Here is a 112100-nt window from a genome sequence, read left to right on the forward strand (position 1 = left end):
GTTCGAAAGCGATGAAGAAAAACGTTGACTCTGCAGTCGAGAAACTCACCGAGGTGGTCGACGGTCAGCGCAGATTCCGCGCCGATCCTCCCCTCCTCACTCCGATTGAGGGCACACAAGTAGACGGTGTGGTCACCGCTCTCGCTCCCGTCTTTGCTGATTACCTCAGCACCTTGCAGCCAGACCGCGCAGTTCTGTTGTCACGCTATTCCTTCAAGCACCTCGCTTTTAAAGTTGTGGGGGTGGGTTCAGTGGGCACCCGGGCCTATGTTCTTCTGCTCGAGTCTGGTGACGGAGAGCCCCTGATTATTCAGGCTAAGCAGGCCGGTGCATCCGTGCTGGAGAAATATACCCAGCCCTGCGAATTCACTAATTCTGGAGAACGAGTGGTGGTCGGCACTCGGCTGATGCAAGCCGCAGGTGACCCCTTCCTGGGGTGGTGCCACGGCGGCGAATCAGCTCCCTATGATTTCTACTTCCGTCAGCTGTGGGACATGAAGGGTTCAATCGATGTGACCAAACTCGACCCCGAAGCGCTCACATCCTATGCACGAATTTGTGGGGGCGTGCTCGCCCGAGCACATGCTCGGGCCGGGGATGCTTCTCTCATTACGGGTTATTTGGGGCAGTCCAAAGAGTTTGATTACGCCATTGCTGAGTTTGCTCTGGGCTATGCCACGATCTCCGAACTCGATCATGCACAATTGCTGAACTCGAGAGTCTTCCTGTGACCCCACACATTGTCCGGCTCTCCACTGTCGAGATTCCGCTCGCGGCTGGCGGCAGTATCCCCGGGCTTTTCGCTCTTCCCGAAGGCGAGGGACCCTTTCCTGCGTTAGTGATGGTGCATGAAGTATTCGGGATAGATGAGTCCATGACGTCACAGGTGATGCGTATGGCGAGCGCGGGGTATCTCGTGCTGATGCCAGATCTCTACAGCCGAGGTGGCATGCGTCAGTGCCTCAAGGCCACTTTCCGCGCACTCGTCGATGGCACCGGTCAGGCCTATCTGGATGTGGAGGCAGCCAGGGAGTTTCTGCGTGCCCGCTCTGACTGCACCGGCAAGGTTGGTGTGGTGGGTTTTTGCATGGGTGGAGGTTTTGCTCTGCAGCTGGTCAGCCGTGGCTATGACGCCGCTGCCGTGAATTATGGTCAGGCAGCCAAAGACCTCGATGCTCAGCTCGTGGGGGCATGTCCGATCGTGGCCTCATTCGGTGGGAAGGACTTATCCCTCAGGGGAGCTGGTCCCAAGCTGGAAGCAGCTCTCGAACGTGCAGGCATTCCGCACGATGTGAAGGTCTATCCAGATGCTTCTCATGCTTTTATGAATCCCACCCAAGCCGGACCGAAGGCGCTTCGCCCCTTCATGAACACCGTGGTGGGTTTCAAACCTCGTCCGGAGGACGCAGCCGATGCGTGGCAGCGCATCGAGACCTTTTTCGCCGAACATCTCTCCTAGAACACGGCATTAAGCTGGGAGGGTGACTATTCCAACAGTTCCCCCACGCTCGCAAGCCCTTCTTGATGCTTTGAAAGAGCGGGTGGTCATCGCTGACGGCGCCATGGGAACCATGTTGCAAGAACACAACCCCAGCATGGAGGACTTCCAGCAGCTAGAGGGGTGTAACGAGATTCTGAATGTCAGCCGCCCCGACATCATCATGGCTGTTCACGACGCTTACTTCGATACCGGTATCGACTGTGTGGAAACAAATACCTTCGGTGCGAACTGGTCCAACCTCGGTGACTACGGCATCGAAGACCGTATTACCGAACTCGCACAAGCCGGCGCTGAAATTGCCCGTGCCAGTGCGGAAAAATTTGAAGCTGGCGATGGGCGCATGCGCTGGGTGCTGGGCTCGATGGGCCCTGGTACCAAGCTCCCTAGCCTCGGACACACCACCTATGCTCACCTCAAGGCCACGTTTGCCGAACAGGCCGTGGGTCTTATTCGCGGTGGCGCTGATGCTTTCCTCATCGAAACGTCGCAGGACCTCTTGCAGACCAAGTCTGCGGTGAATGGCTGCAAGCAAGCCATCGAAGAAGAAGGCATCAAACTGCCCATCTTTGTCGAGGTCACCGTGGAAACCACGGGAACGATGCTGATGGGCTCTGAGATTGGTGCTGCACTGACCACTCTTGAGCCTCTGGGTATCGACATGATCGGCCTGAACTGTGCCACGGGTCCTGCCGAGATGAGCGAGCACCTGCGCCAGCTGTCGAAGTACTCGACCGTTCCCGTCATGGTGATGCCGAATGCGGGCCTTCCCGTGCTCACTGCCAACGGTGCCAGCTATCCGCTCGGCCCCGAAGAGCTGGCCACGGCTCACGAACAGTTCGTGAAAGAGTTCGGTCTCTCGCTCGTCGGTGGATGTTGTGGAACAACCCCCGCTCACCTTAAGGCTGTCGTGGATCGTGTCGGGGGGATGAAGATCACACCTCGCCACCCCGAGCATGAAGCGGGTGTTGCGAGCCTCTACCAACATGTTCCCTTCACTCAGGACAACGCCTTCCTCGCTATCGGTGAGCGCACCAATGCCAACGGTTCCAAGGCGTTCCGCGAAGCCATGCTCGAAGGTCGTTGGGACGATTGCGTGGACATCGCCCGCAAGCAGGTTCGCGATGGCGCCCACCTGCTCGATGTGTGCGTGGACTATGTCGGCCGTGACGGTACCGATGACGCCCGCGAAATCGTGTCACGATTCGCGAGTGCGTCCACGTTGCCACTCGTGATGGACTCCACCGAACCCGCCGTGCTGCAAGCCGGTATGGAACTGATCGGTGGACGTCCCGTGATCAACTCCGTCAACTTCGAAGACGGCGATGGCCCTGAGTCTCGCTTCGGCCGCATCATGCCACTGGTGAAGGAGCACGGCGCAGCTGTGATCGCTCTCACCATCGATGAAGAGGGTCAGGCCCGCACCACCTTCGACAAAGTCCGTATTGCCTCCCGCTTGGTCGACACCTTGGTCGACACCTGGGGCATGCGCGTCGATGACATCATCGTGGACGCTCTCACCTTCCCGATCGCGACCGGTCAGGAAGAAACTCGCCGCGACGCGATCGAGACGATCGAGGCTATCCGCCAGATCAACGCTAAATATCCCGGTATTCACACCACTCTGGGTGTCTCCAACGTGTCCTTCGGTCTGAACCCCGCGTCCCGCGCCGTGCTCAACTCGGTCTTCATCCACGAAGCGGTCGAGGCAGGTCTCGACTCCGCCATCGTGGATGCCGCCAAGATTGTTCCGCTGGCCTCCATCCCCGAAGATCAGCGCAAGGTTGCTCTGGATCTGGTCTGGGACCGCCGCGAATACGATGCTGATGGCAACATCACCTACGACCCCCTGTCCACCATGTTGGATCTCTTCGATGGTGTGGATTCAGCCAGCCTCAAGGATGCCCGTGCCGCTGAGCTTGCTGCTTTACCTGTGGGGGAGCGTCTGGAACGCCGCATTATTGACGGCGAATCTAAAGGCCTCGAAGAGGACCTTGACCTCGCGCGTGCGGATGGAATCAGCCCCCTCGCGATCATTAACGATCACCTCTTAGCGGGTATGAAGATTGTGGGCGAGCGCTTCGGAAGCGGAGAAATGCAGCTTCCTTTCGTGCTGCAGTCTGCAGAAGTAATGAAGACCGCGGTCGCGTTGCTTGAGCCCCACATGGAAAAGAGCGATGAAGCCGGGAAGGGCACCATCGTTCTGGCCACCGTGCGCGGTGACGTGCACGACATTGGCAAGAACTTGGTGGACATCATCCTCACCAACAATGGCTATGACGTCATCAACATTGGCATCAAGAAAACCATTAACGAAATCATCCAGGCCGCTGAAGAGCACAATGCCGACGTCATCGGTATGAGTGGCCTGCTGGTGAAGAGCACCGTGGTGATGAAAGAAAACCTCGCAGAGCTCACCAGCCGAGGCCTGGGCACAAAGTGGCCCGTCATCCTCGGTGGAGCGGCACTGACCAGGACGTTCGTGGAAGACGATCTTGCCTCGCTGTTCGATGGCACCGTGCGCTACGCACGCGATGCCTTCGAAGGTTTGGCGCTCATGGAGCCACTCGTAGCAATTTCTCGCGGTGCTGCACCAGAGTCGGTCGGTCTGCCTGCGCTCAAGAAGCGCATTCACAAGCCCAGCCTGCTGGAAGTGACGGAACCCGAGAACATGCCCGCCCGTTCTGACGTGGCATTGGATAACGCAGTTCCCACACCGCCGTTCTGGGGAACCCGCATTGTGAAGGGTGTTGCGCTCGCCGATTACGCCGCATTCCTGGATGAACGTGCCACGTTCATGGGCCAGTGGGGCCTCAAGCCCAGCCGAGCCGATGACGGCGCGAGCTATGAAGAACTCGTAGAAACCGAAGGACGTCCACGCTTGCGCTATTGGATGGACCGCATCTTGGCCGAGGGCATCCTGGATGCCTCGGTTGTGTACGGCTACTTCCCTGCGGTGTCTGAGGGCGATGATTTGGTGGTGCTCAACCACGGCGATGACCCGGACGGAATTCTGGGCCGAGCAGGACTTTTAGCACCAGATGGTGGGTCAGCAGATCTTCCCGGCGGGGGAGCCGTGGGCTCTGACCGCCTGCGCTTCACCTTCCCACGCCAGCGTCGTGACCGTCACCTGTGCCTAGCTGACTTCGTCAAGCCCCGCGAGAGCGGCCAGATTGACGTGGTCGGATTCCAGCTCGTCACGGTGGGTGACACAGTAGACACCTTCACGGCGAAGATGTTTGCCGAGAACGCCTATCGCGATTACATGGAGCTCAATGGTTTGGCCATGCAGCTGACCGAAGCCTTGGCTGAGTTCTGGCACTCTCGCATGCGTGAAGAATTGGGCTACAAGGCCGAAGATCCTCAGGATCTCGCAGGAATGTTCAAGCTCAACTATCGTGGTGCTCGCTTCTCGCTGGGCTACCCTGCGTGCCCCGACATGGAAGATCGCAAGAAGGTTGTGGAACTGCTGCGTCCCGGACGCGTAGGCGTTGTTCTGTCTGAAGAGCTTCAGTTACACCCTGAGCAGTCCACAGATGCCCTGGTCTTCCACCACCCTGAGGCTAAATACTTCTCTGTCTAATTAGAAGCTGACAAGCTTGGAGAGACCCTTCACGAGGGGTATCTGGCGTTGAATTGTGTATATCTATAAATATGTACATAATAAATACACAAAATTATGTACAAATTTAGTAAAGTAACACTGTGTGGTACTCAAATCCCGATGTCATCGTCAGCGTGGCCGATGCGCGTGAGAACTTTTCTAAGATTCTGAAGACCTTTCGGGCAGACCCGAATGCTCTTCCCGTGGTTTTGGGTGCACACCGCAAACCGGAGGCGGTCATTGTTCCCTATAAGGAATACATGGCCGGCCGACGGGTGCTCATGGGCGGTGCCGGAAACATCAGCATGCACGCGCTCGGAGAAATGAGTGAAGTCCTCCACAAACTCGCTGCGATGAACAACATCGAAGACATCGCGATCTTTGGACCTGCGCTGACCGATTCGCTGGGGGAAGATGATGCCCTCGACATGTTGGTCGGTCCCACGGCTGACGCAACCTATTTCGACGTAGTTCAGTTCGCAACCGATATTGAGCTGGTCCTGCGCCGGTTCGTCAACGTGGTCAATCGTGACGGATTACATCCCCTCTCCGATGCCCAGATCCTGGAAGAAGCCGTCTCTATCTAAAGCGTTGAGTGGCTTCTAGAGCTTCGCTCTGCGCAGTGCTTTCAGCACTGGCATTCCGATGATTGCCAGACCGATTCCCGTGGTCAGCGCACGCACGGTGTCCCACGTGAGGGTGGAGGTCATGAGGGTGTAGACCCCAAAGCGGCTGAGGTTCTCTGTCACAGAGCCACCGGGAATATAGCTGATGATTGTGTCTGGTCCTGCGCCGAAAGGCCAGAACCAGAGGTTCATCAGTGCACCGAAAAGGTAGGACGCTATGACGCCATAGCCAATCAGCCAGAGGATCTCTCGTCGACGGGCAACACGGTCTGGGTTACCGGAGGTTCCCCCAGGGATCAAGCCAGCCCCGGCTCCCACCCAGCCGGCGGCAAACATTTGGAAGGCCGTCCAGGGGCCAAAGCCGCCCCAGAGAACCGAGGACACAGCAATGGTGAGCATGCCGAGGAGGAAACCGAACCGTGCACCGAATGCGCGACCACCAAGAATCAGCACAATAAAAACTGCTTCAAAGCCCCCCACACCGCTACTGGCGATCCGCACCGCAGCACCGATAGCAGCCAAGAGCCCCAGCATGGCGAGGGTCTTCGAGCTGGAGACTGAACCATCGAGCAGCAGTGACACAGCAACGATGAGGGCGGGCACGAGCCCAAAGATCACAAAGGGCACTGCGGCACGGGCATCGCTGGGAAGTGCGTTCGTCAGCAGGGGCCAGGCAAAAGCACCCAGGGCAAGCAAGGAAGACAGCACGATGGCGAGTGTGCGCAGTGCGGGGAGACGAGCAATCATGAAGACACCTCGACGCTGTGGACGAGTCGGCCATCACTCAGCTCAAGAACCCGGGCATCAAGTTCCTGGGCAAAAACACGATCGTGGGTGGCAAAGATGACAGTTGTTCCTGTTTCTGCAACGCACCGGAGCACTTCAGCCATGGATGACCGAGCAGCCGGATCCAATCCGCGGCTGGGCTCATCGATCAGCATCACACTCGGTTTCCAGGAAAGCTGCAGAGCAATCGCAAGGGCCACCTGAGTCCCAGCAGAAAGGTCCCGAGGATGGGTGGCCAAGACCTTCGCCAGCTGAGAATCCTGAAGCTTCTGATCCAGGATCGAGAAGAACGTGAGCTCTGTTAGTGCTTTTCCTGCGGGGATCCCAGCAACCTTGTCAGCCCGGGCAAGCTCCTCCGCGAGCGACTCTGTGACAAAAAAATCAGAAACCTGTTCGGGCACAAACGCGACACGGGTGATCCGAGCAAGGGCGGGGAGTGCCGAGAGCTCGTCGCCACGAACCTGGGCGTTGCCCAGATACTTTCCCGAAGCGAGTGCAGCAAGCAGGGTGGACTTACCCGCACCGTTGGGACCGGTTACGGCAATGAGCTCGGCGGTTCGTGCAGTGAAGCTCACGTCCTGCACAAGTTCACACGAGTTGATTGCCACACTGAGCGTGGTCACACGAAGTACTTCTTCACGGCCCACCACGGCGATATTGCGGGGTTGATAGACCGACATCCGGCCGGTATCCCACTGCCCGGGAGCTACTTTTCCTTCGGCAATATGTAGCCACTGCGGGTTGAGCTCTGCCAGAGGGGCTGTGTGGTGCTCGGTAATGACAAGAGTGAGTTCTTCTCGTGCGTGAAGGTCGCCGAGGAGTGTAACCACAGTGGAAACGCTTGCTGCATCGAGATCAGCCAGGGGCTCGTCGAGAAGAAGGATGGGAGGTCGAGGTGCCAGCGCTGCTGCGATGGCCAGTCGTGTAGCTTGACCGGCTGAGAGAAATTCGAGGGGGCGATCTGCCAGATCCGTCAGTGAGAACAGGGTGAGAAGTTCATCCACCCGGGACGCAATTTCTTGCTTGTCCCAGGACTGCACGCGCAGACCAAAGGAGAGCTCTTCTCGGACGGTCGCACCGGCAAAACTGAGGCGCACATTCTGTGGGACATACCCAATGAGCGAAGCCGTGTCCCGAGGGACAGTGGTGACCCGGTCGCAGGTGCCCACCATCAAGGAACCCGTCGACGTACCACCATGGAAGTGAGTGGCTAGTCCTGCGATGCTCTCGAGGAGGGCTGTTTTACCTGAGCCTGTTGCACCCGTGAGTACCGTGATGGAACCTGGTGTGAGGGTGAGTGAGATGTTGCGAAGTACCTCGCGTCCATTCCAGCTCAGTGAGTAATCGCTGAGGGTGATGGCGGGTATGTCACAGACCGTTGTTCCTCGGCGTGAGCCAAAACCTTTGGTGTCCATCGCGGCGGCCAGAGCAATGGCGCGCTCCACGGTGTGTTCAAACAGAGGAACGAGGAAGGCCATCCGTGAGCGCATGCCGCGCAGTTCCCGGGCACTATTCATCCTGCGCACAACTGTGATCAAGGTGGGAAAGCTGGAGAGCGCAATGGCCAACGCGGTGCCGAGGGAACGACCCCAGCGGAGCTGGGAGGCAGAGACGAGAAAGCGCCGCACATCGACCAATGAACTGATGAGGCCACATGCCACGATGACCGTGGCAAACGGCAAGGCCAGAGTCATCGCACTTCCGACAGCGCTCCAGCTCACACTGCCGAAGAGCAGGCGATAGAAAATACGCAGTGCAATGAATGCAGCCGCGAACGACAGGCTCACCCAGAAGGGTGTCCATCGTCCGCGGCTGGCTGAGATCATTCGGCTACGGGAGCAGGGGTGCCATCACCGGTGGTGAAGACCAGACCAATTGATTCACCCTTCTTGAGGGTGAGGGTTCCCATACCTTCAGATGCATAAGCCCACTCGGCACCAGCTGAGGGCTGCACCCAGATGGCCCAGTAGGCGGGGATGGGAGCGAAGTCGAGGCAGGTCTCGGTGTAGGGATCAAAACCAGGAACCACAATCGGCTCAGAGTCCGAGGGCAGACCCTGCACGCGACAGAGAGCGTCATCGCCATACTTGGCGTTGCCTTCGGTATCGAAACCAGCATCGTGCACAACATCGAGAGCAGAGACAGAGTCTGACTTAATCTCGACACATTCGGCAGCGGAGGTGCCGTCGAGAATGCCAAAGTTCACCACAACTTCGACACCATCACAGGTGCCATTTGCAGCTGCAGAAGCTTCACCTGCCGTGACATTTCCGCCGCTCGAGGCGCAGCCAGCCAGAAGAAGGGTGCTTGTCAAAGCGGCAGAAGCAAGTAGCGCGGGACGGACACGGAACAGAGTCAACATAGTTCTCCAGATTTCACATAATGTGCGCAGCTGGAGGCTTCCTGATGTGCGCGGGACACCCCAAGTTTATCTGAAGAACCTCCTCAGCTGCGCCGTATGCTGGGCTCATGACTGAACGCGAGCTTCTCGAACTGTGGAACAAAAACCGTCAGCACATTGTGCTGTCCCAGTTGGGCCCCATCTTCCTGCTTATTGTGACCGTGGCCCTGATCATGTTGGGCTTGATCGCAGCCCCACCCGTGGTGAAGTGGGCTGCTCTGGGCATTCTCCTGGCCTCCGGCATCCTGGGTGCACTCGTTCAGTATTCGAGCGCAACGGAAGCCATGGCCATTGCTGCTGATCTTGCAGAGGTTAAAAATCCTTCACGCCTCAGCCGTCAGGCCGTGGCGAGTGCAAAATGGCTGAATGTGGTTCGCTTTGTGACGCCCACGATTTTCATCCTGATTTTCCTGCTGCTTGCCGCAGTACTCGTCGTCGGCTAACAGCAGGTTAGAAGCCGAAGTCTCCGAAGTCGCCAAACCCGGCGTCGCCGAATCCAGCATCACCGAACCCGGCGTCACCAAAGCCGCCATCGGCAGAGATACTTTCTCCCCCCATGTCGGAACCTGTGTCGGCTCCGGTATCCGCACCAGTGTCTGTTCCGGCATCTGCAGTGGAACTGTCTCCGCCGAAGTCCATCGGCATAAATGCACTCATTAGGGTGGAGGCGATGACATAACCCGCCACGCTTCCCAGCAGTGAGCTGGCAAACATGGATCCAAAGCCGGGGCCACCGTTTCCTACGTTTCCGAGGGAACGCTCCATGGTTCCGGGCTGGCGCATTTCAGAACGTGTGGCAGACACCGCGAGCGAGCGGGGGTCTTCACCCAAGGGCGCATCACCGGCAGGTGCATCCGCACTGAGCTGAGTGAAGAGCATGTGGCGCTGCTCGGGGGTGAGCTTGGCGAAGGCTTCTTCGTGGACTTGTTCGATTTTTTCTGGGGGCGCTGTCCGCAAGAGGTAACGGTAGCGCTCCACTGCTATTTCATCTTCGCTTCGAGCAGCGGACGCCTGCTTGACCTGCTCGGTCGTGCGGCGGTACTCCTCATCGGAGTTGTTTCCTAGTAGTCGATCAAGAAATCCCATGGTTACAGGTTAAGCAGGATTGCTGAGTGATAGCTGACAGAAACGTGAATGTTCGGTGAAACAAAAAAGCCCCTGAAATTCAGGGGCTTTCGTTGGTGGCTCCGACGGGCGTCGATCCCGTGACCTCACGATTTTCAGTAGTGCCAGGATGTCAGCCTGACAATGCTCGTGCCTCACGTGCCCCTTGTCTAATTGAAAAGAGGTTGCTCGTCAAACACCACTCTTGTGGATGATTCTCCTCAACTGTGGGTAAGGAATCTGGCCAATCTGTTGGAGCCTCCAGCTTGATCTAATCTTTTGTCCCGGTGAAGCTCTGTGAAGCTTGCAGCCAGGAGGCCCGGGCTGGCCATCTTGGAAAGTCCCAGTTGATTCGCCATCAAAGGTGTAGCAAATGTGATTACCAGGCGACATGGAAAAACTCCTGATGCCGCGACGCCTGCTGGACAAACAGCCCTACTTCGAGATCTGCTGGTCTCCTTATTCACGTGAGTGGCGAGGCTGGGCGCCGCCCAGGAACATCGCCATCACATGATGGGGTGCGTCGAGTACTGCGAGTTCCCCAGCGTCGACTCCCTCCCAAGCCGCGAAGACTAGCGCGTCAAGTGATCGGGACAGCCACGCAACAGGCGCGTCCCGGCGCAGTGCTTTTTCTTGTTGCGCGCGCCGCACAAGAGCGTGGTCCAACTCCTGCAGTGACATCAATCGCATTTGAACAGTCTCGTTGTCATCGAGAGATCTCTCGCGAAACAAAAAGGCGATGTGCGGACCTAGTGGAATCAGGCTTGAAACTAGTTCGGTGAGGCCGTCAACGGCCGGCGCAGAAGATGAGACCGAGGCGTACGCCGACTCAAGACGGCTGATGCCGTCGAGGGCAACGGCTTCGAGCAGGGATGCGCGTGTGGGGTAGCGGCTAAAGATAGTGGTCCGGCTGACACCGGCCGCAGTGGCGACGTCTGCCAAACTTGCGCCAGGATGCGTTGCGAATGTCTGTGCGGCCTTCGAAATGAGAGCTTCTTCTTTAACAACCATGTTCGTATTCTAACATCTTTGTTCAGTTTCTGCTACAGTTCAGGCCATGACCTCCATCCCCCAAGCCGCCCTCAAACCCGCGAGCCGCCAGACGTTCCCCGATAAGCTCCGGGGATTGGCGCTGCTGGGAATCATCGTGGTCAATGCACCCTTTCTTGCCATCAGTGCCGACGGGTACACCCCGGCGTCGGTGGCATCGCCCGTTGACTGGACAGCCGCCTTTGGTGTAACCCTGCTCGCACAGGGCAAGTTTTACTTAATCTTCTCGTTCCTGTTCGGCTACAGCGCGAATTTCATCATTCGCGACAACGACGCCAGCGGTCGACTAAGATTTCGACGCCGCCTTGTTGGCCTTGCCGTGCTGGGTTTGGCGCACGCCTTTTTGCTTTTCGTCGGTGACATTCTGATGTCATACGCCTTGCTTGGTGCCGCACTAATGCTGCTCTTTGGTCGAAGTGACCGAGTCGTCCTGCGCACCGCTGCGATTGCCGCTGTCGTTGCGACGTTGTGGCTCGGGGCTCTGATCCTCGTTGTCTCTAGCGCGAGCGCTACCGAGCTCGCCGCCGATCCAGCACTTCTCAATCTCAACTCTGCATTAGCGAACGGTTCCTTCTTCGATGTCATCCTGGCGCGGGCACAGGTGCTATCTGCTGCGTTTTTCCTCGTTGGTTCACTTCAGTGGGGTCTAGCGTTCTCGGCTTTCTGCCTCGGACTCGTTGGTGGCCGACGAAGCATGCTCAGTGATCTTTCCGTGCACCGCCCCTTATGGCGGCGACTCGCAATCTGGGGGCTGGTGATTGGTCTTCCCCTCCAAGCCTGGGCTGGATGGCTGACCCTGCAAGGAGGTCCATCACTGGGCACCACGGCAGAAAACTTCGTGGGGACCGCAGTCGGATTCCTTACTGCCCCTATCCTCGCTGCGGGGTACGTTGGGGCCTTGGCACTCCTGATCATGAGGCGACCCCGTGCCCTGGCAGCCGTGCAAGAGTCGGGGAGGGCAACCCTGACGCTGTACCTCGGTGAATCACTCGTCTTGTCTCTGCTGTTCTGTGGCTACGGGTTCGGGCTTTTTGGCACGTTGGGCGTAGCTGCCGTGACGGGCGTCGCAATCGCTGTCTGGGCAGGGCTAGAACTGTCGATGCATCTGTGGTTCCGGCGATTCCGGCAAGGGCCACTCGAGTGGCTACTCAACCAGTGGACACGCGCCGGGTCGAAGCGGATGTCATAGCGGGGGTCACTTCGTGAGGACGAGACGGATACGAGGATCAGCCGCCTCTCGGGTACTCCGACTCCCAATATGCACGTGGGTTGTGCGGCTAATTTGATCACTACACCACACAAGTATTTTTCGCTGGATGTGGGCAATAGCCAAATTCGAAACTTCCAGAGCAAGGGGCTTAAACCAAAAAATCCCTGTAAGTACAGGGATTTCAGTGGTGGCTCCGACGGGCGTCGATCCCGTGACCTCACGATTTTCAGTCGTGCGCTCTACCAACTGAGCTACAGAGCCAAGGCAAACTAGTCGCCTAGATGAAAAACCCTTCCGAAGAAGGGCTCATCCGCGACCCTGACGGGACTTGAACCCGCGACCTCCGCCGTGACAGGGCGGCGCGCTAACCAACTGCGCTACAGGGCCTTACTTGGTAACTAAATTATTCTACATCCTGGTGACCCCAACGGGATTCGAACCCGTGTTAACGCCGTGAAAGGGCGCCGTCCTAGGCCGCTAAACGATGGGGCCAAGAAGCAGAGATAAAGCAACTACCGAGAGATAAGCATAGGGAAATTAACTGTGCTACGCCAATCGAGGTAAAGACGCCTTCGGAGAGCCTTCCCAGCTTTCTCCAAGTTCGCTTGTTACTGTCGAAAGACCGTGCCCTTAAACCAGAGGAGAATCGCATGATTCGAACACCGAAAACGCGTGCTGCGTCGGTGCTCTCCATGCGCTATTCGCGTGCCTACATCGCAGCAACTATCGTTGCGGTAGCCGGTCTCCTCTCAGGAATTGTGGTCGCACAATCTGCCTCTGCGACGGACTACCCGTCCTGGGCGGACGTGGAAGCTGCGCGCGGAAACGAAGCTTCCAAGCAGGCTCAGATCACTCAGATTCAAGGATTGATCGCGGGACTTGAAGCAGAAGTTGCGGCAACTCAAGCCGAGGCAGTAGCCAAAGGTGAAGAATACGGTGTGGCTTTAGAGAAGTACGGAGCTGCTGAACAAACCGCAGACTTGCTCTCTTCACAAGCTGCCAAGAGCCAAGCAGAAGCCGATGCCGCCTCTACCCAAGCAGGCCGCCTCGCCGCACAGCTCTACCGTTCCGGAGGAAGCGACCTCAGCATGAACCTGCTGATGGAGAAGACCTCCGATGGCGCGGACAAGCTGCTGAGCAAGCTGGGCAATATGAGCAAGATGGCTGAGCGCTCGAACGCGATCTATGAATCTGCACAGGCTGCCAAGAATGAAGCAGAGTCTCTGTCGAAGCAGGCAGAAGTGGCCGTCAAGGCTCGTGAAGAACTCCGCGTGAAGGCAGAAGAGGCCCTTGCCGCGGCGACTGCCGCACAGCAGGCAGCCGAAGCCAAATTGACTGAGAGCACCAACCAGCAAATGATTATGCAGGCGCAGCTCGCTGCACTGCAGGACGCCACAGCGCAAACGATTGCCGGATATGAAGCGGGTGTGGCGGAAGCTGCCCGTATCGCTGCCGAACAAGCACGGCTTGCTGCTGAACGTGCCGCAGCTGAAGCCGCTGCTCGAGGTATTTCCGTTTCTGGTGCAGGGTGGACTCACCCCGTTCCCAATGGGTATATCTCCAGCACGTGGGGTCCCCGTGCAAACTTCTACATCCCAGGCGCTGGCTGGACTGGTTCCTTCCATAACGCGACAGACTTAGCCGCCGGGTGTGGATCGCCGATTTACGCTGCCTCGGGTGGAACGGTCACCTATGCCGGTGCTATCGGTGGGGGGTATGGCTACATGGTTGAAATTAACCACGGTGGCGGTATTCGCACCCGTTACGGCCACGTCTCCTCAAATGGCATTGAAGTGGGCTATGGCCAGCAGGTCGGTCCTGGAACCTTGATTGCCCGCGTGGGTGCAACGGGTCTTGCCACAGGCTGTCACGTGCACTTCGAAGTGCACGACAGTCCAGCATTCAACGGCATTGACCCGGAGCCCTTCATGGCCGACCGCGGAGCACCGCTCTAAAGATTCGACGTACCTACGAGAAAGCCCCCACTCAGCGAGCGGGGGCTTTCTCGATAGTGATGACGTTATTAGTGGCCTTCAGCTGTGAGGCGAGCAAAACCGTCGATAACAATCTGCTCCGCTTCTGCAGCGTTGCCCCAACCATCAACCTGGACAAACTTGCCAGGCTCGAGGTCCTTGTAACGCTTGAAGAAGTGGTCGATCTCGTTACGGGTCTGCTCAGGAACATCTTCGATGTCCTGGATGTGTGCCCAGCGAGGGTCCTTAGCTGGTACGCAGATGACCTTGGCATCTGAGCCAGCCTCGTCGCTCATGTTAAGCACGCCGACGGGGCGAACACTGACACCGACACCGGGGAACACGGGGTACTCGAGAAGAACCAGAGCGTCGACGGGGTCACCGTCGAGTCCGAGGGTGTTCTCGAAGTAGCCGTAATCGGTGGGATATACGAAAGTGGTGAACAGCACGCGGTCAAGATAGACGCGACCAGTTTCGTGGTCTACCTCATATTTGTTGCGGCTTCCCTTGGGAATTTCAACGACGACGTCGTAAGCGGCCACGAGGGGCTCCTTCACGGTTGGGATGAATACCTCATAAGGTTACTTGATGATGACCGAGCGCCCGAGACTCACGCCCGCAGTGGCCGACGTTCGTCGTGCCATTCGGGAAAATCTTGCGGATTTGTCTGCGGACAGCCTCGTCATGGTTGGCCTGAGCGGCGGCCCAGACTCGCTTGCATTAGCTGCCGGGTTAGCTTTTGAAGCACCCCGGGCAGGACTGCGTGCAGGCGCAGTGATTGTGGATCACGGGTTACAGGCTGGGTCTGCTGAGGTTGCACAAGCCGCCGCGGATGCTGCTCGAGATCTGGGGCTGGACCCGGTCCTTATTCGTCGTGTGACCGTCATTGCGATGGATGGTCCCGAGGCAGACGCTCGCACAGCCCGGTATGGAGCGTTCGAGGAGGTTATCTCCGAGCTCGGTGTTGTCGCAGTTCTCCTGGGCCACACTCTGGATGATCAAGCAGAGACGGTCTTGTTGGGGTTAACCCGCGGCGCGGGGGCAACCAGCCTCTCGGGAATGAAACCAATCAACGGTGTCTATCGCCGACCCCTGCTGGGGCTCAGGCGATCGACGACGGTAGCTGCCTGTGCTGATCAGGGACGTGCTCCGTGGAATGATCCACACAACGACGACCCCCACTTCACCCGCGTTCGCATTCGCCAGAATGTGTTGCCACTGTTGGAGAAGGAACTGGGACCTGGCGTGACTGAGGCCCTCGCGCGCACAGCAGAACAACTACAGCTGGATGCTGAAGTTCTGGACAACCTGGCTGCAGAAGTTATGCCCACCGTATTAATCCCAGTGCGGGGAGAGAGCGGTGTGCGTTCCGCCACGTTGAAAATTTCTGAACTCGAGCAGCTACCGGATGCAGTACTGAACCGCGTCATTCGCCGAAGCGCACTGGAGGTTTTCGGGGTCAGTCTCAGTGCAACCCATACAACAGCCATTTCACGACTGGTAACTGATTGGCACGGACAGGGCGAAGCGCACCTTCCCGGTATTAGAGTTGAGCGACAGGGAGGTCAGCTTGTGCTGACATCCCCGGTCACTGCCCAGCCTGAGGCGTAGCCTCACTTTTCCCGAAGGATCGCACGCATGGAGTTGCGCGACGTAGAGTCTGACATCACTGAAGTCCTCTTCACCGAAGAACAGATCCAGACCCGCCTGGCGGAGATGGCCCGCGACATCGAGCGTGACTATGAGGGCAAGGACGTGCTCATCATTGCTGTGCTCAAGGGTGCTGTCATGGTGCTCAGTGACCTCGTGCGGGAGTTGAAGTTTCACGCCCACATCGACTTCATGGCTGTTTCTTCCTACGGTTCCAGCACCAAGTCCTCCGGCGTCGTGCGCATTCTCAAAGACTTGGACGCAGAAATTGCTGGTCGCCACGTTCTCATCGTCGAAGACATCATTGATTCAGGTCTGACCCTGAATTGGTTGATGGGCAACCTCGAGTCCCGCGGCCCAGCCTCTATTGAGGTCTGCGCCATGTTCCGCAAGCCAGAAGCCATCAAAGAACCCGTCGACGTGAAATACGTGGGCTATGACATTCCTCCCGCCTTCGTGATCGGTTACGGCCTGGATTACAACGAGGATTACCGCAATGTGCGCGGCTTGGCCGTTCTGGCTCCCCACGTATACGGCGGAGAAGACCCCCACGCCTAACCCTCCCAGCGAGCTGGCATTCCGCCCTCGGCAAACACTCAGCAGACCCTGCTCACAGACCGATACCCTGAGAACACCATGAAATTGAAGAATCTTCTGCGCGGACCCCTGCTCTATATCGTTGTGGCCGTTCTGGCTGTCTGGATTGGCTCCTCGCTGATCTCGATGACCGGTTACCAATCCGTGACGACTGAGGAGGGCCTGGCCTTCCTCAAAGACAACAAGGTCGCCAGCGCAACCATCGTTGACGTTGAGCAGCGTGTAGACCTCAAGCTCACCACCGCAGATGACAAGTACGGCACCGACGTGCAGTTCTTCTATGTCGCTCCCCGTGGTGTGCAGGTTGTCGATGCTGTGAATGCATCCACCCTTGCTGACGGCTTCAATGACGAGGTTCCCAAAGAGAACTGGTTCATGAGCATGCTCGGCATTCTGTTGCCCGTCATCCTCATCGGTGGTTTCTTCTGGTTCATGCTTTCCTCCATGCAAGGTGGTGGCCGTGGTGTGATGCAGTTTGGGAAGTCCAAAGCCAAACTCGTCACCAAGGAAACCCCCACTGTTACTTTTGCTGACGTCGCGGGTGCCAACGAGGCAGTAGAAGAGCTCGCAGAAATTCGTGACTTCCTCAAAGAGCCTGAACGCTTCCTCGCCGTGGGTGCACGCATCCCCAAGGGCGTTCTGCTGTATGGCCCTCCCGGAACCGGTAAGACCCTGCTCGCCCGTGCTGTTGCCGGCGAAGCAGGCGTTCCGTTCTACTCGATCTCAGGTTCTGACTTCGTTGAGATGTTTGTTGGTGTCGGTGCGAGCCGTGTGCGTGACTTGTTCGAACAGGCCAAGCAAAACGCTCCCGCGATTATTTTCATCGATGAAATTGATGCAGTGGGTCGTCACCGTGGTGCTGGTATGGGTGGTGGCCACGACGAACGTGAGCAGACCCTCAACCAGATGCTTGTCGAGATGGACGGCTTCGATGTCAAGGCCAACGTGATTCTCATCGCGGCAACCAACCGTCCCGACATTCTGGACCCCGCTCTGCTTCGCCCAGGCCGTTTCGACCGCCAGATCGGTGTGGACGCTCCCGACATGGAAGGTCGCAAGAAGATTCTTGAGGTTCACGCCAAGGGCAAGCCCATGGCCAAGAACGTGGATCTTGAAGTTGTCGCACGCAAGACCCCCGGTTTCACCGGTGCAGATCTGGCCAACGTGCTCAACGAGGCCGCCCTGCTCACCGCGCGTTCCAACGCGCAGCTGATCGACAACCGCGCTCTTGATGAGTCCATCGACCGCGTGATCGCGGGACCTCAGCGCCGTAGTCGTGTCATGAAAGATCAGGAAAAGCTCATCACCGCTTATCACGAGGGTGGTCACGCTCTCGCTGCCGCAGCGATGAACTTCTCTGACCCTGTCACTAAGGTCACCATCCTTCCCCGCGGCCGTGCCCTCGGCTACACCATGGTTCTTCCTCTGGAAGATAAGTACTCGGTCACCCGTAATGAATTGCTCGACCAGCTCACCTATGCCATGGGTGGCCGCGTTGCCGAAGAAATCGTATTCCACGACCCCACCACTGGTGCGTCGAATGACATCGAGAAAGCCACGAGCATCGCACGCAAGATGGTCACCGAATATGGCATGAGCTCCACCGTGGGTTCGGTCAAGCTTGGTTCTGCTTCGGGTGAAATGTTCCTCGGCCGAGACATGGGTCACCAGCGTGACTATTCCGAGCAGATGGCGGAGCACGTGGATAAGGAAATTCGTTCCCTCATCGACAACGCCCACACCGAAGCGTGGAAAGTCCTCAACGACAACCGTGCTGTGTTGGACCGTCTCGCAACTGAACTGCTCGAGAAGGAAACTCTCGATCACAACCAGCTTGCGGAGATTTTCCAGGACGTGAAGAAGCTTCCTCTGCGCAAGCAGTGGCTCTCCAGTAACGAGCGTCCGGTGTCGAAACTTCCCCCCGTCAAGGTTCCTGCCAAGAAGGCTGAAGTTAAGCCTGCTGTGAAGAAGCCGGTTGCCACGAAGGCCCCCGCGAAAACAGCTGCAGCAAAGCCGGTTGCGAAGAAGCCCGCAGCGACCAAATCTGCACCTCAGAAGCCTTCACCCAAGGCATAAGTTATGACCATCGACCGGGCTCGTATTGAGGCTGCTGTCGTCGAGCTTCTTCACGCCATCGGTGAAGACCCGACCAAAGCAGACTACGCGTCGACCCCGGAACGAGTCGCTCAGGCCTATGAAGAATTCTTCGCCGGTATCGGCGAAGATCCTCTCGAGCACCTGCGGGAAAGTGTTCCCATCGACCAGCTCTCCGATGCTGTCGTGGTCACCGACATCACCGTGCGGTCGATGTGTGAACACCACCTGTTGCCCTTTTTAGGCGTGGCCCACGTGGCCTACCTCCCCGGTAACCGGGTAGTGGGCTTAGGCAAACTACACCGCGTCGTGAACACCTTGTCAGCTCGCCCCCAGATGCAAGAACGACTGACTGAAGAGATCGCGGACACCCTCGTCGACGGGTTGGATCCACGCGGTGTCCTGGTTGTGGTCGAAGCGAAGCACCAGTGTGTGGCAGCTCGTGGCGTGGAACAAACCAATAGCCGCACGATCACTCTTGCCTCTCGGGGAGAACTGGCAGAACCAGCTGCCCGCGCAGAAATCATGACTCTGATTGGAGTCTCCGCCGGGGGTGTGCAGAATGACTGAGCATCGCACGCTCATTATGGGCATCCTCAACGTCACCTCCGATTCCTTTAGTGACGGCGGGCTGTATTTGGAAACGGATGCAGCCGTCAAGCGTGGACTTGAAATGATGGAACAGGGCGCAGACATCATCGACATTGGCGGCGAATCTACCCGTCCCGGTGCCGAGCGCGTCTCAGCTGAGATCGAACAATTGCGGGTCATTCCCGTCATTGGCTCGTTGGTTCGTTCCGGTGCTGTGGTCAGTATCGACACCATGAATGCGGCCACGGCCATCCTTGCCATCGAACACGGTGCCACCTACGTCAACGATGTTTCGGGCGGCCTGGCGGACTTCTTCATGCCAAAAGCCGTTGCGCAGACAGATGCCATCTACATCGCGAGTCACTGGCGCGGACACTCGGTCGAGATGGATAACAAAGCCCTTTACAAAGACGCCCCCACAGACATCACACGTGAACTCAGTGAACGCGTGGACGCGCTTCTGGCTGAAGGCATCACACCCGAGCGCCTGATTCTGGATCCTGGTCTCGGCTTTGCGAAGAACACTGAACACAACTGGCAGATGCTCGGTCGCTTGGATGAACTCCAGGCCCTGGGTTATCCACTCCTCGTCGGTGCCTCTCGCAAACGATTCTTGGCCGCACTCCTGCCCGATGATGCAACCGTGGAAGATCGTGACTCTGCCAGTGTTGCCGTCAGCGTGCTCGCTGCCCAGGCAGGCGCCTGGGCTGTAAGGGTGCACGATGTTGCCCGCACCGTCGGCGCTCTCCGTGTGCTCGAATCGTGGAATAAAGGCGCTCGTGGCTAAGGACAGAATTACTCTCACCGGTCTGCAGGTTCAGGCCCATCATGGGGTCTTCGACTTTGAACGTGAGAACGGTCAGCTGTTCGTTATCGATGTTGTCGCGTGGCTCGACCTTTCCCCGGCAGCGTTGAGTGATGACCTCTCCGCTACCGTCCACTACGGCGAGCTGGCAGAAGAGGTCGTCGCTGCGGTAGCGAAGGATCCCGTTGACCTAATTGAAACCGTGGCCGAACGTGTGGCCCAGGTCGTCCTGGCACATCCTCCCGTTGACCGCGTCGAGGTCACTGTGCACAAACCACAAGCACCCCTCAGCGTCCCCTGTGCGGATGTCGCGGTCACGATCGAGCGGACCCGCTGATGGATGCACAGCGCAGAAATGCCATCATCGCCTTGGGGTCAAACCTTGGCGATCGGGTCGCGACCATCGCACAGGCCGCCAATGAGATCGCGGACCTTGGTGGAACAGTCCTGTTGTCGCTCTCGCCGCTGTATGAATCAGCCGCGGTGAAGCCAGACGGTGTTGACCTGGACGCTCCGGAATATCTCAATGCTGTGGTGTTGGTGAACACTGATCTTCCCCCCGACGCCTTATTGATGGAGCTGGCCGGGATCGAACAGGACCACGGCCGCGAACGGCATGAACGGTGGGGCGATCGCACGCTCGACTTGGACATTGTGTGGATGGATGGGGTCGAACTGACGTCCGACCACCTGACCATCCCACATCCCCGTGCGCATGAGCGCTCCTTCGTCCTCGTGCCCTGGACAGATATTCAGCCCGGTGCAGTGTTACCCGGTCATGGCCCCGTTGCAGAACTGGCAGAACCTGTGCGTCGCGAGCTACGTCGGTTCGAGGTGGTCGTATGAAGCGCACCGGTCCCGCACCTCTGATTGGTCTTTTTCTGGTCGGCGGTGTCGTTGCGTATTTGATGGAACTCATCGTGCAGTCGCGCGGTGGATTTATCTTTGTTCCGCCGATCACTCTGGCCATCACACTGATGATTGTGGCGGTCGTGGCTGTCTTGTTAGCTATTCCTATTCGCCGCAAGGTCACAGGGAAGCGGAAAGAACCTGTTGATCCCTTCTATGCTGCCCGCGTGCTGGCATTGGCGAAAGCCTCCAGCTATGCCGGTGCATTGCTGGTCGGTTTAGGCGCGGGTGTGCTGGTGTATTTGCTCGCCAGGCCCATAGCCCCGGGTGGAGCAATGCTGCTTAACGTTGGTGCTCAGGTCATCTGTGCTGCCATTTTGGTTACTGCTGGATTGATCGCTGAATGGCTCTGTGTGTTGCCTCCCGAAGACACCGACAAGGAGACCGCCGGTGAACCAGCAGCGTGATGGTCGCCTCGGAATTGGCATCATCGGGGCTGGCAAAGTAGGACCCATCCTGGGGGCTGCCCTGGCCGGTGCAGGTCATGCCCTCGTGGGTATTTCTGCCATCTCTGACGAGAGCAAAGAACGCGCCGAAGCGATACTGCCCGGGGTTCCACTGCTGGAGGTTCCCGAGATTGTGGAGCGCAGCGAGCTTGTCCTCATTGCCGTTCCCGATGACGAACTTACTGATCTCATCAACGGACTTGCCGTCGCAGGCGTCTGGCAACCCGGACAGATTGTGCTTCACACTTCAGCGGTCTTTGGTGTGGACGTCTTGAAACCGGCGGTGTTGGCAGGAGTTATTCCTCTGGCGCTGCACCCGGCGATGTCCTTCACCGGAACGAGTATGGATATTGCTCGCCTGGCAGATTCCTACATTGCAGTGACAGCACCGACCCCTGTGCTGCCGATCGGCCAAGCGCTCGCGGTGGAGATGGGCGGAGAGCCCATCGTCATCACCGAAGCTCAGCGACCGCAGTATGCCGAAGCCATCGCCACGGCATCACAGTTTTCGGCAGCCATTGTGGAGCAGGCCTCTAAATTGCTCGGGGACATTGGTATTGAAAACCCGGGTCGGATTGTTGCACCGCTTATTCGCTCTGCCGTGGACAATGCGCTGGGCCAAGCAGGAGACGCATCTCGTCTGGGATTTGTCGGACTCGAGGAAGAGTGATGACCCAGCCCGTCGTACTCCACACCGTCGCAGAGGTGCACGCCCTGCGTGAGCAGCTGCGCACTGACGGCAAGACTCTGGCATGTGTTCCCACCATGGGTGCGCTGCACGAGGGCCATGTGGCTCTGGTCAGCCGGGGTCGTGAGCTCGCCGATGTCGTCATCGTGTCGATCTTTGTTAACCCCCTGCAATTTGGTGTGGGTGAAGACTTTGATCGTTACCCCCGCACGTTAGATGCCGATGTTGCCGCGCTCGCCGGAAAAGCCGAGTATGTCTTTGCTCCCGACGTGGACGAGATGTATCCAGACCGCGTGGGGGGAGCACCTGTACCTCCCCAGCACGCAGGTCCCGTCGGGGAAACCTTCGAGGGAGTGAGTCGTCCCGGACACTTTGACGGCATGCTCACCGTCGTGGCACGCCTGTTCGACATCGTGCAGCCAGACGTTGCGATCTTTGGGCAAAAAGATGCCCAGCAGGTGTTCCTGGTTCGCCAGATGGTGCAGACCCAGCAGCTGCCCCTGCAGCTGGAAATCGTGCCCACCATCCGAGAGCAGGATGGGCTGGCGCTCTCCAGCCGCAATCGCTATCTCAGTGAGGAAGAACGGGCAGCAGCCGTCGCGCTGCCCCATGCACTCTTGGCCGCGGCACGGGAAGCAGAGCAGGGCGGTGCCGCTGCTGTTCGTGAAGCCGGCATCCGCACCCTCGATCACTACCCGCTGGTTAGACTTGAGTATCTCGACCTTGTCGATCCCACCACCTTTCAGAGCGTGAGTGATAACTATCAGGGGCCTGTCACTGTGGTGATAGCCGCGAAAGTTGGAACCACACGCCTGCTGGACACCGAAAACCTTGAGAGACTCCACGCATGAGTGAGAACACTGCACCCGAGCCCGAACTGACCGACGCCGAAGTCAGCGAGCAAAAGGCTGTGCGCCTGGCTAAGCGCGATCGACTCAACGAACTCGGCCTCGAGGCTTACCCCGTCTCTGTCCCCATCACCGACACCATTCCTGCCGTTCGTGAACGCTTTGGCGGCCTGGAAGCAGATGCCACCACTGGTGTGACCGTGGGTCTGGCGGGACGCATTGTGCACCTGCGCAACACCGGCAAGCTCTGCTTTGCGAGCTTGCAGTCCGGCGATGGCAGCCGCATTCAGGCCATGGTTTCTCTGGCTGAAGTAGGCGATGAGAACTTAGACCTGTGGAAAGAACTCGTTGACTTAGGTGACCACGTCTTCGTTTCTGGTGAGGTGATTTCCAGTCGCCGCGGTGAACTCTCCATCATGGTGTCCGAATGGAAGATGGCCTCCAAGGCTGTACTTCCCCTGCCCAACATGCACAACGAGCTCAATGAAGAAACGCGTGTGCGCAACCGCTACCTCGACCTCATTGTGCGCGAACAGGCTCGCAAGACCGTTTTCGCTCGCGCAAAGACCATGGCCTCGCTGCGCGAGACCTTTACACAGCTTGACTTCGTCGAAGTTGAAACCCCCATGCTGCAGGTCATGCACGGCGGCGCTTCGGCACGTCCCTTCGTGACACACTCCAACGCGTTCGATATGGAGCTCTTCCTGCGAATTGCTCCCGAGCTGTATTTGAAGCGTGCCCTGGTCGGCGGTATCGAGCGCGTCTTCGAAATCAACCGCAATTTCCGTAATGAGGGTGCTGATAGCACCCACTCTCCCGAGTTCGCGATGCTCGAAGCCTACGAAGCCTATGGCGACTACACCTCCATTGCCGCGTTGACTCAGAAGCTCATTCAGGACGCAGCACTTTCTGTCTCCGGCAGCCATGTAGTCACCTGGGCAGATGGCACTGACTTTGATCTCGGGGGCGAATGGGACCGCATCTCGATGTATCACTCGTTGTCTGTTGCAGCCGGTGTCGAGATCACTCCGGCAACCTCTGTTGCCGACCTGCAGGCACTAGCCGACAGGGAAGGCGTGGAAGTTCACCTGGCTAACCACGGCAAGCTCGTGGAAGAACTGTGGGAGCACTTCGTCAAGGACGGCCTCACCCGGCCTACCTTCGTGATGGACTTCCCCATTGAAACCAGTCCACTGGTCAAGGAACACCGTTCCATTCCTGGTGTGGTGGAGAAGTGGGACCTTTACGTCCGTGGCTTTGAGCTGGCAACCGGCTATTCCGAACTCAATGACCCCGTGATTCAGCGTGAACGCTTCATGCAACAGGCTGCGCAGGGTGCCAAGGGTGATGTTGAAGCGATGCGCGTGGACGAAGACTTCCTCAAGGCACTCGAGCACGCCATGCCCCCCGCCGGCGGTATGGGTATGGGTATGGACCGCCTCCTCATGGCGATTACAGGCCTAGGTATCCGCGAAACCATTATGTTCCCCCTGGTTAAGTAGTCAGCTACTGCAGGTATCCTGACAAGCATGGACAACTTCTGGCTCAACGCACTCTGGTCGGTCACGCCGACGGTGATCTTGGGACTGTTGTTCTGGCTCATTATTCGGTCGATTCTGCGCTCTGACCGCACCGAACGAGAGACCTATGCACGCCTCGAAGCTGAAGAACGTGCCAAGCGGGGACAGACCAAGGGGGATCAGGTCTAATGCAAAATGATATTAATCTTGCGATCACAATCTTCCTGTTCGCGCTGGACTTCGTTATCCGTGTGGCAGCAATTATTATCGTGCCCCGCAACCGTCGCCCTTCCTCAGCGCTGGGCTGGCTGCTCGCTATTTTCCTCATCCCCTACATCGGTGTGATCCTGTTCCTCCTCATAGGAAGTCCCCGATTGGGGCGCAAGCGTCGTCGTCGCCAGGCCGAGATCAACCAGTTCATTATTGATTCCACGGAGGGCATCGACAAAGTCGCACACAGCGCAAGTTGGCCTGCCTGGCTGGACTCCATTGTCGAACTCAACCGCAACCTGGGCGCCATGCCTTTGGTGGGCGGCAACACCGCGCACATGCAGATCGACTACGAAAAGACAATGCTCGATATCGCGGCAGATATCGACAAGGCCAAGACTTTCGTTCACGTCGAGTTCTACATTCTCTCCTCAGACCCAGTCACCGAACCAGTGTTCAAGGCCATGCAGCATGCCGTTGCACGCGGCGTAGAAGTCCGTGTCTTGTTCGATCACGTAGCCGCGATGCGCACCGTTGGATACAAAGCCACGAAGAAGCGTCTGACCGCGATCGGTGTCGACTGGCACCTCATGCTTCCCTTCCTCCCGTTGCAGGGAAAATATGAACGTCCCGACCTGCGCAACCACCGCAAGCTTGTCATTATCGATGGCGTGGTCGGCTGGATGGGGTCACAGAACCTCATTGACTCGAGCTATCTCAAGAAGTCCAACATCAAGCGCGGTCTGCACTGGAAAGATGCCATGGTGCGTCTGCAGGGTCCTATTGTTGCCGGACTCAACGCGATCTTCATTACAGACTGGTATTCCGAGACCGACGTGCTGCTGACGCGCGAAGCAGAACCCATCGAGGCATTCCACGAGAAGGACACCCTGGACTGCCAGATCGTTCCTTCCGGTCCGGGGTTCGCCTCCGAGAACAACCTGCGTCTCTTCCTGGCGCTGATGTATTCGGCACAAGAGAAGATCATCATCACGTCCCCCTACTTCGTGCCGGATGAGTCGCTGATGTATGCCATCACCTCGGCTTGTCAGCGCGGAGTCCGCGTAGAGCTTTTTGTTTCTGAGATCGGTGACCAAGCCTTGGTTTACCACGCACAGCGTTCCTACTACGAGGCACTTCTGCGTGCAGGTGTGGTCATTTGGCTCTACAAGGCACCGACCATCCTGCACTCCAAACACATGTCTATCGATGATGAAGTTGCGGTGATTGGCTCCTCCAACATGGACATGCGTTCCTTCTCGCTCAACCTCGAGGTTTCCCTCATGGTGCGCGGAGAAAGTTTCGTCCAGCAAATGCGCGAGGTCGAAGAGGCCTACCGCCAAGACTCTCGTGCCCTCACGCTCGACGAGTGGGAGAAGCAGCCACTGCGCTCTACCGTCCTCGATGGCCTGGCACGCCTCACCTCTTCTCTCCAGTAATCAAGGAACCCCATGGCCTACGACGCAGCTTCCACCCGTTACGACATTATGAACTTCCGTCGCAGCGGAAAGTCGGGGCTCAAGCTGCCCGAGATTTCTCTAGGCCTCTGGCACAACTTTGGCGATGAAGGTTCTCTCAAGAACCAGCGCGCGATCCTGCGCCGTGCCTTTGATCTGGGCGTCACCCACTTCGATCTCGCCAACAACTACGGCATCCCCGCAGGTTCTGCCGAGTCCCACTTTGGCGAGGTACTTGCCTCAGATTTCAGCCCCTACCGTGACGAGATGATCATCTCTTCGAAGGCGGGGTATTTCATGTGGGACGGCCCCTACGGCGAATGGGGTTCGAGAAAGTACCTCATCTCCTCGCTGGATCAGAGTCTGAGCCGGATGGGTCTCGACTACGTCGATATCTTCTACTCCCACCGCCCCGATCCCCACACCCCCATCGAAGAAACCATGGGTGCATTGGCTTCTGTCGTGCAGCAGGGCAAGGCCCTCTACGTCGGCATCTCCTCCTACACCCCCGAGCAGACCCTCGCGGCGAAGAAGGAACTCGATCGCCTCGGCGTTCCCCTGCTCATTCACCAGCCTCGTTACTCCCTGTTTGATCGCACCATTGAGCGCTCTGGTCTGCTCTACACCCTCGATGAAATAGGTGCCGGCTGCATCGTGTTCTCGCCCTTGGCGCAGGGGCTGCTCACTGATCGATATCTTCAGGGCGTACCCAAAGATTCACGCGCTGCGGTGGGAAACCACCTCAAAGCCTCGACCATCACGGACACCTACCTCGAGCGTGTCCGCGGCCTGACGGCGATTGCCGAGGCCCGCGGCCAGACGCTCGCACAAATGGCCCTGCTCTGGACCCTGCGCAACCCGGGAGTCACCTCCGCACTCATCGGCGCCTCGAGCGTGACGCAGCTCGAGGATAACCTCGCTGCCATGCACGGACCTGATTTTGAACCAGAAGAACTTGACGCTATCGACGTCTTTGCCGTGCACGGCACCGAGTCTGGAAAATAACCTCAGGTTGAGTCTTACTCGCCGACGTCGGCGGGGGTTCCGCCGGTCATCCGCACGAGTTCACTGAACGTGGTCTGATACACATAGGCCGGATGTCCTCCGGCAGACCAGATGGTCTCATACTGTCCCAGTGCGTTATCGACCACTGTGGGCAGCTGTGTGGCTAATCCCACGGGAGAGACCCCGCCGATCACATACCCCGTTGCGGCACGAACGTCATCCGCGTTGGCTTTGGTGATCTTCTTGCCGCCGAAGGCAGCAGAGACTTTGTCTGTATCTACGCGGTGACCCCCCGAGCTCATCACGAGAACAGGCTCGCCATCGGCGAGAAACACGAGGGAGTTCGCGATCTGCCCCCGGGTAATACCTAAGCCGTCCGCGGCTGCTTGAGCCGTGTGTGCATTGTCATCTAAGCGCACGACGTCACCTTCCGCGCCGTGCTCTGTCAGAGCAGCGCGGAAACGTTGGACAGAGTCGGGGTGGGCAATCTCAGTCATGCGGAGTTTCTCCAGTTAGGGTTTTTTTAGGTTTGCGATCAGGCAAGGCTGCCCATGTCAGATCTAGTAGTTCATGCATCCACTCGGCATCCGAAAACTTCTCCACCGGAATAACAAGGTGTTCCTTAGCGCCAGGATAGGGAGATTCTTTTTCGAGGTGGGGAGCAAAACTATCACCCTGCTCAGTCACCTTGAGTAAAAGGGTGTTGTCGCAGATCACACCGACAAACTTGTCTTCGCAGTAGAGACCGTATTCACCAAACATGGCGCGCACCCGCACATTGCGCGCACCGTATGCATCGAGGACGTCCTTGGTGAACTCTTTCGATGTCGCCACGTTAGTGCTCGTGATCGAGCGCAGCACTCACCTGCAGAGCCATTCGGCCGTGAGTGAAGGCACCTCCTGCGCGCAGTGCAGCTGCGACCCAGGCTGCTTCAGCAATCTCAGCGTCGGTAGCTCCCGCGTCCTTGGCATCCTTGGTGTGGCCTTCAACGCAGAAGGAACACTGCGTCGTGAATGCCACACTCAGTGCCATCAGCTCTCGATACTTCAGCGGAATCGCGCGACCTTCCTTGGCGAACACGGCTCCATCGAAGGCGATGAAGGCTTCGAAGATGTCTGGGGTTTCTTTCTTGTAGGTGCGGCCGTGCTTGCGGTTTTCGGTTCCGTCGTAGAGATTACTCATGGCTTCGGGGCAACTTTCGTAGTCGGAGTTGAACGTGGGGCATTTCAGGGGCAGGAATCGAAGGTCCGGCGTAGTCCACGTGGCCAAAGATTCCGTCAGGGTTGACGCCCTCAATGACATCCTGTTGCCATTGGCGGCGTAATTCAACCACTTCGTCGTGACTGCGAGCAATGAAGTTCCACCACATCACCAGTTCTTCCTCGAACGGGGTGCCACCCAGGAGGAGTAGACGTGTGGGTTCATCCCCAATCACGAAGGTGAGGAAGCCGACTCCTGGGTCGATATAGGCGAGGTGATCTTTCGGGGCCCATTCGCCCTGAATCTCCGCCGCGCCAGTGTCCACCAGTACTCCGTGTTCGAAGCTGGGGTCTACGGGAATGGTGAGCGTTGCACCCGCCGGGGCCAGAATCTCGGCCGCCAGCAGGGGAGTAAAGGTGGTGGGGTTGGCGGTGATGATCCCATTGTCTGTCTGCAGGCTTCCCACATAGACCGTCACCTGGGCGTCCCCGATGGTGGTCCGCGGTGACACGTGGTGCTCAAAGAAAGGCTGGACAGTACGGTCTGCATCAGGAAGCGCAACCCAGAGTTGAACTCCGTGCAGACGGGGGACAGTTCCGGTGGACTCCTCAGAGTGGGATATGCCCGTTCCTGCGGTCATGAGATTGACCTGACCGGGTTTGATGACTTGCACACTGCCCACACTGTCGTGGTGCTCAACTTCACCCTCAAACAAGAGAGTGACCGTTTGCAAGCCGGTGTGAGGATGTGGACCAATGTTCATGCCGCCGGTGAGCTCGACCTCATCGGGCCCAAAGTGGTCAATAAAACACCAAGCCCCGATGGTGGTTCGGGAGCGATTGGGCAATGTGCGCCTCACTGTCATCGCACGCAGGCCACCCAATGGCACGTCGCGGGGAGTGAGGATGCTCATGTCTACAGACTACGTATTTAGACGAACATTTATTCCGTGAAGCATGGTTTGTTCCCCCTCCAGCGAACAAGCACGCCACTACTCACGCCGTGGGCGAACAGGGGCAGTTTTTGCTGGTTGAGAGGGTTACTCTCGATTCAAGACCTGCACCACCCGTGTGCTGATGGGAGTTCACATGTTTGAGAGATTTACCGACCGCGCTCGCCGCGTCGTTGTCTTGGCGCAAGAAGAAGCCAAGATGCTCAATCACAACTACATTGGCACCGAGCACATTCTGCTCGGACTCATTCACGAGGGTGAAGGTGTGGCAGCAAAGGCTCTCGAGTCACTGAACATCTCCCTCGACGCCGTGCGCGAGCAAGTCCAAGACATCATCGGTCAGGGCCAGCAGCAGCCCACCGGTCACATCCCTTTCACGCCTCGTGCGAAGAAGGTCCTGGAGCTTTCCCTGCGGGAAGCACTCCAGCTCGGCCACAACTACATTGGCACTGAGCACATCCTGCTCGGCCTCATCCGCGAGGGTGAGGGTGTGGCAGCGCAGGTTTTGGTCAAGCTCGGTGCCGACCTCAACCGTGTGCGCCAGCAGGTTATTCAGCTTCTCTCCGGCTTCCAGGGCAAAGAGCCTGTCACGGCAGGCAACAAGGAAGAGTCTTCCTCCACCCAGGGTGGATCTCAGGTTCTGGACCAGTTCGGACGTAACCTCACTCAGGCCGCACGCGAAGGCAAGCTCGACCCTGTTATTGGTCGTGAAAAGGAAATCGAGCGCGTGATGCAGATTCTCTCGCGCCGTTCCAAGAACAACCCCGTCCTCATCGGTGAACCCGGTGTGGGTAAGACCGCTGTCGTGGAAGGACTGGCTCAGGCCATTGTGTCTGGGAACGTGCCCGAGACCCTCAAGGACAAGCAGCTCTACACCCTCGACCTCGGCTCCCTCATTGCGGGAAGCCGTTACCGCGGTGACTTCGAAGAGCGCCTCAAGAAGGTCACCAAGGAGATCCGCACCCGTGGCGACATCATCACCTTCATCGACGAGATTCACTCGCTGGTCGGTGCCGGTGCTGCAGAAGGTGCGATTGATGCTGCCTCGATCTTGAAGCCTCTCCTGGCTCGTGGCGAGCTCCAGACCATTGGTGCCACCACGCTGGATGAATACCGCAAGCACTTTGAAAAGGATGCCGCTCTGGAACGTCGCTTCCAGCCCATCCAGGTTGCAGAGCCCTCTTTGCCTCACGCGATCAACATTCTGAAGGGCCTGCGCGACCGATACGAAGCCCACCACAAGGTGCAGATCACCGATGGTGCCATCGTCGCTGCAGCAAACTTGGCAGACCGCTACATCTCCGACCGCTTCCTGCCCGATAAGGCCATCGACCTCATCGACGAAGCAGGTGCACGTCTGCGCCTCTCGATTCTTTCCAACCCGCCAGAGCTGCGTGACCTGGACGACCAGATTGCTCTGACGCGCACCAAGAAAGAAACCGCCATCGAAGATCAAGACTTCGAGCGTGCTGCTGCTCTTCGCGATGAAGAGAAGCAGCTCCAGGGTGAGCGCGTTCGCCGCGAGAAGGAATGGCGCAAGGGCGAAGCCGGCGGCCAGGGCATCGTGGATGAAGGCGTCATTGCGGAAGTCCTCGCACAGGCCACTGGAATTCCTGTGTTCAAGCTCACCGAAGAAGAGTCCGCTCGCCTCGTCTTCATGGAGAAGGCACTTCACCAGCGTGTCATCGGTCAGGAGAAGGCCATCTCGGCCCTTTCCAAGACCATTCGTCGCACCCGTGCAGGTCTGAAAGACCCCAAGCGTCCTTCGGGTTCGTTCATCTTCGCCGGTCCCACCGGTGTGGGAAAGACTGAGCTTGCTAAGGCCCTGGCTGAGTTCCTGTTCGATGATGAGAACGCCATGATCTCTCTCGACATGAGTGAATACGGTGAAAAGCACACCGTCTCGCGTCTGTTCGGTGCTCCTCCCGGATTCGTCGGATTCGAAGAGGGTGGCCAGCTCACCGAGAAGGTGCGCCGCAAGCCCTTCAGCGTGGTTCTCTTCGATGAAATCGAGAAGGCTCACCCCGACATCTTTAACTCGCTCCTCCAGATCCTGGAAGAGGGTCGTTTGACCGATGGTCAGGGTCGTGTTGTTGACTTCAAGAACACCGTCATCATCATGACGACCAACCTCGGCACCAAGGAAATCTCGGGTGGTCCCGTGGGCTTCCAGCTTGAGGGCGATGCCGGCAACGACTACGACCGCATGCGCGGCAAGGTCAACGAAGAGCTCAAGAAGCACTTCAAGCCTGAATTCCTCAACCGTGTCGATGACATCATCGTGTTCCCTCAGCTGAGCAAGGACGAGCTGGTCCAGATCGTCGATCTGTTCACCAAGCGTCTGAGCGACCGCATGATGGACCGCGACATGACCATCGAGCTCACTCGTTCGGCCAAAGACCGTCTCATCGAGGTCGGCTTCGACCCCTCCTTGGGTGCTCGTCCGCTGCGTCGTGCCATGCAGGCCGAGGTCGAAGACAAGCTCTCCGAGAAGATTCTGGAAGGCGAGCTCTCCGCCGGAGACCACGTTCACGTGGACTTCGAGGGTGGCGAGTTTGTGTTCACCACAACTTCTCGCGAAGCTGTGGGCGCCTCGGTTGCGTCGCAAGCCAACGGTATTTCGGTCACCCCCGATATTGCCGCTGACGGCGAGTAATTCTTCTCCCACTATTCTTGAGGGATGACTGAATCCACCTATCACGTTCGTCGTGCTCGCACGGCTGATGTGCCCTGGATTCTGGAGGTGACCAAACCTCTGGTGAACTCTCGCGTTCTGCTGGGTAAGGATGCTGTCTCGGTGTATGAAGCCGTGCAGGAGTTCCGTATTGCCGAAGACGCAGACGGTAACCCCATCGGGTGCGGAGCTCTCCACGTCATGTGGCAGGACTTGGGTGAGATTCGTACCCTCGCAGTTGATCAGTCCTGGCTGGGCAAGGGTGTCGGTGCTGCTCTGATGCAACGCCTCGTCACCGACGCCAAGGACCTCGGCCTAGGCCGTTTGTTCTGCCTGACCTTTGAGGTGGACTTCTTTACCCGTCACGGTTTTGTCGAAGTGTCCGACGCCATCATTGACCCTGCAACCTATGCTCAGATGGTTCTCTCCCACGATGAGGGTGTGGCCGAATTCCTGGATCTTGCGCGAGTAAAGCCCAACACTCTCGGAAATACAAGGATGCTACGCAACCTCTAGGTAACTTAGGCACATGACCACTCCAGTGCCTGGCCAACCTCGACGCGTTTCACCTCGGGTGTATCGCCGACGTCGCCTTGTTGTGTTCCTTGGGCTTATTGCCGTCATCGTTGCCGTCGTGCTGATTATTGTGCGCCCCGGACAGGCAGAACCCGTGCCCACTCCGACCGCAACTCCCATTGCCATGCCCACTTCCACGCCGGTGGTGACAGCGTCGGCTACACCGACCCCCACCCCCACCGTGGATGTCTCCAGCTACAAGGAGTGCGCGGTCAAGAACCTCGTGGTTGAACCCATCACGGATTCTCCCGACTACCCTGCAGGTACCCTGCCTAATCTGTCTCTGAGCATTCAAAACACGGGCAAGACGGCCTGCTTCTACAACGTGGGCACCAATGCACAGCAGTTCACCATTACGTCCGGTGCTGAAACCTACTGGGTCTCCACGGACTGCCAAACCGAGAAGTCAGAGACCCTGGCTATCCTCGAACCCGGTGTTGTCTATCCCTCGGCTGCGATCCAGTGGTCACGTGAGCGCAGTGCACCGGACACCTGCAACTCTGAACGTGTCCCTGTCCCTGCTGATGGAGCTTCCTACTACCTCACCACCAAAGTGGGCGAAGTGAGCTCGAAGACCTCGAAGCAGTTCCTTCTCTACTAAAAGCTAGAACGCCGCGTCAATCTCTCGTTCGCGCGCATCCTTGGTGGTGTCGAAGGCTGCTTTGAGTGCGGAACGAAGCGTTCCTGCGCTCTGATCAATCCGGGTAGTGAAGCCCAGACGGGTGGCTTCAGCTTCCCGTTGCTTACCGCCGTTGACCGGACGGATCTCACCAGCTAGGGAGATCTCGCCAAAGGCAGCAACGGTGTGCGCAATGGGTTTGTCGTGGAAGGCGCTGGAGACAGCGATGGCAATGGCCAAGTCTGCACCAGGCTCATTCAAACGGACTCCACCAACGGTGGAGACATAGACGTCTTTGTCACTGAGCTTGAGGCCAGCGCGGCGTTCGAGAACCGCGAGCAGCATGGCCACACGTGAACTATCTACTCCGTTGGTCACACGCCGTGGGTTGGGGGCACTACTGGGCACAACGAGCGCCTGAATCTCAACTGGAAGCGGACGTCGGCCTTCAAGCGCAACCGTGGCACAGGTGCCTGAGACAGCCACAGCGGATCGACTGAGGAACAACCCACTGGGGTCTGGCACTTCCGCGATGCCGTCGCCGGTCATTTCGAAACAGCCCACTTCATCGGTAGGGCCAAACCGGTTCTTGAGTGCACGGACAAACCGCAGTGCGGTTTGACGGTCACCTTCGAACTGACAGACCACATCGACTAAGTGCTCGAGCAGTCGGGGTCCCGCAATGCTGCCGTCCTTCGTGACGTGGCCGACCAGAAGAATCGGAAGGTTGCGTTCCTTGGCAACGCGAATGAGCACAGAGGCCACTTCCCGCACCTGGCTGGGGCCACCCGCAAGTCCTTCAATCGCAGAGCTGGCGACAGTTTGCACCGAGTCCACAATTAATAGGGCAGGTTTCACCGCATCGATTTGGCCAATAATCGTGGAGAGATCCGTCTCTGCAGCGAGGTAGAGGTTGTCGGTCAGTGCGCCCGTGCGAGACGCACGCAAGCGCACCTGACTGACGGATTCTTCCGCGCTGACATAGAGAACTCGGGCACCGGTCTTAGCAGCGCGAGAGGCAACCTCCAGCAATAAGGTGGACTTTCCCACACCAGGTTCACCAGAGAGCAAGATGGCCGCACCAGGAACAATTCCTCCGCCGAGCACTCGATCAAACTCATTGATGCCACTAGCCCAGTGCTTCAATTCGCCATCGGCAGGAACTTCCGTAATGGGGCGAGCCGCATTTTCTGCGCTGACGACCACCGGCTTCATTTTGACCTGGATGCCCGTCTTGGTGGCTTCCTCAACAACGGTGCCCCAGGCCTGGCATTCCCCACATCTACCGACCCATTTAACGGTGGTCCAACCACATTCTGTGCAGGAGTATCCGGGAGATGCTTTGGCCATGCGGCCAGCCTAGCTGCGGCGACGGACAGCGGATTGGTGACTGGCGTGAGCTGTGCGTAAACTCTTATCTATTGGTTCCGTGTCCGAGCGGCCGAAGGTGCAACTCTCGAAAAGTTGTGTGCGTGAAAGCGCACCGTGGGTTCAAATCCCACCGGGACCGCCAATTGATTACCCTCTACTTCCCTTTATTTACAAGGAAGTAGGGGGTTTTCTCTTTGTCTCTAGAGCGCTTGTGGCAACAATTTGGCAACACTTGCAGCAGTGCGAGCACTATCTAAGGCCTCAGAAACTGAATCTAGGTCGGCATCAAATAGGTCTGCGTAAATGTCTAGAGTCATTGCTGCTGAAGCGTGACCGAGCATTCTTTGAACGACTTTCACGTTTGCACCGGCAGAAACCGATAGTGATGCAGCAGTGTGGCGAAGATCGTGTGGGGTGACTCTTGGAAAGTTCGGGTCGGTTGCCTGGCATTGTCTGACGGCACTGTCCAGCCAGCCTTTACCGGTGGAGGGCCTGCGTAGGTGATTTACGCCGTCACCTAGGACTAATGCGTTCCTGGATTTACCTTCACAGGCTTTGGCCAGTTCAGTTGCTAGAAATCGCGGAATGGGCACGGTCCGAGCTTCATGGCTTTTTGGTGTACCTACGTGAATAGTTCCACCGACGTCTACAGCGTTCTCAGTGACCGTTAGGCGAAGTTTGAGTAGGTCTAGGTGTTTCACTCTGAGGGCGGTTGCTTCGCCCCACCGTAGGCCGGTGTAGGTCAGTAGGTGAACAACTGTTGAGTATTCACCGGCTGCGGTCGCTAGTTCCTCAGCTTGGTTGTGTGTGAGGTAGGCGTGGGCTTTAGCTGTCTTGCGTGGGAGTCGAACATCTTTTGCAGGGTTGGCTGATATTCGCCTGTCTTTCACTGAATTCTCGAGAATTCCTGAGAGTATCCCGTAGGCACGAATCACTGAGGTAGCACCTAGATCACTTGAGAGCTTCGTTACCCACGTTTGAATCTCGGTGTGACGGATTGACCCCACGGCACGTTTGCCCCAGACGGGTTGAACGTGGAGGCGCCAAGCAACTTCTAACGGGTGAAAGGTTGAAGGCTTCACAACAGTTGCCTTGTTAGCGAGCCAAACGGTTCCTAAGGACTCAACAGAAGCTTTAGTTTCAGAGGCATCAATGAAAGTTCCCGTGGCCTTAGAAACCGTTGTGGAGGCTATGAACTCGTTTGCATCACGCTTGGTCTTGAAACCGCGCTTCTTGGCTTGAGAGTGATCCGGCTTTCGGTAACTAACGAAATAGGCTTTCGAGCCGTCAGAGAGTTTGTACTCATGAATTGATGGCATTAGGAATCCAAGAGCTGTGCTTGGCGTGCCCGTGAAATCCAGTTAGAAGCTGTGCGCTCTGGCAACAGCATTTCCTCAGCGACTGCCTTAGCCGGGGGAAGCCTCAAGGCTCTAGCGAGAGTGTAGACCTTGGATACCCAGTCCAGTGCCTCATCAGTGGGGCCTGTCCGGTGATACTCCTCAACGTCATAAGAAGTGACCAATCTCAATGGACCTGTCCAGATTCCCTCACGGTTAATAAGAGCGCCAGTGCTGTCTGAGAGATAGACGCATGAAGGGGTTGCTGCGCCGATCAAATCTTGAATTCTGACTTTGCGCAACATGGCAGAGGTTATCTCAGGTCCGTCCGCATATTTCCGAGCAGTAACTTCTTGAGCCTCAAACATGGCTTTGTCGTGGTTGAAGCGAACATTGACGATGGTTTCAAAATCACCGAAAGCATGGCTGTGGATATCAATCGTTTTGATGGCCACTAAGTCCGCGCCAATAGGCACAAAGTCATCATCTTTGAGGAGATTAAGTGCAACGTGCTCCACGGACCAATCAAGCATTTTCTAATTGTAGCTTACTTATGACACGCCTATGCTTGCGTATGTTTGACATTAGAGCGCTGAAGTGATTGCATAGCAATGTCATAACTCCGCAATTAAACGAAAGGCGCTCATGGATAAGTTTCTAACACCAGCGCAAGTCTGCGAAAGAGTCCCTGGAATGACAACAGGTTCTCTTGCTCAGATGCGCTATTTGGGTACTGGGCCAAGATATTTCAAGCCATCTCACAAACGTGTTCTCTACTCAGAGTCGGACATCGTGGCCTGGCTTGAAGGTACGGCACGCTTTGGCACTCACCCCGACAAGGTGGCGAGCTAATGACGCTGCAGATAGAAAAAGCCCCCGTCCAGAGCAGTAACTCAGACGAGGGCATCAACCCAAACACAACGAAAGGAATGATCTTGTCTAATTATCTCATACAAGACACCGGAGTCTCCATAAAAGATGTTTCGCAGCTCACCGTTTCACAAATCAAGGAACTTGCAGATCAGCAAGGAGTGAAGCCCAGTGAGTACTGGAATCAAACAATCCAGCCTGAATTATCGAATCACAACATCCCTTTCGAATTCAGTGAACCAACCCTTACAGAAATCGCATTTTGTGAGCAGTTTGCAGATTACAAACTACGAATCAACTACTGCAAAGAATCTGAGGTATTCAGTGAAGGCCAGTATCGCTTCTATGGCGGAATCGCTGTAACACCCTCACTCAACGAAATCATCATCAACGTATTTGTGGGAGCCACACAAGTCGATTTCGCAAGACTCGAACACTACGTCGAGAAAATCCGTCAAGGGTATTGGAACTCATTCCCCTGGACTCAAAAAACCAGCCTGAAATACGGGTATGAATTCTTTCGAGTAACTCTTGGAGATGCCACACAAGAGCGCGGTGAACCCATATATCCATGTACCGAAGAACGCTGCGAAAACTACGGTGAACATCACCTTGTGGACCGTGCTGACCCCACTGATCTCCCAGTTCACTACTGCGACCTGATGACAGGCGAAAACTATCGCCTCCAGCTCATACAGGAACAAGGTGACTGGCTCATCGATGCAGAGACTCTTCGACCACTCTCGCCAACTGAATCGGCTTCTTACGCTTCAGACCTGATGTGGCTCGCTGCAGAAGCCAAGAAACTCAACAACGTCCAAGGGGATCAACAGAAGGCAACTAGCCACGTTGCACAGCAGGTTTAGAGAGGTAGGAAATGAAGAACGAACACAGGCTCTATGCCAAGCTCACACTCGATTTTGGAGACAGCCCAAAGATAGCTCCGCTGAGCGATAAAGCGTTCAGAGATTTCGTTTTAGCAATCCTTTGGTCAAGGCGACAAATGACAGATGGATTCATCCCAGATGCTATGAAAACAAAAATTTTCACGAAAAAATCTCTCAATGAGCTACTCAACAATGATCTAGTCAATCCATCAATTAAGCGTTGTGAGGGTGGGTTCTTGATTCACGATTTCACTGAGCATCAGACCACAAAAGCCCAGATTCAAGCCAAAGTAGAGGCAGGAAGAAAAGGCGGAATAGCCAAATCAGAAGCTAGCAAACCTCTAGCAGGTGCTAACAATTCGCTACAGCAAAACTCTGGCACAAACCTAGCTAAGAGAGAGACAGAGAGAGAGTCACCCCCTACGGGGGTTAAGGCCACCCGAATTCCAGAAGATTTTCCCCTCACAGATTCACTCCGACAATGGGCTTCCAAGAACACCCCTGGAATGGATCTTGAAACCAAACACAAGAAGTTTGTCTCTCACTACCAATCCGCAACAGGCGATTCAGCAATCAAACTCGACTGGAACCGTGCCTGGCAAACATGGATGCTCGGAGACTTCGACAAGCAACAAGCCACGAAACCCCAACCAATCCCCATCAGAAGCGCAGCAGACACCCGAATAGAAGACCTGTACTGCAAAGAACACACAGGCTGGCCACAAGGCGCCTGTGAACGCTGTGAAGAAGAACAGGCGGTAAGCGCATGAACGAATTATCAGAAGTCGAACAGACAGAAGACTTCGAGAACCTCACCACATCCCTAGACGGCTCCCTAGTACCCACACAAGGCACCTACTGCTCACGCTGCCTCTACCCACTACTCACACACGCAGAGATCACCAGACACCTCCACTGGCACTGCACACTCACCGACTAGGAACACCCCATGACACAACAAACCAAAACCCACACAGAAACCTGCGAAGCACTCGAAGAAGACCGCGACTACCACAAACACTTCTCACGCCTCCACGAAACCCGAGCCAAATCCAGCTGGAAACTACTACACAAACTCGACCGACTCATAGACCAAGGCAAAACAAAAACAGCCCTCACCCTCATCCGAGAACACCTGGACATCCGATGACCCCCCGTTGCTCCACCTCCCCCGTGGGTGTCCTAAAGACCGGGGAGATGCACCTGTTCGCGGTGCGTGCCGCCCTTATCGAGAAAACCCTCAGAAGGGCTGTGTGGCCCGTGGGCGCTTTATCGCTTGAAAGCTGGGGAGTTATGCCCTCCAGTGCTTCCTATGACCTTAGATTTAGCGCCTTTTTGGGTGTCCAGTATTTACGCGGATTTAGCCGTAACAGTAAGGAGAAACCATGAGTTTGTTAGAAGATCTGATGCTTGAGCTGCCGAAGGGCTACTCATTTACTCCGGTGGAGCTGACGCAGATTCAACTTGCCCAGTCTCAGCTTGACGATGTAGCTCGGCTTGAGCAGGTGCTTGAGATTGAGGGGCACACTGTGAGTGGCCATGCAGGACAGACACGTTTGAACGCTGCATTCGGTGAGCTTCGCCAGTCTCGCCATGAAGCTTCTCGCCAGATTGAAATTATTCGCCGGGGGATGCTCACTGTGGATAAACCTGCAAAAGCCGGCACTAGATACACCCACTCCGCTTCAAGGATTCGCGCTTGAGTCCCTGGTTAGTTCCACAAGAAGAAGTTGCCATAGATGGTGATGCTCTGCGGGGTTATTGGCAGATAAAGCTTCGCAGGGTGACGTTGTGGATTCTGGAGCTGGGTGAGGCTGCGTGGACTGATCCAGAGTTTGCAGCTTTCTCTAGAGAGTTGGGTCGCGTTGCCCGGCCTCTACATTCTTCGACTTCCATCGTGGACGTTGATCAAGTAAATACGGTTTATGACCGTGCATTATCGCTCGGCTTTTCGAGCAGAACGGAACAAATATGAGTGCAAATGAAGAATGGGCTGGATTAAACCGGCACCCCAACATTCCAACAGTTATTGAAGGTTTTGAATATCCAAAACCTGTCCAGAGTCTTATCAAGAAGATGGATTCTGCTTATGAAATTTGGGCTGAGGCAGACACCGCTTTAGCGGAAGCCGAATATGTGGTTTCTGAAGCGAAGGCTCTAGATGCCAAATTGTTTGCAGAATCAATCCTTGAAGGTTTGGAAGATCCTGGAGAAGTTCACACCCCAGCTGCGTTGAGAAAACTTAAGGGTGCCGAAATTTTGGCAAACGCTCGACGTACTGATGTAAACAAGATTGGCCGTGAACTTGAAGAAGTCATGCGTGAACATGCTCGTGAAATCACGCATACTGCCATTGAGAGCGCTCGTGAAGCCGTCATGGTGTGGCAGGAAGCTGTCTTGGAAGCTTCTAGAATCGTCGCTGACGCTAGCGCAGCACGTTATCAGGGACTTGTGGGCTTGAGAGAAGTTTCTATCTACACACGGGGTGTTTACACCTTCGACGGTAACTTTCCAATTTCTGGGAGCCTGTCTGTCCCCGAGACTTATGAAAAACGTGTCCTGCAAATCTGTGAGCAGCTAGAGAAGCTGATGGACAGGAACGTTCTTTTTGCTTCACCAGAAGCTGAATCGGACATCGAAGCTCACGAAATCTCTGAAAACAGTGAACTAGAAACCACTGCATAAATATCTCTCTATTGGCCCACGGTTTGCCCAGAAATTTAGGTGTTCCGTGGGAAAATAGAACAAATGAACACCGCACTGTTCGCGGTTTACATTGAATAGCGGTCAGATCCGCACTCTGCCGAAATCTCAATGTGAATTGGTAAGAAACCTGGATAACAGGAAAACCAAACACACAAGGAGTTTCCAATGGCATCACGTATTGCGGAAGCATACGTTCAAATCGTTCCCTCAATGACGGGAACACAAGCAACACTAGAGAGCGAATTCTCAAACATCGGCGGCCCAGTCGGTAACTCGATGGGCCAAGGCATGATGGGGAGCTTGAAAAAGCTAGCCGGCCCTATGGCCGCAATAGTCGGGGGAGTGGCCATTGGTACATTCACCAAGGACATCATCGGCGCAGCTCAAGCCGAAGTGGAACAGAATGCACGTATCAATCAAATCGCCACATCGATGGGGATTTTCGGCTCGAACGTGAGTGGAGTCACCAAGCGCTTAATAGACATGGCTCAGGCACAAGCCCTCAACACTGGACTAGATGAAGACTCAATCAAGGTCAGCCAAGCCAAGCTTCTAACCTTCAAGGAGCTAGCTAAGACAGCCGGAGAAGCCGGTGGAATGTTTGACCGAGCAACCATGGCAGCGATGGACATGGCAGCAGCCGGATTTGGTACTGCAGAAAACAACGCCGTCCAGCTCGGCAAAGCACTACAAGATCCGATTCAAGGAATCACGGCACTGGCAAAATCTGGTGTTTCTCTCACGGATTCTCAAAAGGGCATGATCGAATCCATGGTCGAAGCTGGCAACATGGCCGGCGCTCAAGAAGAAGTCATGAAGGCCCTAGAGACTCAATTCGGCGGAACGGCTGCAGCAACAGCAACCGGAGCAGACAGAATGTCCCAGGCATTCGGAAACTTCCAAGAGACACTCGGCCTCATGGTTCTCCCTATGCTCGAAGGCTTCTCAAACTTTGCAGCTCCCGTCCTCACGTGGCTCACAGAAGCTCCCGGAGCACTTACCGCGGTCTCAGTAGCTATCGGAGTTATGGCAGTGGCGTGGGCAGCTATGACACTCGCTGCATCACCATGGTTAGCTATCGGCGCAGCTATCGCGGTCATCATCGGTGGAATCATCGTTCTGATCATGAACTGGGGCACAGTGATGAACTGGCTCGGTCAGGTATTCGCTGGAGCTATCCAGGGCATCGCTAACGTGTGGAACGGCTTCATCGGTTGGCTTATGCCAGGAATCAATGCTGTGGGCCAAGCCTTCAGTTCAGTTTTCAACGGCATCGGCCAGATTATTGGTGGAGTGTTCCAGGGCATCGTGTGGGCCGTGAAAACCTACATCAACACCATCCTGAATCTCATCAATGGAGTCATCGATGGTCTCAATGGTGTGGGCAGTTTCATCAGTAAAGCAACTGGCGGAACTATCGGTTTCAAGCTGGGTAAGATTCCACTTCTAGCTAATGGTGGAACTATCACGGGTTCTGGAACTGTCCTCGTAGGCGAGAAAGGCCCCGAGCTGTTGAACCTAAACCGGGGCGCTTCTGTCGTGCCACTTGATAAGTCGAATGGTGTTACTCAACAGTTCACAATCAATAGCAACGCTACGGATACCACTGCGGCTTCTCTTGAGTTTGCTCGAGCAATGCGCTTCGGCCTTGAAAGCGAGATGGGTAACTAATGACATATTCGGTAACGCTCGCAGATAAGACTTTCTATGGTTCCGCCAATGAGTCAAATCATTGGTGGCTTGGTGCTGGCCCTCTTCACCGCTATGCGCAGAGCTAAGGCAGTCGGTTGGTAAGCCTAGGAAATCCCGTAGAAGCCGTTCTGGAGCGCTACGGGGACTATTTCAAGGTGCTGGGGATAACTCAGCGCCCAGTGTTCACGCCTAGTAATGATCCAAGCCGTTTCGGTGGGCAGGTCAGTACGCTGCGTGAAGGTTTGGCGTTGGTCTTCAGTGTTGGTTATTCCGACACTGGGGACTTCCTCACCTTCCCTGCAGATGTGGGGACAGCTACGGCCTTAGGTGTTGTGGACATCCTCAGGGATACCCCGTAACCCATCACCCAGCTCTCCATGCTCGCTCCGCGTATAGCGCCTGCCAAGGTCTACGGGTTTTCAAGTCATATTCGTGGCAACAATTTGGCAACACTTTTTTCAAAACCAACTAAATTCATTGGTATCCATTGGGGCTAAAACCTATATATTTACTGGGTTTTTTGACAAGTGACCTATGCCTAAAAGGGTCTGGTTAGGGTTCAAATCCCACCGGGACCGCCACAGCACAGCCCCCTACATTTCCATGTTCACATGGACGTAGGGGGCTTTCTGCTGGTGTTAGAGGAAGCTGAAACAGAGTTTGCGCGGATTCTCACTGCATCCCGACGCACTAGCGTTGAACTATGACGTCAACTGAAACACCCGAAACAACCGAGGCAGAAACTGCTCCCGAGACCCTGAAGTTCTCCGAACTGGGGTTGTCTGATGCAGTCCTCAAGTCTCTGAAGGATGTCGGTTACGAAATTCCTTCTGCTATCCAGGCAGCCACCATCCCCATTCTCCTTGAGGGCAAAGACGTGGTCGGGCTTGCTCAGACGGGAACCGGAAAGACCGCAGCTTTTGCGTTGCCGATTCTCTCGCGCTTAGATCTGTCCCAGAAGAGCCCTCAAGCACTTATTCTTGCCCCTACCCGTGAACTAGCACTCCAGGTCTGTGAAGCATTCGAGAAATATGCCTCACACATGAAGGGCGTTCATGTTCTTCCTGTCTATGGTGGTCAGGGTTACGGTGTTCAACTTTCTGCACTGCGCCGCGGTGTTCACATCGTGGTGGGTACTCCCGGACGCATCATGGATCACTTGGAAAAGGGCACCCTTGATCTCACCGAGTTGAAGTACCTCGTGCTCGACGAGGCTGACGAGATGCTCAAGATGGGCTTTGCCGAGGACGTGGAGACGATTCTTGCGGACACTCCTTCGGATAAGCAGGTTGCTCTGTTCTCGGCAACCATGCCCGCCCAGATTCGCCGTATCTCCAAGCAATATCTCAACGAGCCCGAAGAGATCACGATCAAGAACAAGACCACCACGTCGTCGACGATCACTCAGCGGTACCTCATGGTCTCCTACCCCCAGAAGGTGGATGCGCTGACCCGCATCCTCGAAGTGGAAAACTTCGAAGGCATGATCATCTTCACCCGAACCAAGAACGAAACTGAAACCCTGGCTGAGAAGCTCCGTGCGCGCGGATATTCCGCGATGGCCATTAACGGTGACGTGCCTCAGGCCACGCGTGAGCGCACCGTCGAACAGCTCAAGTCCGGCAAGCTCGACATCTTGGTCGCGACCGATGTCGCTGCCCGTGGTCTGGATGTGGAGCGCATCAGCCACGTCGTCAACTTCGACATCCCCATTGACACGGAGTCCTATGTTCACCGCATTGGCCGCACCGGACGTGCCGGTCGCAGCGGTGCTGCGATCAGCTTCGTCACTCCTCGTGAGGGCCGCTTGCTCAATGCTATTGAGCGCGCAACCCGTCAGCCTTTGACACAGATGCAGCTACCCAGCGTGGAGGACGTCAATGTCACGCGTCTGGCTCGCTTTGACGACGCCATCACGGAGGCTCTTGCCCAGCCTGACCTTATTCTGCAGTTCCGCGAGATTGTCGGACACTACATCGAGCACCACGATGTCCCTGAAGCCGACGTTGCCGCAGCTCTCGCGGTGGTTGCTCAAGGAGACTCTCCGCTGCTGCTCTCCGCAGAGGACGAACGTGCTCAGCGCTACGCACGTGAAGAACAGACGCGCAAGGAACGTGCTGAGCGTGGTGACCGAGGTGATCGTGGTGGTCGCAATGACCGCAATGATCGCGGCGGACGATCCTCACGCGATGATCGTGGTGGACGTCCCTCTCGAGACGATCGCTACGCTCGTGATGATCGACCACCCCGTGAACGTTTCAACCGCGAGGATCGCCCCGAACGTCGCCCCCGGGAGAACAGCCAGCCCATGGGTTCTTACCGCATCGAAGTCGGTAAGCGTCACAAGGTGGAGCCCCGCCAGATTGTGGGCGCTCTTGCCAACGAGGGCGGACTGAGCCGTGAAGACTTCGGAGCGATCAAGATCCTTCCCGATCACTCCATTGTTCAGCTTCCTGCCAACCTGTCCCGTGATGTGTTCAGCAAGCTTGAGAACACCCGCATTAGTGGCAAGCTCATCGAGCTCCGCGAAGATCAGGGTGCCCCAGCTCGTCGTGACGACCGCGATGAGCGTCCCGCACGAAAGCCCCGTCACTAATCACGAGGAGCAACGCCATGCATAAGTCACTGTTTTGGGTTTATCTGGTGTTCTCGATTATCGGACTCGTCACGGCGTGGATCTTTAACGGCCTGGCAGTGATGAATAACCAGGACTACATGGCTGCGTGGTTTGGCACGGCCGTGGACTGGGTGCTTTCGGGAGACTTCACTATCGTGGCCATTGCTGTGGTGGTGTTCATGATCACGGAAGCTCGCCGTCTGAAGATGAAGCGTGTGTGGCTTTACATTCTGTTGTCCGCAGTGACCGCGTTAGCTTTCACTTTCCCGCTGTTTATGGCGATGCGGGAGCGCAAGCTGGCTCTGGTTTCTTTTGCGAGTGCCGATGGCACTGGTTCGACGAAACCTTAGTCGTGTAACAACGTGAAGTTCGCGGGGTCTTCGCTCTCTGGGAGTATTCCGAGAATTGGGTGACTGCGAGGCTGACGAGCGTACTCTGCAGGTATGAACACACATCGAGACCCCGAAACTGGCACAGCAGACAGCGCTTTCATGCGGTTTTACGACTGGATGAATGAGAAACTGTATCCCCTCTTGGGTCCAGCAGATCTCAGCCCTTACGCTCCCGCACTAGATCAGTCCCTGGCAGCACTGTGTCCGCTGTGTCAACACCCCATGGCGGAGCACTATTTCGATCGCTCTACGTCCGATGTTGTCCTGTATTGCCCCGCCGAAGAGCAGGCAAATCCTCTCGCACAAGCCCCACTCGATGAGTGGGGAAGAACGAAAAAGATCGACGGATAGTGCAACTGTCCCGACAAGATTTCCTTCGCCCCTCCAGTTAGCCTCACGTGGTGAGGCTAACTGTGGTTAACGCGAATCTAAACCTTGCTTCGCGAGCTCTGCCTGCATCTTGTCCCGGCCTTTCATGCCGGCCACATAACCCAGGCGACGCACAATGGATCTAATCCAGCTGGCGTTGGCCACACCCTGTTCAGCGAAGTAGTCGCGGTAGGTGTTTTCGTAGGTGGCCACTCCGGGTTTCCAGGCCTCGGTGTTGTAGATCTCGTGATGAAGCACCGTCTCCAGCGGAAGGCGCGGCTTGACGCCGGTTCCTTCTGAGGGATCAGGGTGGCCAATGCTCATGCCCAGTGCAGGAAATGCCCCCTGGGGAATGCCCAGTTCAGCGCTGATTCCTTCGGGGTTGTTGCGCAAAGTTCCCACATAGACGCCGCCGAGGCCGAGTGATTCTGCAGCGAGGAGTGCATTCTGGGAGGCAATGCCGATATCGGTGAACGAGACCAGTGTGTTCTCGAGGAACCCCATGTCTTCAGGGCTGACGCCCTGCGACAGGATGACTTGTTCTGCACGGTAGTAATCAGCAACCCACACCAAGAACACGGCGCACTCTTCGACATAGCCGAGGTTGCCCATGGCTGCGCGGCCACCGAGTAGTTCACTGATGCGCTTCAACCTGTCCTTGTCGCGGATGGCGATCACGGTCCAGGTTTGGGTGATGGAAGAGCTCGATGCTGACTGCGCTGCGGTGATGATGAGATCGAGGTCATGATCGCTGAGGGGTTCGCTCGTGTATTTACGCACGGACTTGTGGCGAAGCATGAGGGCGAGTGTCTCGTTGAGGGTTTCGTCGCCGTGAGGGTAGCTAGCGCGATAGCGCGCCTGGGCGAGGGTGCGAAGGGAAGTTTCGTTGTCATCGACATGCGTCATAGCTTCAGCCTAAATGTTTGTGTCAGAAGGGTAAGTGAATATGATTTCTTCACACCTCATGTCTTTTCTTCGCACCCATGCAGAGAGAACAGTGTGGCCTAAAGAATTGGAAAATCTCATGCGCGAAGACATTTACTGGATTGCCAGCGGAAACATCAAGCCGGGCAAGTATGAGGAGTTCCTCACCGTCATTGAACAGATGGCACAGGTGACCCGTGACGAAGAAGGCTCTATTTCTTACGAGTTCAACGTCAACGAGGACCACACCGTTGTGCAGGTGTTTGAACACTTCCGTGACGATGCCGCCGCAGTTCACCACTTGACGGTGACACTTCCCCTGTTCGGTGAAGCATATGGCGAAACCGCCAGCATTGATGGTCTTGTGGTCTATGGCGCCCCACAGGGTGAAGCAAAAGAGATCCTCGACAGCCTCGGATCTGTTTATCTCCGCCCGGTTGGCGGGTTCACCGCCAAGCCTTAAGGCTTATTCTTGGGTGCCCGATCGAAATAGAGCGAGAGAGCGCCAAAAGAACCTGCCAGGACCAGAGCCACAAGGGAGAGCGCAAAGGTTGTTGAGCTGAGACCCAAAATAGCTACCGTACCAACCAAAACCAAAGTTGCTAACACTCTGGCTACGTGAGCACCAAAAGGGTTCCGCGCATAGGCCTTAGTGGATTGGTGGGACTTGGGGGCAGTGGCGGGGGGTAGCTCGGTGGTTTCGGCCTGCAGCAGGCTTGCGGCGAATTGTGAACTGCGTCGCAGATTTTGTGAACGTATTTTTGCGTAGAAATCTTCAGAATTTAGACCCGAGTAGTGGGAATACTCTGTTTGGTATTCTGGCCGTTTCCGCATTGAGTTTCGAAATTTGAAGGCGTCCAATTCTTCATCGAACAGGGGGTCAGACAAGCCAGGTCTCTGACCTTCTTCGTTCTCTGTCGACATGACTCCCCCATGAAGTTGTACTTCTGGATTAACGATAACAGGAGGAAACACCCCTCACATACGAGGAAAGCACCTGGATCCGATTATTGGGAATTCGCGTGACCTAGAACTGAATGCCCCCACATTCCGATAGAAATAGGTCATGAGTGTGAGAACCCCTGATCCCAATTCCGGCTGGTTGAGTGATGATGAACTCGCCGTCATCCGAAAAAGACTCCCACTGCTTTATGTCGAGGCCGTCCCGGTCCGCGTTGACGGTCTGGGAATTATTACCGAAGTGGGACTTTTACTTCGAGCTAATTCCTCTGGAGAGATGACCCGTTCGATCGTGTCTGGGCGTGTGATGTTTGGTGAAACACTTCGAGATGCGCTATTTCGTCATCTTGAAAAAGATTTGGGACCCATGGCCTTCCCTCTTCTTCCAGCTAGCCCGCTTCCCTGTCATGTTGCTGAGTATTTCCCCCTTCCAGGAATTTCGGCATACACCGACGAACGTCAACATGCTGTTTCGATGGTTTATGTGGTTCCGGTAACAGGCTCATGTGATCCTCGCCAGGATGCTCTAGAGATTTCTTGGCTCACTCCTCAGGAAGCTGTCAGTCCTTCTGTGTTGGGTGAGATGGTAGGTGGCCGTGCCGCACTCCTGAAAGCGGCATTGGCTTCAGCAGGAGTGCTCACCTAGAAGAAAATACGCCCTCGATTGTGAGGGATAAACTCTTGCACTCCGCACCTTATCCCTCAATTTCGACAAGAAACCGGCCATATACTGAGAGAGATTATTTATTCTGGTCGATTTGGCGAAAGGACACCGTGGATATTTCATTTCCGGTCGTACTTCCCAAAAAGGGACTCGACCCAGAGGAAGTCAATGCTGCCCTGGCGGATACTCAGACCGAGGCTAAAAGATTAGAGTTCGAACTTTCCGAGTCGGATAAGCGCATCGCTGTTCTGAACCGAGAGATTGCAGAAGTCCGGAGTGCTCTCAAGCGGGCGGGATCCAAGCCGTCTTTCTCCGACCTTGGTGCTGCGTTCGAGCAGACCCTTCGGGTCGCTGAAGAACAAGCGAGTAAATTGCTTGCCGATGCACGGGCAGAAAGCTCGCAACTACGTGAGGATGCTCTGAGGGATGCTGAGCAACTCTCTGTTGCTGCTTCTGAGCACGCAGAGAAGCTTCTAGTAGAAGCACAGGAACGTGCTGATCGCCTTCTGTTTGAATCTGAAAAGAAACTCACTGAGGTTGTGCGTAGTGCCACAATTCAGCTCGAAACAGCGAAAGTCCAGTTTGCAGAGGCAGAAAAACTAGGCGAAGCAATTGTCGGTGAGGGTGAGCAAAAGCGCCTCCTCCTGGAGTCTGAGCTTGCTCAGGAAATTGATCAGGCTCGAAACGAAATTGCAACCCTGCGCCAGCTCAACGAGCGTGAACAACGTCGCGTCAATGATGAAACTGAAGCTGCACGAGCAAAAGCAGAGCGTGAGAGCACTCGTCTGGAGGCTGAGAACGAAGTCGTTATTCGGCACCTCCTCGACGACTCCGAACGACAGTTTGATGAAGCGCGTTCACGTGCTCGCGAAACCCTTGTTGAAGCACAGCGTGTCTATGCGGTCTCTCGCCAAGACGGCATTGCCCGCGTCCGCGTTGCTCGTGAAACCGCAGCCGAAATTCTCCGACGTGCCCGCGTTCGTACCCTGGCTTTGAACGAGAAGCTTGAAGAACGTAACCGTGAACTACTCGAAAACGGTCAGGCGCTCGTGGACGAACTTTCCTTCGAGCGTGAATCGGTAGAAAGCTTCAACTCCGAAATTCGCATTCTCTCTATGAGCGAAGGGTTCTCGGAAGATGTCCCCATGGATCTCGACATACTTGCTCCTGTTGAGTATGAAGAAGAGCTCACACCTGAATTTTTCAATATGAATGACGACTCTGTTGGTACTCCTCATCAGGACGGTAGAAACAGATAATGGATATTGTTCGTAGCTTCAAAACCGTCCGCAAGAACGGATACGACCCCGCAGATGTTCGCCGGGTCTTCCGTGATGCAGAGGCTCGGATTGAAGAATCTGCAACACATCTCCGCGAAAGCATGCTCAAGGTTGACACTCTCGAGCGTCAACTCGGAGATTTGCGTGATGCTCTCCAGCGTTCGAACTCCAAGCCAACTTTTGCTGACTTGGGTTCTGCGTTTGAACAGACCCTCCGCGTCGCTGAAGAGCAGGCGGACAAGCTGGTCAGTGATGCACAAGCTGACGCCAAAGTTGCCCGCGACTCTGCACGGGCTAATGCTGAAGCGTTGACGCGCACCGCGCGTGCACGTGCGACCGCCATCGTCGCTGAAGTGGAGACTCGCATCGAGGAGAAGCGCCTCGAGGTTGAGCGCGAAGTATCAGAAATGTCTATGAAATCGGAATCTCTCCAACTTCAGGCACAGACTATGAAGGAAACAGCTCAACGTCGCGAAGCAGCCCTTCTTGCGGAAGCAGAACGTGATGCTTCCGAAGTGCGGTCACGTTTGCATCAGGAAATGGAAGACGTAAAAACCGAGTTGGAAACCCTCCGACAAATCGCGGAACGCGAACAGCTCCGTATCGAGCGTGAAATCAAGCTTTCACTTGAGGAGGCTGAGCGTGAGCGTCTGCAACGTCACCACGAAGCTGTCGCCTACATGAACGCACAAACCCAGGAAGTTTCTGAACTTCAACGCAGTGCTTCTGATCAGGCTGACGCCTTGAATCAGCAGGCAGAGGCATTCAATCTGCGAACCCGTGCAGACGCCGACAAACTGCTCAATGCTGCTCGTGAAGCAGCTACAGGGATGATTACTCGTGCCCGCACACGTGCAGAAACTGTCGCGCAGCGCTTCGAAGAACAGGCAGCATCACTCATTGAGCAGGCCGAAAAGCGTAAGTCAAACCTTGACCGCCAGCGTGAAGTGATTCGTGAATTCTCACTTGAACTCAAGGCTCTTGCATCTTCAGATGCACTGGTGTCACTCGACGAGTCTGAGTCTCAACAGAACTAGCTCATTACTGCCAGCTTGGCGCAAGCTTTTTCAGCTTGGCGCCGCGAATCTGCCAGAACGTCCACATCCCGATAAACACAAGGGGTGTGAGCAGGCCGGCCTTCACGACGAGACGGTCACGATAGAGCGTCTTGTTTCCCTCGGCTGCAGACACCGCCATGCGATGATCCCAACCGGAAACAATCTTGAGAGGCCCGCTGACCGGTCTGCCTGAGTCGATCATCATGCGCACACCACCGGGACGTTCCGTGAAGCTGACGTCAATGAGCTGGTGACCCATGGGGATAATACCCAGCAGTCTCAGGGAGACTTCGTGGGGGCCGCTGGCCGTCCACGCTCTCGGGAACCCTCCCTTTTCGCGGGAGGACACTTTCATGAGCGGAGCTGAAACAGCAGTAAACACAGCGGGGTTGGCAATGGCCTTCCAGGCAGCGTCAGGCTCGCACTCGAGTGTGAGTCTGAGAAAAACGTTCACTGTATTCCCCCGAATAAGGCCAGGGCCAGTCCCTGTGTTCTCACGCTATCCGATTTCGCGCTTATCCCAGGTAATTATGTTGGCGCGATGGAATCCGCGGGCACATACTCCGCAACTGAGCGGCTTGGTGGGGGTGCGAAAACGGTAGTGCTGGTGACCGCGGGGACAGGTGCCCAGCCAGGGCGCGAGTTCGTTGGCCGCACTCCCGTCATGGGTGCGCTTGCCGTCATAGCCCAGGTCGGAGGCGATTTTCTTCCAGGTTGCCCCGTGGCCGGCCCGCGGCCCGGCCAGAGCGTGGGCCACTTCGTGCAGCAGAATCTGATGCACTTCGTCGTCTTCATACTTGGCTGCGAGGTGGCGGGAGACTGAAATATGTTTATCGGAGAAATTACACAGACCGGCACGCGTGCGGGCATGGTCGAACCCAAAACTCCACACCGCCGGGTCGAGGTGGAGTCGAATGAGCGCATCGGCCCACTTCGTGACGCGGTCCAGATCGGCCATTACTTCTTCGCGATCTGGAAAATCGTCTTGTTCGGTGTGGGGGACGCAATCGCGGTGGTGTCGAGCACGATAGGTGCACCACCGATGAACTGTCTCATCTCAGCACCTTCTACCGCTTTCGCCGGATGGGGGCCACCGGCCAGGAGGCGGGGGAGCCAGTCACCGATGGAGTTGTCGTTACTGCCCACGAGGACCACGTTGCCAAACCGGCGGCCTTTGAGTACTTGGGTTTCAGCCAGAGCAAGCACGTTCGGCAGGACGGCCTGCACGGTGGCGGCCTGGCCACGGGCAAAGGCCAAGCCTGGCCCATCGGCCACGTTGATAATGAGTACGCCCTGCGGGGAAAGAAGTTTGGCTGCTTCCCGATAAAACTCAACGCTCGTCACATGTGCAGGTGTGCGAGCTCCACTGAAGACATCCACGATGACGACGTCGACATTCCCGTGCAGGCCGGTGGGTAGTTTGCCCATCACCTCACGGGCGTCGCCGTAACGAATACGGATGTTGGCATTGCGTTGCACCGGCATATGTTCACGCACAAAGTCGATCAGATCTTGCTCGAGTTCAATCACTTGTTGACGAGAGCCCGGGCGGGTGGCCTCGATATAGCGGGGGAGGGTCAGGGCCCCACCGCCTAAGTGAACAGCGGTGATCGGCTGTCCCGGTTCGCCATAGACGTCGAGTACGTGACCAATGCGGCGGATGTATTCGAAAAATAACTCACCGGGGTCATCGATAAAGACGTGAGATTGGGGTGTTCCATCCACTTCGAGGATGAACGCACCGTCCTGATAGGGGTCAGGTTCGATACTGGCGCGCAGACCGGAGGATTTCAGGGTGATGGCCGGATGTTCTGCCATGTGCACACACCATCCATGAAATCTCAACTAGACACAGACCCGCAGGTCGTTATAGAGTTGTTATTTGCGCTCGAAGTTTTGTCATGCCCTCATATTGCGGTCGGGGTGACAGTTTCTTTTCTCGTGAGTAACACCACGAGATGCCCCACTTTAGCGGGATTTTCGAGTTCGCAAAATATCCCACACCAACCGAAACCATGATGGTCCGACGGGACCCACGGAGGTTATTTCCTTGGCTGCTGCGCGCAACGCAAAAGACACCAAGTCCATTAAGAACGGCCGTAGCGCTTCGCGCCTGTCGTTCGCGAAGATCACAGACACGCTAACTGTCCCTGATCTGCTGGCACTCCAGACCGAGAGCTTTGACTGGCTCGTCGGTAACGAGCACTGGCAGAAGCGGGTCGAGCAGGCGAAGAAGGAAGGCCGTCAGGACCTCCCTTCGCGTACTGGTCTGGAAGAGATCTTTGAAGAGATCTCTCCCATCGAGAACCTCGATGAGACCATGCAGTTGTCCTTCACGAACCCTTACCTCGAGCCTGAGAAGTACTCGATCTTCGAGTGCAAGGAGCGTGGCAAGACCTACGCTGCTCCTCTCTACGTCGAGGCAGAGTTCATGAACCACGTCACGGGGGAAATCAAGACCCAGACCGTGTTCATGGGTGACTTCCCCCTCATGACCGAAAAGGGAACCTTCATCATCAACGGCACCGAGCGTGTTGTGGTGTCTCAGTTGGTTCGTTCTCCCGGTGTCTACTTTGAGCGTGCACAGGAAAAGACCTCCGACAAGGATGTCTACTCCGCACGCATCATCCCCAGCCGTGGTGCATGGCTTGAATTCGAAATCGACAAGCGTGACGCTGTCGGTGTTCGTATCGACCGCAAGCGTAAGCAGTCCGTCACCGTCTTCCTCAAGGCCCTCGGTCTGACCAGCGAAGAGATCGCAACCGAGTTCAAGGGTTACGACTCCATCCTGCAGACCCTCGAGAAGGACACCATCCTGACCAAGGAAGATGCGCTGCGCGACATCTACCGCAAGCTCCGTCCAGGCGAGCAGGTTGCTGCAGAAGCTGCACGTGCACTGCTGGACAACTTCTACTTCAGCCACAAGCGTTACGACCTGGCCAAGGTTGGTCGTTACAAGATCAACCGCAAGCTCGGTCTGGAAGCTCCTCTGACTGACTCTGTTCTCTCCGTTGCAGACATCATTGCCACCATCAAGTACTTGGTTGCACTGCACAGCGACGAGAAGACATTCCCCGGTACTCGCGAAGGCAAGAAGGTGGACATTCGTCTCGACGTAGACGACATTGACCACTTCGGTAACCGTCGTATCCGTGCCGTAGGTGAGCTCATCCAGAACCAGGTTCGTACCGGTCTGTCCCGTATGGAGCGCGTCGTTCGCGAGCGTATGACCACTCAGGACATCGAGGCCATCACTCCTCAGACCCTGATCAACGTGCGTCCCGTTGTGGCAGCTATCAAGGAGTTCTTCGGAACTTCTCAGCTCTCCCAGTTCATGGACCAGAACAACCCGCTTGCAGGTCTGACCCACAAGCGTCGTCTCTCCGCGCTGGGCCCCGGTGGTCTCTCGCGTGAGCGTGCAGGTGTTGAGGTTCGTGACGTTCACTCGTCCCACTACGGACGTATGTGCCCCATTGAAACTCCTGAAGGTCCCAACATTGGTCTGATTGGTTCGCTCGCCTCGTTCGCGCGTATCAACGCTTTTGGTTTCATTGAGACTCCTTACCGTCGCGTCGTCAAGGGCAAGGTCACCGAGAACATCGATTACCTCACCGCCTCGGAAGAAGACGAATTCGTCGTCGCACAGGCCAACGCACCCCTGACTAAGGACAGTCACTTCGCTGAAGAGCGCGTGCTCGTCCGCCGTAAGGGTGGCGAGGTGGAACTCGTTCCTGCCGCTGAGGTGGACTACATGGACGTCTCGCCCCGCCAGATGGTTTCTGTCGGTACCTCGCTTATTCCATTCCTCGAGCACGACGATGCTAACCGCGCACTCATGGGTGCCAACATGCAGCGTCAGGCTGTGCCCCTGCTGCGCAGCGAAAGCCCGCTGGTGGGTACCGGTATGGAAAACTTCGCCGCAATCGATGCGGGTGACGTGATCCTCACCAACAACGCTGGTGTCGTCTCTGAGGTGTCGGCTGATGTCGTCACCGTTCAGCTCGACGCTGGTGGCACCGAAGATTACTTCCTGCGTAAGTTCGACCGTTCGAACCAGGGAACCAGCTACAACCACCGTGTGATTGTGAACGCTGGTGAGCGTGTCGAGGTTGGCCAGGTCATCGCTGATGGTCCTGCCACCGAAGACGGCGAGCTCGCTCTGGGTAAGAACCTCCTCGTGGCATTCATGCCCTGGGAAGGTCACAACTTTGAGGATGCGATCATCCTTTCGCAGCGCCTCGTTCAGGACGACGTCCTCTCCTCGATTCACATCGAGGAATATGACGTGGACGCTCGTGACACCAAGCTGGGTAAGGAAGAGATCACTCGCGACCTTCCCAACGTGTCGCCTGAACTCATCGCTAACCTCGACGAGCGCGGCATCATCCGCATCGGTGCTGAGGTTCGCCCCGGTGACATCCTGGTCGGCAAGGTCACACCTAAGGGTGAGACCGAGCTCTCCGCTGAGGAGCGTCTGCTCCGTGCCATCTTCAACGAGAAGAGCCGCGAAGTTCGCGACACCTCGCTGAAGGTACCCCACGGTGAGTCCGGAACCATCATTGGTGTGAAGGTATTCGACGCAGTGAATGACGAAGACGAGCTCGGCTCGGGCGTCAACCAGCGCGTTGTTGTCTACATCGCCCAGAAGCGCAAGATCACCGAAGGTGACAAGCTCGCTGGACGTCACGGAAACAAGGGTGTTATCGCCAAGATTCTCCCTGTGGAAGACATGCCATTCCTCGAAGACGGTACCCCCGTTGACGTGGTACTCAACCCGCTCGGTATCCCCGGTCGCATGAACTTCGGTCAGGTCCTCGAGACCCACCTGGGTTGGATTGCGAAGCAGGGTTGGAAGGTTGACGGCTCACCTGAGTGGGCATCACACCTTCCTGCAGAAGCACACGAGGCTGCCCCTGGCACCAAGGTTGCGACTCCTGTATTCGACGGTGCGCTCGAGGAAGAAATCGCGGGTCTGCTGGACTCCACGACTCTGACTCGTGACGGAGACCGCCTCATCGGTTCTTCCGGTAAGGCCAACCTCTTTGATGGCCGTTCGGGTGAACCATTCCCTGAGCCCATCTCGGTTGGGTACATGTACATCCTGAAGCTGCACCACCTTGTCGATGACAAGATCCACGCGCGTTCAACGGGTCCTTACTCGATGATCACGCAGCAGCCTCTGGGCGGTAAGGCACAGTTCGGTGGACAGCGCTTTGGTGAGATGGAGGTGTGGGCACTGGAAGCTTATGGTGCCGCTTACGCCCTTCAGGAACTCCTCACCATCAAGTCCGACGACATCGTGGGCCGCGTCAAGGTCTACGAAGCCATCGTCAAGGGCGAGAACATCCAGGAACCCGGTATCCCCGAGTCGTTCCGCGTTCTCATGAAGGAAATGCAGTCCCTCGGTCTCAACGTGGAGGTTCTCAACGAAGCTGGCGATGTCGTCAGCCTCCGCGACGCCGACGATGAGGCATACCGCGCAGCTGAAGAACTCGGTATCAACATCTCCACTCGTTTCGAGTCTTCGTCAATCGACGAAATCTAATCCGAGTCAGACACTTAAGAATCTAAGGAAAGAGTTAAATTGCTCGACGCAACCGCTTTTGACAAGCTTCGTATCGGTCTGGCCACTGCTGACGACATCCGTCGTTGGTCGTTCGGTGAGGTCAAGAAGCCCGAAACCATCAACTACCGCACTCTCAAGCCTGAGAAGGACGGCCTCTTCGGTGAGCAGATCTTCGGACCTTCTCGCGACTGGGAATGCTCCTGTGGCAAGTACAAGCGTGTCCGCTTTAAGGGCATCGTCTGTGAGCGCTGTGGTGTAGAGGTCACCAAGTCGTCTGTGCGCCGTGAGCGCATGGGTCACATTGAGTTGGCCGCTCCCGTTACCCACATCTGGTACTTCAAGGGCGTTCCTAGCCGCTTGGGTTACCTGCTGGATATGGCTCCCAAGGACCTCGAGAAGGTCATCTACTTCGCTGCCTACATGGTGATCGACGTAGACGAAGAGGGTCGTCACGCGGACATGCCTGGTCTGGAGAACGAGCTTCGTCTCGAGCTCAAGACCTTGGGTGACCAGCGCGACTCTCGCATTGCTGACCGCATGCAGCGTCTCGAGAACGACCTTGCAGCTCTCGAAGCAGAAGGTGCGAAGGCAGACCAGAAGCGTCGTGCGAAGGACGTCGCCGAGAAGGAAATGTCTCAGATCCGTAAGTCCCTCGACGAAGAAATCGCTCGCCTCGAGCGCGTCTGGGATGACTTCCGTAACCTCAAGGTCGGCGACCTCAAGCCTGAAGACGCTGTCTTCAACGAATTGGTAGACCGCTACGGTCTCTACTTCGAGGCATTCATGGGTGCTGAAGCGATCAAGCGTCGCCTTCTCACCTTCGACCTTGCCGGAGAAGCTGAATCGCTTCGCCTCGAGATCACCGAAGGTAAGGGTGCCAAGAAGATCCGTGCGATCAAGCGCCTCAAGGTTGTTTCGTCCTTCCTTCACACCGGCACTTCGCCTGCTGCGATGGTTCTCGACGTTGTTCCCGTCATCCCACCCGAGCTGCGCCCCATGGTTCAGCTGGATGGTGGACGTTTTGCGACCTCTGACCTCAACGACCTCTACCGTCGTGTGATCAACCGCAACAACCGTCTGCGTCGCCTCCTTGACCTCGGTGCTCCCGAGATCATCGTGAACAACGAGAAGCGCATGCTTCAGGAAGCCGTGGATGCACTGTTCGACAACGGTCGTCGTGGCCGCCCCGTTACCGGTACCGGTAACCGTGCGCTCAAGTCGCTGTCAGACATGCTCAAGGGTAAGCAGGGTCGTTTCCGTCAGAACCTGCTCGGTAAGCGCGTGGACTACTCCGGTCGTTCCGTCATTATCGTTGGACCTCAGCTCAAACTGCACCAGTGTGGTCTGCCTAAGCAGATGGCACTCGAGCTGTTCAAGCCATTCGTGATTAAGCGTCTGATTGACCTGAGCCACGCTCAGAACATCAAGAGCGCGAAGCGCATGGTGGAGCGTAGCCGTCCCCAGGTGTGGGATGTTCTCGAAGAGATCATCCGCGAGCGTCCCGTTCTGCTGAACCGCGCTCCAACCCTGCACCGTCTGGGTATTCAGGCATTCGAACCTCAGCTCATTGAAGGTAAGGCTATTCAGCTTCACCCTCTCGTCTGTGCTGCGTTCAACGCTGACTTCGACGGTGACCAGATGGCTGTTCACCTTCCGCTCTCGGTTGAGGCTCAGGCCGAAGCTCGCATCTTGATGCTTGCGTCGAACAACATCCTCAAGCCTTCGGATGGTCGCCCCGTGACCCTGCCTACGCAGGACATGATCATTGGTCTCCACCACCTCACCACCGTGAAGGAAGGTGCAACCGGTGAAGGCCGCGCATTCTCTTCCGTTTCTGAGGCCATCCTCGCTCACGACCAGCACTCGCTGGACCTCAACGCCATGGCACGCATTCGTCTGAATGATGTTGTCTTCGCTGAGGGTGAAGCACCTGAGGGCTACACCGGTGGTCCCCTCGTGGTCACCACTTCTCTGGGTCAGGCACTGTTCAACGAGGCTCTGCCCGCTGACTACCCCTACATCCAGAAAGTTGCAGACAAGGGAACCATCTCCGCGATCGTCAACGATCTCGCAGAGCGTTACCCCAAGACTGTTGTTGCCGCCACCTTGGACAACATCAAGGACGCTGGTTTCCACTGGGCTACTCGCTCCGGTGTGACCGTAGCTCTGTCTGACGTTCTGACTCCTCCCAACAAGCGCGAAATCGTTGCTGGATACGAGAAGTTGGCTGCGAAGGTTCAGTCTGAGTTCGAGAAGGGCATGATCACTGACAACGAACGTCGTCAGGAACTGATCAAGATCTGGACCGACGCGACCGCTGAAGTTGCGGAAGCGATGCAGAAGAACTTCCCCGCGAACAACACCATCAACCGCATGGTCACCTCTGGTGCTCGTGGTAACTGGCTGCAGGTTCGTAACATCGCGGGTATGCGTGGTCTGGTGAACAACCCGAAGGGTGAGATCATCCCTCGTCCGATCATTTCGTCCTACCGTGAAGGTCTGTCCGTGGTGGAGTACTTCATCGCGACCCACGGTGCTCGTAAGGGTCTGGCTGACACCGCTCTGCGTACCGCTGACTCCGGTTACCTCACTCGTCGTCTCGTCGACGTCTCGCAGGATGTCATCATCCGCGAAGAGGACTGTGGCACCACTAAGGGTCTCGACCTGCCTATCGCTGCCGCTAACGCAGCTGGTGAGCTTGTTCGTGACGCCAACGTGGAGAACTCCATCTACGCTCGTAGCCTCGCTGCTGATGCAGTCGACGCGAAGGGCAACGTCATCGCCAAGGCTGGCGACGACGCAGGTGACGTTCTGATCGATACCCTCATCGCTGCGGGCGTTCACGAGGTCAAGGTCCGTTCGGTCCTGACCTGTGAGTCTGCTGTTGGTGTCTGTGCTGCCTGCTACGGTCGCTCGCTTGCCACCGGCAAGCTCGTCGACATCGGTGAAGCCGTGGGTATTATCGCCGCACAGTCCATTGGTGAACCTGGTACTCAGCTCACCATGCGTACCTTCCACACGGGTGGTTCCGCATCGGCTGATGACATCACTCAGGGTCTGCCCCGTGTTCAGGAGCTCTTCGAGGCACGTACCCCTAAGGGTGCATCGCCGATCGCAGAGACTGCTGGTCGCATCACCATCGAAGAGACCGACAAGAGCCGTAAGGTAATCCTCACCCCCGACAACGGTGACGAGGCAGTTATCTACCCCGTGCTCAAGCGTTCAACTCTCCTCGTTTCTGATGGAGACCACGTTGAACTCGGTCAGCCACTTCAGGTGGGAACCGTTGACCCCAAGGAAGTTCTGCGCGTGCAGGGTGTCCGTGCGGTTCAGCAGCTCCTCGTCGGTGGCGTGCAGGGCGTTTACCGCTCGCAGGGTGTTCCTATTCACGACAAGCACATTGAGGTCATCGTTCGTCAGATGCTCCGCAAGGTAACTGTTGTAGAGCACGGTGACACCGACCTTCTCCCCGGTGAGCTTGTGGATCGTTCTCGTTACACCGAGATGAACCGCGCTGCTCTCACCGAAGGGAAGAAGACTGCGTCGGCTCGTCAGGAAGTCCTCGGTATTACCAAGGCTTCGCTGGCTACCGAGTCGTGGCTGTCGGCTGCCTCCTTCCAGGAGACCACCCGTGTTCTCACCCAGGCAGCGATGGACGGCAAGTCCGATCCTCTCGTGGGCCTCAAGGAGAACGTCATCATCGGTAAGCTCATCCCCGCCGGAACCGGTCTTGCGAAGTACCGCAACATCTCGGTTGAGGCAACGGAAGAAGCAAAGGCTGAACGCTACCCCAACCGCATCTTTGCGGCGGAGGGTGACTTCACCGATGCAGACCTGAGCTTCGTCGACTTCGAGTCTTTCTCGTCGGATGACTTCTCCGGTAACTACAACTAAGTAGGAACTCACTCCTGACGGAGTTTGTGACTCGCGAAAGCCCCGCCATGGTGCGGGGCTTTCGTCGTTCTATCATGGCGACATGTCCGATACCGTGACGGAAACCGCATCCGTGCATCCTGAATTCTTCAAACCTGCTCCGGCAGAAGACGCCGAAGTTGTCGGAATCGGTTTTGCCGGTGTCGGCTCAGTCGAAACGGCCCCGGATGCGCCTGCTGTGGTGCGAACCCCCAGCAACCGCACGACCGGTGCTCTGGTTGCTCTGCTCGGCGGGGTGATTTTTGCAGCACTCTATGCCCTGGCTGCCTGGGGTTACAGTGCTGCCGCGTGGCTCTATGGCGATGCTGCGGCCGGCGTGGAAGCCGCCAGCTTTATTCAACAGCGCACAATGGCGTTCCTCAGCACCCCGGTGTATTGGCTCACCGTGATCGCGTTCACGGTCTACTTCGTGGTCTTGGCGATCCTCATCAACAAGGGTCATTGGCGCACATTCGTGCTGTGGGGGTTGGCGGTTGCCGCGCTGACCTACCTCAGCGCCATCGGTACGGGCCTCCTCACGGTAGATGCGTGGACGCTGACCTTTAGCCAGGCGCTGGACTTTATGTGGCGCGGAATTGCTTTTAACCCGCTGGTTTTGGTCGCGGTGGTGCTCTCTCGCGAGATCCCCATCTGGCTAGGAGGATGGATTGCGCTCAAGGGCCGTGCACTCCGGAATGCCCCTGCAGGAGAGGCAGCGGAAACTACCGTTTGACCCCGTCCCCTCGCTGGGATAAGCTTTTGCATTGGTGCGTTTTGCGTGCCAGAAACACCTTAAGGGTCTCCCCACTTTCAACAGTGGTAAACCCCCACGGCATATCTGTCAGAAATGGCTCCACCTTCGTGGTGTCGCGACAGATGTTTAGCTAAATCGTTTAGCGACTGTCACCGTGCAGTTTTAACAAGGAGTACATAGTGCCAACTATTAACCAGTTGGTTCGTAAGGGACGTACGCCCAAGGTCACCAAGACCAAGGCACCCGCCCTCAAGTCGAACCCCCAGCAGCGTGGAGTGTGCACCCGTGTGTACACCACCACCCCCAAGAAGCCCAACTCGGCTCTTCGTAAGGTTGCTCGTGTCAAGCTCAGCAACGGTACCGAAGTAACCGCCTACATTCCCGGTGAAGGCCACAACCTCCAGGAGCACTCGATGGTGCTCGTTCGGGGTGGTCGTGTAAAGGACCTTCCTGGTGTTCGTTACAAGATCATTCGTGGCGCACTGGACACCCAGGCTGTGAAGAACCGTAAGCAGGCTCGTAGCCGCTACGGAGCGAAGATGGAGAAGAAGTAATGCCTCGTAAAGGTCCCGCTCCTAAGCGTCCCGTCGTCGCCGATCCCGTATACGGCGCCCCCATTGTCACCCAGCTCGTCAACAAGATTCTTCTTGATGGCAAGAAGGGTCTCGCAGAGCGCATCGTTTATGGTGCACTCGAAGGTGTCACCGCAAAGACCGGTGCAGATGCCGTCGTCACTCTCAAGAAGGCACTCGACAACGTGCGCCCCACCCTTGAGGTTCGCTCTCGCCGTGTTGGTGGTTCGACCTACCAGGTCCCCGTTGAGGTTAAGCCTCACCGTGCCAACACCCTCGCACTGCGTTGGTTGACCAGCTACGCAAAGGCTCGTCGCGAAAAGACCATGACCGAGCGTCTCATGAACGAGATCCTCGATGCATCGAACGGTCTTGGCGCAGCAGTCAAGCGTCGTGAAGACACCCACAAGATGGCCGAGTCGAACAAGGCCTTCGCTCACTACCGCTGGTAGTCCGAGCTTAACCCTGTTCACTTACAATTTCGGAGGAATCCTGTGGCTCAAGAAGCCCTCACTGACCTAAACAAGGTCCGCAACATCGGCATCATGGCTCACATTGATGCTGGAAAGACCACCACCACTGAGCGAATCCTGTTCTACACCGGTGTGAACCACAAGATCGGTGAAACTCACGATGGTGCGTCGACCATGGACTGGATGGCACAGGAGCAGGAGCGTGGTATCACGATTACTTCTGCTGCAACCACCTGTTTCTGGAACAAGAACCAGATCAACATCATTGACACCCCCGGTCACGTTGACTTCACCGTGGAGGTGGAGCGTTCGCTCCGCGTTCTCGACGGTGCTGTTGCTGTGTTCGATGGTAAAGAAGGTGTGGAGCCTCAGTCTGAGACCGTATGGCGTCAGGCTGACAAGTACGACGTACCTCGTATCTGCTTCGTTAACAAGATGGACAAGCTGGGTGCTGACTTCTACTTCACCGTAGACACCATCATCAAGCGTCTGGGCGCTAAGCCACTTGTTATCCAGCTTCCTATCGGTTTCGAGAACACCTTCGAAGGTGTTGTTGACCTGGTAGAGATGCGTGCACTCACCTGGCGTGGAGACGCCAAGGGTGACGTGGAAATGGGTGCCAAGTACGACATCGAAGAGATCCCTGCGGATCTCGTCGAGAAGGCTAACGAATACCGCGCAAAGCTCATCGAAGCTGTTGCGGAAGGCGACGACGAACTGCTCGAGCGTTACATGGAAGGCGACACCGACTTCTCGGTAGCCGAGATCAAGAAGGCCATCCGCAAGATGGTTATTGCTTCGGAAATCTACCCTGTGCTCTGTGGTTCTGCCTTCAAGAACCGTGGTGTTCAGCCCATGCTTGACGCTGTTGTGGACTACCTCCCCAGCCCGCTCGACGTTGCCGCAACTCAGGGTCACGACGTGCGTGATGAGGAAAAGGTTCTCGAGCGTAAGCCTGATGCTTCCGAGCCTTTCGCCGCACTTGCATTCAAGGTTGCCGTTCACCCCTTCTTCGGTCGTCTGACTTACACCCGCGTTTACTCGGGTAAGGCAGAGTCCGGTGCACAGGTGCTCAACGCAACCAAGGACAAGAAGGAACGTATCGGCAAGATCTTCCAGATGCACGCCAACAAGGAAATCCCTGTTGACATCATGTCTGCTGGACACATCTACGCTGTTATCGGTCTGAAGGACACCACCACTGGTGACACCCTCTGCGATCCTGCCAACCCCATTGTTCTGGAGTCCATGAGCTTCCCCGAGCCCGTTATCTCGGTTGCGATTGAGCCCAAGACCAAGGCTGACCAGGAGAAGCTGGGTACTGCTATCCAGAAGCTTGCTGAAGAAGACCCCACCTTCCGCGTAGAGCAGGACCAGGAAACTGGTCAGACTGTCATCTCCGGTATGGGTGAGCTTCACCTCGACATCCTCGTTGACCGTATGCGTCGCGAGTTCAATGTGGAGGCCAACGTGGGTAAGCCTCAGGTTGCCTACCGTGAGACCATCCGTCGCACTGTAGACAAGCACGACTACACCCACAAGAAGCAGACCGGTGGTTCAGGTCAGTTCGCTAAGGTCCAGATCTCGCTCGAGCCTCTCGCTGTAGAGGGCGACAAGATCTACGAATTCTCAAACCAGGTCACTGGTGGTCGTATTCCTCGTGAATACATCCCATCTGTTGACGCCGGTTTCCAGGCCTCCATGGCAGTCGGCGTTCTCGCTGGCTACCCCATGGTCGGCGTCAAGGGCATCCTCCTCGATGGTGCCTACCACGACGTTGACTCATCGGAAATGGCCTTCAAGCTTGCAGGCTCAATGGCCTTCAAGGAGGCGGCCCGAAAGGCTGACCCCGTACTTCTCGAGCCACTTATGGCTGTTGAAGTTCGTACTCCCGAGGAGTACATGGGTGATGTTATCGGTGACCTCAACTCTCGCCGTGGACAAATTCAGTCCATGGAAGATGCAACGGGTGTCAAGGTCGTTAGCGCCCTTGTTCCCCTGTCGGAGATGTTCGGATACGTCGGTGATCTGCGGTCTAAGACCTCAGGTCGCGCTGTGTACTCGATGACATTCGACAGTTACGCCGAGGTCCCGAAGGCTGTCGCCGACGAGATCGTCCAGAAAAACAAGGGCGAGTAATCTCGCTCCTTGTGAGTTCAGTAAAATAATCCAAACCCTGTAGTTTCCAACCGGAAGCTACTCGAATGTCCTAGGAGGACCCCGTGGCTAAGGCCAAATTCGAGCGCAACAAGCCTCACGTAAACATCGGAACCATCGGACACGTTGACCACGGTAAGACCACTCTTACCGCAGCAATCTCCAAGGTTCTCGCTGACACCTACCCTTCGGCAACCAACGTTCAGCGCGACTTCGCGTCGATCGACTCGGCTCCCGAAGAGCGTCAGCGTGGTATTACCATCAACATCTCGCACGTTGAGTACGAGACCCCCAAGCGTCACTACGCACACGTTGACGCACCTGGCCACGCCGACTACATCAAGAACATGATTACCGGTGCTGCTCAGATGGATGGCGCAATCCTCGTGGTTGCTGCTACCGACGGTCCTATGGCTCAGACTCGCGAGCACGTTCTGCTCGCAAAGCAGGTTGGTGTTCCTTACCTCCTCGTTGCTCTGAACAAGTCCGACATGGTTGACGACGAAGAAATCCTGGAGCTCGTTGAGCTCGAGGTTCGTGAACTCCTCTCCAGCCAGGGCTTCGATGGCGACAACGCTCCTGTTGTTCGCGTATCTGGCCTCAAGGCTCTCGAGGGTGACGCACAGTGGACCAAGTCGATCTTGGATCTGATGGAAGCTGTTGACGCTTCTGTTCCAGACCCCATCCGCGACAAGGACAAGCCATTCCTCATGCCCGTTGAGGACGTCTTCACCATCACCGGTCGTGGAACCGTTGTAACCGGTCGCGCCGAGCGTGGAACCCTTGCAATCAACTCCGAAATCGAAATCGTTGGTATTCGCCCCACTCAGAAGACCACCGTGACCGGTATCGAGATGTTCCACAAGCAGCTCGACGAAGCATGGGCTGGCGAGAACTGTGGTCTTCTTCTCCGCGGTACCAAGCGTGAAGATGTTGAGCGTGGTCAGGTTATCGTGAAGCCTGGTTCCGTTACTCCTCACACCAACTTCGAAGGAACTGCCTACATCCTGTCCAAGGATGAGGGTGGACGTCACAACCCATTCTTCGGAAACTACCGTCCTCAGTTCTACTTCCGCACCACTGACGTGACCGGCGTTATCACCTTGCCTGAGGGCAAGGAAATGGTTATGCCTGGTGACACCACTGACATGACCGTTGAGCTGATTCAGCCCATCGCCATGGAAGAGGGCCTCGGCTTCGCTATCCGTGAGGGTGGCCGTACCGTAGGTGCTGGTACCGTAACCAAGATCATCAAGTAATTTCACGATTACTGATCGGAATGCCCCGGCCTTTGGCCGGGGCATTCTTCTTTTGTTCGATAGTTTTGAGGGTGTGAGTGTGAAGCGGAAACAGGTGGCTGGCTGGGTGGCGGTCGTCCTCGTCGCGTTCGTCGCCGTGATCCTGGTTGCCCAGTGGTTACGCACCTTGCCTGAGGTGGCCGTGTTCCTCTCGAACTACCGGGGAACCACCCCGTTGCCCGACGGTGCACCGGTGGGACTTCCTGCCTGGCTGGGTTGGCAGCACTACCTCAACATGTTCTTTATCCTGCTGGCTATTCGCACCGGCTGGATTATTCGGTCCAAGAAGCGACCTCCTGCATTCTGGACCCGCAGCGACAAGGGCCTTCTCAGATACACCGGGCCTGCCCAGCGCATGGGGATTTATCACTGGTTCCACCTCAGTATCGATTTCCTCTGGGTGATCAACGGAGCACTGTTTATGGTGCTGTTGTTTACCACGGGGCAGTGGATGCGAATCGTGCCCACCAGCTGGGATGTGTTCCCCAACGCCATTTCCGCAGCGTTGCAATATGCCTCACTGCGCTGGCCGGTTGATAACGCCTGGGTGAACTACAACAGCTTGCAAGTTTTGGCCTACTTCGTCACCGTCTTTATTGCCGCTCCGCTGGCCATCTTCACCGGAGTGCGTCTCTCACCGGCCTGGCCAAAGCAGGGCTGGCTTCATCGCGCATTTCCAGAGACGCTCTCTCGTCGCACGCACGCTTTCGTCATGTTCTACTTCTTCGTCTTCATCGTCGCGCACGTGACTCTGGTGCTCACCACCGGTGCCCTGCGTAACCTCAACATGATGTTTGCCGCAAATGACGGCACGAGCTGGTGGGGTGCCGGTATCTTTGCCCTGGCTCTGGCGTCCATGGTGGTGGCCTGGTTCCTGGTCAAGCCCCGTGTGCTCAAGCCCATTGCGAAACTGAGCGGAAAAGTTCAGGGCTAAGCCTTCCCCGTGAGCGGAAGGCGGTGTGCAGGGAAACCTGCTGGCCAGGCATAGTCTTGCTGGCATGTGGGCGACACTGCGGTCATTGCTCCCGGGGAGGGCAGACTATTCCGCCCTGCCCCGTTCCTGGAAGCAGGATCTACTCGCCGGGGTCACCGTTGGCATCGTTGCTTTACCCTTAGCTTTAGCATTTGGGGTCAGTTCGGGGGTCGGAGCGGAGGCTGGGTTGATCACGGCCGTGGTGGCCGGGTTCATTGCTGCCGTCTTCGGCGGATCCAATGTGCAGGTCTCTGGCCCGACCGGGGCCATGGTGGTGGTGTTGGCCCCGATTGTGGCCACGCATGGTGCGGGGTCCGTTGTCATCGTGGGTCTGATGGCGGGCGTCCTCGTCGTTTTGCTGGGTTTGTTCAGGCTCGGCCGTGCCGTCGCGTTCATTCCCTGGCCGGTCATTGAAGGTTTCACTCTCGGGATTGCCGTCATCATCTTTGTGCAACAAATCCCAGCAGCCGTGGGTTCACCGGAGTTTGCCGAATCACCCAACGCCGTGATCTCTGCCTGGAATGCGATTCAGGCCACGACTCTCGATCTGGCGCTGTGGTCACTGGGAGCAGTGTTGATCGTGGCACTGATCATGGTGGTCACTCCGAAGTTCATACCGGTTGTGCCAGGGTCCATCCTGGGAATCATCCTTATGACGGTCATTGCCGAAGTGACCGGTTCACCCTTGGCCAGAATCGGAGAGCTTCCTTCTTCTTTGGGGCTTCCCTCGCTGCCTGATTTTGCGGGCGTTCCCCTCGGGGAATTAATTGTTCCCGCCCTCGCCGTGGCCGCCCTGGCCTCCATTGAGTCCTTGCTGTCAGCTCGAGTTGCTGCGGGCATGGCGAATACCGGAACGTTCCATCCCGACCGAGAACTAGTCGGACAAGGCCTGGCCTCGATTGGTTCGGCACTCTTCGGTGGCATGCCCGCCACCGGTGCCATTGCCCGCACCGCGGTCAATGTCCGGTCCGGTGCGAAGACCCGCATGGCCGCAGTGGTGCATGCCGGTGTATTGCTCGCAGTGGTCTATCTGGCCACCGGGCCCGTGTCCCGGATTCCCCTGGCAGCGCTCGCGGGGGTGCTGATGGTGACCGCAATCAGAATGGTGCCCAGCGCAGCAGCCTGGCGCATCCTGCGCAGCACCAAACATGATGCGCTTATCTTTGTGGTGACCGCAGTCATCACGGTGACGCTCGATCTGGTGGAAGCCGTCGTGGTTGGCATTATCGTCACCGTGCTGTTTTCTCTGCGAGCCTGGTTCCTGCGCAATCGGCTCATCGAAGTTCCTCTGCCGGAACCTGCACGATCCGGCGACGACCGGATTGTGGTGTTCCGCATCGAGGGGGCGTTGTTCTTTGGCGTGGCCGACAAGATTCATGGCCTCATCACGAGCCACCCGAATGTGTCGGTGGTGATTGTGCAGTTGTCGGGCGTGCAGTTCCTGGATGCCACCGGGGCGCAGATCTTGGCCGATATTGTGATGCAGCTCGAGCGAGACGGCAAGACCGCCATTCTCAAGGGAATTCCTGCCCAACACAGAGAGCTGGTCATGCGCGTGGGGGCACTGGGGAAGCTCCGTCACCCCAACCATGTTTTCGAGGATTTTGACCTCGCGGTGGCCCATGCGCGCTCACATATAACACGCGAGGATGCTGCAGCAGCGGAAGGTCTGCCCAGACCCTTCTTTGGCTAAGCTGACTCCGGCGTCTTTTCGGGGCAATCTCCCCGACACGCCCGGGTTGCATTCAGCTTGTATTGTGTGGCAGACTCTTCAAGTTCGACATTTTCTGCCTTTGTGCAGAAATCACTACCCTGACTGTGCATAACGGCGGAATCATTCCGATCACGTTAGGCCGCAGGTAGAGAACATCGCCACAGCTCCGTGAAGAGCCTGGAGTAATCCAGACTTCGCCGTGTTCGCACGACAAGAGCCGAGGCACATTGACATGTAAACAGTGGTGCGAAACAAATACGTAGAGTGCCAGCGTTTAAAACGCGAAGCGTCCAATGCAGCTCCGAGGCTGTACGACGCTCTGAATGAAAGAGAGAGTCACATGGCGGGACAAAAGATCCGCATTCGACTTAAGTCATATGACCACGAGGTCATTGACTCCTCGGCGCGCAAGATTGTCGACACTGTTACCCGTGCGGGTGCAACTGTTGTCGGCCCTGTGCCCCTTCCTACTGAGAAGAACGTGGTGTGTGTCATCCGCTCTCCTCACAAGTACAAGGACAGCCGCGAGCACTTTGAGATGCGCACCCACAAGCGTTTGATCGACATCGTCGACCCCACGCCCAAGGCTGTGGACTCGCTTATGCGCCTTGACCTCCCAGCTGACGTCAACATTGAGATCAAGCTCTAGGGGTCACGATGGCAAATCCAACTAAGACTGTTAAGGGTCTGCTCGGCAAGAAGCTGGGTATGACTCAGGTATGGGACGAAAACAACAAGCTTGTTCCCGTGACCGTGATTGAAATCACTCCCAACGTTGTAACCCAGTTGCGCACCACTGAGAAGGACGGCTACGAAGCCGTACAGATCGCCGGTGGCGCTATTGACCCTCGCAAGGTTAACAAGCCCGCGACCGGTCACTTTGACAAGGCTGGGGTTACTCCTCGCCGTCACGTCACTGAGGTTCGCACCCCCGACGCTGCGTCCTACTCCGTAGGTCAGGAACTCACCGTTGACTCCACCTTTGAAGCCGGCCAGAAGGTCGACGTCATGGGCACGAGCAAGGGTAAGGGTTTCGCCGGTGTGATGAAGCGTCACAACTTCAAGGGTGTTTCCGCATCACACGGTGCACACCGTAACCACCGTAAGCCCGGTTCGATCGGTGCTTCTTCGACCCCCAGCCGCGTCTTCAAGGGCATGCGCATGGCCGGTCGTATGGGTGGAGAGCGCGTGACCGTGCTCAACCTCAAGGTTCACGCAGTAGACGCAGAGAAGGGCCTCTTGCTCGTCAAGGGCGCTGTTCCCGGTGCACGTGGCCGCCTCGTATTCGTTCGCAACGCAGTGAAGGGGGCGTAGTCCATGGCTACCGTTACCACTCTCGACGTCGTTGACCTCAAGGGCAAGAAGGCTGGCTCTGTTGAGCTTCCTGCTGAACTCTTTGACGTCACCGTTAACGTCCCACTGATCCACCAGGTTGTCGTCGCTCAGCTTGCTGCTGCCCGTCAGGGTACGCACAAGGTCAAGAGCCGCGGCGAGGTTTCTGGTGCAGGTCGCAAGCCGTTCAAGCAGAAGGGAACCGGTCGCGCTCGTCAGGGTTCGATCCGTGCTCCTCACATGACTGGTGGTGGAATCGTCCACGGACCAACCCCACGCAGCTATGCACAGCGCACCCCCAAGAAGATGATTGCTGCAGCTCTGCTCGGTGCTCTTTCGGACCGCGCTCGTGGTGGACGTCTTCACGCCGTCACCGCTTTCGGCGAGAACGCACCTTCGACCAAGGTTGCTTCGGACTTCTTGAACACCATCGCCAAGAGCAGGAACGTCCTCATCGTTCTTGACCGCAACGATGACCTGTCGCTCAAGAGCGTTCGCAACCTTCCTAACGTTCACGTTCTGAACTCAGACCAGCTGAACGCTTACGACGTGCTCGTCTCTGACGACATCGTGTTCACTCAGGAAGCAATTACTTCCTTCGTGAACAGCAAGAAGAAGGAAGAGGCCAAGTAATGACTAACGCAGCTTGGAACAAGGACCCTCGCGATGTTGTCATCGCACCGGTTGTTTCGGAGAAGAGCTACGGTCTGATCGACGAAGGTAAGTACACCTTCCTGGTTGACCCTCGTTCAAACAAGACCGAAATCAAGCTCGCTATCGAGAAAATCTTCTCGGTAGAGGTTGCTTCGATCAACACCCTGAACCGTCAGGGTAAGACCCGCCGTACCAAGTTTGGCCAGGGCAAGCGCAAGGACACCAAGCGCGCCATTGTCACTCTGAAGTCCGGTTCCATCGACATCTTTACGGCCGTTGGCTAAGCGGAACGGATAAAGAGGACTCATCATGGCTATTCGTAAGTACAAGCCCACAACCCCGGGCCGTCGCGGCTCGAGCGTTGCGGACTTCGCTGAAATCACTCGTTCGACTCCTGAAAAGTCGTTGCTCCGCCCCCTGTCCAAGACCGGTGGCCGCAACAACCAGGGTCGTATCACTACCCGTCACATCGGTGGTGGCCACAAGCGCCAGTACCGTGTTATCGACTTCCGTCGTAACGACAAGGACGGCGTACTGGCCAAGGTCGCTCACATTGAGTACGACCCCAACCGCACCGCACGTATTGCACTTCTTCACTTCGTTGATGGCACCAAGCGCTACATCTTGGCTCCCAACAAGCTGAACCAGGGTGACTTCGTTGAGTCGGGCGCAAGTGCCGACATCAAGCCAGGTAACAACCTGCCGTTGAAGAACATCCCTACCGGTACCGTCATCCACGCGATCGAGCTCAAGCCCGGTGGCGGCGCAAAGATGGCACGTTCCGCAGGTGCATCTGTTCGTCTCGTTGCGAAGGACGGCCCCTACGCGCAGCTTCGTCTGCCTTCGGGTGAAATCCGTAACGTTGATGCTCGTTGCCGCGCCACCATTGGTGAAGTCGGTAACGCCGAGCAGTCGAACATCAACTGGGGTAAGGCAGGCCGCATGCGTTGGAAGGGCGTCCGCCCAACCGTTCGTGGTGTTGCTATGAACCCAGTCGACCACCCACACGGTGGTGGTGAGGGTAAGACCTCCGGTGGTCGTCACCCTGTCAGCCCCTGGGGTAAGAAGGAAGGCCGTACACGCCGTCCTAACCAGGAAAGCGACAAGCTCATCGTTCGCCGTCGTACCGTCGGCAAGAAGCGCTAGTAGGAGTTTAAGAAGATGCCACGCAGTCTTAAGAAGGGCCCCTTCGTTGACGAACACCTGCTCCGCAAGGTAGTTCGCCAGAACGAGGCCAACACAAAGAACGTAATCAAGACCTGGTCGCGTCGATCGATGATCATCCCCGCGATGCTCGGTCACACGATTGCAGTTCACGACGGTCGCAAGCACATTCCTGTGTTCGTTACCGAAACCATGGTCGGTCACAAGCTTGGTGAATTTGCACCAACTCGTACCTTCCGCGGTCACGTGAAGGACGACAAGAAGGGCCGTCGCCGCTAACCGCGGTGACGATAGGAGGAATAGAAATGGTGGAGTCAGTCGCACGTGTGCGTCACATCCGCGTTACCCCTATGAAGGCTCGACGCGTTGTTAACCTGATCCGTGGAAAGCAGGCTCACGAAGCTCTCGCGATTCTGAAGTTCGCACCTCAGACCGCGTCCGAGCCCGTCTACAAGCTTGTTGCTTCGGCTATCGCAAACGCTCGTGTCAAGGCAGATGCTGCAAACGCATTCCTTGACGAGCAGGACCTGTTCATCTCGGAGGCTTTTGTCGACGAGGGTGCAACCCTGAAGCGTTTCCGTCCCCGTGCACAGGGTCGCGCATTCAAGATCTTGAAGCGCACCAGCCACATCACTGTCGTACTTGCTACCCCCGATGAACTCGAGGTTGCTGGCAAGGCTGCGAAGAAGGAGGCCAAGTAATGGGCCAGAAAGTAAACCCCTACGGCTTCCGCCTGGGAATCACCACCGACCACGTGTCGCGTTGGTTCTCCGACAGCACGAAGAAGGGTCAGCGTTACTCAGACTTCGTGACTGAGGATGTCAAGATCCGTCGCATGCTGAGCGAGACCCTCGACCGTGCAGGTGTTGCACGCATCGAGATCGAGCGCACCCGTGACCGCGTCCGCGTTGACATTCACACTGCCCGTCCCGGCATTGTGATCGGTCGCCGTGGCGCCGAGGCTGAGCGCATCCGCGCTGACCTCGAAAAGCTCACCGGTAAGCAGATCCAGCTCAACATCCTCGAGGTGAAGAACCCCGAGGCTGAGGCTCAGCTGGTCGCTCAGGGTATTGCTGAGCAGCTCGCAGGTCGTGTGGCTTTCCGTCGCGCAATGCGTAAGGGCCTTCAGGGCGCTCAGCGCGCTGGCGCCAAGGGTATTCGTATCCAGGTGTCCGGTCGTTTGGGTGGCGCTGAAATGAGCCGCTCCGAGTTCTACCGTGAAGGTCGTGTGCCTCTGCACACTCTTCGCGCGAACATCGACTACGGCTTCTACGAGGCCAAGACCACCTTCGGCCGCATTGGTGTGAAGGTATGGATTTACAAGGGCGACATCACCAACAAGGAGCTTGCTCGTGAGCAGGCCAACCAGAAGAGTGTCCGTCCCGAACGTAGTGACCGTCCCCGTCGCGCCCCTCAGGGCGAGAAGGCTCCGGTTGCAGCAGGAGTTGAGGCATAACCATGTTGATTCCACGTCGAGTAAAGCACCGTAAGCAGCACCACCCCGGCCGTTCCGGCCAGGCAACTGGTGGTACCAAGGTGTCGTTCGGTGAGTTCGGTATCCAGGCTCTGACCCCCGCCTATGTGACCAACCGTCAGATCGAGTCCGCTCGTATCGCGATGACCCGTCACATCAAGCGTGGTGGAAAGGTTTGGATCAACATCTACCCTGACCGTCCTCTGACCAAGAAGCCAGCTGAAACCCGCATGGGTTCCGGTAAGGGTTCACCAGAGTGGTGGGTAGCTAACGTCAAGCCAGGCCGCGTTCTCTTTGAGCTCAGCGGTGTGAACGAGACCATTGCTCGTGAAGCAATGACTCGTGCAATCCACAAGCTGCCCCTCAAGGCACGCATCATCAAGCGCGAGGAGGGAGACGCATAATGGCTATCGGATCCAAGGAACTCGGTTCCAGCGAGCTGGACACCTTTGACAACGAGCGTCTCGTAGAAGAGCTCCGTAAGGCGAAGGAAGAGCTGTTCAACCTGCGCTTCCAGTCGGCTACCGGCCAGCTCGAGAGCCACGGACGCCTTCGTGCTGTCAAGCGCGATATCGCACGCATCTACACGGTTATCCGTGAGCGCGAGCTCGGTATTCGTGCAACGCCTGCTGCAGCTCCTGCTCCAGCCAAGGCTGAGAAGAAGACCAAGGCCGTCAAGGCCGAGACCGCGGAGGAGACCGAATAATGGCTACCGCAAAGGCTAAGAAGGCCGAAGAGACTGAGGCAATCGTTCGCGGTTACCGCAAGGTTCGTCGTGGTTACGTCACCAGCGACAAGATGGACAAGACCATCGTTGTTGAGGTTGAAGACCGCGTGAAGCACCCTCTCTACGGCAAGGTTATTCGCCGCAGCTCGAAGGTGAAGGCTCACGATGAGCTCAACACTGCCGGCATCGGTGACCTAGTTGTAATCAGCGAGACCCGTCCGCTCAGCGCCTCCAAGCGCTGGCGCCTGGTCGAAATCGTCGAGAAGGCTAAGTAGGCCTCGCCTACTTCGTAAAAGGAGTTAGAAGTGCTTCAGCAAGAATCACGCGTCAAGGTTGCCGACAACACCGGCGCCAAGGAGCTGCTCACGATTCGTGTTCTCGGTGGTTCCGGTCGTCGTTACGCCGGTCTCGGTGACGTCATCGTGGCAACCGTCAAGGACGCTATCCCCGGCGGAAACGTGAAGAAGGGTGACGTCGTCAAGGCTGTCATCGTTCGTACCGTCAAGTCGACCCGTCGTCCCGACGGTTCCTACATCAAGTTCGACGAGAACGCAGCTGTCATCCTCAAGACGGATGGCGAGCCACGCGGTACTCGTATCTTCGGACCAGTCGGTCGCGAGCTTCGCGACAAGAAGTTCATGAAGATCGTTTCATTGGCACCGGAGGTTATCTAGTCATGGCGAACATCAAGAAGGGTGACCTGGTTCAGGTCATCACTGGTCGCACCCAGGCTCGCGGCGGAGATCGTGGCAAGCAGGGCAAGGTAATTGAAGTTCTCACCGAGCGCAACCGCGTCATCGTTGAGGGTGTCAACTACGTGACCAAGCACAGCCGCGTCGGCCAGACCGAACGTGGCACCAAGACCGGTGGTATCGAGACCGTTGAGGCTCCGATCCACATTTCAAACGTGGCCATTGTTGACCCCTCGACCAAGAAGCCCACTCGCGTGGGTTACCGCGTCGAGACGGTTACCAAGAACGGCGCAACCAAGACGGTTCGCGTTCGTTACGCCAAGAAGTCAGGTAAGGACCTGTAATGACCAACACCGCAGTAGCTGGCAAAATCCAGCCACGTCTCAAGGCAAAGTACAAGGCAGAGATTCAGCAGGCACTCGCCACTGAGCTCGGCCTCAAGAACGTTCACGAGATCCCAGCCCTCACCAAGATCGTGGTGAACATGGGTGTTGGTGAAGCAGCCAAGGATGGCAAGCTCATCGACTTCGCTGTCGCTGATCTGACCGCTATCACTGGCCAGAAGCCTTCGGTTACCAAGGCTCGCAAGTCGATTGCACAGTTCAAGCTGCGTGAAGGACAGCCCATTGGCGCACACGTCACTCTGCGTGGCGACCGCATGTGGGAGTTCCTGGACCGCCTCTTGGCACTGGCTCTTCCTCGTATCCGCGACTTCCGTGGTCTGTCTGACCGCCAGTTCGACGGAAACGGTAACTACACCTTTGGTCTCACCGAGCAGACAATGTTCCACGAGATCAACCAGGACAAGATCGACCGTCCTCGCGGTATGGACATCACTGTTGTGACGACTGCCAAGAACGACGAACAGGGTCGCGCATTGCTCAAGGCACTGGGCTTCCCATTCAAGTCGGTAGACACCTCTACCAACTAAGCACCACAGGTCGCCACTCGTGTAACGGGCGGCGAAACCTGGTGAAAAAAGGATAAACATATGACAATGACAGATCCGGTCGCAGACATGCTGACCAGACTGCGCAACGCGAACTCGGCACACCACGACACCGTGTCCATGCCGAACAGCAAGCTCAAGACGGGTATTGCTGAAATCCTCAAGTCTGAGGGTTACATCGCGAGCTGGGAAATTGCAGACGCACGCGTCGGCAAGACCCTGACGCTGAACCTCAAGTACAGCGCTGACCGTCACGCGTCCATCGTCGGCATCAAGCGCGTCTCGAAGCCTGGTCTTCGCGTGTACGCAAAGTCGACCGAAATCCCCAAGGTCCTCGGTGGCCTCGGTATCGCCATTCTGTCCACCTCTAGCGGTCTTCTCACAGACCGTCAGGCTGAGAAGAAGGGCGTAGGTGGGGAAGTCCTCGCCTACGTGTGGTAACCGAGAATGTCACGTATTGGTCGTCTTCCTATTGACATCCCTGGTGGTGTAACCGTGACCATTGAAGGTCAGGACGTTACCACTAAGGGTCCTAAGGGCGAACTGAAGCTCACCATTGCTTCTCCTATCACTGCTGTGATCGAAGAGAACCAGGTCGTTGTCAGCCGTCCCGACGACGAGCGCAACTCGCGTTCGCTGCACGGTCTGACCCGTACCCTCATCGCTAACCAGATTGTTGGCGTGACCCAGGGTTACGAAAAGGGCCTCGAAGTAGTCGGTACTGGTTACCGTGTTGCTTCGAAGGGCGCTGGCGTCGAGTTCGCACTCGGCTACTCGCACCCCATCACCGTTGAGCCTCCTGCAGGCATCACGTTCACCGTTGAAGGTAACAACAAGCTCATGGTGAGCGGCATCGACAAGCAAGCCGTCGGTGAAGTTGCTGCCAACATTCGTAAGTTGCGTAAGCCTGAGCCTTACAAGGGCAAGGGTGTGCGTTACGCCGGCGAGATCGTTCGCCGCAAGGCCGGAAAGAGTGGTAAGTAGCCATGGCTCTCGGAACTCGAGGAAAGTCTAAGTCGGCCGCACGCGACCGCCGTCACGCACGTCTTCGCAAGAAGATCGAAGGAACTTCGGTACGCCCACGTTTGGTCGTTACCCGTTCCGCTCGTCACGTATTCGTTCAGCTCGTCGACGACTCACAGGGTGTCACCGTTGCTTCGGCATCGACCCTCGAGTCGGACATGCGCACGTTCGCTGGCGACAAGACCGCTAAGGCACGCAAGGTTGGCGAACTCGTCGCTGAGCGCGCAAAGAAGGTCGGAATTGAAGCTGTGGTCTTCGACCGCGGTGGAAACAAGTACGCCGGTCGCGTTGCCGCGATCGCCGATGGAGCCCGAGAGGGTGGATTGAGCCTGTGAGCGAGAACACTGTTAACGAAACTGAAGTTGTTGCAGAAGCAGCAGCTGTGGAGTCTGCACTCGTAGACACCGCTAACGAGCCTCGTGAGGCTCGCCGCGGTGGCCGTGAGCGCAACCCCAACAAGGATCGCAACCGCGACCGCGACGCTGAGAAGAGCCAGTTCCTCGAGCGCGTCGTCACTATCAACCGTGTATCCAAGGTCGTCAAGGGTGGTCGTCGCTTTAGCTTCACCGCACTCGTCGTCGTTGGAGATGGCAACGGTTTGGTCGGTGTCGGTTACGGCAAGGCTAAGGAAGTACCTCTCGCGATCTCGAAGGGTGTTGAAGAAGCCAAGAAGGCTTTCTTCCGCGTCCCTCGCTCGGGTAGCACCATTCCTCACCCCGTTCAGGGCGAGGCTGCTGCCGGTGTTGTCCTTCTCCGTCCCGCCGCTGCAGGTACCGGTGTTATCGCCGGTGGTCCTGTCCGCGCCGTACTCGAGTGCGCCGGCATCCACGACGTACTGAGCAAGTCGCTCGGTTCGTCCAACACGATCAACATTGTTCACGCCACCGTGGAAGCACTGAAGCAGCTCGAAGAGCCTCGCGCCGTTGCAGCCCGTCGTGGTCTGGACTTTGACCAGGTTGCTCCTGCTCGCCTCGTGCGCGCAGAAGCTGAGGCTGCAAAGGCAGGTGCCTAATGGCTGCTCGTCTGAAGGTCACACAGATCAAGTCCGTAATTAGCGAAAAGCAGAACCAGCGCGACACTCTTCGGAGCCTGGGTCTCAAGCGCATTGGCGACATCGTCGTCAAAGAGGACAGCCCCGTAAATCGCGGATACGTTCGCACCGTGGCTCACCTCGTCAAGGTCGAGGAGATTGACTAATGGCTGAAGAGAAGAAGGAAGCCGCGAAGGCTCCTGCGAAGGCTGCTGCCCCCAAGGCTGCCGCTGCTAAGGCACCTGCTGCCAAGGCTGCTGCACCGAAGGCTGCTGCCGCAAAGGCTCCCGCAGCAAAGGCTGCAGCTCCTAAGGCTGCCGCTGCTGCAAAGCCTGCTGCTGAGAAGTCGGAAGCAGAAGCCCCCAAAGTAAAGGCTGCAAAGTCTGTTGCGAAGAAGGCTGAAGCTACCGAAGCTCGTGAGCACGTCCTCAAGGTCCACCACCTTCGTCCCGCACCTGGTGCGAAGAAGGCAAAGACTCGCGTAGGCCGTGGTGAAGGTTCTAAGGGTAAGACTGCTGGTCGTGGTACCAAGGGAACGAAGGCTCGTTACCAGGTCAAGATCGGCTTCGAGGGTGGGCAGATGCCTCTGCACATGCGTACCCCCAAGCTCCGCGGCTTCAAGAACCCCTTCCGCGTGGAGTACCAGGTTGTCAACCTGGATGCTCTCTCGGAGCTGTACCCCAACGGTGGAGATGTCACAGTCGCTGACCTCGTCGCCAAGGGTGCTGTTCGCAAGAACGAGAAGGTCAAGGTTCTTGGTAACGGCGACATCGCTGTTAAGCTGAACATTGCGGTCGATAAGGTCTCGAGCTCAGCTGAGCAGAAGATCGTCGCTGCAGGTGGTTCGATCAAGTAACCACTCGCTGGTTACGCAACAACGTAGCGTTACTGGCTCCCCGAAAGGGGGGCCAGTACGCGTTACACCACAGGTTTACAGGAGTCATTTGTGATTAGTGCAATCGTGCGAATTTTCCGCACTCCCGATCTGCGCCGCAAGATTGGCTTCGCGCTGGGCATGATCGCCCTGTTCCGTCTGGGCTCTTTCATCCCCGGACCCTACGTTGATTTTGGCAACGTCCAGGCGTGTTTGAACGCCAACCAAAACACCTCGGGCCTCTACGAGCTCGTCAACCTCTTCTCAGGTGGAGCACTGCTCCAGTTGAGCATCTTTGCCCTGGGCATCATGCCGTACATCACGGCGTCGATCATTATCCAGTTGCTGCGCGTGGTTATCCCACACTTTGAAACACTGCACAAGGAAGGTCAGGCTGGCCAGTCCAAGCTGACCCAGTACACCCGCTACCTCACCATTGCGCTCGGTGTTCTGCAGTCGACGACCCTCATCACCGTTGCTCGCTCCGGCGCTTTGTTTGGGACGAACTCCACTCCGGAATGTTCTCAACTGCTGACCAACGACTCCTGGTACGCCATTCTGCTCATGGTTATCACGTTGACCGCAGGTACCGGTGTGATCATGTGGATGGCTGAGCTCATCACCGAAAAGGGCATCGGTAACGGTATGTCCTTGCTCATCTTCACCTCGATTGCCGCAGGCTTCCCTCGCTCGCTGGGTAACGTGTACGCAGCTCGTGGTCTCAACACTCTGCTCATCGTGCTGGCCCTCATCATTGTGGTCATCATCGCGGTGGTCTTCGTGGAACAGTCCCAGCGTCGTATTCCGGTTCAATACGCCAAGCGCGTGGTGGGCCGTCGAACCTATGGTGGCAACAACACCTACATCCCGATCAAGGTCAACATGGCCGGCGTGGTCCCCGTGATCTTCGCCTCGTCCTTGCTGTACCTGCCTGCCCTCATCGCGCAGTTCAACCAGCCTGCAGCTGGTGAACAGCCTGCAGGCTGGGTGACCTGGATCACCACCTACCTGACCCAGGGTGACCACCCCGCCTATATGGCGCTGTTCTTCCTGCTCATTGTGGGCTTCACCTACTTCTACGTCGCCATCACCTTCAACCCTGTTGAAGTGGCGGACAACATGAAGACCTACGGTGGATTCATCCCCGGTATTCGTGCCGGTCGTCCGACCGCGGAATACCTGGACTACGTTCTTACCCGCATTACGCTGCCTGGTTCTCTCTACCTCGGCTTCGTCGCTATTCTTCCGCTCATCGTGTTGGCCTTGGCCGGCGCGAACACCGACTTCGCTTTCGGTGGAACCTCGATCCTCATCGTGGTGGGTGTTGGTTTGGAAACGGTGAAGCAGATTGATTCGCAGCTGCAGCAGCGTCACTACGAAGGACTCTTGCGCTAATGACAGGAACACGCCTGCTTCTCATTGGTCCTCCCGGTGCCGGTAAGGGCACGCAGGCTGCTGTCCTTGCGCAGACCTACGCGATTCCTGCCATCTCAACCGGTGACATTTTCCGTGCCAACGTCAAGAACGAGACTCCCCTGGGGCTCGAGGTCAAAGCCATCATGGCGCGCGGTGAATATGTTCCAGACTCCCTCACCAACGCGATTGTCGAAGACCGTCTGCACGAAGCAGATGCCGTCTCTGGCTTTCTCCTCGACGGTTACCCTCGCACCATCGATCAGGTGAACGAACTGGACCGCATGCTCTCCGCTGACGGCAAGGCTCTAGATGCTGTTGTGCTCATCACCGCAGACACTGATGTGGTTGTCGGACGCTTGCTCAAGCGCGCCGAGATCGAAGGCCGTGCCGACGACACCGAAGACGTGATTCGTCACCGCATGTCCGTCTATGAAGAGCAGACGGCACCCTTGATCGACACCTACACCGCTCGTGGCCTCGTCGTCACCGTGGATGGTTTGGGTGCCGTCGAAGACGTCACCGCACGGATCGTAGCTGCGCTGGCCGCCAAGGGCATTCAGGCTTAGGCCTGGGCTTCTGATGGGCTTTCGTACCAACATTTACAAGTCTCCTGCCCAGCTTCGGCTGATGGTGGAGCCTGGGTTGATCACCGCTGCCGCCTTGGATGCTGTGCGCCCTCTCATTCGTGCGGGAGTCTCCACGCTCGAACTCGATGCTGCAGCGGAGAAGGCCATCCGTGAACGCGGGGGAGAGCCCAACTTTATGTTGGTCCCCGGTTATCACCACACCGTGTGTGCTTCGGTCAACGATGCTGTGGTTCACGGCATCCCCGGCGGTCGCATTCTGGAACCCGGTGACATTGTCTCGATTGATGCAGGTGCTCAATACAAGGACTGGAATGGCGACTCCGCCATCACCGTTGTTGTTCCTGACCCGAGCCGGCCTGAGCTTGTGACCGAGCGTGAACAGCTTTCCCGCATTACCGAAGGTTCCCTCTGGGCCGGTATTGCGCGCCTCGCCAAGGCGAAGTATCTCAATGAGGTCGGTGACGCCATCCAGGGCTATATCGAACTCGAAGGCCAGAAGGTGGGCCACCGCTATGGCATCCTGACCGATTACATCGGTCACGGCATTGGTCGGGACATGCATGAAGCACCTCCCGTGTTTAACTACCGGGTCAAGCAAAAGGGTCCTGAGGTCAAGCCTGGCCTCGTCATCGCCATTGAACCCATGGTGGTGACCGGCAGCATCGATACCTATGTTGACGAGGACGAGTGGACCGTGATCACCGAAGACGGTGGCATGGCTTCGCACTGGGAACACTCCGTTGCCGTGCACAAGGATGGCATCTGGGTCCTCACTGCACACGACGGTGGCGCAGCAGGACTGGCGCCGTTTGGTGTTGTTCCGATTTCTATCGCTTAATTCCGCAATGAAGAGGGTTATCCCTACATAAGCATCGAAGAGTGTGTGTGGACTAGACCTCCTCAGTAACTTCAAACCTCATATGGCACGTTGTGCCCACATTGCGAGGTCTCCACATGAAGTTCTTTTTCCGCACCCTTACTTCTGGCCTGACCGGTGTTGCTGTCATTCTGGGGATCATGATGTTTGGCTCTGCGGCTCAGGCGACCATCACTCCTAGCTCTGGTCCGGCTGCTGGTGGAACAAGCGTCACGGTGGAGGGGATTCACTTTGTTCAAGTTGCTGGAGGTAGTTCGCACACTTTGGCTCTCACAAATCTGGGAACGGTCTATGCCTGGGGCGGCAACAACGATGGCGAGTTGGGCAATGGCACATTTACAAACTCCTCAACGCCTGTTGCTGTAATGGACGCCCAGGGGCTTTTGCCATTAACAGGTGTTTCTCAAATCGCGGTGGGAGATGATTTTTCCATCGTGTTGCTTGAAACGGGTGAAGTCTATGCGTGGGGAGAAAATGATTATGGCCAATTAGGCGATGGCTCAACTACGGGTAGAGCCTTGCCAACTCGGGTCAAAGACTCTGACGGAACAGGTTGGCTTTCTGGAGTAAGTTTTCTCGCATTGGGATCGACGCATTCATCCGCCATTCTTGAGAACGGAACCGTCATGGCCTGGGGTGACAACCTCTATGGCCAACTTGGAATCGGAACATTTGTAGACCAGTTGCTTCCAGTTACTGTCAAGGACTCTTCTGGTACGACAGCCCTAGCGGGGGTTAGTGCAATTGCATTGGGACAAGAACATACCCTGGCGCTGCTGGAATCGGGCCAGCTCATGGCCTGGGGCGAAAATTTCAGCGGTCAGTTGGGTGACGGCACTACTGTCTCCCGATCTCTTCCATTTGCGGTGAGTGATGCGTCTGGATCTGGTGTCTTGTCACAGGTCGCCTTCATTGGAGCGCGGGGTGACCACTCACTGGTCATATTGAACACAGGAGAGTCATACGCCTGGGGGAAAAACAATTCTGGGCAACTGGGTGACGGCACGACTACAAACCGTTCCAGGCCAGTCAGAGTGATGGATAGTTCAGGGAACGCACCTCTCGGAAGTACTTCGAAGATAATTGCTGGGTATAGATCTTCTTACGCTCAGCTTTCTACTGGAGAGCTTGTTGCGTGGGGAAGAAATTCTCTCGGGGAATTGGGCGATGGGACGACAAATGACAGTCTGCTCCCGGTATTTGTATTGAATGCTGCAGGCGATAGCGCCCTGACTGGTATTTCACTTGTGACGTCTGGAAGTAGTCATGTTGTGGCCGTGCTGACCTCTGGCACAACGGTTGCGTGGGGAGACAATTCGTCCTATGAGCTGGGTATTGGCCTCTCCACTCACTACGCGACATTGCCGCAGACGAGCGCAAACTTTCAGCCACAGAGCGTAAGTTTCGGATCGAACGTAGCTGGAAACCTCACGATTTCAAGCACAACATGGGCAGTAGTAAGCCCCGTTTCTACAGCTGGACACGTAGATATCTTGGCGACAGCATCTGTATTTGGTGGAGCTACCCCAGCAAGTCCTGCATTGGTAACGTGGAAAGCCGGATTGTTTACATACGAACCTGTCCTTGCTACAACCGGGTCTCCCGCACCTGTTCCGCTTGGAATAGCCGCGACACTGGCGCTCCTCGTGGGTCTGGCGCTCCTCGTGGGCTGGCGCAGAGTTAAGAGGAGCTAATTTCCTGCAGATATGTTCTCCAACTCGATACCCGGTTGGATTTCTGCCGGAATATCACATAAGCTAGGACTTTGGTGTCTGTTGCCCTGCCTTTGGCGTGTCGTCAGAACACTATTTGCATCCGCAAGACCAGTAATCCCCAACTAAGCGATAAGTGAGTTATGGCCAAAAAAGACGGCGTCATCGAGATCGAAGGTTCGATCACCGAAGCGTTGCCCAACGCTATGTTCCGCGTTGAGCTGACTAATGGCCACAAGGTTCTTGCCCACATCTCGGGCAAGATGCGCCAGCACTACATCCGAATCCTCCCTGAGGACAAGGTCATCGTAGAGCTCAGCCCTTACGACCTCACCCGTGGACGTATCGTCTACCGCTACAAATAAGGGTTACTGAGAAGTAACGGCCAGAGCCCACAAGGCTTCGGTACGAAGACAGCGATAAAAGGAAAAGAACAATGAAGGTCAACCCCAGCGTTAAGCCCATCTGCGACAAGTGCAAGGTGATTCGCCGCCACGGAAACGTCATGGTGATCTGCGAGAACCCTCGTCACAAGCAGCGCCAGGGCTAGTCGACAGGCTCCCACAAATTTTCACTCGCAAGAGTGAGCCCGCGGTTCGCCGCAACAACTCAATAAGCACTCCCAAGAACCTACTTCGGTAGGGGACACCTACGGTTGGAGGCCGTGGCACCGGGAATGCTCCATACCTCCACTACACACAAGGAGATGCCACCATGGCACGTCTTGCCGGAGTAGACATTCCACGCGAAAAGCGCGTGGAGGTTGCACTGACATACATCTACGGCGTTGGTCGTACTCGAGCAGTTAAGACTCTCGTGGACACCCAGATCAGCGGAGATATCCGCGTCAAGGATCTGACCGACGACCAGCTCGTCGCACTGCGCGACTACATCGAAGCAAACTTCCGCGTAGAGGGTGACCTCCGCCGTGAAGTTCAGGCCGACATCCGCCGCAAGGTTGAGATCGGTTCGTACGAGGGTCTTCGCCACCGTAAGGGTCTTCCCGTCCGCGGTCAGCGCACCAAGACCAACGCTCGTACCCGCAAGGGACCCAAGCGTACCGTCGCCGGCAAGAAGAAGGCTAAGTAATCCGCTTCGCGGGTTTTAGCCCCCCTTATTTAGGTTTTTAGGAGAAATCATGGCAGCACCTAAGTCGGCAGTTCGCAAGCCGCGCAAAAAGGACAAGAAGAACGTTGCTGTGGGCCAGGCCCACATCAAGAGCACGTTCAACAACACCATCGTGTCGATCACGGACACCACTGGTGCCGTAATCAGCTGGGCATCGTCCGGTGGAGTGGGCTTCAAGGGTTCGCGTAAGTCGACCCCCTTCGCCGCTCAGCTCGCAGCAGAGTCTGCAGCACGCCAGGCACAAGAGCACGGCATGAAGAAGGTAGATGTTTTCGTCAAGGGCCCCGGCTCTGGTCGTGAAACCGCAATTCGTTCGCTTCAGGCCGCTGGCCTCGAGGTTGGTTCGATTTCCGATGTGACCCCTCAGGCTCACAACGGTTGCCGTCCACCTAAGCGTCGCCGCGTTTAGTCTTTCCCCCCGTTTTAACAACTCAATAAACCGCTCACGCAAGTGTCATATATCGGACACTTAGCCGAAAGGAATACATAGTGCTCATTGCACAGCGCCCCACGCTTTCCGAAGAGAACATCTCCGAATACCGTTCACGGTTCATCATTGAACCGCTGGAACCTGGCTTCGGTTACACCCTCGGTAACTCGCTCCGTCGTACCCTGCTCTCCAGCATTCCTGGCGCAGCAGTAACCAGCATCCGTCTGGACGGCGTTCTCCACGAGTTCTCCACCATCCCCGGTGTCAAGGAAGATGCAACTGAAATCATCCTGAACATCAAGACTCTGGTTGTCTCCAGCGAGCACGACGAACCCATCACCGCTTACCTTCGTAAGCAGGGTGCTGGCGTTGTCACCGCTGCAGACATCTCCGCACCTGCCGGTGTTGAGATCCACAACCCAGAGCTGGTTATCGCAACCCTCAACGACAAGGCAAAGTTCGAGCTCGAACTGACCATCGAGCGTGGCCGTGGCTACGTTTCTGGCAGCCAGAACCGTTCCGAGTTCTCCGAGGCTGGACAGATTCCTGTTGACTCGATCTACTCGCCCGTCCTCAAGGTGACCTACCGCGTCGAGGCAACTCGTGCCGGTGAGCGCACTGACTTCGACCGCCTGGTCGTTGACGTGGAGACCAAGTCTGCGATCACCCCTCGTGACGCAATGGCTTCTGCAGGTCGCACTCTGACCGAACTGTTCGGTCTGGCTCGCGAGCTCAACACCGCTGCGGAAGGTATCGAGATTGGTCCTGCACCCGTTGATGCTGTTCTCAGCTCTGAGCTCTCGATTCCTGTCGAAGACATGGACCTCTCGGTTCGTTCCTACAACTGCCTCAAGCGCGAAGGCATCAACACCGTCTCTGAGCTGGTTGCTCTGTCCGAGACTCAGTTGATGAACATTCGCAACTTCGGTCAGAAGTCGGTCGACGAGGTTCGCGACAAGCTCATTGAAATGGGTCTTTCGCTCAAGGATTCTGTCCCCGGTTTTGACGGAGCACACTTCTACGGTGGCTTCGACGAAGACGAGAACATCTAAGCGACTGTCTGTATAGACACGTCACAGTATTGATTTACGGAGAAATAAAAAATGCCTACCCCAACTAAGGGTCCACGCCTCGGAGGCGGTCCTGCACACGAGCGCTTGATGCTCGCGAACATGTCCGTTTCGCTGTTCACTCACAAGTCGATCAAGACCACCGAGACCAAGGCTAAGCGCCTGCGTCCCGTGGCTGAGCGTCTCATCACGTTTGCAAAGCGTGGAGACCTTCACGCACGTCGCCGTGCGCTTGCAATCTTGCGGAACAAGGAAGCTGTTCACATCCTTTTCACTGAAATTGCTCCACTGGTTGCTGAGCGTGAGGGTGGCTACACTCGCATCACCAAGCTCGGTTACCGCAAGGGCGACAACGCTCCCATGGCGCAGATCGAGCTCGTGCTCGAGGCCCTCAACAAGAAGCCTGCGAAGGCTAAGCCAGCTAAGGCAGAGGCTCCCAAGGCCGCTCCCGCAGCAGCTGAAGTTGTTGAAGAGGTCGTCGTCGATGAGGTCACCGAAGAGGTCGTCGTTGACACCGCCGGTGAGGCAGTTGTCGAAGAGGTTGTAGAAGTTGCTGCAGTTTCCGACATGGTTGAAGAAGGCGCACCTGTTGAGCCCGAAGCAACGGAAGAAGCCAAGTAGTCCTTTACAGACATACTCGCAGGGAACCCCAGCACTTCGGTGCTGGGGTTCCTTCGTTAACGCACGAGTCTTCTGACATTTAGACTCAAAGACGTGAATCCTCCGGCAGAACCCATCGACGAACTCGTCGAAGATGACTTTGCCGACCTCATCGAGGTAGAAGGCTCTGTCCGTCTGCGTCTGGATCTCTCCTATGACGGCACCGACTTTGCCGGCTGGGCCAAGCAACCGGGTCTGCGCACCGTGGAAGACAACCTCGAGCAGGCTTTTGCACAGGTGCTGCGGATGGAAGTCTCCCCGCGCATCGTGTGCGCCGGGCGCACCGATGCCGGAGTTCATGCGGCAGCCCAGGTTGCCCACATCGATGTTCCGCTGGAACAACTCATTCGAGTGTCGTTCTCTCGGGAGGAACGCAGAGCCCTGCAGGAGCAGGGCGGCATTCCCTACGCCGACGAACTGCCTGTCGTTCCCGCGGTGATGCTCGATGCCCTCAGTCGCCGGGTCAATGGCTCGATGGGCCGTCACTCTGACATCATTATCAACCGCGTTGTCGTGGCTCCGCGAGGCTTTGATGCTCGCTTCTCGCCGCTTGCCCGGCGTTATGAATACCGCATCGCCGATGGCCTGGAACACCAGAACCCCATTGATCGGCGCGTGACCACGTTCCACTTCTATCCGCTGAATGTGGAGAAAATGAATGAGGTGGCTGACCTCATGCTGGGCCTGCGCGACTTCGGCGCCTTTTGCCGTCCCCGGCCAGGTGCCACCACGATTCGGGAATTGCAGGAATTTCGCTGGCACCGCCGCGAAGACGGCGTGATTATCGCGCGCATCCAAGCTGATGCCTTCTGTCACTCGATGGTGCGCTCACTTGTGGGGGCGTGTGTCGCTGCAGGATCGGATTCTGCCTCGCTCGAACACATCGAGGACCTGCGCGATCAGGCAGAGCGTACGAGTGTGTTTAAGGTCATGCCCGCCCACGGATTAACCCTGACCGAGATTATTTACCCCCCGGATCACGAGGTGGGCCAGCGGGCAGAACTTACCCGCAGCCGTCGCGAATTGACCGACGACGCTCCGATAGCGTAAATTAGACCCTTGGTGCTTGTTCCATGCGGAACGGGCCGCCGAAGTTGAGCCCTCGACTGATGGGTTCTGAACAGTTACTGTTCCAGAACGCAACGACTGAGCGGGATACACGGACCACTCATTTCGACAAGAAAGCAGTATTACTGTGACTCGTACCTTTACGCCTAAGGCCTCAGAAGTGACGCGCGGCTGGGTCATCATTGACGCAACCGACGTTGTACTTGGCCGCCTCGCTTCTCACGCAGCAACCATCCTGCGCGGCAAGAACAAGGCTACCTACACCCCTCACATGGATATGGGTGACTTCGTCATCATTGTCAACGCAGACAAGGTTGTCCTCACCGGCAACAAGGCTGCACAGAAGAAGGCTTACCGCCACTCTGGTTACCCCGGTGGTCTCCGCGCGACGACCTACACCGACCTGCTCGAGAAGAACCCCGAGCGCGCTGTCGAGAAGGCTATCCGCGGCATGCTCCCCAAGACCTCTCTCGGTCGCGATCAGTTCCGCAAGCTCAAGGTCTACCGTGGCGCTGAGCACCCTCACGCTGCACAGCAGCCCCAGGTATACACCCTCACTCAGGTAGCTCAGTAGAGCCTCGTAGATTTAGATAAAGGATTAAGTAATCATGGCGGATAACGCAGAAATCGAGACCGAGACCGAAGAGGTCACCGAGTACTCAACCGAAACTCCTGTTGCAGTAGCCCCGAAGGCTCCTCGCGCAATCCTCAACGTTCCCGGTGCAGCTGTCGGTCGTCGCAAGCAGGCTATTGCTCGCGTGCGTCTCGTTCCCGGTTCGGGCAAGACCACGGTCAACGGCCGTGAGCTCGCTAACTACTTCCCCAACAAGCTGCACCAGCAGCTCATCAACGACCCTTTCACCGTGTTAGAGCTCGGTGGCGCATATGACGTCGTTGCACGCATCACCGGCGGTGGCCCTTCCGGTCAGGCTGGCGCCCTGCGTCTCGCTATTGCTCGTGCACTGAACGAGATTGACCGCGACAACAACCGCGCGACTCTCAAGAAGTCTGGCTTCCTCACTCGTGACGCACGCGTCATCGAGCGCAAGAAGGCTGGTCTCAAGAAGGCCCGTAAGGCTTCTCAGTTCTCGAAGCGTTAATCTCGCTTCTGTAGAAGAAGTCGACTGTCCCTTGGCACGTCTATTCGGCACGGACGGTGTCCGAGGCTTAGCTAACCGTGAGCTCACGGCAGATCTAACCTTGGCACTGGCCCAGTCGGCCGCGGTGGTTCTCACCAGCGGTCGTCGTGCCGAAGCCAGACGAGCTGAGGGACGTCGTGCAACTGCGGTCATTGCCCGCGACCCCCGCATCTCGGGTGAATTCCTCACTGCTGCGTTGTCGGCCGGTTTGGCCAGCTCCGGGATTGACGTTCTCGATGCTGGCGTGATTCCCACGCCTGCGGCGGCGTTCTTGGTCAGCGACATCGGGGCAGATTTTGGGGTGATGGTGTCGGCCTCCCACAACCCGGCACCCGATAACGGCATCAAGTTCTTTGCCTTCGGCGGCACGAAGCTTCCTGATGAGGTCGAAGACCGCATCGAAGCATCGCTGGACGCCGATCACTTGCTGCCCACCGGCGGTGAGGTGGGGCGCATTCGTCGCTTCGCAGATGCCGAAGACCGCTACGTTGTGCACCTGCTCGGCACTCTGCCGCACAAGCTGGATGGCCTGCACGTCGTGCTGGACTGCGCCAACGGTGCTGCGTCGGCGATTTCCCCTGAGGTGTTCACCGATGCGGGTGCGCGTGTAACGGTTATTGCCGCAGACCCCAATGGCATCAACATCAACGACGGTGTGGGCTCGACCCACCTCGACGTGGTTGCGGCTGCTGTTCTCGCCCACGGTGCTGATATTGGTATTGCCCACGATGGTGACGCGGACCGCTGCTTAGCGGTGGACGCTCAGGGCAACGTCATTGATGGCGACCAGATCATGGCCATCCTCGCGGTGTCCATGAAGGAACGCGGCACGCTCACCAACGACACTCTCGTGGCCACCGTGATGAGCAACCTTGGTCTCCACAAAGCGATGGACAAGCACGGCATCCGTGTTCTCCAAACGGCGGTTGGTGACCGCTATGTCCTCGAAGGCTTAGCCGAACACGGCGCAGCTCTCGGCGGCGAACAGTCCGGTCACGTCATCATGACCGAATACGCCACCACCGGTGACGGTATTTTGACCGGTCTTCACCTGGTTGCCGAAATGGCTCGCACGGGCAAGACCATTGCGGAGCTTGCCTCGGTGATGACGGTCTTCCCTCAGATTTTGGTCAACGTCCGCGGTGTAGATCACCGCGCACTGGCCGGCAACGCGGCCATCGATGCCGCGGTTGCCGCTGCCGAGGCAGAACTGGCCGACACCGGCCGTGTTCTGCTGCGTCCGTCTGGTACCGAACCCATGGTGCGCGTCATGGTTGAAGCTGCAGATCAGACCACAGCTGACCGTCTGGCCCACGAACTGGCCGACGTGGTCAAGGCAGAGCTCGCGCTTTAGTTCTTTTTTCTGGTGCGGTAGGCCAGCTGTAACAGCCACTGCACGCCAATACCTGCGGCCAGGCACACCACTCCGGCGAGGCCATTGCCGCCGGGGAAGTATTCCCACTGTGAGCCGGGCAAGGTGAACAGCCAGCCACCAAAGAATGCAATCCAGGCCGTCCAGCCGAAAAGGACAGCGTTGAGGATCGACAGAATCCAAATAATGACGACCATGGTGTTCTTTCCTAGATTTTCCGCAGCAAGACGGTGGACACGGCGTGGTTGGCAGCTTTGCGCAACACGAGCGTGGCACGGGAGCGGGTGGGGCGAATGTTTTCTTCCAGGTTGGGGCGGTTGATTCTGTTCCAGAAGTCTTCTGCCGTGGCGCGGGCTTCGGCTTCGGTCAACTCGGCATAGCGGTGAAAGTAGGAATCGGGGTTCGAGAAGGCACTGCGCTGCAAGCTCAAAAAGCGTTCTTGATACCAGGACTCGATGTCCGGCGTTCTGGCATCCACATACACGGTGAAGTCGAACAGGTCGCTGACGGCCAGGCCGCCACCGCTGGTCGGCGGCTGCAGCACGTTGAGACCTTCCACAATGAGCACATCAGGCTGGCGCACGACGATCTTCTCGTCGGGCAAGATGTCATAACTGAGGTGGGAATAGACCGGGGCCGAGACTTCGGTAGCACCGCTCTTGACTTCACTGACAAAGCGCAGCAACGCACGACGGTCATAGGACTCAGGGAAACCTTTACGGTTCAGAATGCCCCGGCGGGACAGCTCCGCATTCGGATAGAGAAAACCATCGGTGGTGACGAGCTCAACCCGGGGAGTGTCCTCCCAGCGAGCCATGAGCATTTGCAGCAGACGTGCCACGGTGGACTTCCCCACAGCCACCGAGCCTGCGACACCGATCACGAACGGTGTCGTGGAGGCTCGCTGGCCGAGGAAGTTGGTCGTGTCCGCGTGAAGCTTGCGGGCTCCCGCAGCATAGATCGACAGCAAACGGCTCAGCGGGAGATAGACATCCTCGACCTCTTTGAGATCGAGACGGTCGCCCAGTCCCCGCAGGCTTTCGATATCTGCTTCAGTCAAGGGCGACGACGTGGTGGGTGCAAGCTCTGCCCATTCGTCGCGCGAGATCTCCACGAACGGGGTCGTGTGGACCGCGATGGGGGTGGTCGGCTCACTGCTCACCTCCCCATTCTGCCCTAAGCCAGCTCACTGCCCTACGTGGACTAAACTTGGGTATATGTGTGGAATCGTGGGTTACGTAGGTAAGAAGGACACAATAGCTGTCCTTATGGGGGGCTTGAAGCGACAGGAGTACCGCGGATACGACTCTGCCGGTATCGCCATCCTGACCGAACAGGGCACGATTGAGACCGCGAAGAAGGCGGGAAAGCTGCAGGCGCTGGTTGATCTGCTCCAGACCAGCCCCGTTTCTCCCGGTCACACCGGAATTGGGCACACCCGCTGGGCCACCCACGGTGGACCCACCGATGTCAATGCACACCCCCACTTAGGTGATGGCGGCAAGCTGGCCCTCATTCACAACGGCATCATTGAAAACTTTGCGGAAATCAAGGCCGAACTGCTGGCCAAGGGCTACGAATTCGAGTCAGAAACCGACACTGCCGTAGCTGCTGTCATGCTCGGTGACGTCTATGCCCAGGTGGGCGACCTGCGTGAAGCGATGCGCCTGGTGGTCAACCGTCTCGAGGGTGCCTTCACGCTGCTCGCTGTCCACACCGATGCTCCGCACCTCATCGTTGCTGCACGTCACAACTCACCCCTGGTCATTGGTCTGGGCGAGGGTGAAAACTTCCTCGGCTCGGATGTGGCTGCGTTTGTGGAATACACCCAGCGCGCGGCAGCCGTGGGACAGAACCAAGTTGTGGCGATCACTCCTGACGCGGTGGAGGTCACCGACTTCGACGGTAACCCCGTTGCGATCGAAGAGTATGAAATCGCCTGGGATGCCTCCGCCTCCGACAAGGGTGGCTGGTCGTCCTTCATGGCTAAAGAAATCACCGAGAACCCTGACGCGGTGGCCAACACCGTCCGTGGTCGCGTGGTCGACGGTCTGGTCGAGGTTCCTGAGCTCACCGAACTCGGGGACGACATCCTCAACGGCATCAGCCGCATTATTTTGGTGGCCTGTGGCACTGCGTCCTATGCGGGCATGGTCGGCGCCTACGCCATCGAACAGTGGGCCCGTATTCCGGTTGAGGTTCAACTCAGCCACGAGTTCCGTTACCGCGACCCCGTGATCACCCCTGAAACTCTGGTTATCTCCATCAGCCAGTCCGGTGAAACCATGGACACTCTGATGGCGGTTAAGTATGCCCGCGAACAGGGTGCCCGCACCATCTCGGTCTGTAACACCCAGGGCGCCACGATTCCTCGCGAATCTGATGCGGTGGTCTACACCCACGCAGGCCCCGAAGTCGCTGTGGCGTCCACCAAAGCTTTCGTCGCCCAGATCACGGCGCTGTATTTGATCGGTCTGCACATCGCGCGCTCCAAGAAGACCGTGGACGAGAAGGAACTGCGCCGTTTGGCGACGGACCTCCAGGCGTTGCCTGCGAAGGTCACGAAGGTGTTGGAAACCGGCGAAAAGATTGCGCAGCTGGCCAAGTGGATGAGCGATACTCCTTCGGTGCTGTTCCTGGGCCGTCACGTCGGCTACCCCATCGCGCTTGAGGGCGCACTCAAGCTCAAGGAGCTTGCCTACATTCACGCCGAAGGCTTTGCTGCCGGTGAACTCAAGCACGGCCCGATTGCTCTGATCGACCACGGTCAGCCCGTGTTCGTCATCGTGCCCAGCCCCCGAGGTTCTGCATTGATTCACTCCAAGGTTGTCTCCAACATCCAGGAGATCCGTGCCCGTGGCGCTCGTGTTATTGCCATTGCAGAACAGGGCGATGCCGCTGTGTTGCCGTATGCAGATGAAGTTATTCAGATTCCTCTGGCGGACCCCATGTTTGAGCCCATCCTCGCGGTGGTGCCCCTGCAGATCTTCGCCATGGAGCTCGCAGACGCCAAGGGCTTGGATGTTGACCAGCCACGCAACTTGGCCAAGTCGGTCACGGTCGAATAGCCACTCATGATTGTGGGAGTGGGGGTCGACATCGTCGACATCGCTCGCTTCACGCGGGCCCTCGAGCGCACCCCAAAACTGAGTGAGCGTCTCTTCACCGAGGCAGAGCGCACCCTCCCTGTTGCTTCTCTTGCGGGGCGTTTTGCCGCCAAGGAAGCACTCATCAAAGCCTTTGGTGGATCCGGTTCGATGACCTGGCACGACATGTCCGTGGTCAAGGATGAGCTGGGAAAGCCCTCCTTTGATTTGAGCGGGGCTGCCGCAGAGATGGCCTCCAGCAGGGGCGTCACCTCCGTGCAACTCTCTATCTCGCATGATGCCAATGCCGCTGTTGCCTTCGTCGTTGCCGAAGGCAGCGTTACAGAGGTCAGCGCCGCATGAGCCACACACCGTTTCGAATTGCCCGAGTCAACACGGACGCCATCGCCGCGAACGTGAAGCAGGTCTTTGCCCTCACCGGCGTCGACGACGTCCTCGTCGTGGTCAAAGCCAATGCCTATGGACATGGCGCCGTGCGCGCAGCACGCGCTGCGCTCGCCGGCGGCGCCACGTTCCTCGGTACGGCAGACATTGATGAAGCTCTCGAGCTGCGTGCGGCAGGAATCACGGCACCGGTCTTGGCTTGGATTCACGCACCCGACGAAGGCTTTGAAGACGCGCTCGCCGCAGACATTACTCTGGGCGTTGCCTCGGTAGCGCAGCTGACCACGATTGCTGCTGCCGGCCGCAAGCTAGGCGTGCTGCCTGCCGTTCACCTCAAGATTGATACGGGTCTGAGCCGTAATGGTGCAAGCCCAGCGGAGTGGACTACCTTCTTTGCTGCTGCTTCAGAACTTCATCACCGGGGAGAGCTGAATGTGGAGGGTGTGATGAGTCACCTCTCCAACACCACCCCCGAAGATGACCTAGAACAGCTTCGTGTATTCCGGGTGGGTCTTGCCGAGCTCTCTGATGCAGGCCTCGAGCCGCGCTATGTGCACCTCGCTGCCAGCTTGGCTGCACTGACCCTGCCCGATACCCGTTTTAACATGGTGCGCACCGGTATTGCGGCCTATGGCATTGCCCCCACCGAAGATCTGCGCCCCGCACAGTTTGGCCTTACCCCTGCGCTGACGCTGGAATCTCAGGTCGTGGCCGTGCGACGAGTGCCTGCAGAAACCGGCATTAGCTATGGCTATCTGCACCGCACGGACACGGAGAGCACCTTGGCGCTGATTCCCCTGGGCTATGGCGACGGCATCAACCGCGATGCCTCCTCCAACGGACCCGTCGTGATTCGGGGAACCAGCTATGCCGTTGCGGGTCGCATTGCCATGGACCAGTTCGTGGTCAATGTGGGCAACGATGACGTTCAGGTCGGCGACACCGTGGTTCTGTTCGGCGACCCCGCCCAGGGTGCACCGTCGGTGCACGATTGGGCTGCAGCAGCAAATTCCATTGGCTATGAAATCGTCACGCGACTGATCGGTACTCGTCTGGAATACGAGTACGTAGGACAAGCCTGATGCTAGGCGTGCGCGCCATCGAGACGCCCGAGCAGATGCATGAGCTCGGACTCGAACTCGGCCGGGCACTACGTGCCGGAGATGTATTAGTTCTGACCGGTCCGCTCGGTGCGGGCAAAACCACCCTCACCCGCGGTATCGGCGAAGGCCTCGGCGTGCGGGGGCCTGTCACCAGTCCCACATTCGTACTGGCACGAACCCACCCCAGCCTGGTTGACGGCCCACTCCTCGTTCATGTGGATGCGTATCGCCTGAACAGCGCGGTGGAGCTCGATGACCTCGATATCGATTTCCCCCACAGCGTCGTTGTGGTCGAATGGGGTGCAGGCATGATCGAAGACCTCGTTGACTCTTGGCTCGACGTCGTCATTGAGCGGCCGGAGGGCTCCACTGCGGGGGAGCTCGGAGATGAACTCGTGGAGCCCCGCACTGTCACCCTGACCGGCCACGGTCCTCGTTGGAGTGCGTAGGGTGGAACCTATGATCTTGGCCATCGACACCTCGGCCGGAACCAGCGTTGCGCTGGTTGCCGGGGGAGAAGTGCTGGCTTCGCGCGACACCGCAGACACCATGCGTCATGCAGAGATTGTCGGTCCATTTATTGACGAGATCCTCACCGAGGCGGGTATCCCGGCAGCAGAGGTCACCCACGTAGCCGCGGGCATGGGTCCGGGTCCGTTCACTGGTCTGCGCGTTGGCATTGCTGCGGCAGATGCGTTTGCTTTTGGAGCGGGTGCGGTTTTGTTGCCCATGTATAGCCACGGAGCGATTGCCCTCGAGTACTTAGAGGACGATCGAGAGAACAACCTCATCGTCACCACCGATGCACGTCGCAAGGAAGAGTTCGTCAGCTTCTATAACGGCCTCGATGAAGCGGGCTGCCCCATCCTGGGTCATGGCCCTGCCCTGCAGAAGCCGGGTGAATTCTGTGCCATGGACAGTGGCGCGGTCCACGCTACTGAAGTGCACGCAGCATGGTTGGGTGTTCTCGCCCACCGCATGCTCGCAGCCGGGCATTCTTTCCTCCCCGCTGAAGCGGTCTATCTGCGCTCGCCGGATGTCACCCTGTCGAACGGCCCCAAGCGGGTCGGTCAACCTCGCAGTGAGCAAACGAGCGGGGGTCAGAAGTGATCGAAACCATCGCCTTGCGTCCGGCCACCACCGATGATGTTCCTGCCATCATGGCTATTGAAACTCCGGTCTTCGGCGGAGAAGCCTGGTCCACCGAAGCCATGGCCCGCGACGTGGGAGACACTAACTGTTTTTATCTCGTCGCCGAAGCACATACTGATGCCCTCGGAGGTGAGCCAGCGGTCATTGCCTATGCAGGGATACTCGCGCCTCGGGGCTCAGGTGATGGCGATATTCAAACCATTGCGGTGTTGCCAGAGTTCCGCAGCCTCGGCCTCGGCCGACAGCTCATGCGCGCTCTGCTCGAGGAAGCAGAACAGCGCAACGCCCACCGTGTCTTCCTGGAAGTGCGTGCAGATAATCCGCACGCCATCTCGCTCTATGTCTCCTTGGGTTTTGAAGAGATTGCTGTTCGCCCGGGGTATTACCAACCCGAGGGTGTGGACGCAGTCATTATGAAGCGCGGAGGTGACCTCTGATGACTATCAACTCAGAGGCACCCTTGGTGCTCGGTATTGAAACTAGTTGTGATGAGACCGGCATCGGCATTGTTCGTGGCCGGGAACTTCTGGCCAATGTAATTGCCTCCTCCATGGACGAGCATGCACGCTATGGCGGTGTTGTTCCGGAGGTGGCAGCCCGTGCACATCTCGAAGCTTTGCGCCCGGCCCTGACCGAGGCTATTGCCACAGCGGGCATCGAGCTCTCTGATCTCGATGCTGTCGCTGTCACGAGCGGCCCTGGTTTGGCCGGGGCACTCATGGTGGGCGTGGGCGCGGCCAAGGCTCTGGCTCTTTCGCTGGATAAGCCGCTGTATGCCGTGAACCACTTGGTGGGTCACGTGGGGGCTGATGTTTTGGGGGAAGACGGCCCGCTGGAGTACCCCACCATTGCTCTGCTGGTCTCCGGCGGTCACACCTCCTTGTTGCTGGTGCGTGACCTCACTTCGGATGTGGAGCTACTCGGTGAAACCATCGACGACGCGGCCGGGGAAGCTTTCGACAAGGTCGCCAGAATTCTGGGACTGCCTTATCCCGGCGGCCCCCAGATTGACCGTGCTGCCGAGAGCGGAAACCCCAAGGCCATTCGGTTCCCCCGCGGACTCACCTTGCCCAAAGACATGGACAAGCACCGCTACGACTTCTCCTTCTCAGGCCTCAAGACAGCGGTGGCCCGCTGGGTCGAGGTGCGCAGGGACGCAGGTGAAGAGATTCCGATCTCGGATGTGGCCGCGAGCTTCCGCGAAGCTGTCGTCGACGTCTTGACGGCGAAAGCGATTGCTGCGTGTACAGACTTTGGTATTCCTCGCTTGTTACTCGGCGGTGGCGTGATTGCGAATGCGCGCCTGCGCGAAGTCGCACAACAGCGCGCAGATGCAGCCGGAATCGAATTGCGTATTCCAGCGTTCTCCCTCTGCACCGATAACGGCGCGATGATCGCCGCACTCGCATCAGAACTCATCATGGAAGGCGCGGAACCGTCCTCGCTGAGCTTTGGAGCAGACAGCACACTCCCAGTTACGGACATCCACGTTCACTAAACTGGAGTCATGACTGATTCAACTGCACCAGTAACCGCTCCTGTCGCCCCACGCACTAACGTGCTTGCCATCGTTTCTTTGGTCTCCGGCATTGTCGGATTGACCTTTATCCCCTTCATCGGCGGCATCGTTGCCGTCATCACCGGCCACATGGCCCGCAAGGAAATCCGCACCAGCGGCGAGGCAGGCGATGGCCTGGCCAAGGGTGGCCTCATCACCGGGTACATCGGTTTGGGCTTCTCTGTGCTCGCACTCGTCATCGTCATCATCGCCTTCACCGTCTTCGCGATGTCCGGTGCGATGATGTACGGCTACTAAAAACGAGAACTAGTTTTTCTCGGAATGGCGGTGCGCAAGCACCGCCATTCTGCGTTCACCCACGCGGGTGAGGAATGGACTTCCAGGCGTCCCCAACGCTCCAGCACTCTCTCGTGCACACCCTCGAGATAAAATGGAGCTATGACTGGGCCAATTGAACCTGTTGCTGCGTCCCGCACAAACGTTCTCGCGATAGTTTCGCTCACATCCGGTATTTTCGGTTTGACGTTCATGCCCCTGCTGGGTGGACTTATCGCCGTGATTACTGGTCACCTTTCCCGCAAGGAAATCCACACCAGCGGCGAGGCAGGCGATGGCCTGGCCAAGGGTGGCCTCGTCACGGGGTACATCGGCCTGGCATTTGCTGTGGTTGGTCTTGTAATTTACGGGATCTTTATGGCCATCTTCGCCATGACGGGGAACATGATGGACCCTTATCCCTAAGGAGAATTTCGGTCTGAAGGCTCTCCATGGCGGTGCGCAAGCACCGCCATTCTGCGTTCACCCACGCGGGTGAGGAACAGCGTCGCCGACTTCTTCCCCGTGAGAGAGAGCTTCTTGCGGAATTCGGCCGGGTCAATATCGACCCCGCGCTTCTTAATTTCAAGCGTGCCAATTCCTCGGCGCGCTAATTCTTTGGCTAGCACCTTCACATCGAGGGCACAGACCTGCTCCACCTGGAAGGTGGAGGCAAAGGGTGTCTGCACGGCAGTGTTGCTAGACATGTAGGCAATGTGTTCGTCGAGCATGTGGGCACCCAGACTGCGGGCAAGGTCCCCGATCAGGCGGGCACGAATCACGGCACCGTCAGGTTCGTAGAGGTAGTCGCCAATCTCTGCGATCTCGGCATCAGGTGCATCAGCCCCAGCGGCGAGTTCATGCATGCCCTCGCGAGTGAGCAACAGGGCAGAGCGCGTGATGCCTGGCCGTGCCAGAGACCCGAACCACAAACCCAGTTCTACGACATCTCCGTTGACCGAAACCCACTGTGCTTCGCAGTGGTCCGGAATGAGATCGCGGTCGAAGCCAGGGCCCAGCTTGATGCCGGTGGGCAGTTTGCCGCTGAGGCCAAAGGAGAAGTCCAGGGAGGGGGAGTAGTCCTCAGACTTTGTCAGGCGCTGGGTGTTGCTGTGACCGGAGGTGCGCCGGGCAGGATCAAGATAGACAGCGTCTACGTTCTCGAGTGAGGCCTCCTCGGCGGTGCCGTGGTGTACCTCTGCCTCGGGGAAGGGTGACAGGTTGTAGGCAGCCAGCGCCGCCGTTACTTCATCCGCCTCTACGGCGGTGACAGAAATACCGGCACCGGCGAACGCCAGCGCATCGGCCCCGATGCCACAGCCCAAGTCCGCAACTCGAGTGAGCCCTGCGCGAACAAAACGTCCCGCATGCAGCGCCGCCACCGGAAGCCGGGTGGCCTGTTCGAGGCCAGCTTCGGTGAACAGCATGCGCTGGGCAAAGTCGCCGAACTTCCCCGTTGCCTTGGCGCGAAGTTTGGCTTGAGTCAACACGGTGGCCACTAAAGACGCGGAATGTCCTGCTTTTCTCAGTTCCGAGACAATCTTGAGCACGTCTGTGGCGGAAGAATAGGCCGGCAGGGAGTCGAGTAACGCGATCGCCTCAGCGGTGAGTAATTCCCGCAGTTCTGCACTCTCCATGAGAGCAAACCTACCAAGCTCTGTAGCTGGCACTCACATTGCGCGAGTGCTAGTTCACGCCGTAGACTCTGAGTTAGCACTCGACGGGTTCGGGTGCTAACTCACCTACTTAGCTCAAGAAAGAGGTCAACCGTGTCGGTCGCCATTAAGCCGCTCGAAGATCGCATCGTTATCAAGCAGGTTGAAGCCGAGCAGACTACTGCTTCCGGTCTCGTCATTCCTGACACTGCCAAGGAAAAGCCCCAGGAGGGCATCGTTGTCGCAGTAGGCCCCGGCCGCATCGACGACAACGGTAACCGCGTTCCCCTGGACATCGCAGAAGGTGACAAGGTCATCTACTCGAAGTACGGCGGAACCGAGGTCAAGTACGCCGGAGAAGAGTTCCTCGTGCTCTCTGCTCGTGACGTTCTTGCGATCGTCGTTCGCTAATTTAGAACACTTCATTGTGGGTCCCGGAGTAACCGGGGCCCACAGTTGTTTAACCCGGAGTAGTCTCGAGGGATGACTACTGCCGGTGCGTCGAAGGTGCCTGCCAAGTTATCCCGTTCAGGCCTGGCGTATGCCATCGGAGCCTATGGGCTCTGGGGCGTTTTTCCTCTCTACTTCCTCACCCTCGAACCGGCTACGCCGTTCGAAGTGGTGGGCTATCGCATCCTGTTTTCGCTCGTGTTCTGTGCGATTCTCATCGCGTTCACCAAGAACTGGAAAACGCTGCTGGGGCTGCTGAAGCAGCGCCGCACCATGTTGCTGTTGGGTGTCGCCTCGGTCTTGATTTACATCAACTGGCAGGTGTTCATCCTCGCGGTGCTCAACAACCAGATTGTGGAATCGTCCCTGGGCTACTTTATTAACCCCATCGTGACCGTGGTCTTGGGTGTACTGGTGCTTCGGGAGCGGTTACGTCCCCTGCAGTGGGTAGCCGTCGGCATCAGTTTTGTTGCCGTTGTTGTGTTGACCGTGAGTTACGGCACCATCCCCTGGATCTCGTTGACGTTGGCTATCTCGTTCGGTTTCTATGGCCTGCTCAAAAAGCGCATTGGCAAGAACGTCGATGCCATCAGTAGCCTCACGGTGGAGACCATGTGGATGACCCCGGTGGCCATTACTCAGCTGGTCATCGTGTCCAACTTGGTGGGCCTCACCTTCATCGGTTACGGCACCGGCCACATGCTGTTGCTCATGAGCTCGGGTGTGGTGACCGCGGTTCCCCTGATTTTGTTTGGTGCCGGAACCAGGCGCCTGCCGCTGACTGCGGTGGGGCTGATCCAATACTCGACCCCGCTGTTTTCTTTCTTACTGGCCGTCTTCGTGCTCCACGAACCCATGCCCACCACCCGCTGGGTTGGCTTCATCATTATTTGGATAGCCCTGATTGTGCTCACCATTGATATGTTTCGTGCCGGTAATGCCAATCGCATTGCGCGCGCAGCCGAGGAACTCGCTATCGAGTAGACCTCGGCAAGCGCGCGTGCCATCCCCGGTTCTCGCCTGAGTCCTCGGTACTGTGGAGAAGAACTTTCCACACAGAAAAGGGTCATCGTGCGTTTCACTCAAGCTGCAGTCGTTCTCGTCACTGGTCTTGCCGTTGTCGGCCTTACCGCGTGCTCTGGGGAAGCTGCGCCTAAGCCCACCGCAACCCCCACTCCAGTGGCGGCTTCGGGCGACGGCATCCTGCGCATTGGTGACTTGACCCCCACCACTGGCGACCTCGCTGCCTACGGCAACTCGCAGGCTGCCGGTGTGGAGCTTGCTGTCCGCGAGATCAACGAAGCGGGTGGCTACAACAAGGTTCCCGTGGAGGTTCTCCACCGTAACGCTGGTGACGGCGACGCCGCGGTCACTGAGGCAAGCTTTAACGACCTTCTTTCTCGTGGTGTTGATGTCATCATCGCTCCTGACTCTGCCACCGTGACCAAGACCTTGCAGGATCTGGTGACCAAGAACGAGAGCAACGTGGCCATCATCTCCCTCGCCACCGGCACCAACGCGTCGAAGGAGGGCACCGTGAAGGTGGTCACTCCCGATGATGCCTTCGCTGCTCGCCTCAAGTCTTCAGACCCCAGCCTGGCTGACCTCGGATATGGCGCCGAAGCATATGACGCCACTGTGGCCTCTGCTCTGGCTGCCACCGTGGCCAAGGATGACGGCGGTGCGTCTGTCGTGCAGGGCCTCGTCGCCGTTTCGTCTCACAGTGGCATCACCTGCACCAGCTACGGCATGTGCCTGGACGTCCTCACCAAGAAGCCTTCGATTGATTACGTCGGCATCTCCGGTCAGATGAACTACGACGCAAAAACAGGTGTTACTTCTTTCGTCAAGAAGTAACCCACACGCAATTCCGTAGTTTTCCTTCGAAAAAACAACGAATTCCGTTGTTGTGTTGAGAACTATGTCAGAATCTCACAGTTTGTTACCCAGTTGTAACCGGGAAATGTTGTCTGTGGAAACACCAAGCGAATAGTTTGGAAATACAACGGAGTGCGTTCACGCGTGCTCTGATCACATTAATCACCAAGGAGTAACATGAGCGCATTTTCACGCCGCTCCCGTGCACTTAGCGGTATCGCTATTGCTGCAGCATCAGTCCTGATGCTCGCCGGCTGTGCAAGCGGATCCAACGAAGCAAGCAAGCCATCTGAAGACTTGACCCTCAAGGTCGGAACTGTGCTTCCTCAGACCGGTTCTCTCGCATTCCTCGGACCCCCCGAAGAAGCTGGTGTCTCTCTTGCAGCTGCTGAAATCAACGAAGCAAACGCAGGTATCACCGTTGACGTTACCTATGGTGACTCTGGTGACGCAGACAACAAGGCATTCGAGACCACCGTTCCTAAGCTTCTCGACTCTGGCGTGAACGTCATTGTTGGTGCTGCTTCTTCCGGTGTTTCCAAGCTCTTCATTGACCAGGTAACTGGTGCAGGCGTTCTGCAGATTTCTCCTGCAAACACCTCGCCTGACTTCACCACCTGGGATGACAACAACCTCTACTGGCGTACCGCTCCTTCTGACCTCCTCCAGGGTGAAGTTCTCGGTAACTTGATTGCTGAAGATGGCGCTGCCACCCTCGGTATCATCTACCTGAACGACGCTTACGGTACCGGTCTCGAGAAGGCAACCAAGGCTTCCTTCGAAGCTGCTGGCGGTAAGGTCGTCGCCTCTGAGTCCTACAACGCAGGTGACACCACTTTCGACTCTCAGATTGCTGCCATCGTTGCTCAGAACCCTGACGCAATCGAAGCAATCACCTTCGACGAGTTCAAGACCATTGCACCTGCACTGGTTGCTGCTGGATACCCTGCAGAGAAGATCTACCTCGTAGACGGTAACCTCGCACAGTACGGTGCTGACCTCCCCGTCAGCATCGAAGGTGCAAAGGGAACCCTCCCCGGTGGTGTCCTCTCTGATGACTTCACCACTCGCGTGAACGACAACTGGGTTGCTGAAGGCAACGAAGCTCTCGAGGACTTCTCCTACGCAGGTGAATCCTACGATGCAGTTATCGTGACCGCTCTCGCTGCTCTGCAGGCTGGCTCCACCAACGGTGTAGACATTGCTGCTGAGATGGGTTCCGTAACCGGTCCCGACGGTGAAATGTGCACCACGTTCGCTGACTGTGCAGCACTCATCAACGAAGGTAAGGCCATCAACTACGATGGTGTTTCTTCTCAGATCGAGTTCGATGCAGCTGGTGACCCAACCAAGGCTGTTATTGGTATCTACCAGTACGGTGCTGACAACAAGTACACCCGCATCGACTAATACCTGATGCAGAGGAAGCCCCCGGCGTATGCCGGGGGCTTCCTTCGTTTAAGCGCAGAGATAACTCTGAGATAACGCAGAGGGGCAGAGCGAGAACCAATGCTCACGGAGGCTGAAGAAGGACAGCAGGGGAACAGAGAAGCGGCCCCTGGATTATCCAGGGGCCGCTCTGTGGCGTTCTGTGTCTGTCTGACGGCTTATTACTCGCCCAGAGTACCCAAGTAGAGTCCGATGACCTTAGGGTCGTTCAGGAGCTCACGGCCGGTGCCGGTGTAGGCATCGTGTCCTTGGTCGAGAACATACCCGCGGTCACAGATCTGCAAGCACCGACGAGCGTTCTGCTCCACCATGATGGTGGTCACACCCGCCTTGTTGATCTCTGAGACGCGCAAGAAGGCATCATCCTGACGTACGGGAGACAAACCTGCGGAGGGCTCATCGAGCAGCAGCACGTGAGGGTCCATCATGAGCGCACGGCTCATAGCGACCATCTGGCGCTCACCACCGGAAAGACCACCCGCACGCTGTTTGAGGCGTGCACCCATCTCCGAGAAGATGCTGGTGACGAACTCCAGGCGATCTGCATAGATCTTGGGGTTCTGGTACAGACCCATTTGCAGGTTTTCTTCGATGGTCAAGCTGGGGAAGACGTTGTTTGTCTGGGGGACAAAACCCACTCCCTTAGCCACCAGCTTGTTGGGCTTGAGGTTAGAGATGCTCTCACCGTTGAGGGTGATGTCGCCTTCACGAACTTTGACAAGACCGAAGATGGACTTCAGCAGTGTGGACTTACCGGCACCGTTGGGGCCGATAATGCCAATGAGTTCACCCTTGTTTGCGGTCAGGTTACAGTTCGTCAGAATGTTGATTCCGGGGAGATAACCTGCCGTCAAACCAGCGACCTGGACGACGGGAGTTTCTGCAGGAGCGGCCATTAGTTGTCGCCCTTCTCTGATGCGTTGATTGCCTGATCCAAGTGTTCGACTTCTTCCGCCATCTTCTTGGCTTCAGGGTCCATCTTTCCCTTGACGCGACCGGTGACAACACCGAGGTCGACGTCTTGGTGGCTGCCCAAGTAGGCGTCGATAACCTTCTGGTTACGCATAACCTCATCGGGTGGACCTTCAGCCACGACTTCACCCATCGCCATCACGACAACCCAGTCCGCGATGTGGCGAACCATGTGCATATCGTGTTCGACGAAGAGTACCGTCATGCCTTCTTGCTTGAGGTTCAGAATGTGTTCCAGCAGTGACTGTGTCAGCGCAGGGTTCACACCAGCCATGGGCTCATCGAGCATGACGAGCTTGGGATCGCTCATCAGTGCGCGGGCCATTTCCAGCAGCTTGCGCTGACCGCCCGAAAGGGAGGCAGCGAAGTCGGTCTGCTTGGTATCTAGCTTGAACTTCTTGAGCAGGTCCAGAGCCTTCACCTCGTTCGTGGCTTCTTGCTTGCGCCAGAAACCAGGGAACAGGCTGGGGAAGATGCGTTCACCCACCTGGTTCTTGGCGCCCAACTTCATGTTTTCCATGACGGTGAGCAAACCCAGAGCCTTGGTGAGCTGGAAGGTGCGAACCTGACCCAGCTTGGCAGCTTGGTAGGCAGCAACGCCCTTCATGTTCTTGCCATCGAAGGTCCAGCTGCCGGTGTCTGGCTTATCAAAACCAGTCAACAGGTTGAACAGAGTGGTCTTACCGGCACCGTTGGGGCCGATCAGTGCCGTAATGGCATTACGAGGAATCTCGAGGTGCTCCACGTTCACAGCGGTGAGACCACCGAATTTACGTGTCACACCGTCAGCGATGATGATGGGGTCGACCTTCTTCACGCCGGGAGCAATTTCTCCCACGTGAAGTCCGGTGGACTTCACGGGAGTGACACCGGTGGGGAGTGGATTACTTGACAAAGGTCAGCTCCTTCTTGTTTCCAAAGATGCCCTGTGGTCGATAGATCACGATGAGCATCAGAGCAACACCGACGAAGATGTACCGGAGGACACCTGCCTGGATGTTCGTAATGGGAAGAATTCCAGCGTCCGCGAGAGCAGGGATGATGTTGTCGAGGGCCGCCATAATCACCCAGAAGATGACAGAACCGACAACGGGTCCGAAGACCGTGGCGGCACCACCGAGCAGCACAATCGTCCAGATAAAGAACGTCAAGCTGGTGACATAGGAACCGGGAACAACGGCCGAAGGCAGAGCAAAGACCACACCAGCCATGGCGCCGAAGACACCACCGATGATGAGTGCCTGCATCTTGTAGGCAAAGACGTTCTTACCCAGTGCGCGAACGGCGTCCTCGTCTTCACGAATACCGCGGAGTACACGACCCCAGGGGCTGCGCATGAGAGACCAGACGATCAGCACGGCGATAGCGAGAAGGACGAAGCCGAAGATGCGGACCCACCAGTCCTTCTCGTTGTACATCCAAGGACCGAAACCATACTCGCCGGGCGGGATGGGGTTGGCTGCACGGAAACTATCGTGGTAGCCACCCAAACCGTCAGCGGAGTTCGTCCACTCGTCAAAGAGCATGGTTGTGAAGAGCAAACGCAGAATTTCTGCGGCCGCAATCGTCACAATGGCCAAATAGTCCGCGCGCAAACGTAGCGTGGGGATACCCAGCAGAACAGCGAAGATGACCGAAGCACCCGCACCCACCAGGATGCCTGCCCACCAAGGCCAGCCGAAGCTGAGGATAGAGATGGCGTAGCCATAGGCGCCCAGCGCCATGAATCCGGCCATACCGAAGTTCAGAAGACCCGCATATCCGAAGTGAACGGAGAGGCCAACGGCAGCAATTGCATAGGCAATCGTTGTGGGGCTAATAATCCATGAGGCTGTGTTTGACAGCATTCCGAGAATGTCCATGTTGCGCCTCCTAACCTATTCTCTCTTTTCGTCCCAAGATGCCTTGAGGACGAACGAGCAGGACCAAGATGAGCACGAGAAGTGCACCGATGTACTTGATGTCTGCAGGGATAAAGAGGCTGGAAACTTCAACCATCACACCGATGATGATCGAACCAACCAAAGCGCCAAACGCGGTACCTAAACCACCCAAGGTCACCGCAGCAAAGATGAGCAGCAGAATCTGTCCACCCATGTCCCACTTGATACCGGGACGGAAGTAGGCCCAGAGAATACCTGCCAGGCCAGCCAGCGCACCGGAGAGAATCCAGACGATGCGGATCACACCGTCGACATCGATTCCAGAGGAGGACGCAAGCGAGGCGTTGTCAGAAATAGCTCGAGTGGCCTTACCAATGCGAGTGCGCAGCAACCAGAATCCGACACCGGCGAGAACCACGATGCTGATCACCATAGAGATGATGTCGCTCATGGCCAGCGAGATAGGTCCGAAGATCTGGAACTTGGCATCTCCGGCACCTTCGAGTTGAAGTGTGGAACCACCCACGAAGAAGAGGAAGACATAACGCAAAGCCAGGGACAGACCGATACTCACGATCATCATCTGCACAAGGCCGATGCCCTTCTTACGCAACGGCTTCCAAATTCCCGCATCAAGCGACCAGCCGAAAGCACCAGAGGCAACGACGGCAAGGAGCAAAGCTAACAAGATAGGCAGCTGCAGCACCGTGGAGAAGAACAGACCGGCGAGAGCACCGAAGGTCACCATTTCAGCCTGAGCGAAGTTGGACAAACCTGTCGTTCCAAACACCAGCGAAACACCAATAGCGGCAAGTGCCAACATCAAACCAAAGTTGATGCCGTCAAAGAATCGGGCAATGAGTTGGTCGCTAAAACTGACCACCACTCGTTCGCCTTGGCCGAGGAAGAAGTTCACACTCTTTTTGCCCGAAAGGCCAAACTCTGCTTCGACGGAGGAGCCACCTTCCGCAACGATGACACCGTCTGGAAGTGTGGATTCATCCATGGTGATGGTGTATTTCTCCTTTTCAGGAACACCAATCTTCCACTTACCCTCTGCGTCCGTCACGGTCTCCGCGTCGTAGCCGTTGCCGGAAACGCTGATCTTGACACCTTCGACGGGCTTGTCTTGGTACTGCACGTTGCCACTGAAGGCATATTCGTATTCAGCTCCGACCTCGTCTGCGTGTGCCGAAGACATGCCTCCAAAAAGCGCAAATGCGAGGGAGACAAAGGTAAGAAGGAGTCCGACAGCCACTCTCGGGCTGAGCGTTTTACGCGCTGTCTGTATTTGAGCGGTGGGCACTAATCCTCCTAGTGGACAGGCGAGGTGCGAGGGCTTGTCTGGATGCTGTCAAATAAATCGTCTTTCAACATTGAAAGACGATACGCATTGATTATGTCGCACTTGTTTCCACAGCGCGATAAACCAATAATTCAAGACACTAGCCGGGGAATGACACTGCGCGCCAACCCGTTAAGCTTGTCTGTAGAGACTCATCAATGCTGTCGCGGAAAACAGCCGGAATATTTGTTTAAATACGATACGAAACTGAGGAATCAATGGCCCAGAACGATCCATTCGGATTTGTTGGACTGACATACGACGACGTCCTGTTGCTGCCTGGCCACACCGACGTTATTCCTAGCGAGGCAAACACCTCCAGCCGCTTCACGCGCCGCATTACCCTGTCTAAGCCTCTGATCTCCAGCGCGATGGACACCGTGACCGAAGCCCGCATGGCGATTGCCATGGCCCGCCAAGGCGGTATCGGCATCCTGCACCGTAACCTTTCTATTGAGGACCAGGCTGACCAGGTAGATAAGGTCAAGCGCAGCGAGTCCGGCATGATTACGAACCCGGTCACCACACATGCTGAGGCAACCGTGGCCGAAGTCGATGACCTCTGTGGTCAGTTCCGCGTCAGCGGCCTTCCCGTCATCGATGCCGACGGCACACTCGTCGGCATCATTACTAACCGCGATATGCGCTTCGTCTCCGAAGCAGACAAGCGTGTACTGCGCGTGCGGGACATCATGACCCCGATGCCCCTCATCACCGCACCGGTGGGTGTCTCTGCAGATGACGCCATTGGTCTGCTCGCCGCCAACAAGATTGAGAAGCTTCCTATCGTGGACGCCGCCGGCAAACTGACCGGCCTCATCACCACCAAAGACTTTGACAAGTCGGAGAAGTACCCCGACGCCACCAAGGACGAGGCAGGACGCCTGCGCGTTGGAGCAGCCATAGGTTTCTTCGGCGACGCCTGGGAGCGTGCCGAGGCCCTGCGTGATGCCGGCGTCGACGTTCTGGTTGTTGACACTGCCAACGGTGACTCTGCCGGTGTACTCGACATTATTCGCAAGCTCAAGAAAGACCCTTCTTTTGCGCACATCGACGTGGTCGGTGGAAACGTCGCAACCCGCAGCGGTGCACAGGCACTCGTTGACGCCGGTGCGGACGGCGTGAAGGTAGGCGTCGGTCCCGGTTCTATCTGCACCACCCGTGTTGTAGCTGGTGTGGGTGTGCCCCAGGTCACCGCCATCTGGGAGGCCTACCAAGCAGCAGGTCCCGCGGGCGTTCCCGTCATTGCAGATGGTGGTCTGCAGTATTCCGGTGACATTGCCAAGGCCTTGGTGGCCGGTGCAGAGTCCGTCATGCTCGGGTCTCTGTTTGCCGGGTGTGACGAAAGCCCTGGAGACCTCGTCTTCGACAACGGCAAGCAGTACAAGAGCTACCGCGGCATGGGTTCATTGGGTGCCCTGCAGACCCGTGGTGAGCGCACCTCCTATTCCAAGGACCGTTACTTCCAGTCCGACGTGCCCAGTGATGACAAGCTCATCGCCGAAGGCATCGAAGGCCGTGTGGCCTACCGCGGCCCTCTGGCCGCTGTGGCCCACCAGTTGGTCGGTGGCCTGCGCCAGTCCATGTTCTATGTCGGCGCACGCACCATTGCCGACCTTCGCTCGAACGGCAAGTTCGTGCGCATCACCGCGGCTGGACTCAAAGAGTCCCACCCGCACGACATCCAGATGGTTGTCGAAGCACCGAACTACCGCAAGTAAACACGCAAACGAGAAACTGAATAAGAAAACGGGGAGATCATGACGGAAATTGAGATTGGGCGTTCGAAGCGCGCACGCCGTGCTTTTGCCTTCGACGATATTGCCGTCGTCCCTAGCCGTCGCACCCGTGACCCTCAGGATGTGTCGGTCAACTGGAGCATTGACGCCTACCAGTTCAGCATCCCTATCCTGGCTGCCCCCATGGACTCCGTGGTCTCTCCAGAGACCGCGATTGCCATGGGCAAGCTCGGTGGTGTGGGTGTACTGAACCTCGAGGGTCTCTGGACCCGCTACGAGAACCCTGTGCCGATCCTCTCCGAGATCCGCTCCCTTCCTGCCGACCGTGCGACCGCACGCATGCAGGAAATCTATGCAGAGCCCATCAAGGCGGAACTCATCACCGCTCGCATTGCCGAGATTCGCGCCTCCGGTGTGACAGTCGCAGCGGCGCTGTCACCTCAGCGCACCCAAGAGTTTTACAAGACCGTGGTCAGCGCCGGCGTTGACCTCTTTGTGATCCGCGGAACCACCGTCTCGGCCGAGCACGTCTCTCAGGGCACCGAAGCATTGAACCTCAAGAAGTTCATCTACGAACTCGATGTTCCTGTCATTGTCGGTGGCGCAGCCACCTACACCGCCGCCTTGCACCTCATGCGCACCGGTGCTGCCGGTGTTCTCGTCGGTTTCGGTGGCGGCGCAGCCTCCACCACCCGCGCCTCGCTGGGTATTCACGCTCCCATGGCCACGGCGGTCGCCGACGTAGCTGGCGCTCGCCGTGACTACATGGACGAATCCGGTGGACGCTACGTCCACGTCATCGCGGACGGTGGCCTCGGCACCTCCGGTGACGTGGTGAAAGCTATTGCCTGCGGCGCTGACGCCGTCATGCTCGGTTCTGCGCTGGCCCGTGCTACTGACGCCCCTGGTGGCGGCTGGCACTGGGGCCAGGAAGCCCACCACGGTGAGCTGCCCCGCGGCAGCCGCATGCATGTGGGCCAGGTGGGTTCCCTCGAAGAACTTCTCTTCGGTCCTGCACAGGTCTCCGATGGCACCGCCAACATTGTGGGCGCACTGCGTCGCTCCATGGCCACCACTGGCTACTCCGATCTCAAGGAGTTCCAGCGGGTTGAGGTTGTGGTGGCCCCCTACAGCGCCGCACACAGTGCCGCTGCTCCCACTGCTCCCACGACGAATACGACACTGTAATGTCCAGCGCAGCAGCTTCGCAGGGTGTGCTCAACGCAGCCACCCGTGCTGAAGCGCTGGCTGCGCTGCGCGCAACTGCCACCAGTAGCGAAGAACTCGATGTCCTCATTATTGGGGGTGGCATCGTGGGTGCCGGCTGCGCACTCGATGCGGCCACCCGTGGCCTAAACGTGGGTGTGGTCGAAGCCCAAGACTGGGCGTCGGGTACCTCCAGCCGTTCGTCCAAGCTTGTGCACGGCGGTATTCGCTACCTCGAACAGTTGGACTTCCACCTCGTGCGCGAAGCACTCACCGAGCGGGGACTCTTGCTGCAGCAATTAGCTCCGCATTTGGTTAAGCCCATACGTTTTCTCTATCCCGTCGAGCACCCCGTCTGGGAACGTGCCTACATCGGGGCAGGGATGTTGCTCTATGACGCGCTGTCCTACGCGGGCGGGCGACGCCCGGGCGTCGGACACCACCGTCACCTGAGTAAACGCCAAATTGGCCTGGCTGCGCCCAGCCTGAGATCTTCCGGCATCATCGGCGGCATGAGCTACTTCGACGGCCGCGTCGATGACGCCCGCTATGTAGTCAACCTGGTCCGCACCGCCGTGGCCAACGGCGCTCACGCCGCCAACCGCACGGAGGTTGTCGGCTTCCTGCAAGAACAAGGTCGCGTTGTCGGCGTGACGCTCAAAGACCTGCAAACCGGTGAAGAATTTAAGGTCCTCGCCAAGCAGGTCATTAACTCCACTGGGGTCTGGACAGGCAAGACTCAGGAACTCGTGCACGATGGCGGCACGCTGCGCGTGCGAGCATCGAAGGGAATCCACATTGTGGTTCCCCGAGAGAAGTTCAAGTCGGTCATGGGCTTGCTCCTGCGCACCGAGAAGAGTGTGCTCTTTGTTATTCCGTGGGGACGCCACTGGATCATTGGCACCACCGATACAGACTGGCACTACGACAAGGCGCACCCCTCGGCGACCGCCACCGATATTCAGTACCTGCTTGACCACGTGAACAGCGTGCTCGATGAGCCCATCACCCACGACGACATCGAGGGTGTGTATGTGGGCCTGAGGCCTTTGCTGGCCGGGGATTCAGAATCCACGGCCAAGCTCAGCCGCGAACACGTCGTGGTCAAGCCCAAGCCCGGTCTGGTGCTCATCGCCGGCGGAAAGTGGACCACCTACCGCGTGATGGCCACCGACGCCGTGGACGCCGCTGTGGAAGAACTCAATGCCATCGTCGGAGAAGGCTCGATCCCGCCGAGTGTGACCGCGTCTATTCCGCTGCTCGGAGCCTCCGGGTATAAAGCAGCCTGGAACCGTCGCACGCGCACAGCGGCCAAGGCCGGTCTGCCGCGTGCTGTGGTGGAGCATTTGCTCAACCGCTACGGCTCCATGGCCGACGACCTGCTGGAACTCATCGCCGCAGATCCCAGCCAGGCAGAACCCCTGCCGAATAACCCTGACTACCTCCGTGCCGAAGTGACCTATGCGGTCACCCACGAAGGCGCCCTGCACGTCGAAGACGTGCTGGCGCGTCGCACCCGCTACAACATTGAAACCCGCGACCGCGGCATTGAAGCCTCGGTCGTCGTGGCCAAGATCATGGGTGGACTGCTCGGCTGGAGCGCAGCAGAAGAGAAGGCAGAAGCCCGCAACTACCGCCTCTCTGTGGAAGCAGAGTTTGCGGCAGAACAGCAGAGCACTGACGACGCAGCGAACGCGATTCGCACGGCCGTGCCCAGCATTACAGAAGTGCCCCCACAGTGATCAAAACTGCGCTTCGCCCGAAATGGGTTCTCTTCTTGCTGTTTGTCATGGCCCTGGCAGCTGCTTTTGCCTGGCTGGGCCAATGGCAACTCGAACGCGCCATCGAGGCAGCGCAGCCAGTCGACACCGAGTCCGAGATTGTTGTTCCACTCGAGGGCCTTCTTGTGCCTGGAATGGCCAGTACCGATAAGTCCGGTGGCCACATGGCCGAGATCACCGGTTATCTCGACCCCCAGGCCTACACCCTGCTCACCGGACGCTTGAACCAAGGCCAAGCGGGCTACTGGGTCGTGGGCCGCATGATCACCTCGGTCGACCAGGCCAGCCTGCCCGTGGCACTGGGCTGGACGGAGAGCCAGGACGAAGCCGCTGCCGTTCTCGCGGAGCTTGCTGCGGAGCCTGTGGCAGACCCCACGCTGTGGACAGGGCGCTTCATGCCCACCGAAGCCCCGGAACTGCCCGGAACCAATGACGACCCGCTGAGCGAGAGCACACTGTCCGTGGCCTCCTTGGTAAACCAGTGGCCTGGTTACACCGGCACGGTGTACTCCGGATATCTCATCAATGACACCGCCCCTGCGGGACTGGAGGTCATTGACTCCTTTGCCCCCAAGAATGAGGGCTCTGTGAATTGGCTCAATATCTTCTATGCCCTGGAGTGGATTGTCTTCGCGGGCTTTGCGTTCTATATCTGGTGGCGCTTGGTTAAAGACGACTATGAGCGCCAACAAGACGAACTCGAGCTAGCTGCTTCGGAAGTAAACTAGAGCTATGCCTGTTGCCCCTCGCGCCGAATCCATCCCAAAAATTCCGGGGGCTCTGAAGTTCTACAAAGTGATGGCGTACATCACCGGAACATTCCTGCTGCTGCTGGTTGCAGAGATGATTCTGAAGTACATGATCGACTCTTCGACCAATACTTTTGTGCTTCCTGCCGGCATGACAGACCCCAACACGGGTGACTTCATCTTCCTCGAGCCCGGCTACGAAATCGAAGCCTTTGGCCCCCAAGGATTCCTAGCCCTCGTGCCCAATGACACCGTGACGGCCGTCAATCTCTCGATTGGCATCCTGGTTATCCACGGCTGGTTGTATGTGCTGTATTTACTGGCCGGTTTCCGCCTGTGGTCCATGATGCGCTGGCCGTTCAGCAAACTGCTCATCATTGCCCTCGGTGGCATTA

General features: G+C 57.2%; 126 protein-coding genes and 4 tRNA genes (2 of these 130 cut by a window edge). 102 read left to right on the plus strand and 28 right to left on the minus strand.

Annotation, left to right across the window (positions count from 1 at the left end; all coding sequences use genetic code 11):
- The 4 genes from M2119_RS02380 to M2119_RS02395 form a co-directional block, all read left to right on the plus strand.
- On the plus strand, positions 1-731 hold the 3' portion of the coding sequence (locus tag M2119_RS02380) for a DUF2252 domain-containing protein (protein WP_280803372.1). The gene continues 655 nt to the left of window position 1, outside the view; 731 of the gene's 1386 nt are visible here — the last part of the coding sequence; the start codon falls outside the window, past its left edge; it ends in the stop codon at positions 729-731.
- The gene (locus M2119_RS02385) at positions 728-1459 is read left to right on the plus strand and encodes a dienelactone hydrolase family protein (protein WP_280803373.1); all 732 of its coding nucleotides are present in this window, start codon (positions 728-730) and stop codon (positions 1457-1459) included. The genes M2119_RS02380 and M2119_RS02385 overlap by 4 nt, the downstream gene beginning before the upstream one ends.
- A gap of 22 nt (positions 1460-1481) precedes the next feature.
- On the plus strand, positions 1482-5081 hold the full coding sequence (gene metH, locus M2119_RS02390) for a methionine synthase (RefSeq protein WP_280803374.1): 3600 nt from the start codon (positions 1482-1484) through the stop codon (positions 5079-5081).
- Positions 5082-5203: 122 nt separating this feature from the next.
- Complete coding sequence (locus M2119_RS02395) at positions 5204-5689, plus strand: hypothetical protein (RefSeq protein ID WP_280803375.1); 486 nt, start codon at positions 5204-5206, stop codon at positions 5687-5689.
- 15 nt (positions 5690-5704) lie between these two features.
- On the opposite strand, the gene M2119_RS02400 is transcribed toward M2119_RS02395, so the two are convergent.
- The 3 genes from M2119_RS02400 to M2119_RS02410 are packed head-to-tail and all read right to left on the minus strand — an operon-like array spanning position 5705 to position 8876.
- Positions 5705-6475 carry an ECF transporter S component gene (locus tag M2119_RS02400; RefSeq protein WP_280803376.1) on the minus strand — a complete coding sequence of 257 codons (771 nt, stop codon included), beginning with the start codon at positions 6473-6475 and terminating at the stop codon, positions 5705-5707.
- Positions 6472-8340, minus strand: coding sequence for an ATP-binding cassette domain-containing protein (locus tag M2119_RS02405; RefSeq protein WP_280803377.1), 1869 nt, complete (start codon positions 8338-8340; stop codon positions 6472-6474). The genes M2119_RS02400 and M2119_RS02405 overlap by 4 nt, the downstream gene beginning before the upstream one ends.
- On the minus strand, positions 8337-8876 hold the full coding sequence (locus tag M2119_RS02410) for a hypothetical protein (RefSeq protein ID WP_280803378.1): 540 nt from the start codon (positions 8874-8876) through the stop codon (positions 8337-8339). The genes M2119_RS02405 and M2119_RS02410 overlap by 4 nt, the downstream gene beginning before the upstream one ends.
- 107 nt (positions 8877-8983) lie before the next feature.
- On the opposite strand from M2119_RS02410, the gene M2119_RS02415 reads away from it, so the two are divergent.
- Positions 8984-9358, plus strand: coding sequence for a hypothetical protein (locus tag M2119_RS02415; protein ID WP_280803379.1), 375 nt, complete (start codon positions 8984-8986; stop codon positions 9356-9358).
- Positions 9359-9365: 7 nt separating this feature from the next.
- On the opposite strand, the gene M2119_RS02420 is transcribed toward M2119_RS02415, so the two are convergent.
- Together M2119_RS02420 and M2119_RS02425 are read right to left on the minus strand one after the other, a co-directional pair.
- Positions 9366-10001: a hypothetical protein gene (locus M2119_RS02420; protein ID WP_280803380.1), complete on the minus strand. Its 636-nt coding sequence runs from the start codon at positions 9999-10001 to the stop codon at positions 9366-9368.
- A gap of 477 nt (positions 10002-10478) precedes the next feature.
- Entirely contained in the window at positions 10479-11030 is a 552-nt protein-coding gene (locus M2119_RS02425) for a TetR/AcrR family transcriptional regulator (protein ID WP_280803381.1), read from the minus strand.
- A gap of 46 nt (positions 11031-11076) precedes the next feature.
- On the opposite strand from M2119_RS02425, the gene M2119_RS02430 reads away from it, so the two are divergent.
- Positions 11077-12258: a DUF418 domain-containing protein gene (locus tag M2119_RS02430; protein ID WP_280803382.1), complete on the plus strand. Its 1182-nt coding sequence runs from the start codon at positions 11077-11079 to the stop codon at positions 12256-12258.
- A 206-nt stretch (positions 12259-12464) separates the two neighbouring features.
- On the opposite strand, the gene M2119_RS02435 is transcribed toward M2119_RS02430, so the two are convergent.
- The 3 genes from M2119_RS02435 to M2119_RS02445 form a co-directional block, all read right to left on the minus strand.
- Positions 12465-12540: transfer RNA gene (locus M2119_RS02435), tRNA-Phe, on the minus strand.
- A gap of 52 nt (positions 12541-12592) precedes the next feature.
- Positions 12593-12666: transfer RNA gene (locus M2119_RS02440), tRNA-Asp, on the minus strand.
- A 29-nt stretch (positions 12667-12695) separates the two neighbouring features.
- A tRNA-Glu gene (locus tag M2119_RS02445) sits at positions 12696-12771 on the minus strand.
- Positions 12772-12929: 158 nt separating this feature from the next.
- Here M2119_RS02445 and M2119_RS02450 point away from each other — a divergent pair.
- Positions 12930-14234 (plus strand): M23 family metallopeptidase, encoded by a 1305-nt coding sequence (locus M2119_RS02450; protein WP_280803383.1) that lies wholly within the window; start codon positions 12930-12932, stop codon positions 14232-14234.
- 68 nt (positions 14235-14302) lie between these two features.
- On the opposite strand, the gene M2119_RS02455 is transcribed toward M2119_RS02450, so the two are convergent.
- Positions 14303-14794 carry an inorganic diphosphatase gene (locus M2119_RS02455; RefSeq protein ID WP_280803384.1) on the minus strand — a complete coding sequence of 164 codons (492 nt, stop codon included), beginning with the start codon at positions 14792-14794 and terminating at the stop codon, positions 14303-14305.
- Between the two features lie 46 nt (positions 14795-14840).
- On the opposite strand from M2119_RS02455, the gene tilS reads away from it, so the two are divergent.
- The 14 genes from tilS to M2119_RS02525 all read left to right on the plus strand — a co-directional run bounded on the left by tilS (position 14841) and on the right by M2119_RS02525 (position 27072).
- A complete protein-coding gene (tilS, locus tag M2119_RS02460; protein ID WP_280803385.1) occupies positions 14841-15863 on the plus strand; it encodes a tRNA lysidine(34) synthetase TilS in 1023 nt (340 codons plus the stop codon).
- A gap of 27 nt (positions 15864-15890) precedes the next feature.
- Positions 15891-16460 carry a hypoxanthine phosphoribosyltransferase gene (hpt, locus tag M2119_RS02465; RefSeq protein WP_280803386.1) on the plus strand — a complete coding sequence of 190 codons (570 nt, stop codon included), beginning with the start codon at positions 15891-15893 and terminating at the stop codon, positions 16458-16460.
- A gap of 78 nt (positions 16461-16538) precedes the next feature.
- Positions 16539-18575: an ATP-dependent zinc metalloprotease FtsH gene (ftsH, locus tag M2119_RS02470; protein ID WP_280803387.1), complete on the plus strand. Its 2037-nt coding sequence runs from the start codon at positions 16539-16541 to the stop codon at positions 18573-18575.
- Between the two features lie 3 nt (positions 18576-18578).
- Positions 18579-19163 (plus strand): GTP cyclohydrolase I FolE, encoded by a 585-nt coding sequence (folE, locus tag M2119_RS02475; RefSeq protein WP_280803388.1) that lies wholly within the window; start codon positions 18579-18581, stop codon positions 19161-19163.
- Positions 19156-19971 carry a dihydropteroate synthase gene (gene folP, locus M2119_RS02480; RefSeq protein WP_280803389.1) on the plus strand — a complete coding sequence of 272 codons (816 nt, stop codon included), beginning with the start codon at positions 19156-19158 and terminating at the stop codon, positions 19969-19971. The genes folE and folP overlap by 8 nt, the downstream gene beginning before the upstream one ends.
- Complete coding sequence (gene folB / locus M2119_RS02485) at positions 19964-20326, plus strand: dihydroneopterin aldolase (RefSeq protein WP_280803390.1); 363 nt, start codon at positions 19964-19966, stop codon at positions 20324-20326. Before folP ends, folB begins: the two co-directional genes overlap by 8 nt.
- Positions 20326-20835 (plus strand): 2-amino-4-hydroxy-6-hydroxymethyldihydropteridine diphosphokinase, encoded by a 510-nt coding sequence (gene folK / locus M2119_RS02490; RefSeq protein ID WP_280803391.1) that lies wholly within the window; start codon positions 20326-20328, stop codon positions 20833-20835. The genes folB and folK overlap by 1 nt, the downstream gene beginning before the upstream one ends.
- The gene (locus tag M2119_RS02495) at positions 20832-21305 is read left to right on the plus strand and encodes a DUF3180 domain-containing protein (protein ID WP_280803392.1); all 474 of its coding nucleotides are present in this window, start codon (positions 20832-20834) and stop codon (positions 21303-21305) included. Before folK ends, M2119_RS02495 begins: the two co-directional genes overlap by 4 nt.
- A complete protein-coding gene (locus tag M2119_RS02500; RefSeq protein WP_280803393.1) occupies positions 21289-22014 on the plus strand; it encodes a Rossmann-like and DUF2520 domain-containing protein in 726 nt (241 codons plus the stop codon). Before M2119_RS02495 ends, M2119_RS02500 begins: the two co-directional genes overlap by 17 nt.
- Positions 22014-22883, plus strand: coding sequence for a pantoate--beta-alanine ligase (panC, locus tag M2119_RS02505; protein ID WP_280803394.1), 870 nt, complete (start codon positions 22014-22016; stop codon positions 22881-22883). The genes M2119_RS02500 and panC overlap by 1 nt, the downstream gene beginning before the upstream one ends.
- Positions 22880-24382 carry a lysine--tRNA ligase gene (lysS, locus tag M2119_RS02510; protein ID WP_280803395.1) on the plus strand — a complete coding sequence of 501 codons (1503 nt, stop codon included), beginning with the start codon at positions 22880-22882 and terminating at the stop codon, positions 24380-24382. The genes panC and lysS overlap by 4 nt, the downstream gene beginning before the upstream one ends.
- Before the next feature lie 27 nt (positions 24383-24409).
- Entirely contained in the window at positions 24410-24589 is a 180-nt protein-coding gene (locus tag M2119_RS02515) for a hypothetical protein (protein WP_280803396.1), read from the plus strand.
- A complete protein-coding gene (gene cls / locus M2119_RS02520) occupies positions 24589-26049 on the plus strand; it encodes a cardiolipin synthase (protein ID WP_280803397.1) in 1461 nt (486 codons plus the stop codon). Before M2119_RS02515 ends, cls begins: the two co-directional genes overlap by 1 nt.
- Before the next feature lie 12 nt (positions 26050-26061).
- Positions 26062-27072, plus strand: a complete 1011-nt coding sequence (locus tag M2119_RS02525; protein WP_280803398.1) for an aldo/keto reductase — start codon at positions 26062-26064, stop codon at positions 27070-27072.
- 14 nt (positions 27073-27086) lie between these two features.
- On the opposite strand, the gene M2119_RS02530 is transcribed toward M2119_RS02525, so the two are convergent.
- From M2119_RS02530 to M2119_RS02545, 4 genes are read right to left on the minus strand one after another with little or no spacing between them, the layout of a single operon-like run.
- The gene (locus M2119_RS02530) at positions 27087-27569 is read right to left on the minus strand and encodes a YbaK/EbsC family protein (protein WP_280803399.1); all 483 of its coding nucleotides are present in this window, start codon (positions 27567-27569) and stop codon (positions 27087-27089) included.
- Positions 27562-27906 (minus strand): TfoX/Sxy family protein, encoded by a 345-nt coding sequence (locus tag M2119_RS02535; protein ID WP_280803400.1) that lies wholly within the window; start codon positions 27904-27906, stop codon positions 27562-27564. The genes M2119_RS02530 and M2119_RS02535 overlap by 8 nt, the downstream gene beginning before the upstream one ends.
- A gap of 1 nt (position 27907) precedes the next feature.
- Positions 27908-28255, minus strand: a complete 348-nt coding sequence (locus M2119_RS02540) for a carboxymuconolactone decarboxylase family protein (RefSeq protein WP_280803401.1) — start codon at positions 28253-28255, stop codon at positions 27908-27910.
- Entirely contained in the window at positions 28248-29186 is a 939-nt protein-coding gene (locus M2119_RS02545) for a pirin family protein (RefSeq protein WP_280803402.1), read from the minus strand. Before M2119_RS02545 ends, M2119_RS02540 begins: the two co-directional genes overlap by 8 nt.
- Positions 29187-29361: 175 nt before the next feature.
- Here M2119_RS02545 and M2119_RS02550 point away from each other — a divergent pair, with 175 nt between their 5' ends.
- Genes M2119_RS02550 through M2119_RS02560 form a run of 3 tightly spaced genes read left to right on the plus strand, consistent with a single transcriptional unit; the run spans position 29362 to position 33076 of the window.
- Positions 29362-31881 carry an ATP-dependent Clp protease ATP-binding subunit gene (locus tag M2119_RS02550; protein WP_280803403.1) on the plus strand — a complete coding sequence of 840 codons (2520 nt, stop codon included), beginning with the start codon at positions 29362-29364 and terminating at the stop codon, positions 31879-31881.
- Between the two features lie 24 nt (positions 31882-31905).
- The gene (locus tag M2119_RS02555; RefSeq protein ID WP_280803404.1) at positions 31906-32415 is read left to right on the plus strand and encodes an amino-acid N-acetyltransferase; all 510 of its coding nucleotides are present in this window, start codon (positions 31906-31908) and stop codon (positions 32413-32415) included.
- A 13-nt stretch (positions 32416-32428) separates the two neighbouring features.
- Positions 32429-33076, plus strand: coding sequence for a hypothetical protein (locus M2119_RS02560; protein WP_280803405.1), 648 nt, complete (start codon positions 32429-32431; stop codon positions 33074-33076).
- 3 nt (positions 33077-33079) lie between these two features.
- Here M2119_RS02560 and radA read toward each other — a convergent pair whose 3' ends face one another.
- Entirely contained in the window at positions 33080-34444 is a 1365-nt protein-coding gene (radA, locus tag M2119_RS02565; protein WP_280803406.1) for a DNA repair protein RadA, read from the minus strand.
- Between the two features lie 73 nt (positions 34445-34517).
- Here radA and M2119_RS02570 point away from each other — a divergent pair.
- Positions 34518-34607 (plus strand) — tRNA-Ser (locus tag M2119_RS02570).
- Between the two features lie 58 nt (positions 34608-34665).
- Here M2119_RS02570 and M2119_RS02575 read toward each other — a convergent pair.
- Both M2119_RS02575 and M2119_RS02580 read right to left on the minus strand, forming a co-directional pair.
- The gene (locus M2119_RS02575; protein WP_280803407.1) at positions 34666-35784 is read right to left on the minus strand and encodes a site-specific integrase; all 1119 of its coding nucleotides are present in this window, start codon (positions 35782-35784) and stop codon (positions 34666-34668) included.
- Positions 35784-36335, minus strand: a complete 552-nt coding sequence (locus M2119_RS02580) for a hypothetical protein (RefSeq protein WP_280803408.1) — start codon at positions 36333-36335, stop codon at positions 35784-35786. Before M2119_RS02580 ends, M2119_RS02575 begins: the two co-directional genes overlap by 1 nt.
- Positions 36336-36495: 160 nt before the next feature.
- On the opposite strand from M2119_RS02580, the gene M2119_RS02585 reads away from it, so the two are divergent.
- From M2119_RS02585 to M2119_RS02640, 12 genes are all read left to right on the plus strand, one after another.
- Complete coding sequence (locus M2119_RS02585; protein WP_280803409.1) at positions 36496-36654, plus strand: hypothetical protein; 159 nt, start codon at positions 36496-36498, stop codon at positions 36652-36654.
- Positions 36655-36737: 83 nt separating this feature from the next.
- Positions 36738-37538, plus strand: coding sequence for a hypothetical protein (locus M2119_RS02590; protein WP_280803410.1), 801 nt, complete (start codon positions 36738-36740; stop codon positions 37536-37538).
- 11 nt (positions 37539-37549) lie between these two features.
- The gene (locus M2119_RS02595) at positions 37550-38329 is read left to right on the plus strand and encodes a hypothetical protein (protein ID WP_280803411.1); all 780 of its coding nucleotides are present in this window, start codon (positions 37550-37552) and stop codon (positions 38327-38329) included.
- Between the two features lie 179 nt (positions 38330-38508).
- Positions 38509-38709 carry a hypothetical protein gene (locus M2119_RS02600; protein WP_280803412.1) on the plus strand — a complete coding sequence of 67 codons (201 nt, stop codon included), beginning with the start codon at positions 38509-38511 and terminating at the stop codon, positions 38707-38709.
- A gap of 235 nt (positions 38710-38944) precedes the next feature.
- On the plus strand, positions 38945-39262 hold the full coding sequence (locus M2119_RS02605) for a hypothetical protein (RefSeq protein WP_280803413.1): 318 nt from the start codon (positions 38945-38947) through the stop codon (positions 39260-39262).
- Positions 39259-39534, plus strand: coding sequence for a hypothetical protein (locus M2119_RS02610; protein WP_280803414.1), 276 nt, complete (start codon positions 39259-39261; stop codon positions 39532-39534). The genes M2119_RS02605 and M2119_RS02610 overlap by 4 nt, the downstream gene beginning before the upstream one ends.
- On the plus strand, positions 39531-40244 hold the full coding sequence (locus M2119_RS02615; protein WP_280803415.1) for a hypothetical protein: 714 nt from the start codon (positions 39531-39533) through the stop codon (positions 40242-40244). The genes M2119_RS02610 and M2119_RS02615 overlap by 4 nt, the downstream gene beginning before the upstream one ends.
- A gap of 186 nt (positions 40245-40430) precedes the next feature.
- Positions 40431-41936, plus strand: a complete 1506-nt coding sequence (locus M2119_RS02620) for a hypothetical protein (RefSeq protein WP_280803416.1) — start codon at positions 40431-40433, stop codon at positions 41934-41936.
- A 116-nt stretch (positions 41937-42052) separates the two neighbouring features.
- The gene (locus M2119_RS02625; protein ID WP_280803417.1) at positions 42053-42316 is read left to right on the plus strand and encodes a hypothetical protein; all 264 of its coding nucleotides are present in this window, start codon (positions 42053-42055) and stop codon (positions 42314-42316) included.
- Positions 42317-42660: 344 nt separating this feature from the next.
- Complete coding sequence (locus M2119_RS02630; RefSeq protein WP_280803418.1) at positions 42661-44553, plus strand: DEAD/DEAH box helicase; 1893 nt, start codon at positions 42661-42663, stop codon at positions 44551-44553.
- Between the two features lie 17 nt (positions 44554-44570).
- Complete coding sequence (locus M2119_RS02635) at positions 44571-44924, plus strand: DUF2834 domain-containing protein (RefSeq protein ID WP_280803419.1); 354 nt, start codon at positions 44571-44573, stop codon at positions 44922-44924.
- Between the two features lie 93 nt (positions 44925-45017).
- A complete protein-coding gene (locus M2119_RS02640) occupies positions 45018-45317 on the plus strand; it encodes a hypothetical protein (protein ID WP_280803420.1) in 300 nt (99 codons plus the stop codon).
- Positions 45318-45383: 66 nt separating this feature from the next.
- Here M2119_RS02640 and M2119_RS02645 read toward each other — a convergent pair whose 3' ends face one another.
- Complete coding sequence (locus tag M2119_RS02645) at positions 45384-46241, minus strand: nitroreductase family protein (RefSeq protein ID WP_280803421.1); 858 nt, start codon at positions 46239-46241, stop codon at positions 45384-45386.
- 118 nt (positions 46242-46359) lie between these two features.
- Here M2119_RS02645 and M2119_RS02650 point away from each other — a divergent pair, with 118 nt between their 5' ends.
- Complete coding sequence (locus tag M2119_RS02650) at positions 46360-46722, plus strand: putative quinol monooxygenase (protein ID WP_280803422.1); 363 nt, start codon at positions 46360-46362, stop codon at positions 46720-46722.
- Here M2119_RS02650 and M2119_RS02655 read toward each other — a convergent pair.
- Positions 46719-47183: a hypothetical protein gene (locus tag M2119_RS02655; RefSeq protein ID WP_280803423.1), complete on the minus strand. Its 465-nt coding sequence runs from the start codon at positions 47181-47183 to the stop codon at positions 46719-46721. The genes M2119_RS02650 and M2119_RS02655 overlap by 4 nt on opposite strands.
- Before the next feature lie 142 nt (positions 47184-47325).
- Between M2119_RS02655 and M2119_RS02660 the strand changes: the two genes are divergently transcribed.
- The 3 genes from M2119_RS02660 to M2119_RS02670 all read left to right on the plus strand — a co-directional run bounded on the left by M2119_RS02660 (position 47326) and on the right by M2119_RS02670 (position 50200).
- Complete coding sequence (locus M2119_RS02660) at positions 47326-47865, plus strand: DUF4916 domain-containing protein (RefSeq protein WP_280803424.1); 540 nt, start codon at positions 47326-47328, stop codon at positions 47863-47865.
- 128 nt (positions 47866-47993) lie between these two features.
- Entirely contained in the window at positions 47994-49142 is a 1149-nt protein-coding gene (locus M2119_RS02665; protein WP_280803425.1) for a hypothetical protein, read from the plus strand.
- Positions 49142-50200 carry a hypothetical protein gene (locus tag M2119_RS02670; RefSeq protein WP_280803426.1) on the plus strand — a complete coding sequence of 353 codons (1059 nt, stop codon included), beginning with the start codon at positions 49142-49144 and terminating at the stop codon, positions 50198-50200. The genes M2119_RS02665 and M2119_RS02670 overlap by 1 nt, the downstream gene beginning before the upstream one ends.
- A 4-nt stretch (positions 50201-50204) precedes the next feature.
- Here M2119_RS02670 and M2119_RS02675 read toward each other — a convergent pair whose 3' ends face one another.
- Genes M2119_RS02675 through M2119_RS02685 form a run of 3 tightly spaced genes read right to left on the minus strand, consistent with a single transcriptional unit; the run spans position 50205 to position 52039 of the window.
- On the minus strand, positions 50205-50675 hold the full coding sequence (locus M2119_RS02675) for a hypothetical protein (RefSeq protein ID WP_280803427.1): 471 nt from the start codon (positions 50673-50675) through the stop codon (positions 50205-50207).
- 45 nt (positions 50676-50720) lie between these two features.
- Entirely contained in the window at positions 50721-51179 is a 459-nt protein-coding gene (locus M2119_RS02680; protein ID WP_280803428.1) for a SprT-like domain-containing protein, read from the minus strand.
- Entirely contained in the window at positions 51179-52039 is an 861-nt protein-coding gene (locus M2119_RS02685) for a spermidine synthase (RefSeq protein ID WP_280803429.1), read from the minus strand. The genes M2119_RS02680 and M2119_RS02685 overlap by 1 nt, the downstream gene beginning before the upstream one ends.
- A 232-nt stretch (positions 52040-52271) precedes the next feature.
- Here M2119_RS02685 and M2119_RS02690 point away from each other — a divergent pair, with 232 nt between their 5' ends.
- The 43 genes from M2119_RS02690 to glmM all read left to right on the plus strand — a co-directional run bounded on the left by M2119_RS02690 (position 52272) and on the right by glmM (position 89000).
- Positions 52272-55766: a DNA-directed RNA polymerase subunit beta gene (locus tag M2119_RS02690; protein WP_280803430.1), complete on the plus strand. Its 3495-nt coding sequence runs from the start codon at positions 52272-52274 to the stop codon at positions 55764-55766.
- A gap of 39 nt (positions 55767-55805) precedes the next feature.
- Complete coding sequence (gene rpoC, locus M2119_RS02695) at positions 55806-59681, plus strand: DNA-directed RNA polymerase subunit beta' (RefSeq protein WP_280803431.1); 3876 nt, start codon at positions 55806-55808, stop codon at positions 59679-59681.
- Positions 59682-59763: 82 nt separating this feature from the next.
- Positions 59764-60432, plus strand: coding sequence for a hypothetical protein (locus M2119_RS02700; RefSeq protein ID WP_280803432.1), 669 nt, complete (start codon positions 59764-59766; stop codon positions 60430-60432).
- Positions 60433-60632: 200 nt separating this feature from the next.
- Positions 60633-61007, plus strand: a complete 375-nt coding sequence (gene rpsL, locus M2119_RS02705; protein ID WP_110232716.1) for a 30S ribosomal protein S12 — start codon at positions 60633-60635, stop codon at positions 61005-61007.
- Positions 61007-61477 carry a 30S ribosomal protein S7 gene (gene rpsG, locus M2119_RS02710; RefSeq protein WP_096382567.1) on the plus strand — a complete coding sequence of 157 codons (471 nt, stop codon included), beginning with the start codon at positions 61007-61009 and terminating at the stop codon, positions 61475-61477. Before rpsL ends, rpsG begins: the two co-directional genes overlap by 1 nt.
- A 42-nt stretch (positions 61478-61519) precedes the next feature.
- Positions 61520-63637, plus strand: coding sequence for an elongation factor G (fusA, locus tag M2119_RS02715; RefSeq protein WP_280803433.1), 2118 nt, complete (start codon positions 61520-61522; stop codon positions 63635-63637).
- Between the two features lie 83 nt (positions 63638-63720).
- Positions 63721-64914 (plus strand): elongation factor Tu, encoded by a 1194-nt coding sequence (gene tuf / locus M2119_RS02720; protein WP_280803434.1) that lies wholly within the window; start codon positions 63721-63723, stop codon positions 64912-64914.
- Between the two features lie 79 nt (positions 64915-64993).
- Positions 64994-65887 (plus strand): cytochrome b/b6 domain-containing protein, encoded by an 894-nt coding sequence (locus M2119_RS02725; protein ID WP_280803435.1) that lies wholly within the window; start codon positions 64994-64996, stop codon positions 65885-65887.
- Positions 65888-65951: 64 nt separating this feature from the next.
- Entirely contained in the window at positions 65952-67619 is a 1668-nt protein-coding gene (locus M2119_RS02730; protein WP_280803436.1) for a SulP family inorganic anion transporter, read from the plus strand.
- 361 nt (positions 67620-67980) lie between these two features.
- A complete protein-coding gene (rpsJ, locus tag M2119_RS02735; protein ID WP_030147986.1) occupies positions 67981-68289 on the plus strand; it encodes a 30S ribosomal protein S10 in 309 nt (102 codons plus the stop codon).
- A gap of 8 nt (positions 68290-68297) precedes the next feature.
- Entirely contained in the window at positions 68298-68954 is a 657-nt protein-coding gene (gene rplC, locus M2119_RS02740) for a 50S ribosomal protein L3 (protein WP_280803437.1), read from the plus strand.
- A gap of 3 nt (positions 68955-68957) precedes the next feature.
- Positions 68958-69605 carry a 50S ribosomal protein L4 gene (gene rplD / locus M2119_RS02745; RefSeq protein ID WP_280803438.1) on the plus strand — a complete coding sequence of 216 codons (648 nt, stop codon included), beginning with the start codon at positions 68958-68960 and terminating at the stop codon, positions 69603-69605.
- Entirely contained in the window at positions 69605-69910 is a 306-nt protein-coding gene (gene rplW / locus M2119_RS02750; protein ID WP_280803439.1) for a 50S ribosomal protein L23, read from the plus strand. The genes rplD and rplW overlap by 1 nt, the downstream gene beginning before the upstream one ends.
- Before the next feature lie 25 nt (positions 69911-69935).
- Positions 69936-70772 (plus strand): 50S ribosomal protein L2, encoded by an 837-nt coding sequence (rplB, locus tag M2119_RS02755; RefSeq protein WP_280803440.1) that lies wholly within the window; start codon positions 69936-69938, stop codon positions 70770-70772.
- A gap of 15 nt (positions 70773-70787) precedes the next feature.
- On the plus strand, positions 70788-71069 hold the full coding sequence (rpsS, locus tag M2119_RS02760) for a 30S ribosomal protein S19 (protein WP_096382546.1): 282 nt from the start codon (positions 70788-70790) through the stop codon (positions 71067-71069).
- A 26-nt stretch (positions 71070-71095) separates the two neighbouring features.
- Positions 71096-71491, plus strand: coding sequence for a 50S ribosomal protein L22 (gene rplV, locus M2119_RS02765; protein ID WP_280803441.1), 396 nt, complete (start codon positions 71096-71098; stop codon positions 71489-71491).
- Positions 71491-72246, plus strand: a complete 756-nt coding sequence (gene rpsC / locus M2119_RS02770; protein ID WP_280794522.1) for a 30S ribosomal protein S3 — start codon at positions 71491-71493, stop codon at positions 72244-72246. The genes rplV and rpsC overlap by 1 nt, the downstream gene beginning before the upstream one ends.
- Positions 72247-72248: 2 nt before the next feature.
- Positions 72249-72668: a 50S ribosomal protein L16 gene (gene rplP, locus M2119_RS02775; protein WP_096382539.1), complete on the plus strand. Its 420-nt coding sequence runs from the start codon at positions 72249-72251 to the stop codon at positions 72666-72668.
- Positions 72668-72970: a 50S ribosomal protein L29 gene (gene rpmC / locus M2119_RS02780; protein WP_280803442.1), complete on the plus strand. Its 303-nt coding sequence runs from the start codon at positions 72668-72670 to the stop codon at positions 72968-72970. Before rplP ends, rpmC begins: the two co-directional genes overlap by 1 nt.
- Positions 72970-73266, plus strand: a complete 297-nt coding sequence (gene rpsQ, locus M2119_RS02785) for a 30S ribosomal protein S17 (protein ID WP_096382535.1) — start codon at positions 72970-72972, stop codon at positions 73264-73266. Before rpmC ends, rpsQ begins: the two co-directional genes overlap by 1 nt.
- A 30-nt stretch (positions 73267-73296) precedes the next feature.
- Positions 73297-73665, plus strand: coding sequence for a 50S ribosomal protein L14 (gene rplN, locus M2119_RS02790; RefSeq protein ID WP_110232729.1), 369 nt, complete (start codon positions 73297-73299; stop codon positions 73663-73665).
- A gap of 2 nt (positions 73666-73667) precedes the next feature.
- Positions 73668-74027 carry a 50S ribosomal protein L24 gene (rplX, locus tag M2119_RS02795; protein ID WP_280803443.1) on the plus strand — a complete coding sequence of 120 codons (360 nt, stop codon included), beginning with the start codon at positions 73668-73670 and terminating at the stop codon, positions 74025-74027.
- The gene (gene rplE / locus M2119_RS02800; protein ID WP_280803444.1) at positions 74027-74614 is read left to right on the plus strand and encodes a 50S ribosomal protein L5; all 588 of its coding nucleotides are present in this window, start codon (positions 74027-74029) and stop codon (positions 74612-74614) included. The genes rplX and rplE overlap by 1 nt, the downstream gene beginning before the upstream one ends.
- Positions 74615-74674: 60 nt before the next feature.
- On the plus strand, positions 74675-75073 hold the full coding sequence (gene rpsH / locus M2119_RS02805) for a 30S ribosomal protein S8 (protein WP_280803445.1): 399 nt from the start codon (positions 74675-74677) through the stop codon (positions 75071-75073).
- Positions 75074-75079: 6 nt separating this feature from the next.
- A complete protein-coding gene (rplF, locus tag M2119_RS02810) occupies positions 75080-75616 on the plus strand; it encodes a 50S ribosomal protein L6 (RefSeq protein ID WP_280803446.1) in 537 nt (178 codons plus the stop codon).
- 2 nt (positions 75617-75618) lie between these two features.
- Positions 75619-75990: a 50S ribosomal protein L18 gene (gene rplR, locus M2119_RS02815; RefSeq protein ID WP_280803447.1), complete on the plus strand. Its 372-nt coding sequence runs from the start codon at positions 75619-75621 to the stop codon at positions 75988-75990.
- Positions 75987-76667 (plus strand): 30S ribosomal protein S5, encoded by a 681-nt coding sequence (gene rpsE, locus M2119_RS02820; RefSeq protein WP_432418496.1) that lies wholly within the window; start codon positions 75987-75989, stop codon positions 76665-76667. The genes rplR and rpsE overlap by 4 nt, the downstream gene beginning before the upstream one ends.
- Complete coding sequence (gene rpmD / locus M2119_RS02825) at positions 76667-76852, plus strand: 50S ribosomal protein L30 (protein ID WP_038295602.1); 186 nt, start codon at positions 76667-76669, stop codon at positions 76850-76852. The genes rpsE and rpmD overlap by 1 nt, the downstream gene beginning before the upstream one ends.
- On the plus strand, positions 76852-77541 hold the full coding sequence (rplO, locus tag M2119_RS02830) for a 50S ribosomal protein L15 (protein WP_280803448.1): 690 nt from the start codon (positions 76852-76854) through the stop codon (positions 77539-77541). The genes rpmD and rplO overlap by 1 nt, the downstream gene beginning before the upstream one ends.
- A gap of 90 nt (positions 77542-77631) precedes the next feature.
- Positions 77632-78954, plus strand: coding sequence for a preprotein translocase subunit SecY (gene secY / locus M2119_RS02835; RefSeq protein WP_280803449.1), 1323 nt, complete (start codon positions 77632-77634; stop codon positions 78952-78954).
- Positions 78954-79541 carry an adenylate kinase gene (locus M2119_RS02840; protein WP_280803450.1) on the plus strand — a complete coding sequence of 196 codons (588 nt, stop codon included), beginning with the start codon at positions 78954-78956 and terminating at the stop codon, positions 79539-79541. The genes secY and M2119_RS02840 overlap by 1 nt, the downstream gene beginning before the upstream one ends.
- A 13-nt stretch (positions 79542-79554) precedes the next feature.
- Complete coding sequence (map, locus tag M2119_RS02845; RefSeq protein WP_280803451.1) at positions 79555-80400, plus strand: type I methionyl aminopeptidase; 846 nt, start codon at positions 79555-79557, stop codon at positions 80398-80400.
- A 116-nt stretch (positions 80401-80516) separates the two neighbouring features.
- Positions 80517-82133 (plus strand): RCC1 domain-containing protein, encoded by a 1617-nt coding sequence (locus tag M2119_RS02850; RefSeq protein ID WP_280803452.1) that lies wholly within the window; start codon positions 80517-80519, stop codon positions 82131-82133.
- A 161-nt stretch (positions 82134-82294) separates the two neighbouring features.
- A complete protein-coding gene (infA, locus tag M2119_RS02855) occupies positions 82295-82516 on the plus strand; it encodes a translation initiation factor IF-1 (RefSeq protein ID WP_110232739.1) in 222 nt (73 codons plus the stop codon).
- Positions 82517-82587: 71 nt separating this feature from the next.
- Entirely contained in the window at positions 82588-82701 is a 114-nt protein-coding gene (gene rpmJ / locus M2119_RS02860; RefSeq protein ID WP_047561540.1) for a 50S ribosomal protein L36, read from the plus strand.
- A 164-nt stretch (positions 82702-82865) separates the two neighbouring features.
- Positions 82866-83240, plus strand: coding sequence for a 30S ribosomal protein S13 (rpsM, locus tag M2119_RS02865; protein ID WP_280803453.1), 375 nt, complete (start codon positions 82866-82868; stop codon positions 83238-83240).
- 49 nt (positions 83241-83289) lie between these two features.
- A complete protein-coding gene (gene rpsK, locus M2119_RS02870) occupies positions 83290-83688 on the plus strand; it encodes a 30S ribosomal protein S11 (RefSeq protein ID WP_096382503.1) in 399 nt (132 codons plus the stop codon).
- Between the two features lie 80 nt (positions 83689-83768).
- Positions 83769-84761 carry a DNA-directed RNA polymerase subunit alpha gene (locus M2119_RS02875; protein WP_280803454.1) on the plus strand — a complete coding sequence of 331 codons (993 nt, stop codon included), beginning with the start codon at positions 83769-83771 and terminating at the stop codon, positions 84759-84761.
- Positions 84762-84812: 51 nt separating this feature from the next.
- Positions 84813-85400 (plus strand): 50S ribosomal protein L17, encoded by a 588-nt coding sequence (gene rplQ / locus M2119_RS02880; RefSeq protein ID WP_280803455.1) that lies wholly within the window; start codon positions 84813-84815, stop codon positions 85398-85400.
- A 93-nt stretch (positions 85401-85493) separates the two neighbouring features.
- Complete coding sequence (truA, locus tag M2119_RS02885) at positions 85494-86489, plus strand: tRNA pseudouridine(38-40) synthase TruA (RefSeq protein WP_280803456.1); 996 nt, start codon at positions 85494-85496, stop codon at positions 86487-86489.
- Between the two features lie 145 nt (positions 86490-86634).
- A complete protein-coding gene (gene rplM / locus M2119_RS02890; RefSeq protein ID WP_280803457.1) occupies positions 86635-87081 on the plus strand; it encodes a 50S ribosomal protein L13 in 447 nt (148 codons plus the stop codon).
- Between the two features lie 34 nt (positions 87082-87115).
- A complete protein-coding gene (gene rpsI / locus M2119_RS02895) occupies positions 87116-87607 on the plus strand; it encodes a 30S ribosomal protein S9 (protein ID WP_280803458.1) in 492 nt (163 codons plus the stop codon).
- 31 nt (positions 87608-87638) lie between these two features.
- Entirely contained in the window at positions 87639-89000 is a 1362-nt protein-coding gene (gene glmM / locus M2119_RS02900; RefSeq protein WP_280803459.1) for a phosphoglucosamine mutase, read from the plus strand.
- Here the strand turns inward: glmM and M2119_RS02905 are convergent.
- Both M2119_RS02905 and coaA read right to left on the minus strand, forming a co-directional pair.
- The gene (locus tag M2119_RS02905) at positions 88997-89215 is read right to left on the minus strand and encodes a hypothetical protein (RefSeq protein WP_280803460.1); all 219 of its coding nucleotides are present in this window, start codon (positions 89213-89215) and stop codon (positions 88997-88999) included. The two genes, glmM and M2119_RS02905, sit on opposite strands and share 4 nt — an antisense overlap.
- 11 nt (positions 89216-89226) lie before the next feature.
- Positions 89227-90180, minus strand: a complete 954-nt coding sequence (coaA, locus tag M2119_RS02910; RefSeq protein WP_280803461.1) for a type I pantothenate kinase — start codon at positions 90178-90180, stop codon at positions 89227-89229.
- 55 nt (positions 90181-90235) lie between these two features.
- On the opposite strand from coaA, the gene glmS reads away from it, so the two are divergent.
- From glmS to M2119_RS02955, 9 genes are all read left to right on the plus strand, one after another.
- A complete protein-coding gene (glmS, locus tag M2119_RS02915; protein WP_280803462.1) occupies positions 90236-92086 on the plus strand; it encodes a glutamine--fructose-6-phosphate transaminase (isomerizing) in 1851 nt (616 codons plus the stop codon).
- A gap of 6 nt (positions 92087-92092) precedes the next feature.
- The gene (locus tag M2119_RS02920) at positions 92093-92467 is read left to right on the plus strand and encodes a holo-ACP synthase (RefSeq protein WP_280803463.1); all 375 of its coding nucleotides are present in this window, start codon (positions 92093-92095) and stop codon (positions 92465-92467) included.
- Positions 92464-93591, plus strand: coding sequence for an alanine racemase (alr, locus tag M2119_RS02925; protein WP_280803464.1), 1128 nt, complete (start codon positions 92464-92466; stop codon positions 93589-93591). The genes M2119_RS02920 and alr overlap by 4 nt, the downstream gene beginning before the upstream one ends.
- Positions 93591-94061: a tRNA (adenosine(37)-N6)-threonylcarbamoyltransferase complex ATPase subunit type 1 TsaE gene (gene tsaE, locus M2119_RS02930; protein ID WP_280803465.1), complete on the plus strand. Its 471-nt coding sequence runs from the start codon at positions 93591-93593 to the stop codon at positions 94059-94061. Before alr ends, tsaE begins: the two co-directional genes overlap by 1 nt.
- A 10-nt stretch (positions 94062-94071) precedes the next feature.
- Positions 94072-94722 carry a tRNA (adenosine(37)-N6)-threonylcarbamoyltransferase complex dimerization subunit type 1 TsaB gene (tsaB, locus tag M2119_RS02935; RefSeq protein ID WP_280803466.1) on the plus strand — a complete coding sequence of 217 codons (651 nt, stop codon included), beginning with the start codon at positions 94072-94074 and terminating at the stop codon, positions 94720-94722.
- Positions 94719-95201 carry a ribosomal protein S18-alanine N-acetyltransferase gene (gene rimI / locus M2119_RS02940; RefSeq protein WP_348520938.1) on the plus strand — a complete coding sequence of 161 codons (483 nt, stop codon included), beginning with the start codon at positions 94719-94721 and terminating at the stop codon, positions 95199-95201. The genes tsaB and rimI overlap by 4 nt, the downstream gene beginning before the upstream one ends.
- Complete coding sequence (gene tsaD / locus M2119_RS02945) at positions 95201-96262, plus strand: tRNA (adenosine(37)-N6)-threonylcarbamoyltransferase complex transferase subunit TsaD (protein WP_280803467.1); 1062 nt, start codon at positions 95201-95203, stop codon at positions 96260-96262. Before rimI ends, tsaD begins: the two co-directional genes overlap by 1 nt.
- A gap of 9 nt (positions 96263-96271) precedes the next feature.
- Positions 96272-96580: a DUF4190 domain-containing protein gene (locus M2119_RS02950; RefSeq protein WP_280803468.1), complete on the plus strand. Its 309-nt coding sequence runs from the start codon at positions 96272-96274 to the stop codon at positions 96578-96580.
- 141 nt (positions 96581-96721) lie between these two features.
- A complete protein-coding gene (locus M2119_RS02955) occupies positions 96722-97024 on the plus strand; it encodes a DUF4190 domain-containing protein (protein ID WP_280803469.1) in 303 nt (100 codons plus the stop codon).
- Here the strand turns inward: M2119_RS02955 and M2119_RS02960 are convergent.
- Positions 97021-98235 (minus strand): class I SAM-dependent methyltransferase, encoded by a 1215-nt coding sequence (locus M2119_RS02960; RefSeq protein WP_280803470.1) that lies wholly within the window; start codon positions 98233-98235, stop codon positions 97021-97023. The two genes, M2119_RS02955 and M2119_RS02960, sit on opposite strands and share 4 nt — an antisense overlap.
- Before the next feature lie 132 nt (positions 98236-98367).
- Between M2119_RS02960 and groES the strand changes: the two genes are divergently transcribed.
- From groES to M2119_RS02980, 4 genes are all read left to right on the plus strand, one after another.
- Positions 98368-98664 carry a co-chaperone GroES gene (gene groES, locus M2119_RS02965; protein WP_280803471.1) on the plus strand — a complete coding sequence of 99 codons (297 nt, stop codon included), beginning with the start codon at positions 98368-98370 and terminating at the stop codon, positions 98662-98664.
- Positions 98665-98736: 72 nt separating this feature from the next.
- A complete protein-coding gene (gene rarD / locus M2119_RS02970) occupies positions 98737-99687 on the plus strand; it encodes an EamA family transporter RarD (RefSeq protein WP_280803472.1) in 951 nt (316 codons plus the stop codon).
- 87 nt (positions 99688-99774) lie between these two features.
- Positions 99775-100560, plus strand: coding sequence for an ABC transporter substrate-binding protein (locus tag M2119_RS02975; protein WP_280803473.1), 786 nt, complete (start codon positions 99775-99777; stop codon positions 100558-100560).
- A gap of 198 nt (positions 100561-100758) precedes the next feature.
- Complete coding sequence (locus M2119_RS02980; RefSeq protein WP_280803474.1) at positions 100759-101991, plus strand: ABC transporter substrate-binding protein; 1233 nt, start codon at positions 100759-100761, stop codon at positions 101989-101991.
- A gap of 200 nt (positions 101992-102191) precedes the next feature.
- Here M2119_RS02980 and M2119_RS02985 read toward each other — a convergent pair whose 3' ends face one another.
- From M2119_RS02985 to M2119_RS03000, 4 genes are read right to left on the minus strand one after another with little or no spacing between them, the layout of a single operon-like run.
- Entirely contained in the window at positions 102192-102926 is a 735-nt protein-coding gene (locus tag M2119_RS02985) for an ABC transporter ATP-binding protein (RefSeq protein WP_280803475.1), read from the minus strand.
- Positions 102926-103897, minus strand: coding sequence for an ABC transporter ATP-binding protein (locus M2119_RS02990; protein WP_280803476.1), 972 nt, complete (start codon positions 103895-103897; stop codon positions 102926-102928). The genes M2119_RS02985 and M2119_RS02990 overlap by 1 nt, the downstream gene beginning before the upstream one ends.
- Positions 103887-104864, minus strand: a complete 978-nt coding sequence (locus M2119_RS02995) for a branched-chain amino acid ABC transporter permease (protein ID WP_280803477.1) — start codon at positions 104862-104864, stop codon at positions 103887-103889. The genes M2119_RS02990 and M2119_RS02995 overlap by 11 nt, the downstream gene beginning before the upstream one ends.
- Before the next feature lie 10 nt (positions 104865-104874).
- A complete protein-coding gene (locus M2119_RS03000) occupies positions 104875-106086 on the minus strand; it encodes a branched-chain amino acid ABC transporter permease (protein ID WP_280803478.1) in 1212 nt (403 codons plus the stop codon).
- 362 nt (positions 106087-106448) lie between these two features.
- Here M2119_RS03000 and guaB point away from each other — a divergent pair, with 362 nt between their 5' ends.
- The 5 genes in view from guaB to M2119_RS03025 are tightly spaced (at most 39 nt apart) and all read left to right on the plus strand, a layout consistent with a single transcriptional unit that may run on beyond the window.
- Entirely contained in the window at positions 106449-107951 is a 1503-nt protein-coding gene (gene guaB / locus M2119_RS03005; protein ID WP_280803479.1) for an IMP dehydrogenase, read from the plus strand.
- 39 nt (positions 107952-107990) lie between these two features.
- Entirely contained in the window at positions 107991-109157 is a 1167-nt protein-coding gene (locus M2119_RS03010; protein WP_280803480.1) for a GuaB3 family IMP dehydrogenase-related protein, read from the plus strand.
- Positions 109157-110917, plus strand: coding sequence for a glycerol-3-phosphate dehydrogenase/oxidase (locus M2119_RS03015; protein ID WP_280803481.1), 1761 nt, complete (start codon positions 109157-109159; stop codon positions 110915-110917). Before M2119_RS03010 ends, M2119_RS03015 begins: the two co-directional genes overlap by 1 nt.
- The gene (locus M2119_RS03020; protein ID WP_280803482.1) at positions 110914-111684 is read left to right on the plus strand and encodes an SURF1 family protein; all 771 of its coding nucleotides are present in this window, start codon (positions 110914-110916) and stop codon (positions 111682-111684) included. The genes M2119_RS03015 and M2119_RS03020 overlap by 4 nt, the downstream gene beginning before the upstream one ends.
- Positions 111685-111688: 4 nt before the next feature.
- On the plus strand, positions 111689-112100 hold the 5' portion of the coding sequence (locus M2119_RS03025) for a DUF3817 domain-containing protein (RefSeq protein ID WP_280803483.1). The gene runs 107 nt beyond the window's last position; the window shows 412 of its 519 coding nt (coding positions 1-412); it begins with the start codon at positions 111689-111691; the stop codon falls past the right edge of the window.

The organism is Aurantimicrobium minutum (assembly GCF_029894165.1).
GTDB lineage: Bacteria > Actinomycetota > Actinomycetes > Actinomycetales > Microbacteriaceae > Aurantimicrobium > Aurantimicrobium minutum_A.

Coding starts and splice junctions, on each gene's coding strand:
- M2119_RS02400 (WP_280803376.1), bottom strand. CDS start 6,475: ATGATTGCTCGTCTCCCCGCACTGCGCACACTCGCCATCGTGCTGTCT.
- M2119_RS02405 (WP_280803377.1), bottom strand. CDS start 8,340: ATGATCTCAGCCAGCCGCGGACGATGGACACCCTTCTGGGTGAGCCTG.
- M2119_RS02410 (WP_280803378.1), bottom strand. CDS start 8,876: ATGTTGACTCTGTTCCGTGTCCGTCCCGCGCTACTTGCTTCTGCCGCT.
- M2119_RS02415 (WP_280803379.1), top strand. CDS start 8,984: ATGACTGAACGCGAGCTTCTCGAACTGTGGAACAAAAACCGTCAGCAC.
- M2119_RS02420 (WP_280803380.1), bottom strand. CDS start 10,001: ATGGGATTTCTTGATCGACTACTAGGAAACAACTCCGATGAGGAGTAC.
- M2119_RS02425 (WP_280803381.1), bottom strand. CDS start 11,030: ATGGTTGTTAAAGAAGAAGCTCTCATTTCGAAGGCCGCACAGACATTC.
- M2119_RS02430 (WP_280803382.1), top strand. CDS start 11,077: ATGACCTCCATCCCCCAAGCCGCCCTCAAACCCGCGAGCCGCCAGACG.
- M2119_RS02450 (WP_280803383.1), top strand. CDS start 12,930: ATGATTCGAACACCGAAAACGCGTGCTGCGTCGGTGCTCTCCATGCGC.
- tilS (WP_280803385.1), top strand. CDS start 14,841: ATGATGACCGAGCGCCCGAGACTCACGCCCGCAGTGGCCGACGTTCGT.
- hpt (WP_280803386.1), top strand. CDS start 15,891: ATGGAGTTGCGCGACGTAGAGTCTGACATCACTGAAGTCCTCTTCACC.
- ftsH (WP_280803387.1), top strand. CDS start 16,539: ATGAAATTGAAGAATCTTCTGCGCGGACCCCTGCTCTATATCGTTGTG.
- folE (WP_280803388.1), top strand. CDS start 18,579: ATGACCATCGACCGGGCTCGTATTGAGGCTGCTGTCGTCGAGCTTCTT.
- folP (WP_280803389.1), top strand. CDS start 19,156: ATGACTGAGCATCGCACGCTCATTATGGGCATCCTCAACGTCACCTCC.
- folK (WP_280803391.1), top strand. CDS start 20,326: ATGGATGCACAGCGCAGAAATGCCATCATCGCCTTGGGGTCAAACCTT.
- M2119_RS02495 (WP_280803392.1), top strand. CDS start 20,832: ATGAAGCGCACCGGTCCCGCACCTCTGATTGGTCTTTTTCTGGTCGGC.
- panC (WP_280803394.1), top strand. CDS start 22,014: ATGACCCAGCCCGTCGTACTCCACACCGTCGCAGAGGTGCACGCCCTG.
- lysS (WP_280803395.1), top strand. CDS start 22,880: ATGAGTGAGAACACTGCACCCGAGCCCGAACTGACCGACGCCGAAGTC.
- M2119_RS02515 (WP_280803396.1), top strand. CDS start 24,410: ATGGACAACTTCTGGCTCAACGCACTCTGGTCGGTCACGCCGACGGTG.
- cls (WP_280803397.1), top strand. CDS start 24,589: ATGCAAAATGATATTAATCTTGCGATCACAATCTTCCTGTTCGCGCTG.
- M2119_RS02525 (WP_280803398.1), top strand. CDS start 26,062: ATGGCCTACGACGCAGCTTCCACCCGTTACGACATTATGAACTTCCGT.
- M2119_RS02530 (WP_280803399.1), bottom strand. CDS start 27,569: ATGACTGAGATTGCCCACCCCGACTCTGTCCAACGTTTCCGCGCTGCT.
- M2119_RS02540 (WP_280803401.1), bottom strand. CDS start 28,255: ATGAGTAATCTCTACGACGGAACCGAAAACCGCAAGCACGGCCGCACC.
- M2119_RS02545 (WP_280803402.1), bottom strand. CDS start 29,186: ATGAGCATCCTCACTCCCCGCGACGTGCCATTGGGTGGCCTGCGTGCG.
- M2119_RS02550 (WP_280803403.1), top strand. CDS start 29,362: ATGTTTGAGAGATTTACCGACCGCGCTCGCCGCGTCGTTGTCTTGGCG.
- M2119_RS02555 (WP_280803404.1), top strand. CDS start 31,906: ATGACTGAATCCACCTATCACGTTCGTCGTGCTCGCACGGCTGATGTG.
- M2119_RS02560 (WP_280803405.1), top strand. CDS start 32,429: ATGACCACTCCAGTGCCTGGCCAACCTCGACGCGTTTCACCTCGGGTG.
- radA (WP_280803406.1), bottom strand. CDS start 34,444: ATGGCCAAAGCATCTCCCGGATACTCCTGCACAGAATGTGGTTGGACC.
- M2119_RS02575 (WP_280803407.1), bottom strand. CDS start 35,784: ATGCCATCAATTCATGAGTACAAACTCTCTGACGGCTCGAAAGCCTAT.
- M2119_RS02580 (WP_280803408.1), bottom strand. CDS start 36,335: ATGCTTGATTGGTCCGTGGAGCACGTTGCACTTAATCTCCTCAAAGAT.
- M2119_RS02585 (WP_280803409.1), top strand. CDS start 36,496: ATGACAACAGGTTCTCTTGCTCAGATGCGCTATTTGGGTACTGGGCCA.
- M2119_RS02595 (WP_280803411.1), top strand. CDS start 37,550: ATGAAGAACGAACACAGGCTCTATGCCAAGCTCACACTCGATTTTGGA.
- M2119_RS02600 (WP_280803412.1), top strand. CDS start 38,509: ATGACACAACAAACCAAAACCCACACAGAAACCTGCGAAGCACTCGAA.
- M2119_RS02605 (WP_280803413.1), top strand. CDS start 38,945: ATGAGTTTGTTAGAAGATCTGATGCTTGAGCTGCCGAAGGGCTACTCA.
- M2119_RS02615 (WP_280803415.1), top strand. CDS start 39,531: ATGAGTGCAAATGAAGAATGGGCTGGATTAAACCGGCACCCCAACATT.
- M2119_RS02620 (WP_280803416.1), top strand. CDS start 40,431: ATGGCATCACGTATTGCGGAAGCATACGTTCAAATCGTTCCCTCAATG.
- M2119_RS02630 (WP_280803418.1), top strand. CDS start 42,661: ATGACGTCAACTGAAACACCCGAAACAACCGAGGCAGAAACTGCTCCC.
- M2119_RS02635 (WP_280803419.1), top strand. CDS start 44,571: ATGCATAAGTCACTGTTTTGGGTTTATCTGGTGTTCTCGATTATCGGA.
- M2119_RS02640 (WP_280803420.1), top strand. CDS start 45,018: ATGAACACACATCGAGACCCCGAAACTGGCACAGCAGACAGCGCTTTC.
- M2119_RS02645 (WP_280803421.1), bottom strand. CDS start 46,241: ATGACGCATGTCGATGACAACGAAACTTCCCTTCGCACCCTCGCCCAG.
- M2119_RS02650 (WP_280803422.1), top strand. CDS start 46,360: ATGCGCGAAGACATTTACTGGATTGCCAGCGGAAACATCAAGCCGGGC.
- M2119_RS02655 (WP_280803423.1), bottom strand. CDS start 47,183: ATGTCGACAGAGAACGAAGAAGGTCAGAGACCTGGCTTGTCTGACCCC.
- M2119_RS02660 (WP_280803424.1), top strand. CDS start 47,326: ATGAGTGTGAGAACCCCTGATCCCAATTCCGGCTGGTTGAGTGATGAT.
- M2119_RS02670 (WP_280803426.1), top strand. CDS start 49,142: ATGGATATTGTTCGTAGCTTCAAAACCGTCCGCAAGAACGGATACGAC.
- M2119_RS02680 (WP_280803428.1), bottom strand. CDS start 51,179: ATGGCCGATCTGGACCGCGTCACGAAGTGGGCCGATGCGCTCATTCGA.
- M2119_RS02685 (WP_280803429.1), bottom strand. CDS start 52,039: ATGGCAGAACATCCGGCCATCACCCTGAAATCCTCCGGTCTGCGCGCC.
- M2119_RS02700 (WP_280803432.1), top strand. CDS start 59,764: ATGTCCGATACCGTGACGGAAACCGCATCCGTGCATCCTGAATTCTTC.
- rpsG (WP_096382567.1), top strand. CDS start 61,007: ATGCCTCGTAAAGGTCCCGCTCCTAAGCGTCCCGTCGTCGCCGATCCC.
- M2119_RS02730 (WP_280803436.1), top strand. CDS start 65,952: ATGTGGGCGACACTGCGGTCATTGCTCCCGGGGAGGGCAGACTATTCC.
- rpsJ (WP_030147986.1), top strand. CDS start 67,981: ATGGCGGGACAAAAGATCCGCATTCGACTTAAGTCATATGACCACGAG.
- rplC (WP_280803437.1), top strand. CDS start 68,298: ATGGCAAATCCAACTAAGACTGTTAAGGGTCTGCTCGGCAAGAAGCTG.
- rplD (WP_280803438.1), top strand. CDS start 68,958: ATGGCTACCGTTACCACTCTCGACGTCGTTGACCTCAAGGGCAAGAAG.
- rplW (WP_280803439.1), top strand. CDS start 69,605: ATGACTAACGCAGCTTGGAACAAGGACCCTCGCGATGTTGTCATCGCA.
- rplB (WP_280803440.1), top strand. CDS start 69,936: ATGGCTATTCGTAAGTACAAGCCCACAACCCCGGGCCGTCGCGGCTCG.
- rpsS (WP_096382546.1), top strand. CDS start 70,788: ATGCCACGCAGTCTTAAGAAGGGCCCCTTCGTTGACGAACACCTGCTC.
- rplV (WP_280803441.1), top strand. CDS start 71,096: ATGGTGGAGTCAGTCGCACGTGTGCGTCACATCCGCGTTACCCCTATG.
- rpsC (WP_280794522.1), top strand. CDS start 71,491: ATGGGCCAGAAAGTAAACCCCTACGGCTTCCGCCTGGGAATCACCACC.
- rplP (WP_096382539.1), top strand. CDS start 72,249: ATGTTGATTCCACGTCGAGTAAAGCACCGTAAGCAGCACCACCCCGGC.
- rpmC (WP_280803442.1), top strand. CDS start 72,668: ATGGCTATCGGATCCAAGGAACTCGGTTCCAGCGAGCTGGACACCTTT.
- rpsQ (WP_096382535.1), top strand. CDS start 72,970: ATGGCTACCGCAAAGGCTAAGAAGGCCGAAGAGACTGAGGCAATCGTT.
- rplX (WP_280803443.1), top strand. CDS start 73,668: ATGGCGAACATCAAGAAGGGTGACCTGGTTCAGGTCATCACTGGTCGC.
- rplE (WP_280803444.1), top strand. CDS start 74,027: ATGACCAACACCGCAGTAGCTGGCAAAATCCAGCCACGTCTCAAGGCA.
- rpsH (WP_280803445.1), top strand. CDS start 74,675: ATGACAATGACAGATCCGGTCGCAGACATGCTGACCAGACTGCGCAAC.
- rplF (WP_280803446.1), top strand. CDS start 75,080: ATGTCACGTATTGGTCGTCTTCCTATTGACATCCCTGGTGGTGTAACC.
- rplR (WP_280803447.1), top strand. CDS start 75,619: ATGGCTCTCGGAACTCGAGGAAAGTCTAAGTCGGCCGCACGCGACCGC.
- rpmD (WP_038295602.1), top strand. CDS start 76,667: ATGGCTGCTCGTCTGAAGGTCACACAGATCAAGTCCGTAATTAGCGAA.
- rplO (WP_280803448.1), top strand. CDS start 76,852: ATGGCTGAAGAGAAGAAGGAAGCCGCGAAGGCTCCTGCGAAGGCTGCT.
- M2119_RS02840 (WP_280803450.1), top strand. CDS start 78,954: ATGACAGGAACACGCCTGCTTCTCATTGGTCCTCCCGGTGCCGGTAAG.
- map (WP_280803451.1), top strand. CDS start 79,555: ATGGGCTTTCGTACCAACATTTACAAGTCTCCTGCCCAGCTTCGGCTG.
- M2119_RS02850 (WP_280803452.1), top strand. CDS start 80,517: ATGAAGTTCTTTTTCCGCACCCTTACTTCTGGCCTGACCGGTGTTGCT.
- infA (WP_110232739.1), top strand. CDS start 82,295: ATGGCCAAAAAAGACGGCGTCATCGAGATCGAAGGTTCGATCACCGAA.
- rpmJ (WP_047561540.1), top strand. CDS start 82,588: ATGAAGGTCAACCCCAGCGTTAAGCCCATCTGCGACAAGTGCAAGGTG.
- rpsM (WP_280803453.1), top strand. CDS start 82,866: ATGGCACGTCTTGCCGGAGTAGACATTCCACGCGAAAAGCGCGTGGAG.
- rpsK (WP_096382503.1), top strand. CDS start 83,290: ATGGCAGCACCTAAGTCGGCAGTTCGCAAGCCGCGCAAAAAGGACAAG.
- rplQ (WP_280803455.1), top strand. CDS start 84,813: ATGCCTACCCCAACTAAGGGTCCACGCCTCGGAGGCGGTCCTGCACAC.
- rpsI (WP_280803458.1), top strand. CDS start 87,116: ATGGCGGATAACGCAGAAATCGAGACCGAGACCGAAGAGGTCACCGAG.
- M2119_RS02905 (WP_280803460.1), bottom strand. CDS start 89,215: ATGGTCGTCATTATTTGGATTCTGTCGATCCTCAACGCTGTCCTTTTC.
- glmS (WP_280803462.1), top strand. CDS start 90,236: ATGTGTGGAATCGTGGGTTACGTAGGTAAGAAGGACACAATAGCTGTC.
- M2119_RS02920 (WP_280803463.1), top strand. CDS start 92,093: ATGATTGTGGGAGTGGGGGTCGACATCGTCGACATCGCTCGCTTCACG.
- alr (WP_280803464.1), top strand. CDS start 92,464: ATGAGCCACACACCGTTTCGAATTGCCCGAGTCAACACGGACGCCATC.
- tsaE (WP_280803465.1), top strand. CDS start 93,591: ATGCTAGGCGTGCGCGCCATCGAGACGCCCGAGCAGATGCATGAGCTC.
- tsaB (WP_280803466.1), top strand. CDS start 94,072: ATGATCTTGGCCATCGACACCTCGGCCGGAACCAGCGTTGCGCTGGTT.
- tsaD (WP_280803467.1), top strand. CDS start 95,201: ATGACTATCAACTCAGAGGCACCCTTGGTGCTCGGTATTGAAACTAGT.
- M2119_RS02950 (WP_280803468.1), top strand. CDS start 96,272: ATGACTGATTCAACTGCACCAGTAACCGCTCCTGTCGCCCCACGCACT.
- M2119_RS02955 (WP_280803469.1), top strand. CDS start 96,722: ATGACTGGGCCAATTGAACCTGTTGCTGCGTCCCGCACAAACGTTCTC.
- M2119_RS02960 (WP_280803470.1), bottom strand. CDS start 98,235: ATGGAGAGTGCAGAACTGCGGGAATTACTCACCGCTGAGGCGATCGCG.
- rarD (WP_280803472.1), top strand. CDS start 98,737: ATGACTACTGCCGGTGCGTCGAAGGTGCCTGCCAAGTTATCCCGTTCA.
- M2119_RS02980 (WP_280803474.1), top strand. CDS start 100,759: ATGAGCGCATTTTCACGCCGCTCCCGTGCACTTAGCGGTATCGCTATT.
- M2119_RS02985 (WP_280803475.1), bottom strand. CDS start 102,926: ATGGCCGCTCCTGCAGAAACTCCCGTCGTCCAGGTCGCTGGTTTGACG.
- M2119_RS02995 (WP_280803477.1), bottom strand. CDS start 104,864: ATGGACATTCTCGGAATGCTGTCAAACACAGCCTCATGGATTATTAGC.
- M2119_RS03000 (WP_280803478.1), bottom strand. CDS start 106,086: ATGTCTTCGGCACACGCAGACGAGGTCGGAGCTGAATACGAATATGCC.
- guaB (WP_280803479.1), top strand. CDS start 106,449: ATGGCCCAGAACGATCCATTCGGATTTGTTGGACTGACATACGACGAC.
- M2119_RS03010 (WP_280803480.1), top strand. CDS start 107,991: ATGACGGAAATTGAGATTGGGCGTTCGAAGCGCGCACGCCGTGCTTTT.
- M2119_RS03015 (WP_280803481.1), top strand. CDS start 109,157: ATGTCCAGCGCAGCAGCTTCGCAGGGTGTGCTCAACGCAGCCACCCGT.